This window comes from Variovorax dokdonensis, from assembly GCF_030316895.1.
GTDB classification, from domain to species: domain Bacteria; phylum Pseudomonadota; class Gammaproteobacteria; order Burkholderiales; family Burkholderiaceae_C; genus Variovorax; species Variovorax dokdonensis.
Genome location: NZ_JASZYV010000001.1, coordinates 283,798 through 398,224, shown reverse-complemented (window position 1 = coordinate 398,224; position 114,427 = coordinate 283,798). Strand labels below are relative to the sequence as shown.

Annotated in this window: 101 protein-coding genes and 1 tRNA gene (2 of these 102 running past the window's edge); 54 read left to right on the top strand and 48 right to left on the bottom strand. The window is 66.9% G+C overall.

Going from position 1 to position 114,427, the window contains the following annotated elements:
- The 7 genes from QTH91_RS01795 to QTH91_RS01765 form a co-directional block, all read left to right on the top strand.
- On the top strand, positions 1 to 464 hold the 3' portion of the coding sequence (locus QTH91_RS01795; RefSeq protein ID WP_286658325.1) for a DUF4136 domain-containing protein. Its footprint begins 283 nt before the window's first position; only the last 464 of its 747 coding nucleotides appear in the window; its start codon lies off the left edge, out of view; it ends in the stop codon at positions 462 to 464.
- 16 nt (positions 465 to 480) lie between these two features.
- Entirely contained in the window at positions 481 to 1,131 is a 651-nt protein-coding gene (locus QTH91_RS01790; protein WP_286658324.1) for a histidine phosphatase family protein, read from the top strand.
- 386 nt (positions 1,132 to 1,517) lie between these two features.
- Positions 1,518 to 8,858, top strand: a complete 7,341-nt coding sequence (locus QTH91_RS01785; protein WP_286658323.1) for a polyketide synthase — start codon at positions 1,518 to 1,520, stop codon at positions 8,856 to 8,858.
- 20 nt (positions 8,859 to 8,878) lie between these two features.
- The gene (locus tag QTH91_RS01780) at positions 8,879 to 13,903 is read left to right on the top strand and encodes a non-ribosomal peptide synthetase (protein WP_286658322.1); all 5,025 of its coding nucleotides are present in this window, start codon (positions 8,879 to 8,881) and stop codon (positions 13,901 to 13,903) included.
- Between the two features lie 4 nt (positions 13,904 to 13,907).
- Positions 13,908 to 14,597 (top strand): 4'-phosphopantetheinyl transferase family protein, encoded by a 690-nt coding sequence (locus tag QTH91_RS01775; protein WP_286658321.1) that lies wholly within the window; start codon positions 13,908 to 13,910, stop codon positions 14,595 to 14,597.
- Positions 14,594 to 15,406, top strand: a complete 813-nt coding sequence (locus QTH91_RS01770) for an alpha/beta fold hydrolase (RefSeq protein ID WP_286658320.1) — start codon at positions 14,594 to 14,596, stop codon at positions 15,404 to 15,406. The genes QTH91_RS01775 and QTH91_RS01770 overlap by 4 nt, the downstream gene beginning before the upstream one ends.
- Positions 15,403 to 16,401, top strand: a complete 999-nt coding sequence (locus QTH91_RS01765; protein ID WP_286658319.1) for a serine aminopeptidase domain-containing protein — start codon at positions 15,403 to 15,405, stop codon at positions 16,399 to 16,401. The genes QTH91_RS01770 and QTH91_RS01765 overlap by 4 nt, the downstream gene beginning before the upstream one ends.
- Here QTH91_RS01765 and QTH91_RS01760 read toward each other — a convergent pair.
- Positions 16,398 to 19,565, bottom strand: coding sequence for an efflux RND transporter permease subunit (locus QTH91_RS01760; RefSeq protein WP_286658318.1), 3,168 nt, complete (start codon positions 19,563 to 19,565; stop codon positions 16,398 to 16,400). The two genes, QTH91_RS01765 and QTH91_RS01760, sit on opposite strands and share 4 nt — an antisense overlap.
- Complete coding sequence (locus tag QTH91_RS01755) at positions 19,562 to 20,854, bottom strand: efflux RND transporter periplasmic adaptor subunit (RefSeq protein WP_286658317.1); 1,293 nt, start codon at positions 20,852 to 20,854, stop codon at positions 19,562 to 19,564. Before QTH91_RS01755 ends, QTH91_RS01760 begins: the two co-directional genes overlap by 4 nt.
- A 174-nt stretch (positions 20,855 to 21,028) precedes the next feature.
- Here QTH91_RS01755 and QTH91_RS01750 point away from each other — a divergent pair, with 174 nt between their 5' ends.
- The 7 genes from QTH91_RS01750 (at position 21,029) to mdoH (ending at position 28,971) form a co-directional block, all read left to right on the top strand.
- Entirely contained in the window at positions 21,029 to 21,451 is a 423-nt protein-coding gene (locus tag QTH91_RS01750) for a hypothetical protein (protein ID WP_286658316.1), read from the top strand.
- A gap of 190 nt (positions 21,452 to 21,641) precedes the next feature.
- Positions 21,642 to 23,003: a tRNA (N6-isopentenyl adenosine(37)-C2)-methylthiotransferase MiaB gene (gene miaB, locus QTH91_RS01745; RefSeq protein WP_286658315.1), complete on the top strand. Its 1,362-nt coding sequence runs from the start codon at positions 21,642 to 21,644 to the stop codon at positions 23,001 to 23,003.
- Entirely contained in the window at positions 23,003 to 24,418 is a 1,416-nt protein-coding gene (locus QTH91_RS01740) for a sensor histidine kinase (RefSeq protein WP_286658314.1), read from the top strand. Before miaB ends, QTH91_RS01740 begins: the two co-directional genes overlap by 1 nt.
- A 40-nt stretch (positions 24,419 to 24,458) precedes the next feature.
- The gene (locus tag QTH91_RS01735) at positions 24,459 to 25,139 is read left to right on the top strand and encodes a hypothetical protein (protein WP_286658313.1); all 681 of its coding nucleotides are present in this window, start codon (positions 24,459 to 24,461) and stop codon (positions 25,137 to 25,139) included.
- Positions 25,136 to 26,563 (top strand): sigma 54-interacting transcriptional regulator, encoded by a 1,428-nt coding sequence (locus tag QTH91_RS01730; protein WP_286658312.1) that lies wholly within the window; start codon positions 25,136 to 25,138, stop codon positions 26,561 to 26,563. Before QTH91_RS01735 ends, QTH91_RS01730 begins: the two co-directional genes overlap by 4 nt.
- 184 nt (positions 26,564 to 26,747) lie before the next feature.
- On the top strand, positions 26,748 to 26,948 hold the full coding sequence (locus QTH91_RS01725) for a hypothetical protein (RefSeq protein ID WP_286658311.1): 201 nt from the start codon (positions 26,748 to 26,750) through the stop codon (positions 26,946 to 26,948).
- Positions 26,949 to 26,964: 16 nt separating this feature from the next.
- The gene (mdoH, locus tag QTH91_RS01720) at positions 26,965 to 28,971 is read left to right on the top strand and encodes a glucans biosynthesis glucosyltransferase MdoH (RefSeq protein WP_286658310.1); all 2,007 of its coding nucleotides are present in this window, start codon (positions 26,965 to 26,967) and stop codon (positions 28,969 to 28,971) included.
- A 48-nt stretch (positions 28,972 to 29,019) separates the two neighbouring features.
- On the opposite strand, the gene QTH91_RS01715 is transcribed toward mdoH, so the two are convergent.
- From QTH91_RS01715 to QTH91_RS23155, 6 genes are read right to left on the bottom strand one after another with little or no spacing between them, the layout of a single operon-like run.
- The gene (locus QTH91_RS01715; protein WP_286658309.1) at positions 29,020 to 29,868 is read right to left on the bottom strand and encodes a DNA alkylation repair protein; all 849 of its coding nucleotides are present in this window, start codon (positions 29,866 to 29,868) and stop codon (positions 29,020 to 29,022) included.
- Between the two features lie 13 nt (positions 29,869 to 29,881).
- Positions 29,882 to 30,511: an SCO family protein gene (locus QTH91_RS01710; protein ID WP_390368617.1), complete on the bottom strand. Its 630-nt coding sequence runs from the start codon at positions 30,509 to 30,511 to the stop codon at positions 29,882 to 29,884.
- 14 nt (positions 30,512 to 30,525) lie between these two features.
- Entirely contained in the window at positions 30,526 to 31,434 is a 909-nt protein-coding gene (gene cyoE / locus QTH91_RS01705; RefSeq protein ID WP_286658308.1) for a heme o synthase, read from the bottom strand.
- The gene (locus QTH91_RS01700; protein ID WP_286658307.1) at positions 31,431 to 32,669 is read right to left on the bottom strand and encodes a COX15/CtaA family protein; all 1,239 of its coding nucleotides are present in this window, start codon (positions 32,667 to 32,669) and stop codon (positions 31,431 to 31,433) included. The genes cyoE and QTH91_RS01700 overlap by 4 nt, the downstream gene beginning before the upstream one ends.
- 13 nt (positions 32,670 to 32,682) lie before the next feature.
- On the bottom strand, positions 32,683 to 33,417 hold the full coding sequence (locus tag QTH91_RS01695; RefSeq protein ID WP_390368620.1) for an SCO family protein: 735 nt from the start codon (positions 33,415 to 33,417) through the stop codon (positions 32,683 to 32,685).
- Positions 33,353 to 34,477, bottom strand: a complete 1,125-nt coding sequence (locus QTH91_RS23155) for an SURF1 family protein (RefSeq protein WP_286658305.1) — start codon at positions 34,475 to 34,477, stop codon at positions 33,353 to 33,355. Before QTH91_RS23155 ends, QTH91_RS01695 begins: the two co-directional genes overlap by 65 nt.
- Before the next feature lie 51 nt (positions 34,478 to 34,528).
- Between QTH91_RS23155 and QTH91_RS01685 the strand changes: the two genes are divergently transcribed.
- Positions 34,529 to 34,750: a twin transmembrane helix small protein gene (locus QTH91_RS01685; RefSeq protein WP_286658304.1), complete on the top strand. Its 222-nt coding sequence runs from the start codon at positions 34,529 to 34,531 to the stop codon at positions 34,748 to 34,750.
- Positions 34,751 to 34,827: 77 nt separating this feature from the next.
- Here the strand turns inward: QTH91_RS01685 and QTH91_RS01680 are convergent, their stop codons facing one another.
- From QTH91_RS01680 to QTH91_RS01645, 8 genes are all read right to left on the bottom strand, one after another.
- Positions 34,828 to 35,709 carry a cytochrome c oxidase subunit 3 gene (locus QTH91_RS01680; protein ID WP_286658303.1) on the bottom strand — a complete coding sequence of 294 codons (882 nt, stop codon included), beginning with the start codon at positions 35,707 to 35,709 and terminating at the stop codon, positions 34,828 to 34,830.
- 54 nt (positions 35,710 to 35,763) lie between these two features.
- The gene (locus tag QTH91_RS01675) at positions 35,764 to 36,000 is read right to left on the bottom strand and encodes a DUF2970 domain-containing protein (protein WP_286658302.1); all 237 of its coding nucleotides are present in this window, start codon (positions 35,998 to 36,000) and stop codon (positions 35,764 to 35,766) included.
- A 6-nt stretch (positions 36,001 to 36,006) separates the two neighbouring features.
- The gene (locus tag QTH91_RS01670) at positions 36,007 to 36,687 is read right to left on the bottom strand and encodes a cytochrome c oxidase assembly protein (protein ID WP_286658301.1); all 681 of its coding nucleotides are present in this window, start codon (positions 36,685 to 36,687) and stop codon (positions 36,007 to 36,009) included.
- 19 nt (positions 36,688 to 36,706) lie between these two features.
- Positions 36,707 to 36,814 carry a cytochrome oxidase small assembly protein gene (locus tag QTH91_RS01665; RefSeq protein ID WP_286658300.1) on the bottom strand — a complete coding sequence of 36 codons (108 nt, stop codon included), beginning with the start codon at positions 36,812 to 36,814 and terminating at the stop codon, positions 36,707 to 36,709.
- A 23-nt stretch (positions 36,815 to 36,837) separates the two neighbouring features.
- A complete protein-coding gene (gene ctaD / locus QTH91_RS01660) occupies positions 36,838 to 38,472 on the bottom strand; it encodes a cytochrome c oxidase subunit I (RefSeq protein WP_286658299.1) in 1,635 nt (544 codons plus the stop codon).
- Between the two features lie 39 nt (positions 38,473 to 38,511).
- Positions 38,512 to 39,687: a cytochrome c oxidase subunit II gene (gene coxB / locus QTH91_RS01655; protein WP_286658298.1), complete on the bottom strand. Its 1,176-nt coding sequence runs from the start codon at positions 39,685 to 39,687 to the stop codon at positions 38,512 to 38,514.
- A 24-nt stretch (positions 39,688 to 39,711) separates the two neighbouring features.
- On the bottom strand, positions 39,712 to 40,242 hold the full coding sequence (locus tag QTH91_RS01650) for a DUF2244 domain-containing protein (RefSeq protein ID WP_286658297.1): 531 nt from the start codon (positions 40,240 to 40,242) through the stop codon (positions 39,712 to 39,714).
- A gap of 156 nt (positions 40,243 to 40,398) precedes the next feature.
- Complete coding sequence (locus tag QTH91_RS01645) at positions 40,399 to 41,325, bottom strand: methyltransferase domain-containing protein (protein ID WP_286658296.1); 927 nt, start codon at positions 41,323 to 41,325, stop codon at positions 40,399 to 40,401.
- 193 nt (positions 41,326 to 41,518) lie between these two features.
- Here QTH91_RS01645 and QTH91_RS01640 point away from each other — a divergent pair, with 193 nt between their 5' ends.
- The 3 genes from QTH91_RS01640 to QTH91_RS01630 all read left to right on the top strand — a co-directional run bounded on the left by QTH91_RS01640 (position 41,519) and on the right by QTH91_RS01630 (position 42,977).
- A complete protein-coding gene (locus QTH91_RS01640; RefSeq protein WP_368389450.1) occupies positions 41,519 to 42,109 on the top strand; it encodes a ComF family protein in 591 nt (196 codons plus the stop codon).
- A 21-nt stretch (positions 42,110 to 42,130) separates the two neighbouring features.
- Positions 42,131 to 42,592, top strand: coding sequence for a tRNA (cytidine(34)-2'-O)-methyltransferase (locus QTH91_RS01635; protein WP_286658294.1), 462 nt, complete (start codon positions 42,131 to 42,133; stop codon positions 42,590 to 42,592).
- 82 nt (positions 42,593 to 42,674) lie between these two features.
- On the top strand, positions 42,675 to 42,977 hold the full coding sequence (locus tag QTH91_RS01630) for a DUF4148 domain-containing protein (RefSeq protein WP_286658293.1): 303 nt from the start codon (positions 42,675 to 42,677) through the stop codon (positions 42,975 to 42,977).
- Here the strand turns inward: QTH91_RS01630 and QTH91_RS01625 are convergent, their stop codons facing one another.
- Both QTH91_RS01625 and QTH91_RS01620 read right to left on the bottom strand, forming a co-directional pair.
- Complete coding sequence (locus tag QTH91_RS01625) at positions 42,978 to 43,439, bottom strand: MaoC family dehydratase (RefSeq protein WP_286658292.1); 462 nt, start codon at positions 43,437 to 43,439, stop codon at positions 42,978 to 42,980.
- Positions 43,440 to 43,504: 65 nt separating this feature from the next.
- Positions 43,505 to 44,125, bottom strand: a complete 621-nt coding sequence (locus tag QTH91_RS01620; protein ID WP_286658291.1) for a ParA family protein — start codon at positions 44,123 to 44,125, stop codon at positions 43,505 to 43,507.
- Between the two features lie 118 nt (positions 44,126 to 44,243).
- On the opposite strand from QTH91_RS01620, the gene kefF reads away from it, so the two are divergent.
- The gene (gene kefF / locus QTH91_RS01615; RefSeq protein WP_286658290.1) at positions 44,244 to 44,942 is read left to right on the top strand and encodes a glutathione-regulated potassium-efflux system oxidoreductase KefF; all 699 of its coding nucleotides are present in this window, start codon (positions 44,244 to 44,246) and stop codon (positions 44,940 to 44,942) included.
- A 2-nt stretch (positions 44,943 to 44,944) separates the two neighbouring features.
- Positions 44,945 to 46,822 (top strand): glutathione-regulated potassium-efflux system protein KefC, encoded by a 1,878-nt coding sequence (kefC, locus tag QTH91_RS01610; RefSeq protein WP_286658289.1) that lies wholly within the window; start codon positions 44,945 to 44,947, stop codon positions 46,820 to 46,822.
- Between the two features lie 27 nt (positions 46,823 to 46,849).
- Here the strand turns inward: kefC and QTH91_RS01605 are convergent, their stop codons facing one another.
- On the bottom strand, positions 46,850 to 47,713 hold the full coding sequence (locus tag QTH91_RS01605) for an amidohydrolase family protein (protein WP_286658288.1): 864 nt from the start codon (positions 47,711 to 47,713) through the stop codon (positions 46,850 to 46,852).
- Positions 47,714 to 47,819: 106 nt separating this feature from the next.
- Between QTH91_RS01605 and QTH91_RS01600 the strand changes: the two genes are divergently transcribed.
- From QTH91_RS01600 to QTH91_RS01555, 10 genes are all read left to right on the top strand, one after another.
- Positions 47,820 to 48,593 (top strand): crotonase/enoyl-CoA hydratase family protein, encoded by a 774-nt coding sequence (locus tag QTH91_RS01600; protein WP_286658287.1) that lies wholly within the window; start codon positions 47,820 to 47,822, stop codon positions 48,591 to 48,593.
- Positions 48,590 to 50,455, top strand: coding sequence for a feruloyl-CoA synthase (locus QTH91_RS01595; protein WP_286658286.1), 1,866 nt, complete (start codon positions 48,590 to 48,592; stop codon positions 50,453 to 50,455). The genes QTH91_RS01600 and QTH91_RS01595 overlap by 4 nt, the downstream gene beginning before the upstream one ends.
- A gap of 34 nt (positions 50,456 to 50,489) precedes the next feature.
- Positions 50,490 to 51,254, top strand: coding sequence for an SDR family NAD(P)-dependent oxidoreductase (locus tag QTH91_RS01590; protein ID WP_286658285.1), 765 nt, complete (start codon positions 50,490 to 50,492; stop codon positions 51,252 to 51,254).
- A 33-nt stretch (positions 51,255 to 51,287) separates the two neighbouring features.
- The gene (locus QTH91_RS01585) at positions 51,288 to 52,424 is read left to right on the top strand and encodes an ABC transporter substrate-binding protein (RefSeq protein ID WP_286658284.1); all 1,137 of its coding nucleotides are present in this window, start codon (positions 51,288 to 51,290) and stop codon (positions 52,422 to 52,424) included.
- Between the two features lie 133 nt (positions 52,425 to 52,557).
- Positions 52,558 to 53,598, top strand: coding sequence for a branched-chain amino acid ABC transporter permease (locus QTH91_RS01580; RefSeq protein ID WP_286658283.1), 1,041 nt, complete (start codon positions 52,558 to 52,560; stop codon positions 53,596 to 53,598).
- Between the two features lies 1 nt (position 53,599).
- A complete protein-coding gene (locus QTH91_RS01575; RefSeq protein ID WP_286658282.1) occupies positions 53,600 to 55,423 on the top strand; it encodes a branched-chain amino acid ABC transporter ATP-binding protein/permease in 1,824 nt (607 codons plus the stop codon).
- A gap of 5 nt (positions 55,424 to 55,428) precedes the next feature.
- The gene (locus QTH91_RS01570) at positions 55,429 to 56,178 is read left to right on the top strand and encodes an ABC transporter ATP-binding protein (protein ID WP_286658281.1); all 750 of its coding nucleotides are present in this window, start codon (positions 55,429 to 55,431) and stop codon (positions 56,176 to 56,178) included.
- 33 nt (positions 56,179 to 56,211) lie between these two features.
- Entirely contained in the window at positions 56,212 to 57,969 is a 1,758-nt protein-coding gene (locus tag QTH91_RS01565; protein ID WP_286658280.1) for an acyl-CoA dehydrogenase family protein, read from the top strand.
- Positions 57,970 to 58,004: 35 nt separating this feature from the next.
- The gene (locus tag QTH91_RS01560; protein WP_390368738.1) at positions 58,005 to 58,520 is read left to right on the top strand and encodes a MarR family winged helix-turn-helix transcriptional regulator; all 516 of its coding nucleotides are present in this window, start codon (positions 58,005 to 58,007) and stop codon (positions 58,518 to 58,520) included.
- A gap of 79 nt (positions 58,521 to 58,599) precedes the next feature.
- Positions 58,600 to 59,217 carry an SOS response-associated peptidase family protein gene (locus tag QTH91_RS01555; RefSeq protein ID WP_286658278.1) on the top strand — a complete coding sequence of 206 codons (618 nt, stop codon included), beginning with the start codon at positions 58,600 to 58,602 and terminating at the stop codon, positions 59,215 to 59,217.
- 16 nt (positions 59,218 to 59,233) lie between these two features.
- Here the strand turns inward: QTH91_RS01555 and QTH91_RS01550 are convergent, their stop codons facing one another.
- Together QTH91_RS01550 and QTH91_RS01545 are read right to left on the bottom strand one after the other, a co-directional pair.
- A complete protein-coding gene (locus QTH91_RS01550) occupies positions 59,234 to 60,007 on the bottom strand; it encodes an SDR family NAD(P)-dependent oxidoreductase (RefSeq protein ID WP_286658277.1) in 774 nt (257 codons plus the stop codon).
- Between the two features lie 43 nt (positions 60,008 to 60,050).
- Complete coding sequence (locus QTH91_RS01545) at positions 60,051 to 60,815, bottom strand: sulfite exporter TauE/SafE family protein (protein ID WP_286659580.1); 765 nt, start codon at positions 60,813 to 60,815, stop codon at positions 60,051 to 60,053.
- 128 nt (positions 60,816 to 60,943) lie between these two features.
- Here QTH91_RS01545 and QTH91_RS01540 point away from each other — a divergent pair, with 128 nt between their 5' ends.
- The 6 genes from QTH91_RS01540 (at position 60,944) to QTH91_RS01515 (ending at position 67,044) form a co-directional block, all read left to right on the top strand.
- A complete protein-coding gene (locus QTH91_RS01540) occupies positions 60,944 to 61,555 on the top strand; it encodes a hypothetical protein (protein WP_286658276.1) in 612 nt (203 codons plus the stop codon).
- Positions 61,556 to 61,560: 5 nt separating this feature from the next.
- A complete protein-coding gene (lhpI, locus tag QTH91_RS01535) occupies positions 61,561 to 62,505 on the top strand; it encodes a bifunctional Delta(1)-pyrroline-2-carboxylate/Delta(1)-piperideine-2-carboxylate reductase (RefSeq protein WP_286658275.1) in 945 nt (314 codons plus the stop codon).
- A 176-nt stretch (positions 62,506 to 62,681) separates the two neighbouring features.
- Entirely contained in the window at positions 62,682 to 64,151 is a 1,470-nt protein-coding gene (locus QTH91_RS01530) for an amino acid permease (RefSeq protein ID WP_286658274.1), read from the top strand.
- 84 nt (positions 64,152 to 64,235) lie between these two features.
- Positions 64,236 to 65,504 (top strand): CynX/NimT family MFS transporter, encoded by a 1,269-nt coding sequence (locus QTH91_RS01525; protein ID WP_286658273.1) that lies wholly within the window; start codon positions 64,236 to 64,238, stop codon positions 65,502 to 65,504.
- A gap of 180 nt (positions 65,505 to 65,684) precedes the next feature.
- Entirely contained in the window at positions 65,685 to 66,368 is a 684-nt protein-coding gene (locus QTH91_RS01520; RefSeq protein ID WP_286658272.1) for a 2-keto-4-pentenoate hydratase, read from the top strand.
- Between the two features lie 196 nt (positions 66,369 to 66,564).
- Positions 66,565 to 67,044 (top strand): hypothetical protein, encoded by a 480-nt coding sequence (locus QTH91_RS01515; RefSeq protein WP_286658271.1) that lies wholly within the window; start codon positions 66,565 to 66,567, stop codon positions 67,042 to 67,044.
- A gap of 4 nt (positions 67,045 to 67,048) precedes the next feature.
- Here the strand turns inward: QTH91_RS01515 and QTH91_RS01510 are convergent, their stop codons facing one another.
- The 4 genes from QTH91_RS01510 to QTH91_RS01495 form a co-directional block, all read right to left on the bottom strand.
- Positions 67,049 to 67,768, bottom strand: coding sequence for a DUF899 family protein (locus QTH91_RS01510; protein WP_286658270.1), 720 nt, complete (start codon positions 67,766 to 67,768; stop codon positions 67,049 to 67,051).
- 153 nt (positions 67,769 to 67,921) lie between these two features.
- A complete protein-coding gene (locus QTH91_RS01505) occupies positions 67,922 to 69,145 on the bottom strand; it encodes a beta-ketoacyl-[acyl-carrier-protein] synthase family protein (protein WP_286658269.1) in 1,224 nt (407 codons plus the stop codon).
- Positions 69,146 to 69,183: 38 nt separating this feature from the next.
- On the bottom strand, positions 69,184 to 69,465 hold the full coding sequence (locus QTH91_RS01500) for an acyl carrier protein (protein WP_286658268.1): 282 nt from the start codon (positions 69,463 to 69,465) through the stop codon (positions 69,184 to 69,186).
- Positions 69,466 to 69,540: 75 nt separating this feature from the next.
- Positions 69,541 to 70,230, bottom strand: coding sequence for a phosphatase PAP2 family protein (locus QTH91_RS01495; protein ID WP_286658267.1), 690 nt, complete (start codon positions 70,228 to 70,230; stop codon positions 69,541 to 69,543).
- Positions 70,231 to 70,373: 143 nt separating this feature from the next.
- Between QTH91_RS01495 and QTH91_RS01490 the strand changes: the two genes are divergently transcribed.
- Genes QTH91_RS01490 through QTH91_RS01475 form a run of 4 tightly spaced genes read left to right on the top strand, consistent with a single transcriptional unit; the run spans position 70,374 to position 73,395 of the window.
- Positions 70,374 to 70,808, top strand: a complete 435-nt coding sequence (locus QTH91_RS01490) for a DUF1841 family protein (protein WP_286658266.1) — start codon at positions 70,374 to 70,376, stop codon at positions 70,806 to 70,808.
- A 19-nt stretch (positions 70,809 to 70,827) separates the two neighbouring features.
- Positions 70,828 to 71,445: a DUF6151 family protein gene (locus QTH91_RS01485; protein WP_286658265.1), complete on the top strand. Its 618-nt coding sequence runs from the start codon at positions 70,828 to 70,830 to the stop codon at positions 71,443 to 71,445.
- A gap of 27 nt (positions 71,446 to 71,472) precedes the next feature.
- A complete protein-coding gene (locus QTH91_RS01480) occupies positions 71,473 to 72,453 on the top strand; it encodes a Bug family tripartite tricarboxylate transporter substrate binding protein (protein WP_286658264.1) in 981 nt (326 codons plus the stop codon).
- Between the two features lie 21 nt (positions 72,454 to 72,474).
- Complete coding sequence (locus QTH91_RS01475; RefSeq protein WP_286658263.1) at positions 72,475 to 73,395, top strand: DUF1932 domain-containing protein; 921 nt, start codon at positions 72,475 to 72,477, stop codon at positions 73,393 to 73,395.
- A 6-nt stretch (positions 73,396 to 73,401) separates the two neighbouring features.
- On the opposite strand, the gene QTH91_RS01470 is transcribed toward QTH91_RS01475, so the two are convergent.
- Positions 73,402 to 73,824, bottom strand: coding sequence for a DUF4189 domain-containing protein (locus tag QTH91_RS01470; RefSeq protein ID WP_286658262.1), 423 nt, complete (start codon positions 73,822 to 73,824; stop codon positions 73,402 to 73,404).
- Between the two features lie 152 nt (positions 73,825 to 73,976).
- Entirely contained in the window at positions 73,977 to 74,663 is a 687-nt protein-coding gene (locus QTH91_RS01465) for a c-type cytochrome (protein ID WP_286658261.1), read from the bottom strand.
- 166 nt (positions 74,664 to 74,829) lie between these two features.
- On the opposite strand from QTH91_RS01465, the gene QTH91_RS01460 reads away from it, so the two are divergent.
- The 7 genes from QTH91_RS01460 (at position 74,830) to QTH91_RS01430 (ending at position 85,300) form a co-directional block, all read left to right on the top strand.
- A complete protein-coding gene (locus QTH91_RS01460; RefSeq protein WP_286658260.1) occupies positions 74,830 to 75,672 on the top strand; it encodes an AAA family ATPase in 843 nt (280 codons plus the stop codon).
- A 7-nt stretch (positions 75,673 to 75,679) separates the two neighbouring features.
- Positions 75,680 to 75,940, top strand: coding sequence for a hypothetical protein (locus QTH91_RS01455; protein ID WP_286658259.1), 261 nt, complete (start codon positions 75,680 to 75,682; stop codon positions 75,938 to 75,940).
- Between the two features lie 19 nt (positions 75,941 to 75,959).
- Complete coding sequence (locus tag QTH91_RS01450; protein WP_286658258.1) at positions 75,960 to 76,562, top strand: GNAT family N-acetyltransferase; 603 nt, start codon at positions 75,960 to 75,962, stop codon at positions 76,560 to 76,562.
- A gap of 31 nt (positions 76,563 to 76,593) precedes the next feature.
- Entirely contained in the window at positions 76,594 to 77,781 is a 1,188-nt protein-coding gene (locus QTH91_RS01445) for a vWA domain-containing protein (protein WP_286658257.1), read from the top strand.
- A 74-nt stretch (positions 77,782 to 77,855) separates the two neighbouring features.
- Positions 77,856 to 79,760 carry an autotransporter assembly complex protein TamA gene (locus QTH91_RS01440; protein WP_438273539.1) on the top strand — a complete coding sequence of 635 codons (1,905 nt, stop codon included), beginning with the start codon at positions 77,856 to 77,858 and terminating at the stop codon, positions 79,758 to 79,760.
- A gap of 6 nt (positions 79,761 to 79,766) precedes the next feature.
- Entirely contained in the window at positions 79,767 to 83,909 is a 4,143-nt protein-coding gene (locus tag QTH91_RS01435) for a translocation/assembly module TamB domain-containing protein (protein WP_286658255.1), read from the top strand.
- A gap of 173 nt (positions 83,910 to 84,082) precedes the next feature.
- Positions 84,083 to 85,300, top strand: a complete 1,218-nt coding sequence (locus tag QTH91_RS01430) for an FAD-dependent oxidoreductase (RefSeq protein WP_286658254.1) — start codon at positions 84,083 to 84,085, stop codon at positions 85,298 to 85,300.
- A 13-nt stretch (positions 85,301 to 85,313) separates the two neighbouring features.
- Here the strand turns inward: QTH91_RS01430 and QTH91_RS01425 are convergent, their stop codons facing one another.
- Positions 85,314 to 86,453, bottom strand: a complete 1,140-nt coding sequence (locus QTH91_RS01425) for a BMP family ABC transporter substrate-binding protein (RefSeq protein WP_286658253.1) — start codon at positions 86,451 to 86,453, stop codon at positions 85,314 to 85,316.
- Between the two features lie 25 nt (positions 86,454 to 86,478).
- Complete coding sequence (locus tag QTH91_RS01420; protein ID WP_286658252.1) at positions 86,479 to 87,231, bottom strand: GntR family transcriptional regulator; 753 nt, start codon at positions 87,229 to 87,231, stop codon at positions 86,479 to 86,481.
- A 269-nt stretch (positions 87,232 to 87,500) separates the two neighbouring features.
- On the opposite strand from QTH91_RS01420, the gene QTH91_RS01415 reads away from it, so the two are divergent.
- Together QTH91_RS01415 and QTH91_RS01410 are read left to right on the top strand one after the other, a co-directional pair.
- Positions 87,501 to 88,583 (top strand): DUF1989 domain-containing protein, encoded by a 1,083-nt coding sequence (locus QTH91_RS01415; protein WP_286658251.1) that lies wholly within the window; start codon positions 87,501 to 87,503, stop codon positions 88,581 to 88,583.
- Between the two features lie 58 nt (positions 88,584 to 88,641).
- Positions 88,642 to 88,716: transfer RNA gene (locus QTH91_RS01410), tRNA-Arg, on the top strand.
- A 49-nt stretch (positions 88,717 to 88,765) separates the two neighbouring features.
- Here the strand turns inward: QTH91_RS01410 and QTH91_RS01405 are convergent.
- From QTH91_RS01405 to QTH91_RS01360, 10 genes are all read right to left on the bottom strand, one after another.
- On the bottom strand, positions 88,766 to 89,455 hold the full coding sequence (locus QTH91_RS01405) for an ArsR/SmtB family transcription factor (RefSeq protein WP_286658250.1): 690 nt from the start codon (positions 89,453 to 89,455) through the stop codon (positions 88,766 to 88,768).
- A 15-nt stretch (positions 89,456 to 89,470) separates the two neighbouring features.
- Complete coding sequence (locus QTH91_RS01400) at positions 89,471 to 89,809, bottom strand: NIPSNAP family protein (RefSeq protein WP_286658249.1); 339 nt, start codon at positions 89,807 to 89,809, stop codon at positions 89,471 to 89,473.
- A 140-nt stretch (positions 89,810 to 89,949) separates the two neighbouring features.
- Positions 89,950 to 90,564 carry a hypothetical protein gene (locus QTH91_RS01395; protein ID WP_286658248.1) on the bottom strand — a complete coding sequence of 205 codons (615 nt, stop codon included), beginning with the start codon at positions 90,562 to 90,564 and terminating at the stop codon, positions 89,950 to 89,952.
- Positions 90,565 to 90,686: 122 nt separating this feature from the next.
- Entirely contained in the window at positions 90,687 to 91,520 is an 834-nt protein-coding gene (locus QTH91_RS01390; protein WP_286658247.1) for an NAD-dependent protein deacetylase, read from the bottom strand.
- A gap of 57 nt (positions 91,521 to 91,577) precedes the next feature.
- Complete coding sequence (locus QTH91_RS01385; RefSeq protein WP_286658246.1) at positions 91,578 to 92,351, bottom strand: lysophospholipid acyltransferase family protein; 774 nt, start codon at positions 92,349 to 92,351, stop codon at positions 91,578 to 91,580.
- A gap of 40 nt (positions 92,352 to 92,391) precedes the next feature.
- Entirely contained in the window at positions 92,392 to 93,663 is a 1,272-nt protein-coding gene (locus QTH91_RS01380; RefSeq protein WP_286658245.1) for a dihydroorotase, read from the bottom strand.
- 23 nt (positions 93,664 to 93,686) lie between these two features.
- On the bottom strand, positions 93,687 to 94,649 hold the full coding sequence (locus QTH91_RS01375; RefSeq protein WP_286658244.1) for an aspartate carbamoyltransferase catalytic subunit: 963 nt from the start codon (positions 94,647 to 94,649) through the stop codon (positions 93,687 to 93,689).
- A gap of 3 nt (positions 94,650 to 94,652) precedes the next feature.
- Positions 94,653 to 95,159 (bottom strand): bifunctional pyr operon transcriptional regulator/uracil phosphoribosyltransferase PyrR, encoded by a 507-nt coding sequence (pyrR, locus tag QTH91_RS01370; RefSeq protein WP_286658243.1) that lies wholly within the window; start codon positions 95,157 to 95,159, stop codon positions 94,653 to 94,655.
- Positions 95,156 to 95,584 (bottom strand): Holliday junction resolvase RuvX, encoded by a 429-nt coding sequence (ruvX, locus tag QTH91_RS01365; protein ID WP_286659579.1) that lies wholly within the window; start codon positions 95,582 to 95,584, stop codon positions 95,156 to 95,158. The genes pyrR and ruvX overlap by 4 nt, the downstream gene beginning before the upstream one ends.
- 4 nt (positions 95,585 to 95,588) lie before the next feature.
- Entirely contained in the window at positions 95,589 to 96,188 is a 600-nt protein-coding gene (locus tag QTH91_RS01360) for a YqgE/AlgH family protein (RefSeq protein ID WP_286658242.1), read from the bottom strand.
- Between QTH91_RS01360 and QTH91_RS01355 the strand changes: the two genes are divergently transcribed.
- Positions 96,187 to 97,716, top strand: coding sequence for a cryptochrome/photolyase family protein (locus QTH91_RS01355; RefSeq protein ID WP_286658241.1), 1,530 nt, complete (start codon positions 96,187 to 96,189; stop codon positions 97,714 to 97,716). The genes QTH91_RS01360 and QTH91_RS01355 overlap by 2 nt on opposite strands.
- 44 nt (positions 97,717 to 97,760) lie before the next feature.
- Here QTH91_RS01355 and QTH91_RS01350 read toward each other — a convergent pair whose 3' ends face one another.
- The 6 genes from QTH91_RS01350 to QTH91_RS01325 all read right to left on the bottom strand — a co-directional run bounded on the left by QTH91_RS01350 (position 97,761) and on the right by QTH91_RS01325 (position 107,874).
- Positions 97,761 to 103,973, bottom strand: coding sequence for an Hpt domain-containing protein (locus QTH91_RS01350; protein WP_286658240.1), 6,213 nt, complete (start codon positions 103,971 to 103,973; stop codon positions 97,761 to 97,763).
- A 17-nt stretch (positions 103,974 to 103,990) separates the two neighbouring features.
- On the bottom strand, positions 103,991 to 106,150 hold the full coding sequence (locus QTH91_RS01345; RefSeq protein WP_438273542.1) for a methyl-accepting chemotaxis protein: 2,160 nt from the start codon (positions 106,148 to 106,150) through the stop codon (positions 103,991 to 103,993).
- Between the two features lie 153 nt (positions 106,151 to 106,303).
- Positions 106,304 to 106,834 (bottom strand): chemotaxis protein CheW, encoded by a 531-nt coding sequence (locus QTH91_RS01340; protein WP_286658238.1) that lies wholly within the window; start codon positions 106,832 to 106,834, stop codon positions 106,304 to 106,306.
- 25 nt (positions 106,835 to 106,859) lie between these two features.
- Positions 106,860 to 107,225 carry a response regulator gene (locus QTH91_RS01335; RefSeq protein WP_286658237.1) on the bottom strand — a complete coding sequence of 122 codons (366 nt, stop codon included), beginning with the start codon at positions 107,223 to 107,225 and terminating at the stop codon, positions 106,860 to 106,862.
- Complete coding sequence (locus QTH91_RS01330) at positions 107,226 to 107,624, bottom strand: response regulator (protein WP_286658236.1); 399 nt, start codon at positions 107,622 to 107,624, stop codon at positions 107,226 to 107,228.
- Between the two features lie 79 nt (positions 107,625 to 107,703).
- A complete protein-coding gene (locus tag QTH91_RS01325) occupies positions 107,704 to 107,874 on the bottom strand; it encodes a rubredoxin (RefSeq protein ID WP_286658235.1) in 171 nt (56 codons plus the stop codon).
- Positions 107,875 to 107,986: 112 nt separating this feature from the next.
- Here QTH91_RS01325 and thiD point away from each other — a divergent pair, with 112 nt between their 5' ends.
- From thiD to QTH91_RS01310, 3 genes are read left to right on the top strand one after another with little or no spacing between them, the layout of a single operon-like run.
- Positions 107,987 to 108,976 carry a bifunctional hydroxymethylpyrimidine kinase/phosphomethylpyrimidine kinase gene (gene thiD / locus QTH91_RS01320; protein WP_286658234.1) on the top strand — a complete coding sequence of 330 codons (990 nt, stop codon included), beginning with the start codon at positions 107,987 to 107,989 and terminating at the stop codon, positions 108,974 to 108,976.
- A gap of 7 nt (positions 108,977 to 108,983) precedes the next feature.
- On the top strand, positions 108,984 to 110,279 hold the full coding sequence (gene hemL / locus QTH91_RS01315) for a glutamate-1-semialdehyde 2,1-aminomutase (RefSeq protein ID WP_286658233.1): 1,296 nt from the start codon (positions 108,984 to 108,986) through the stop codon (positions 110,277 to 110,279).
- Entirely contained in the window at positions 110,276 to 110,782 is a 507-nt protein-coding gene (locus tag QTH91_RS01310) for a hypothetical protein (RefSeq protein WP_286658232.1), read from the top strand. The genes hemL and QTH91_RS01310 overlap by 4 nt, the downstream gene beginning before the upstream one ends.
- A gap of 75 nt (positions 110,783 to 110,857) precedes the next feature.
- Here the strand turns inward: QTH91_RS01310 and purH are convergent, their stop codons facing one another.
- From purH to dusB, 3 genes are read right to left on the bottom strand one after another with little or no spacing between them, the layout of a single operon-like run.
- Positions 110,858 to 112,456, bottom strand: a complete 1,599-nt coding sequence (gene purH / locus QTH91_RS01305; RefSeq protein WP_286658231.1) for a bifunctional phosphoribosylaminoimidazolecarboxamide formyltransferase/IMP cyclohydrolase — start codon at positions 112,454 to 112,456, stop codon at positions 110,858 to 110,860.
- A 27-nt stretch (positions 112,457 to 112,483) separates the two neighbouring features.
- Positions 112,484 to 112,720 carry a Fis family transcriptional regulator gene (locus QTH91_RS01300; RefSeq protein ID WP_286658230.1) on the bottom strand — a complete coding sequence of 79 codons (237 nt, stop codon included), beginning with the start codon at positions 112,718 to 112,720 and terminating at the stop codon, positions 112,484 to 112,486.
- 40 nt (positions 112,721 to 112,760) lie between these two features.
- Positions 112,761 to 113,816 (bottom strand): tRNA dihydrouridine synthase DusB, encoded by a 1,056-nt coding sequence (dusB, locus tag QTH91_RS01295; RefSeq protein WP_286658229.1) that lies wholly within the window; start codon positions 113,814 to 113,816, stop codon positions 112,761 to 112,763.
- 138 nt (positions 113,817 to 113,954) lie between these two features.
- Here dusB and QTH91_RS01290 point away from each other — a divergent pair, with 138 nt between their 5' ends.
- Positions 113,955 to 114,427 carry the 5' portion of a YqaA family protein gene (locus QTH91_RS01290; protein ID WP_286658228.1) on the top strand. 10 nt of this gene lie beyond the right edge of the window, so 473 of the gene's 483 nt are visible here — the first part of the coding sequence; the start codon lies at positions 113,955 to 113,957; its stop codon lies beyond the right edge, outside the window.

The following is a 114,427-nucleotide window of genomic DNA, read 5'->3' as shown; positions in this document are numbered from 1 at the left end:
CGGCCCGCGTCTCGCTGCAGTTGTCGCCCTGGGCCGACCCGTGGCTGGTGGGTCCTGGCTGGGGTTGGGGCGGATGGGGTGGCTATGGCCGGCCCTACTACGGCTACCCACGCGGCTGGTACGGCGGCTGGGGAGGCTGGTACGGCGCGCCGCTGCCGCCAGCCCAGACCTGGTACACGCGGGAAGTCAGCGTGGTGCTGCGCGAACTGGCCACCAATCAGGTCGTCTACGAAACCCGTGCGGTGAGCGATGGACCCTATGCCGACAACCCACCGGTGTTCGCCGCCATGTTCCAGGCGGCCATGCAGGGCTACCCGCGCCCGTTGGCCGGTGTGCGCCGGGTGGATGTGATGATCCCGCTGGGCACGCCAGCCGCTGATGCGCCAGTCCAGACGACGCCGGTGGAGCCCTCGCCTTCGAACCCTGCGCCAATGGCGCCGGCCGCACCCGGCAGCAAACCCTGAACCTTCCCCGCTCTCGATGCAAACGCCCACCCGAATCATTGCCGTACGCCATGGCGAAACCGACTGGAACGCCAGCACGAGACTGCAGGGCCAACTGGACATCGAACTGAACGCCAAGGGCCGATGGCAGGCGCAACGGGCAGGTCGTGCGCTGGCCCGGGAAGATGTGGGCGCCGTCTATTCCAGCGATCTGGCGCGCGCGTGGCAGACCGCCGAGGCGATTGCCGCGCCCCATGGCGTGGACATCCAGCCCGACCAGCGGCTTCGCGAGCGGGCTTTTGGCGAATTCGAGGGCCGGACCTTTGCCGACATCGAACGCGAGTTGCCCGATGCCGCCCTGCTCTGGCGACGTCGCGACCCCGATTTCTCGCCGCCCGGCGGTGGTGAAAACCTGCTCGTCTTCCAGGCACGCGTGGTCGAGGCCGTTGCGGAACTGGCGGCGCGCCACCCCGGCGAACTGGTGGTGCTCGTGGCGCACGGAGGGGTCATGGACGTGCTCTACCGCGCCGCCACACGACAGGAACTGCAGGCGCCGCGCACCTGGCAGCTGGGCAACACCAGCATCAACCGCCTGCTTTGGACCGAGCAAGGACTCACTTTGGTGGGTTGGGCGGACGACGGCCATCTGGAAGGCGACGACGCCCTTGACGAAGCCGCGGCGGCCTGATTTCCTGCAGCGCCGACAGGCCCCGCCGCTGGGGCAGCCAACTTGATCGTTCGCTCGCGCCGACACCGGTCGAGCCCTGCCCGCCACTGAGCGAAAGCAATATAAAGTTGTAACACGGCTCGGCCGATTGTTAGCTTTTTGTATTCTTTTTCTCAAAAACCTCGCAGAATTCAGACGGAAGACGTTCGCCCCGGCATCTTTCGCAACAGTTTGCATCTTCGCAAGCGCCCCTCAGAGTTGCCTATGCCATTTGGGCAGAACCTTTGACCAATGGTGTCTTGGACCGACAGTGGGCAACATTCAGTTTCAGTTACAGACGCGCCGCACGGCGGCGCCTGGCTGTGGCATTGGACCGATGAAATTGACGAAGTGGCTGGAGGTTTGACATGAATCCCATGGTCGGACCGGTAGGAGCAGACATCGACGGCGGCGCGGCGATCTGGGCACTGCTGCCTGCGAAAAACGCGGCCGAGCCGGTCGATGCCGCTGTGCATCGCCTGCCAACCGCCCGGCCATGCGCTTGGGCCGACGCGGCCACGATGGCGGGCTGGCTGCCCGACGCCTGGCATGCCGCGGCCTGGGCCTGGCTGCGCCACCGCTGGCTCAGCGACACCAGATGGCTGGAATGCGGACCGGCCGCCGGGCCATCCTTCGGCACGTTCGAGGCGGCCGGCGCCTTGCCCAAGTCGCACGACTGGATCGCCGCAATCGACGCCGCTCGCCGCGCCGCGCAGCCTGCCGCCGAACACATCGATGACTTGCATTGGCAAGGCGTGCCGACTGGAGTCGGCCAGGCGTCGGTCGGCCCCGACGGTCAACGACCGCGCCTGGGCACCGATGCGGACGGCCTTTTTCTGTACGACCCGCTCGGCCGCATCGACGCTGCCATGGCCGTCTCGTGGCTCGCGGCGATCGACGAAGTGGCCGCCCAGTTGCGCGACATGCCGCACGCCGATCTTTCGGCCTTGGCAAGCCTGACCACCGCGGACCGGCTGCGGCAACTCGAACAGTTCAACGCCCCGCTGCCGGCGCTCGACGAAACGGCCACCGTCCATGGCGTGTTCAGCCAGATGGTGCGCCAGCACGCCGACGCGCTAGCCGTCATCGACGGGCCGTTGCAGTGGACGTATGCAGAACTCGACCGCCAGGCAAGTCGCATCGCAGCGGCGCTGATGCGCGACGGCGTGCAGCACGGCGAGCGCGTCGGGCTGCTGATGGAACGCTCCGCGCCGGCCATCGCCGCGCTGCTGGGCATCCTTCGAGCGGGCGCCTGCTATGTGCCCATTCAGCCGGACTTTCCGGCGGAGCGCATTGCCTGGATGCTGCGCGATGCGGGCGTGCGCACGCTGCTGCTTCCGGCCCAGGCGCTGGCCCCCGACTTCCTGCCCGAAGGCGTTCGCGCGCGGCCGCTCGACACGCTGGTGGCCGATGCGCCGCAACATTCGGCCAGCGAGCCCGCCGCGAGCGGCGATGCCGGCGCGTACGTCATGTACACCTCGGGCTCGACGGGACAGCCCAAGGGCATCGAGATCCTGCACAGCGCCATCCTGCGGCTGGTGATTGCGCCCAACTTCATGCGCCTGCACGCAGGAGACCGCATCCTGCATGCGGCCCCGCTGGGCTTCGACGCTTCGACGCTGGAGATCTGGGGCCCGCTGCTCACCGGTGGTTGCTGCGTCGTCCATGGCGAAAAGATCCCCACTGCGCAAGGCCTGCAGAACACCATCGCCACCCATCGGGTGCGCAGCGCATGGCTCACCGCGGCGCTGTTCAATGCGGTGGTGGACGACGACCCGGCGCATCTGCAGGGCCTGGAGCAGTTGCTCGTCGGCGGCGAAGCGCTGTCGGTGCCGCATGTGCGGCGGGCGCAGCAGGCACTGCCCCACACCACGCTCATCAACGGCTACGGCCCGACCGAATGCACCACCTTTGCAGCCACCCTGGCCATCGAACGGCCGCTGGCACCGGACGTGCGCTCGATCCCCATCGGCCGGCCCATCAACGCGACGGTGCTGCGCGTGCTGTCTCGCCAGCTTGCGCTGCTTCCATCGGGCATGGTGGGCGAGCTGTGCATTGGCGGCCACGGCCTCGCACGCGGCTACCTGAAACGGCCTGAGCTGGACCAGGAGCGCTTCGTCGCCGATCCATTCGGTCGACCTGGCGAACGCCTCTACCGGACCGGCGATCTGGCGCGTTGGCTGCCGGACGGCACGGTGGAATATCTGGGCCGCATGGACGACCAGGTGAAGATCCGCGGCCATCGGATCGAGCTGGGCGAGATCGAGTCATGCCTGCTCGCGCACCCTGCCGTGCGCTCGGCCGCCGTCATCGCGCGAGCGGACGATGCGGGCCAGCTTCGCCTGATCGCCTACGTCGTCGCCAAGGAACAACCCGCAAGCTGGAGCGCGCTGCGCGAATACCTCCTGCAGCACCTGCCGGAAGCTTTCCTGCCGTCGGCGCTGATGTGGCTGGATCAACTGCCGGTCACAACGAACGGCAAGCTCGACCGCAAGGCGTTGCCCGAGCCCACCCGCAACCGCCCCGACCTCGCCCAGCCCTACCAGGAGCCGCGGGGCGCGACCGAGTTGCGCGTGTGCGAAGCCTTTGGTCGCGTGCTCGGCCTGGACCGCGTCGGGCGGCTGGACAACTTCTTCGACCTCGGCGGCGACTCGCTGCGCGTGCAGCGCGTTCTGGCCGACCTGAAGAAAGACCACCCGGCCGCCGCCGTGTCGGCCAACCTGTTCTTCCGGCAACCCACGCCGCAGGCGTTGGCCAAGGCGCTCGACGCCTCGGGCGCCGCTACAGCAGCGCAAGAGCCAAGCACCGCGCCCGTTTCGCAGGCTTCGGCCGATGCCGGCACCGCGAGAAGCCGCCAGCTCGAACCGATCGCCCTGGTCGCGATGGCGGGCCGTTTCCCCGGCGCCGCGGACGTCGAAGCGCTTTGGGACAACCTGCTGGCTGGCCGCGACACCATCACCGTCTTCGACGACGCCACGCTCGATGCTGGCGTGAGCGCCGCGCTGCGCAGCGACCCCGACTACGTCAAGGCGCGCGGCGTGATCGACGGCGTGGAGAACTTCGATGCCGCCTTCTTCGGCATCAATCCGAAGGAAGCGGAGCTGATGGACCCGCAGCAGCGGCTCTTCCTCGAGCTGTGCTGGGAGTGCATGGAACGCGGTGGCCATGCGCCCGACCGTTGCGAGCGGCTCGTCGGCGTGTGGGGTGGCATGTACAACGCCACCTACTTCCAGCGCCACCTGAGCACGCGCCCCGACCTGATCGAGGCGGTGGGCGAATTCCAGGTCATGCTCGGCAACGAGAAGGACTACATCGCCAGCCGTGTCGCCCACAAGCTGAACCTGCGTGGCCCGGCAGTCGCGGTGCACACCGCCTGCTCGACCTCGCTGGTCGCCGTGCACGAGGCCTTCCGCGCGCTGCAGGTCGGCGACTGCGACATGGCACTGGCCGGCGGCGTTGCGATCACCTGCCCGCCGCGCAGCGGCTATCTCTACAACGAAGGCTCGATGCTTTCACCGGACGGGCACACGCGCACCTTCGATCACCGCGCGCAGGGCACCGTGTTCAGCGATGGCGCGGCGGTCGTCCTGCTCAAGCGCCTGTCGGATGCGCTGGCCGACGGCGACCCGATCCACGCCGTGCTTCGTGGCACGGCCATCAACAACGACGGCGGCGCCAAGGCCAGCTTCACCGCTCCGAGCGTCGACGGCCAGGCGCAGGTGATCACCGCCGCGCTGGCCAACGCGGGCGTCGATCCGCGCAGCATTTCCTATGTCGAAGCGCACGGCACGGCCACGCCGATGGGCGACCCGGTCGAACTCGAAGCGCTCACCCAGGCCTGGCGCCGCTACACGGCGGACAACGGCTTCTGCCGCATCGGCTCGCTCAAGAGCAACGTCGGCCACATGGTGATGGCCGCAGGCGCATCGGGGCTGATCAAGACCGCCCTGTCGCTGGAAAAGGAACAGCTTCCCGCGTCGCTGCACTACGAATCGCCCAATCCGAGCATCGACTTCGCCGCCACGCCTTTCGTGGTCAATGACCGCCTGACCGACTGGCCGCGCGCGGCACAACCACGCCGCGCCGCCGTCAGCGCCTTCGGCGTGGGCGGGACCAACGCCCATGTGATCGTGGAAGAGGCGCCACTGCGCGCGCCATCGCAAGCGGGCGAAGGGCCGCATCTGCTTCAACTGTCTGCGCGCACGCCCACGGCCCTGGCCGCGGCCTGCGAACGCATGGCCGCGCATCTGCAGGCGAATCCGCAGATCGCGCTGGCCGACGTCGCCCACACGCTGCGCGTCGGCCGCACGCCCTTTGCCCATCGCGCGGTGGTTGTTGCCGATGCACCCGCCGATGCCGCAACGGCATGGCGCACCGCCGACGCGCCGCGCCGTGCGCATGGCGCCACCGGGGCACGCGTGCCCGAGACCGTCTTCATGTTCCCCGGCCAGGGCGCGCAGTACGCCGGCATGGGGCGCACCCTTTATGCCAGCGGCCGCGCACCCCGGGCGGCGTTCGATGATGTCTTGCAATGCTTCGAAGGCGTTCTTCCCTTCGATCTGAGCGAGCGCATGTTCTCGCCCGACCCCTCGGCGCTGGCGCCAACCTCCGTCACGCAACCGGCCACGTTCGCCATCGAGTACGTGCTTGCGCGGCAGATGCTCGCGCTCGGCGTCGAGCCGAAGGCCCTCGTCGGCCACAGCGTCGGCGAATTTGCCGCCGCGGTGCTGGCCGGCGTGATGCGTCTGGAAGATGCCGCCCGTCTGGTGGCGCAGCGTGGCGCGTTGATGCAGGCCCAGCCAGCGGGCGTGATGCTGTCGGTCCGCATGCCGGCCGAGCAACTGCAAGCCCGCCTGCCGGCCGACGTGTCCCTGGCGGCGGACAACGGCCCGCAGGCCAGCGTGGCGGCCGGTCCGGCATCGGCCATCGACGCGCTGCGCGCCGCGCTGGAGGCCGATGGCGTGGTGGCCCGCGTGCTGCAGACTTCGCATGCTTTCCACTCGGCCATGATGGATCCGGCGATCGAACCGTTCCAGACGATGGTCGAAGGCGTCGCGCTCGCGGCACCGAGCCTGCCGCTGTATTCCACGTTGACGGGCCGCCTGCTGACGGCGAGTGAGGCCACCGATCCTCGCTACTGGGCGCGGCACCTGCGCGAAGCCGTGCGCTTCTCGCCAGCCGTGCGCGAGGTGATGGGGCAATTGCCGGCCGCGCTGTTCATCGAACTGGGCCCGCGCAACACGCTGAGCACGCTGGTGCGCCAGCATGGCGGCAGCGCGATCCCGACGCTTGCCGACACGCCGGCCGAGGAGGCACACGCGCTGCGACTGGCCGCCGGCCGGCTCTGGGCCGTGGGCGCCGACATCGACCTGGGCCTGCTGGACGAGCGCGAAGACAAGCGCCGCCTTTGCCTGCCCACCTACCCCTTCGAGCGCAAGCGCTGCTGGGTGGACATCGCCACCGCTTCACCCATGGCCGTTGCCGCGCCCTTCGCGGCCACCGCGCCCAGCACTCCTGCAACACCTACGCCGACCCCCGCCAATCCGGAGCCGACCATGACTGCCGCCAGCACCGACCGCCGCGCCGACCTCACCCAGCGCCTTCGCACCCTGTTCGAGGACATCTCCGGCATCGACCTCGCGCAGGCCGACCCCGCATCGCCCTTCGTCGAACTGGGGCTGGATTCACTTACCTTGACGCAAGCGGCCATGCAGGTGAAGAAGACCTTCAAGGTCAACGTCACCTTCCGCCAGCTGATGGAGAACCATCGCAGCTTCGGCGCGCTGGCCGAGTTGCTGGACGCCAGCCTGCCGGCCGAGCCGCAGGCGGCGCCAGCAGTGGCCGCACCGCAAGCCGCAGTGGCACAACCTGCGGCGCAGGCGGCCATCGCCATTCCGGCCACCGCCATGCCGATCGCGGCCGTGCCCATCGCCGCCATGCCAGCCGCCGATGGCTCGCTGGTGCAGCAGGTCATCGCGCAGCAGATGCAGTTGATGCAGCAGCAACTGGCCCTGCTGTCCGGCGGCATGGCGACGCAGCAGGCCGCGCCCGCTGCCACGCAACCGGCAGTGCCGCAGGTCGTCGCCAGCGCACCCGCCGCCGTCGCGGCACCCGCTTCGGCCCAGGCACAGCCCGCCACCGTCGAAGAACCGCAGGGTGCGATCAAGTACGACGTGAAGAAGGCCTTCGGCGCCATCGCCCGCATCCATACCCAGAACAAGGACATCACCGAGCGGCAGAAGGCGCGCCTGTCGGCCTTCATGCGCCGCTATACGGAGCGCACGGCCAAGAGCAAGGAGTTCACCGCCGCCAACCGGCCGCACATGGCCGATCCGCGCGTGGTCAATGGCTTCCGCCCGATCACGAAGGAGATCACCTACCAGCTCGTCATGGACCGCACCAAGGGCTCGCGCATGTGGGACCTGGACGGCAACGAGTACGTGGACGTGCTCAACGGCTTCGGCATGAACCTGTTCGGCTGGCAGCCCGACTTCGTGCAGGAAGCCGTGCGCAGGCAACTCGATGCCGGCTACGAGATCGGCCCCCAGCATCCGCTCGCCGCCGACGTCACCCGGCTGATCTGCGAACTGACCGGCTTCGACCGCGCGGCCCTTTGCAACACGGGCTCCGAATCGGTGATGGCGGCGGTGCGCATTGCCCGCACGGTCACGGGGCGCAACACAGTGGTGCTCTTCACCGGCTCCTACCACGGCACCTTCGACGAAGTGCTGGTGCGTGCGGGCCGCAACGCCAAGGGCCTGCCTGCCGCGCCCGGCATCATGAGCGGCATGTTCGGCGACGTGCGCGTGCTGGAATACGGCACGCCCGAATCGCTGCAGTTCATCCGCGACAACGCGGACGATCTGGCCGCGGTGCTGGTCGAGGTGGTGCAAAGCCGCCGTCCCGACTTCCAGCCGCGCGAGTTCGTTCGCGAGGTGCGCGCCATCACCGAGCAATCGGGCACCTGCCTGATCTTCGACGAGGTCATCACCGGCTTTCGCTCGCACCTGCACGGTGTGCAGGCCCTCTTCGACGTGCGCGCCGACCTGGCCTGCTACGGCAAGGTGATCGGCGGCGGCTTCCCGGTGGGTGTGATCGCGGGCAAGCGCCAGTTCATGGATTCGCTGGACGGCGGAGCCTGGCAGTACGGCGACGATTCGATTCCCAGCGTGGGCGTGACCTATTTCGCCGGCACCTTCGTGCGGCACCCGCTGGCGCTGGCCGCCTGCAAGGCATCGCTGGAACACCTCAAGGAAGCCGGCGAAGGACTTCAGACGCAATTGAACCTGCACACGGCCGCCATGGCCGATGAGCTGACCGCCTTCTGCCGAGAGGTGGGCGCACCCATCGAGATCCGGTACTTCTCTTCGCTGTGGCGCGTGACCTGGCTGGAAGACCATCCGCTGCAGGACCTGCTGTTCGCCATGATGCGCAGCCGCGGCGTGCACATCCTGGACAACTTCCCCTGCTTCATGACCACCGCCCACACGCATGGCGACATCGCCCTGATCAAGCAGGCGTTCAAGGAATCGGTGGCGGAGATGCAGGAGGCGGAATTCCTTCCGCGCCTGGCACGCAAGGATGCCGGCGTGTTCGATGCCAGCAAGCCGCCCGTGCCCGGCGCACGCCTTGGGCGCGATGCCAATGGCAAGGCGGCCTGGTTCGTGCCCAACCCCGAACAGCCCGGCAAGTACATGCTGGTGCGCTGACTAGCGAATCGAGTTCATCGATGAACGACATGACCCTGCCCTCTCTCTTGCCCGACGCCGAATCGGTGGATTACGACCCTTTCGGCGGCGGCGCCGAAGTGGAGCGGGTGGTCCCTTCGTCGCAGGCACAGCGCGAAGTCTGGCTGGCGGACCGCCTGTCCACGCAGGCTTCGCTCGCCTACAACGAAGCGGTCCGCCTGCGCTTGCGCGGCGCGCTCGACATCGGCGCGCTGCAGCAGGCGCTGGACGCCCTGGTGGCGCGCCACGATTCCCTGCGAACGAGCTTCTCTTCCGACGGGCTCGAACTGCTGGTCGCGCAGGCGCAGCCTGTGATGCTCGAGGTCCACGACCTGCAATCGTTGTCGCCCGAGGCGCGCGAAGCGCGGCTGGCCGAGGCCTTCGAAGTCGTGGTCAAGACGCCATTCCCGCTCGATAGCGGACCGCTGTACCGCGCTGCTCTGTTCACGTTCGCGCCGGACGATCACGTGCTGGTGCAGTCGGCGCACCATGCGGTGTGCGATGGCTGGTCATGGTCGGTGCTCAATCGCGACCTCGGGCGCCTGTATGCCTGTGCGACCGGTCAGGCGAGCGCCCCGGCCGCCGCGCCGAGCTACGCCGATTACGTGCTGTGGGAGCAGGAAGAGGCCCAGAGCGCCGACATGCAGGCGCACATCCAATATTGGGTGTCGCGCTTCTCGGGATCGAGCCTGCCCGTGCTCGAACTGCCGCTGGACCGCAAGCGCGCCAAGGTGCGCACCTTCACCTCGCGGCGTGTCGATCATGTCCTGGACCGGCAACTGGTCGACGCCCTGCGCAAGTTCGGTGCGCGTCGCGGGACCAGCCTGTACGCCGTGATGCTGGCCGGCTTCGCCACGCTGATGCATCGGCTCAGCGAGCAGGACGACCTGGTCGTCGGCATTGCGGCCGCCGGTCAACTGGCCAGCGAGATGCACGAACTCGTCGGCCATTGCGTCAACCTGCTGCCGCTGCGTTTCAGCGTCGATGGCAACCAGGCTTTCGAACAACTGGCCTGCAAGTGCGGCGACACGCTGCTCGACGCCTTCGAGCACCAGTCGCTGACCTACGGCAGCCTCTTGCAGAAGCTCGCCATCTCGCGCGACCCGAGCCGCCTTCCCTTGGTGAGCGTGCTGTTCAACATCGACCAGGACGCCAACGCCGCTCCACCTCCGTTCGGAGGCTTGTGCGTGGAGACGGCGAGCATCCCGCGCGTGGCCGAGAACTTCGAGCTGTTCGTCAACGGCACACCCGTGCCCGCCGGCATGCAACTGGAGGCCCAGTACAACAGCGACCTGTATGACGAAGCGACCGTGGCGCGCTGGCTGCGCATGTACGAGCAGTTGCTGCGCCATGCCGTCGAGGCGAGCGATTGCCCGGTCGCGCAGCTCAACCTGCTTTCGCAGGCCGACCGGCAGGCGCTCGGACGCCTGCAGCCGCCCGCCACGCCGCTGCCGCAGCCGGCGCTGATGCACGCGGCCTTTGCGGCGCAGGCCCGCCTGCATCCGCAGCGCTTTGCCATGAAGGACCAGGACCGCCGCTGGACCTACGCCGAGCTCGACCAGCAAACCAACCAGCTCGCGCATGCGATGCGCGCCCGCGGCATCGGCCGTGGACACCGCGTGGGCATCTGCCTGGAACGCGGGGCCGACATGATGGTGGGCATTCTCGCCACGCTCAAGTGCGGCGCTGCCTACGTGCCCCTGGATCCGGCGTTCCCGCAGGCAAGGCTGGACTTCTACGCGCAGGACGCAGCGCTCGGTCTGCTGCTGACGCATGACCCGGTGAAGACGGCGCCGCAAGACTGGTGCGCAGACGCGAGCAGCCGCGTGATGAACCTGGACGGCATCGACGCTTCCGAATGGCCTTCGACGCCGTTGCCATCCGATCCGGCGCTCGACCCGCAGGCCGAGGACGCGGCCTATGTGATCTACACCTCCGGGTCGACCGGCAAGCCCAAGGGCGTGGTCGTGCCGCATCGCGCGGCGGCCAACTTCCTGGAGAGCATGCGCAAGGCACCGGGCCTGTCGGCCGACGACAAGCTGGCCGCGGTGACCACGCTTTCGTTCGACATGTCCGTGCCGGAACTGCACCTGCCGCTGGCCGTGGGCGCGGAACTCGTCATGGTGCCGCGCGACGTTGCCATGGACGGCATGCGCCTGCGCCAGATGATCGAGGACGAAGGCATCACCGTGCTGCAGGCCACACCCGGCCGCTGGCGCCTGCTGCTCGATGCCGAATGGCGCGGCTCGCGAGGCTTCCGCGGATGGATCGGCGCCGAAAGCGTTCCGGCAGGTCTGTCGATCGAGTTGCTGGCCCGCTGCGGCGAACTGTGGAACCTCTACGGCCCCACCGAGACGACCGTGTGGTCCACGCTCTGGAAGATGGATCGGCAGGCCATCGAGTCGCGCGGCGTTGCCATCGGAACGCCGATGGACAACACCACGGTGTGGATCCTCGACCGGAACATGCAGCCTTGCCCCGTCGGCGTGCCGGGCGAGATCTGCATCGGCGGGGCTGGCGTGACCCTCGGCTATCACGATCGACCCGAGCTGACGGCCGAACGCTTCGTCGTCTCGGATGTGGGCGGGGAACCCGACCTGATCTATCGCACCGGCGATCGCGGACGCTGGCGCAACGACGGCTTGCTCGAACATCTGGGCCGCTTCGATTTCCAGGTGAAGGTGCGCGGCTATCGCATCGAGCTGGGCGAGATCGAGGCCCGCTGCAACGAGGTGCCCGGTGTTGCCCGCAGCGTCGTCGTGGTGCGCGAGGATCAACCGGACGACGTGCGCCTGGTGGCCTACCTGTCGCTGTCGACGCCGCAGGCCTTCGACGCCGCCGCGCTTGATCGCCATCTGCGCGCCACACTGCCGCAGTACATGGTTCCGCAGCACGTCGTCCCGCTCGACGCGCTGCCCCTGTTGCCCAACGGCAAGATCGACCGCAAGGCGCTGCCGGCGCCGGCGGAAACACGTTCCCCGGCACGCGGCGAACGTGTCGCGCCCGCGAACGATCGCGAGCGTGCGGTGCTGCAGCAGATGGAGGAAGTGCTCAACCTGCCCGGCCTGTCTGCGGCCGACGACTTCTTCGCCCTGGGTGGCCACTCGCTGCTGGCGGCGCGACTGGTCACGCTGCTGGGCAAGCGCTTCGAGCTCACCATTCCGCTGGTGACGGTGTTCGAGGCGCCGACGGCGCAGCGCATGGCCGAGGCCATCGACGCGCTCGCGCGGGCCGGCACGTCGCCAAATGCCGCCATCGAGCATCGCCCCGAACGCGATAGCGCGCCCCTTACTCCCATGCAGGAGCGCATCGTCTTCATCGAGCAGCTCTATCCGGGCCGCTCGATCTACAACGCACCGTCGGGCCATCGGCTGATCGGCCAACTCGACGTGGCCAGCTTCGAGGCAGCCTTCCGCGACATGGTGGCGCGCCAATCCGCGCTGCGCACGACCTTCACCGCAGCGCAGGATGGCACGCTGGTGCAGCGCGTTGCCCGCAAGCTGGAGTTCGAGTTTCCGCTGATCGACCTGGGCGACATCCCAGCGCCGCAGCGCGAACAAGCCCTGGCTGTGCGCATGCAGGAGATCGCCGACCAGCCGATCGACATCGCGCGCGGTCCGCTGTTTCATGTCGCGCTGTTCCGCCTCGGCCCGCAGGAGCACGCGTTTGCCTTCGTGCCGCACCACCTCGTGTGGGACGGATGGTCGTTCGACCTCTACCAGAAAGAGTTGTCCGCGCTCTACCTTGCGCGCGTCGGCGGCCAGGCCAGCGGATTGCCCGAAGTCTCGATCAGCATGGCCGACTACGCTTGCTGGCTGCAGGACTGGATGGCATCGCCGCAGTACGACTCGCAACTGGCGTTCTGGAAGCGGCGCTTCTCCGCGGCGCGCCCCGCCAAGGCGCTGGGCACCGACATGCCCCGCCAGGCCGGCATGACCGGTACGGGCGCCATGCACCCGCTGCGCGTGGATGCCGCCACCACCGAGCGGTTGCAGGCACTGGCACGCCGGCTCGACGTCACCCTCAGCATGCTCACGCTGTCCGTCTTCGCGCTGATGATGTCCGACGCCGTCGGCTCCGAAGCCGTGGTCGTCGCCAATCCTGTTCGCGGCCGCGAGTCGCCCGGGCTCGAAACGACGATGGGCTTTTTCAACAACGTGATGCCGCTGCCCTTCGACATCGATCGGCAGCAGACTTTCGCGGCCTTCTGCGGCCGCGTGAAGGCGCAGATGCTGGAAGCCATGCGCCACCAGCAGATTCCCTTCGAACGTCTGGTGGCCGAGCCGGAGTTCCAGCGCCACGTCGTCGGCGGCGGCGTCTACCAGGGCCTGTTCTCGTTCCAGGATGCCCGCGAGCGACCCACGTCGTTCTGCGGCCTCGAGCACCAGCAGATCCACCTGCTGCAACGCGGCGCCACCGACGATCTGAGCCTGTGGGTGATGGAAAAGCCGACGGGGCTCGAAGGCGCCGTCAACTTCAACGCCGACATCTTCCTGCCCGAGACCGGCCTGGCATTTCGCGAGCGCTTCCTCGAACTGCTGGACGTCGTCGCCAAGCATGCCGACATGCCCGTCGGCCAAGTGCTCCAGGCGGCCGATTCGCCCCACGGCGCACGGCTTCGCCAGCTTTCTGCCCAGGCGCCGGCCGCTCCCCAGGCCAAGGCCCAGCAGGCGGACCAGGACGCGGATTCGATGACGCTGCTGTTGCCCGAACAGGCACGGCTGGCGCAGGTCTGGGCCAGCTTGCTCGGCCTGGACGTGAACGACATCCACCCCACCGACAACTTCTTCGACCTGGGCGGGGATTCGCTCACAGCGATGCGCGCGGTCGCCCGGGCCCAGGAAGTGCTCGGGCTGCGCGTGGAGCCGCGCCGGTATGTGTTCGAGAGCCTGGCCCAGCTTGCGGTGCCGGCGCCCGAGACGGAAGCGGTGAAGGTGGCTGCACCCGCACCCGCACCCGTCGCCGTCGACACCCGCCCCAGCAGCGGCCTGTTCGGCCGGGTGATGTCCGCCTTCGGCAAGAAATGAGGCCATGACGGCCCTGCCCTGGAGCGCCCCCACCCCACAGTCTTCGCTCGAAGGCTGCGGCCTTTGGACCATGGACCTCGATGCGCCCGTGCCGCCGGCCGCGCTCGCATGGCTGAGCGATGACGAGCAGGCGCGCAGGGGCCGCTTCGTGTTCGCGCGCGATCGGGACCGGTTCGGCGCCGGCCGCGCCGCGCTTCGCTGGTTGCTGGGGACCGTCCTGGACCGCGATCCCCAGTCGCTGCGTTTCGACTCGGGCCCGCACGGCAAGCCCTTGCTCGCCGACGATCCGCTGCTGCCGTTCAACGTGAGCCACAGCGGCGGCACGGCACTGTTCGCCATCGACGCCGGGCGGCGCCACGGCGCCATCGGCGTGGACATCGAACTGCGGCGCTCGGTGCCGGACGCGTTGCCTCTCGCACAAGGCCTGTTCGATGCTCGCGAGCAAGCCGACCTGGCCGCCTGCGCGGCAGGGGCTGAGCGCGATGACGCCTTCCTGCGCGCGTGGACACGCAAGGAGGCCTGCCTCAAGGCCGTCGGCGCGGGCTTTTCCGCCGGCAGCATCCCCAGCACCGGCATCGACGACGCGCCCCGCCACGTTCAGCTTCACGATGGCAGACAGGCCTGGCTTCAGGCCGTCCGGTGCGCCCAGGCGATCGCGGCGCTGGCCGTCATCGGACGCGGAGATTCACCATGACACCCTTCTATTTCGGACCCAGCGGCCGAAGGCTCTATGGCGTCTACCACGCCGCGGCGCCCGGCAAGCCTGCGCGAGGCGGCGTCGTCGTGGCGGCGCCCTTCGGTCATGAGGCCATTCGCGTGCATCGCTTCAACCGGCTGCTGGCCGACCGCCTTTCGCGCCAGGGCATCCCGGTGCTTCGCTTCGACTACTTCGGCACTGGTGACTCCGCCGGCAGCGACGAAGACGCCAACATGGACCAATGGGCCGCGGACCTGCGCGAAGCGCACCGCGAACTGCTGCGCCGCATCGGCGACCTGCCGGTCACCTGGTTCGGCGAACGACTGGGCGCGAGCGTTGCCTTGAGAGCCGCGGCGCAGTCGTTTCCGCGCGTGCGGCGCCTGGTGCTCTGGGAGCCGGTGTTCGACGGCCGCGCCTACCTGGCCGAACTGGGCATGGCACAGGTCGACGAGCTCGATCTGGCCTTCTGCATTCCCGATGCAAGATGGCGACGCGCCATCGAACAGGACCCGCTGGCCTTCTCGAACGAAAGCCTGGGCTTTGCCATCGCACCGGCGTTTCGCGATCAGATCCTGGCGCTGCGGCCGGACGAACAGGACCCCTCCATCCCGTGCCCCGTCACCGTGATCGCGCGCGGGCAGGACTGGGCAGCCGGGCAGTGGTGCAGTGCCGCCAAGGCACACGTACAAGGCGACTTGCGCCATGTGCCTTTCGAGCACTCGCTGATCTGGACCTCCAACCCCTTTGCCAACAACGAGGTGGCGCCTGCAGCCGCGCTGCAGCAGATGCTGGGAGAACTGACATGAGCATCGAAGAATCGGTCGTGGCCTTCGGGCCCGACAAGACCCTCATTGGCATCCTGACGCCCTCGGCCATCGCGGGCCAGCGTCCGCGCGTGGGCTGCCTTCTGCTCAACACCGGCGTGAACCATCGCGTCGGGCCGCGCCGGATCAACGTCAAGGTGGCCCGGCAATTGGCTGGCGCCGGCATACCCTGCCTGCGCTTCGACATGACCGGCATCGGCGACAGCCGGGCTTCGAGCGGGCGCGAGGACTACCAGCAGCAGCAGCTCAAGGACATGCATGCGGCGCTGGACGAGTTGCAAGCCAGGACGGGGCTCACGCAGTTCCTCGTCTACGGCGTGTGCTCCGGCGCGGCGAGCGCATTGCGCATCTCCCTGGCCGACCCGCGGATCGTGGGCGCGCTGATGTTCGACGGCTACGCGTTCCCCAGCATTCCCGTGCGCGCGGAGCGCAAGTTGCGGCGTGGCCTGGCGTTTGCGTTCAATGCGTCCCTGCGCCGCACCTACCCGGCCTGGCGCGACTTCACAGGGTGGCTTGCCTCGCCGATGGATGCAGCGGCCCGATCGCGCCTGCTCGCGCACTGGCGCAAGCCGCCTGCGCCCGAAGAGCAGCAAGGCGCCATCTTCTCCACCGGCATCGCCTACTACGGCCCCGAGCAGCATGCGGCCGACCTTCAGGCGCTGGTCGATCGCGGCGTGCAGGTCTATGCGATGTTCTCGGCCATGCTTCACGTGGTCGACCGGAACAAGGACATGCTGAGTCAGCTTCGCGGGCACCCGTGCCTGCAGCGCATCCGCTATCGCTTCTGGCCAGAGCTCGACCACACCGTGACCCAGGTGCAGGCCCAGCACAAGTTGCTCGACGAGATCGAGCAGTGGGCGGTCGAGGTCGCGCAGAAGCTGGCGCCACCGGGTCCTGCACGATCGGTTCCCGCCGTGGCCATCGTCGATACGGGCCGAACGCAGCCCGCCCAGAACCTGGCTCGCGTCGCCGCCTAGCGCGCCGGGGCGCCCTGGGTTTGCAGGTCCGTCAGCGGCCCGCTGCCGCTGTACCGGTCCAGCGCCAGGTAGATTGCTGGCGTGATGTACAGCGTCACCACCTGCGAGAACAGCAGCCCGCCGACCACCGCGATGCCCAGAGGCTGGCGCAGTTCGGCGCCGGCGCCCAGGCCCAGCGCGATGGGCAAGGCACCGGTCGCCGCGGCCAGCGTGGTCATCAGGATGGGGCGGAAGCGCAGCCGGCAGGCCTCGCGGATTGCCTGCACCGGCGTCATGCCCTCGTTGCGCTGAGCGTCCAGCGCGAAGTCGATCAGCATGATCGCGTTCTTCTTGACGATGCCGATCAACAGCAGGATGCCGATGGTGGCGATAAGCGTCAGGTCGAGCCGGAACAGCACCAGTGCCAGCAGCGCGCCCACCACCGCCGAAGGCAGCCCCGCCAGAATGGTGATGGGATGGATGTAGCTTTCATAGAGCACACCCAGCAGCACGTAGATCACCAGCACCGCAATCACCAGCAGCGCGGCCTGGCTGCCCTGCGAACTCTTGAACACCGCCGCATCGCCGCCGTAGCTCGTGATCACCGAGGACGGCATCTTGATCTCGTGCGTGTAGCGGTCGATGGCGCGGGTGGCATCGCCCAGCGGCGCGCCGGGTGCCAGGTTGAAGGACACCGTCACGGCCTCCAACTGGCCCTGGTGATTGACCGCCGTCGGGCCGACGGTGCGCTTGACGTGGGCGATGGCCGACAGCGGAACCAGTTGGCCGTTGCGGCTGCGCACCGACAGTCGGGCCATGTCGTCCTCGAACTGCCGGTCGTCGTCGGCCGCCGAGAGGATCACCTGGTAGGTGTTGCTCGCGCCGTAGATGCTGCCGATCTGCCGATCGCCGAATGCGTTGTAGAGCGCACCGCGGATCTGTCCGATCGGCACGCCGAGCACGCCCGCCTTGTCGCGGTCGATTTCCAGCGTGGCCTGCAGGCCGCTGTTCTGCGAATCGCTGGTCACGTCACGGAAGATCGGGTCTTCGCGCAGGCGGGCCATCAGCTTTTCGGACCACTCGGAAAGGTCGCCCGAGTTCACGCTCTGCAAGGTGTATTGGAAGCGAGCCTTGCTCGCCCGTCCCCCAAGCCGCAGGTTCTGCACGGGTTGCATGTACACCGCGATGCCCGGCACCGTCCGCACCCGCTGGCGCAGCGACTCCACGACCTTGGGCATGGAAGCGCGTTCGCCGCGTGGCTTGAGCACCAGGAACATGCGCCCGTTGTTCTGCGTGGACGACGATCCGCCGACACCGACGAAGGAGCTGACGTAGTCGACGTTGGGGTCGTCGCGGATGACGGCGGCCACGCGCTCCTGCAGTGCCTGCATGGCGGTGAAGGAAATGTCTTCGGAAGCCTCGGTGGAGATGGAAATCTGGCCGATGTCCTCGTCCGGGAAGAAGCCCTTGGGAATGACGATGAACAGCCATGCGGTCAGCGCGAATGTGCCCAGCGCCACCGCCAGCATCAGCGGCCGGCGCGCCAGCGTCCAGTCGAGCGTGCGCATGTACAGGCCATGCACCGCCCGGTAGCCGCGCTCGAAGCCGCGGCCGACCCAGGTGCCCGGCTCGGGATGCGACTCCTCGTGGTCATGCGCATCGACCGTCTGGCTCCCGGCGTCACCCGCATGGCCGCCCGGCTTGGCGCGAGCCATGGGCAGGCGGCTGGCCAGCATCGGCACCAGCGTGAGCGACACGATCGCGGACACCAGCACCGCCAGGCCCACGACGACCGCGAATTCGTGGAACAGCAAGCCGATCACGCCCGGCATGAAGAACACCGGGATGAACACTGCCACCAGCGACACCGAGATCGAGATGATGGTGAAGCCGACTTCGCGCGCACCTCGAAGCGCCGCCGCCATCGGCGGCATGCCCTTTTCCACGTAGCGCATGATGTTCTCGAGCACCACGATGGCGTCGTCCACCACCAGGCCCACGGCCAGCGTGATGCCCAACAGCGAGACGTTGTCCAGGCTGTAGCCCAGGCCCCAGAGCAGGGCCACCGCGCCGATCAGCGAGATGGGGATGGTGGCCGCCGGGATCAGCGTCGCCACCAGGCGGTGCAGGAACAGGAAGATCACCAGCACCACCAGGACGATGGTGCCCACCAGGGTCAGCTGCACGTCGTGCACCGCCTCGCGGATGGAGATCGAGCGGTCGTTGACCATGCGGATCTCGACCGACGACGGCAGTTGCGCCTCGAAGCGCGGCAGCAGCGCGCGCACCGCGTCGACGACCTGCACGGTGTTGGCATCGGGTTGGCGGTCGACCGCGAGCGAGATCGAGGCGCGACCGTTGAAGCTGCTGCCCGTCTTGATCGATTCGTAGCTGTCCTCCACGGTCGCCACCTCGTCGAGGCGGACCGGCGCTCCGTTGCGCTGGGCGATGATCAGGCGGCGAAAGTCCTCGGCGCGCTGCAATTGCTCGTTGGCCTGGATGGTCAGAGTCTGGCGCGGGCCGTCGAGCACGCCCACCGGTGTGTTGGCATTGGCCGAGTTCACCGCCGAAGCCAGTTCGTCCAGGGTGATGTTTCGCGCATTCAGCTGGTCGGTCTTGACCTTGATGCGCACCGCGAAGCGCTTCTGACCGAACACCCGAACCTGCGCCACGCCATTGATGGTCGACAGCGTGGGCGCGATCAGGTTCTCGGCATAGTCGTTCAGCTCGGCCGGCGACATCGACTCCGACATGAGCGCGATGAACAGCACCGGCGCATCCGCCGGATTGACCTTGCGGTACGAAGGCAGCTCGGTCAGTTCGGCCGGCAGTTGCCGTTGGGCGCGCAGGAGCGCCGCCTGAACGTCGACCGCGGCGGCGTCGATGTCGCGGTTGGTGTCGAACTCCAGCGTGATGGAACTGTTGCCCTGGGTGTTGACCGAGCTGATGGTCGACAGGCCGGGGATGGTGGAGAACTGCTTTTCAAGCGGCAGCGCCACCGATGACGCCATGGTGTCGGGGCTGGCCCCCGCCAGCCGTGCCGTCACGCTGACCACCGGCGTGTTGTAGCTGGGCAGCGCCGCGACCGGAATGCGCATGTAGGCATAGATGCCCAGCAGCACGACGGCGCAGGACAACAGCACCGTCATCGCGGGACGGCGTATGCACAGCTCGGAGATGTTCATGACCGGCTCCGCGCCGCCGCCTGGTCGCCGCCGGACCCGGCCGGTGTGCCCGCCGCGTCCGCCGCATCCGCCGGCATCGCCGGGATCGCGGAGGCCGCCTTCGGCCCACGCGGCACCGCTGCCGGCGATGGTGCGCTGGAGGCCGGCACAGGGCTGGCCGACGTCGTCTCGATGCGCACCTTGCCGCCTTCACGCACGTTCTGCTTGCCTTCGACCACCACCTGCTCGCCGGGCTGCACGCCCAGCACGGCCATCTGCGTGCCGAGCGACTGCAGCAGTTCGACCTTGCGACGCCGGGCAGTGCCGGAATCGTCCACCACGTAGACCGTCATGCCGTCGGCCAGTTGCATCAGCGCGGCGGCCGGAATGACCGTCGCGCCGCCGATGGTGCGCACCGTCACCTGGGTCTGGACGAACTGGCCGGGCCACAGGCGCTGGGCGTCGTTGTTGAAGACGGCCTTGGCACGCACGGTACCGATCTGCGGATCGACCGCGTTGTCGACGAAATCGAGCACCCCCTGCACCGGCGCCCGCCCCGGCACGATCGCCTCGACCGGCGCGCGGCGACGCGCGGCGTCCAGCAGGTCCTGCAGGCGCGCCTCCGGCACGGGGAAGCTCACGGCGATCGGGTCGAGTTGGGTGATCGTGAGCAATGTGGTGGTCGGCTGCACCAGGCTGCCCGGATAGATGGCCACCGCACCGATGCGCCCGGCAATGGGCGCGCGCAGCGTCGAATAGCTCAGCGACACCTGCGCCGCCTGCACGGCGGCCCTGTCCGCAGCCACCGTGGCGCGCTGCGCCTCCAGCTGGGCCTGCACGGCGTCGGTGGCGCTCCTGGAGATGAAGTTCTGCGCCATCAGTTCGCGGCTGCGCCGGAACTGCCGTTCGAGATCGGCCAGCGTGGCCTCATCCTTGAGCTGCTGCGCCTTCGCCTTGGAAAGGTTGGCCTGATCGGCCCGGTCGTCCAGAGTGAACAGCAACTGCCCTTCCTTGACGAACTGCCCTTCCTTCACGTGCACCTCGCGCACCGTGTTGGTCACCTGTGGGCGCAGATCGACGCTGTTGAGCGAGACCACGCTGCCGTTGACCTGCACCGTGACCGGCACGTCGCGCTTTTCGGCGCGCGCCGTGGTTACCAAGGCTGGCCGAGCCGCTGCCGCTGGCGCGCCAGGAGCAGCGCCAGCGCTGCCGCCCGCGGAGCCGGTACCGGGACGAACGGCGATCCACCACCAGGTGGACAGGCCCAGCACGGCGACGGCCAGGAGAGGCAGGATGACTTTCTTCTTCATGGGACGAAATACAACAGCACAAAGCGGGCCCGGACGATAGTGTTAATGATTGCAACGTTTAAGGCCGACGTCTGCCTTTCGGGCATCGGCGGCCGTAAAGATAAGTAAAGCCGACCGGCGTGGACGCTTCGCCGTGCTCATTAGAATCTCGCCCTCAGCCTCTGGATATACCCCATGAACCGCTGCCTGCCCCACGCACTCATTTCCACCTTCCTGCTGCTCGGCGCCCTGGCGCCCCTGGCGAACGCCCAGACCCAGGCGATCGACCTGCCGATCAACACCCAGAACGAGGCCGCCGCCGGCGGACGCAACTTCCCGCCCGGCACGCTGCGCGGCGAAGCCACGTTCCTCACGCCGCCCTTGCTGGAGCTCGATGGCAAGCCCACCCGTCTGTCGCCGGGCTCGCGCATCCAGAGCGCCCAGCGCATGCTGGTGCAGCCGGCTGCCCTCGCAGGCCAGAGCTTCGTCGTGAACTACACCCGTGACGCCACCGGCGGGCTGCGCGACGTCTGGCTCTTGAGCGCAGAAGAAGCCGGTGCCAAACGCGCCGGCGCCGAAAAGCCTTTCCTCAATTTCTGGCCCTTCGTCTCGAACTAGCGCAGGCGGGGCCGGGCGCGGCGCTGAGCTGCGCAACCAACCCTGATCGAACTGCCGCGGGCCCGGACGAACGGCCCGCGACGATGTCGCCAGGCAAGAACGCACGCGGGTTCAGGCATGTCCCGCTCGTGCATCTGGCGCCGACCTTGCTTCCCCCTTGAATCACATGCCTGCACCCAGGACGGGCCCCATGACCAGCACCCACAAGAAAGTCTTCATCAAAACCTTCGGCTGCCAGATGAACGAGTACGACTCGGACAAGATGGCCGACGTCCTGGGCGCGGCCCAGGGCTACGAGCCCACGCAGGACGTGGAGGAAGCCGACCTGATCCTCTTCAACACCTGTTCGGTGCGCGAGAAGGCGCAGGAGAAGGTGTTTTCCGACCTCGGCCGCGTGCGCCACCTGAAGGAGCGCGGCGTGTTGATCGGCGTCGGCGGTTGCGTGGCCAGCCAGGAGGGTGAGGCCATCATCGCCCGCGCGCCCTACGTCGACGTGGTGTTCGGTCCGCAGACGCTGCATCGCCTGCCCGACATGCTGGCGGCGCGCGAACGCGAATTGCGCCCGCAGGTGGACATCAGCTTCCCCGAGATCGAGAAATTCGATCATCTGCCGCCGGCGCGGGTGGAAGGCGCCACCGCCTTCGTCTCGATCATGGAAGGCTGCTCCAAGTACTGCAGCTACTGTGTGGTGCCCTATACCCGCGGCGAGGAAGTCAGCCGCCCGCTGGACGACGTGCTGGTCGAGGTGGCGGGACTGGCCGCCCAGGGCGTGCGCGAAGTGACCCTCCTGGGCCAGAACGTGAACGCCTACCGCGGCAGGATGGGCGAGACGAGCGAGATCGCCGATTTCGCCCTGCTCATCGAGTACGTGGCCGAGATCCCCGGCATCGAGCGCATCCGCTACACCACCAGCCATCCCAACGAATTCACGCCCCGGCTCATTGAGGCCTACGCCAAGGTGCCGCAACTGGTGAACCACCTGCACCTGCCGGTGCAGCACGGCAGCGATCGCATCCTCATGGCCATGAAGCGCGGCTACACCGCCATGGAGTTCAAGAGCACGGTGCGCAAGCTGCGCGCCATCCGCCCCGACCTGGCCTTGTCGAGCGACTTCATCGTCGGCTTCCCGGGCGAGACCGACGACGACTTCGCCAGGATGATGAAGCTCATCGACGACGTCGGCTTCGACGCAAGCTTCAGCTTCATCTTCAGCCCCCGCCCTGGCACGCCGGCCGCCCAGTTGCCCGACGACACGCCGCACGACGTCAAGCTGTCGCGGCTGCAACATCTGCAGAAGGTGATCGACGACAACGTGCGCCGCATCAGCGATACGCGCGTGGGCACCCTGCAGCGCGTGCTGGTCGAAGGCACTTCTCGCAAGGACGCCCGCGAGTTGATGGGCCGCACCGAGTGCAACCGCGTCGTCAACTTCGAAGGCGATGCGCGGCTGATCGGCCAGATGATCGACCTGCGCATCACCCGCGCGCTCTCGCACACCCTGCGCGGCGAAGTGCCCACGCGCGAAGTGCAGTCTCAGGCGGTCGCCGCCTGATGCTGCGCCTGGGCTCCTTCCGGCAGCTGCTGCTGTTCGCGTTCCTCGTCATCACCGGCTTGCTGGTGGGGGTGGCGCTGCGCTCGGTGTTCCAGTACGACGCGCTCATGACCCAGAGCCGCGACGCCGCCGCCCGTGCGCTCAGCCTGTCAGGCGCGGCGCAGTCGCTCGCCGAGCGCAGCGCAGCCATGGAGCGCGCTGGCCGGCAATCCCTGGTGCTCAACGACGCCGTGCTGCGCCGACGCTTCGAAGACGCCACGCGCGACGCCTACGGCATCGTGCAGCGGCTCGTGGACAACGGACTCGCACCCGAAAGCGCGGACCAGTGGCGCAAGCAGAGCGGCGCCATCGAAGCGCTGATGGTCGGCCCGCAGGAAACCGCGCTGGCGCGAGAAAGCAGCATGGCGGTGCAGTTTCGCGACCTGGACGCCCGCAACACAGAGCTGGCGCAGCAGGCCCAGTTGCTGATCGAGGCCCAGAACAACGCGCTGGCCGAACGCATCGAAAGCGCCCGCATCCGGCTGATGCGCGAAGTGCTGGCCGCCAGTGCGCTCGCCCTGGGCCTGGCGTTGGCCTTCGGCGTGTGGCTGGCGCGACCCTTCAAGCGGCTGGAGCGGGCGATCGTCGGGCTGGGCGAAAACCGGCTGGACGAGCCGATCGACATCCACGGCCCCGCCGACGTGCGGCGCGTGTCCGAGCAGCTCGAATGGCTGCGCCTGCGGCTCACCGAACTGGACGCGGACAAGGCGCGCTTCCTTCGGCACGTGTCGCACGAACTCAAGACACCGCTTGCCGCCCTGCGCGAAGGCGTATCGCTGCTCGAGGACGGCGTGACCGGGGCGCTGAATCCGGCGCAACGCGAAGTCACCACGATCCTGCAGCAGAACACGGCGTCGCTGCAGGCCCAGATCGAAGCGCTGCTGCGCTTCAACGCCGCGGCCTTCGAGGCCCGGCAGCTCAAGCGCGAACGGGTGGATCTGCTGCCGCTGATCGAGGAACAGGTGCATGCCCAGCGCCTCCAGTGGCAGGCGCAGGGCCTGTCGGTGCGCGTCGCGGGTGAGGACATCCGCCTGACGATCGATCCCGACAAGGTGGGCACCGCCATCGCCAACCTGCTGTCGAATGCCATCCGGTTCTCGCAGCGCGGCGGCACCATCCGCTTTACCGTGTCCAGTGCGCCAGGCGTGGCCCTCATCGACATCGTCGACGCCGGGCCGGGCATCGCCGACGGCGACCGCGAGCGGGTTTTCGAACCCTTCTTCCGGGGCGAGCGCCAGCCGGAATACGCCGTCAAAGGCTCGGGTATCGGCCTTTCGATCGTGCAAGAGTACATTGCTGCCCATGGTGGCCGCGTCACCTTGCTGGACGATGGCGCCGGTGCGCACTTTCGCATCGAGCTGCCGCGCTCCGCATGACACCCATTCGCCACCCTTTCTGCCTCCCTATCTTCCATTCATGACGTTCCTGTCCGTTCGCCGTGCCGCGCCCCAAGGCGCACTTCGTGCGACCTGTGCGCTTCTGGCCCTGGCCGCCGGCGCCCTGCTCGCCGGCTGCGCCGTTCCGGCCAAGCAACCCGCGCCGCAGACTCAGAGCCCGGCACCCGCGATCGCCCCCGTGCCGGTCATCCCGGTCGAAGCCGAGCCGAATGCGCCAGCCACGCAGCCGGCCATCAATTTCATCGCTGCCACCTACGGCCAGACCGCCGCCGCATTGGCCTATGCCGACAAGGTGCGCACGATGTCGAGCGGCCAGCTCGCCGCCGAGATCAACCGCCTGGGCGACCCGGGCGACGTGCCCCTGGCGCAAGTCCAGCTGGGACTGGCGCTGGCGCAGACGCGCAACACGCCTGAACTGGCTCGAGCCCAGGGCCTCATGCAGCGTGTCGCCACCAACACGACCCCGGAAGCCCAGGATCTGGCCCCCCTGGCGCGCCTGCTCGCCGCCCGCTACGGCGAACAGCGCCGGGTGGAAGACGACCGCGACAAGCAGGCCCAGCAGTTGCGCGACAGCCAGCGCCGCATCGACCAGCTCACCGAACGCCTGGAAGCATTGCGCGCCATCGAACGCAGTTTCAGCCGCCCGAGCCATGTGGCGCCTCCCCCCGCCGCCCCTGCCAACGGAGGCGCCAAGCCATGACCGCCGCGGACGACAACACCGAGGCCACGCACCAGCGAGCGCGGCTGCTGGTGGTCGACGACGATCCGGACATGCTGCGACTGCTGTCGCTTCGCCTGACCGGCGCCGGCTACCAGGTCACGCCCGCGACGTCGGCGGAAGCCGCGCTCACGCAGTTGGAGATCGAGCACCCGCAACTCGTGCTCAGCGACGTGCGCCTGCCCGGCCGCGACGGCCTTCAGCTTTTCGACGAGATCCGCAAGAACCACCCGACCCTGCCCGTCATCCTTCTGACGGCGCACGGCACCATCCCCGACGCGGTCGAAGCGACGTCACGAGGGGTGTTCACCTACCTGACCAAACCCTACGACGCGCGCGAACTGCTCGAGAAGATCGCCCAGGCACTGGCGTTGAGCGCGCCCTCGGCGTCACCAGCCAAGGGCACCGACGAGCGCTGGCGTTCCGAGATCGTCAGCAGAAGCAACCGGATGGCCGAACTGCTCGCCGAAGCGCGCATGGTGGCCAAGTCCGATGCCAGCGTGCTGCTTCGCGGTGACAGCGGCGCCGGCAAGGAGCTTCTGGCCCGCGCCATCCACAAAGCAAGCGCGCGGGCCGCCAAGCCGTTCGTGGCCGTCAACTGCGGGGCCATTCCTGAGGCGCTGCTCGAATCGGAGCTGTTCGGCCACATGAAGGGCGCCTTTACCGACGCCCACGCCAACCACAAGGGCCTGTTCCAGCAGGCCGACGGCGGCACGCTGCTGCTCGACGAGATCGGTGACATGCCGCCTGCCCTGCAGGTCAAGCTGCTGCGGGTGCTGCAGGAGCGCGCGGTGCGCCCGCTGGGCGGCAGCCAGTCGATCGAAGTGGACGTGCGGATCATTTCCGCCACCCATCGCGACCTGGACGCCGCCATGGCGGCGGGCCAGTTTCGCGAGGACCTCTACTACCGTCTCAACGTGGTGACATTGAACCTGCCGTCGCTGGCAGACCGCCGCGAGGACATCCCGCTACTGGCCAACCACTTCCTGCAGCGGCTGGCAGGCAAATATGGCAAGCGCCTGTCCGGCTTTGCGCCCGAGGCGCTGAAGGCGCTGGCCACCGCGCCCTGGCCGGGTAACGTGCGCCAACTGTTCAACGTGGTCGAACAGGTGTGCGCCCTGTCCACCTCGCCGCTGGTGCCGCTGGCCCTGGTCCAGCGAGCGCTGCGCGTGCCGACCGTCGAGGTGCAGACCTACGCTCAGGCCAAGCAGCGCTTCGAGCGTGACTACCTGGTTGGCCTGCTCAAGCTGACCGACGGAAACGTGGCCGACGCCGCGCGGCTCGCCGATCGCAATCGCACCGAGTTCTATCGACTTCTGCAGAAGCACGAACTGACGCCCGGCTCGTTCAAAGCGGACGGCGCGCAGGGCTCCGGCGACCCCGTCGCCGATGAGCGACAGGGCTAAGTTGTTGATTTAAAAAGCAAAGCTAGCCACCCCAGGCTGCTGTGTCGCCGTCCGGCGACAAAAACCGGGGGTTTTCGGGCCAAGCGCCGCAACCGGCCCGAAAAATCGACCTGATTTGGTCGTAACTTGTTGATGTGTCTAAGGTTTTCTGGGCTGGCACGGGGTTTGCCCCTAGAGAGCCATGATGACCATTTCCGGCTCCTCCGCAGCACTGCGTTCCCCCCTGCAGGGCTTGCGTCACAAACCCACTTCCTTCTTGCGCCCCCGTGTGGCCGGGCCTTCGGGCGCCGCTGCCCTGGCCAGCCATGGGATGACTGCCGACAGCGTCTTCAAACGTCTTCCTGCGATCGGCGACACGCCGGTGCGCGACAAACAAGCTTTCTAAAAGGGCTCCACGAATCATGAAGCCGAACGACTTTTCCCAGCTGCGTGTGCTGGGCACGGAAGACCTTGTGGTCTCCACCCGACCGGTCGTGCGTGAAGAGCGCCATCCGAATTCCGTCACCGCCCCGCCGGTGCATCGTGGCTCCATGACGCCCCGCCCTTGGCGCGGCTTCTGGAACAGCGTCGGCACCGGTCTGCTGGTGCGCCTGGGTGCCGGCCGCGCAGAAGCGAAGGCGTCACCCGCTGTCGCCAAGCAGCCGTGGCAGCGCGCCGCCACTCAGCGACGCATGGTGTTCACGATGCTGACGCTGCTCAGCACCGTGCTGGCGGCCTGGCTTTTCGCCGGCATCCAGCCCGACTACGACAGCGCCCTGCTCGAATATGGCCAGATCGCCCTGTACGCCGTTCTTTCGGGCTGGGTGGTTTCCGGCTTCGTGACCGCACTGATGGGTTTCTACGTCTCGGTGCGCGGCGACAAGCACGCGCTGTCTGCCAAGCAGGTGGCTCATCTGCCGATGAACCCCGAGGCACGCACGGCGATCATCATGCCGATCTGCAATGAGGATGTGGCTACCGTGTTCGCCGGCCTGCGCGCCACTTGCGAATCGGTCGCGGGCACGGGCCATGCGCGCCAGTTCGATGTGTTCGTGCTGTCGGACACCAACAAGCCCGAGGTCGTCGCTGCCGAGCGTGCCGCGTGGGAAGACCTTCGCGCCACGCTGGCCGAGCATGGCCACGACGTCGAGGTCTACTACCGCCTGCGCACCCGTCGCACCCATCGCAAGGCCGGCAACGTGGCGGATTTCTGCCGCCGCTGGGGCAAGGATTACCGCTACATGGTCGTGCTGGACGCCGACAGCGTCATGAGCGGCGACTGCCTCACGTCCATGGTCAAGCTGATGGAAGCCAACCCGACGGCCGGCATCATCCAGACGGCCACTCAGGCCATCGGCCATGTGACGCTCCATGCACGCGCCCAACAATTCGCTTCGCGCGTCACGGGTCGCCTGTTCACGCTGGGCATGCAGTTCTGGCAGCTGGGTGAATCCCACTACTGGGGCCACAACGCGATCATCCGCGTCGAGCCTTTCATGAAGCATTGCGCCCTGGCGCCCATCAAGGGCAAGGGCGGCATGTCCGGCGGCATCATGTCGCACGACTTTGTCGAGGCAGCGCTGATGCGCCGCGCCGGCTACCACGTCTGGCTGGTGGCCGACCTGGTGGGCAGCTACGAGCAACAACCGCCGGACCTGCTGGCCGAGTTGCAGCGTGACCGTCGCTGGTGCCAGGGCAACCTGCAGAACGCGCGCCTGATGGCCGAGCCCGGCATCCATGCCGTTCACCGCGCCATGTTCGTCACCGGCACGATGGCCTATGTGTCTGCTCCCCTGTGGCTCGCGTTCATGACGCTGGGCACCGCCCTCTGGCTGAGCGGCTCGAGCCTGTTCTCGCTGTGGAGCGCTGCCATGCCGATGGAACTGGCCGGTCTGTGGGCCTGGACGCTTTGCCTGCTATTCCTGCCGCGCGTCCTGGGCGTCGTCGCAGTGCTGATGCGCGGCGAGCAGCGCCAATACGGCGGCGTCTTCGGGCTGCTCAAGAGCTCGGTGCTCGAAGCCGTCCTGGCGATTGTTCAGGCACCGGTCCGGATGTTGGCTCACTCCCTGTTCGTGCTGGTTGCCGTGACCGGTATCAAGCTCGAATGGAAGTCGCCCCCCCGGGAAGCCGCTGCTGTGGGCTGGCGCGATGCCACCGCTTCGCTGGCCCCCATGAGCAGCGCCGTGGCCATCGCTGCCATCGGTGTCGCTCTGGTGGACGCTTCTGCGCTGATCTGGCTGATGCCCGTGGCCCTGCCCTTGCTGATGGCGATTCCGCTGACGGTGATGAGCAGCCAACTGGAACTTGGTGCCCGCATGCGGGATGCTGGCTTCCTGCTGATTCCCGAGGAATCTCGTTCGCCCGCTGTGCTGCGTCGTGCTTGGCGTCACGCCATTCGCCTGGCCAAGCCAGCACTGGCCACGGCTTGATTCATCCCGCCGTTGCTGACTGAGAAGGCCCGCTGATGCGGGCCTTTTTCATACCCCGGGGCCCGCTGATTTGTTCAGCGTGCGCATCGCGCGCCGAACGATGTAGGCCGTCGCGGGTGATGCGCTTTCGATGCCCCAGCGCTCGCACAGTTGTACGACCCAGGCTGCCTGAGACTTGCTGGCGTCGTTGAGCCAGTTGGCCACCGAATCCTGGACATAGCGGCTTGGATCGCTGCGCAGCAGTTCCAGCAGATCCTGCGCGCGCCAAGGCTCATTCCTGAAGTCTGCAATGGGCGCGCACCAGACGCCCCTGGGACGCGTCAACTCGCAGGCGAAGCGGCGGATATTGGGGTCGCCATCGCACGCCAAGGGCAGCAGCGCGTCGATCGCCGCGTCCGGAGCCGCGATCACCGCATCGCGCAGTGCCATCCATGCAAACTCCCGCACCCCGAAATGAGGATCGGCGGCAAAGCGCCTCACGGCCGACAACCTCGCCGCCAATAGCAAGCCGGAAAATGCGATCCACTGGGTTGCCCATGCACGTGCCACATCGCTGCGATGCGTGGCCAGTCGGTGCGCGATGGCATCGCGCGAAGCCGCATCGGCCTGGGTACGCACCATCTCGTAAAGCGCACGGGCCACGTGGCCGTGCCGCTGCATCGGCTTGAAGGCATCGAGCATTGCCAGCGCGTCGCCCAGGCGTTCGTCGCTCGGGTCCAGCCCGACGTCGCGCGCGACCCCGGGCGCAAGCCGGCTCAGGTCGATCGCCAGGAATTCGTTGAGGTTGACGGTTTCGATCAACCCGTCATTGAGTGCGTCCAGCACCTCGGCTGGAATGAGCGCAATCCGGAAAGCGCCCTTGCGCGCCAGCAGATGTTCGACAGCGCGCGAAGCCATGCCGCGCGGACGATCAAGCGGCCAGCAGCGTCTTGATATCCGCGGCGATGTCGGCCACCGGGCTGCCGTAGCGCACGTAGAGACGCAGGCGACCTTGTGGGTCGTACATGTACTGAGCGGCCGAATGGTCCATCGAGTAACTGGTGGGCGTCTTGCCGTCGACCTTCTTGTAGTAGACCTTGAAGTCTTTCGCCACCGCGACGAGTTCCTGAGGCGTCGGAATGAGGGCAATGAAGGTCGGGTCGAAGGCACCCATGTAAGCCTTCATGACCTCGGCCGTATCGCGCTCCGGGTCGACGGTCACGAAAACCACCTGCAACTTGTCGCCGTCGGCGCCCAGTGCCTTCTTGACCTCGGTCATCTCGGTCATCGTGGTGGGGCACACATCCGGGCACTGGGCATAGCCGAAGAACAGCACGACCACCTTGCCCTTGAAGTCGGCGAGTGTCCGCGTCTTACCGTCGGCATCCTTGAGCGAGAAGTCGCGCGCATATTCGGCACCGGTGATGTCGACCGCCTTGAAGCTCTTCTTGTCGCCGCCGTCCATGCAGCCGGCAAGGGTGCCCAACATCGGCGCGGCCGCGGCGGCGGCCATCCACTTGAACAGGGTGCGCTTGCGTTCGGATGTGACGGGAACGGACATGGCTGGCTGAATTTCTAGTAAGGGATGTAGTGATCCACCAGCAGAGCGGCAAAGAGCACGCTCAGATGGATCAGCGAAAAGCGGAAGGTCTTGCGCGCCAACGCATCGGAATAGTGGCGCCACAAGGCAAAGGCATAACCGGTGAAGCCCAGGCTCACCGCGACGGCCACTAGAAGGTAGAGCCAACCGCTCATGCCGTACGCGAAGGGCATCAGGCAAGCCGCGAACAGGATGAAGGTGTAGAGCAGCACCTGCAGGCGGGTGAACTCGTTGCCGTGCGTGACCGGCAGCATCGGCAGGCCGGCCTTGCGATAGTCCTCCACGCGGTAAAGCGCCAGCGCCCAGAAGTGCGGCGGGGTCCACAGGAAGATGATGAGAAAGAGGATAAGCGCTTCCGGCCCCACGTCGCCACGCATCGCGGCCCAGCCGAGCACCGGCGGCATCGCGCCGGAGGCACCGCCGATGACGATGTTCTGCGGCGTGAGCGGCTTGAGCACTACTGTGTAGATGACGGCGTAGCCCACGAAGGTAGCGAATGTGAGCCACATGGTCAGCGGATTGACCGCGAACCACAGCAGCGCCGAGCCGCCCGCGCACAAGGCTGCGGAAAAAAGCAGCGCCTGCCGGTCCCCCAGTTCGCCGCGCGCCGTGGGCCGCCAGGAAGTGCGCTTCATCTTGGCATCGATGCGCTTTTCGACCAGGCAGTTGAAGGCCGCTGCAGCACCAGCCACCAGCCAGATGCCTGCGCTTGCGATGGCAGCGAGCACGACGTCCGACCACTCGGGCACGCCCGGTACGGCCAGCACCATGCCGATGAAGGCGCAGAACACGATGAGCTGCACGACGCGCGGCTTGGTCAGCACGTAGTACTGGCGCATCAGGCTGATGCCGGGCTGGCCTTGGGCGGAGATGGGCGTGCTCATGGCTTGGATCCCCTGGATGCGCCGGCGCCCGCAGTGGCCAGTCGTGAGGCGGACGCTGCTCGAGTGTTCGCGTTCGCGGCGACGCGGTCCGTGGCCGTGGCACGGCGGCTTTCGCACAAGGCCCAGGTCAAGGCGACTGCCAGGGCGGCGGCCCCGCCGGTGTGCAGCAGTGCCGCCACCAGCGGCCAGCCGAGCAGCACGTTGCCGAGACCGGTCGCCAGTTGCAACAGTGCAAGGCCCGCCAGCCACTGCGCCTGCGCACGAAGCACTCCGCGGCGAAGCAGGCGCCACGCCAGTACCGCGATCGAGGCGAACACCACATAGGCCATCAGGCGGTGCACATAGTGGATGGCCGTCAGTGCCGCGAATTCAATGGGAACGCCGCTCGAATCGGTTCCCAATTCGCGCCAGATCTCGAAAGCCTGCGAGAAATTCATCGGCGGCCACCAACTCCCCTGGCACGTCGGAAACTGCGTGCAGGCCAGTACCGCATAGTTGGTACTGACCCAACCACCAAGGGCAATCTGCAGCAGGAGGACGCCGCCGGTCCAAAGCAACAGCGTTCGCAGCCCAGCTTCCAACGGGATGGGCGAGCGCAGGTTGGCCGCCTGGCTGTACCGCACCGCCTGGATGCACAGGAGCGCGAGCAGCACGACCGCCCCGAGCAGATGCAGGGTGACGATGGCGGGATAGAGGCGCCATGTCACCGTCAGTGCGCCGAACGCCCCCTGCAGGCACACCCACACCAACGTGGCCGCTGGCCACCATGCGCTGAGAGAACCGAGGCCGCGCGCGGCTGTTTGCGGTGAACGTCGCTCACGACGCCGCGCCACCCAGGTCGCGACCGCGAGCACGAGGATTAGGAAGCCGACAGCCGTCGCCAGGTAGCGGTGGACCATCTCGACCCAGGCCTTGGAATGCGTGACCGGCCCGGTCGGCTGTGCCGACTGCGCCATGGCAATCTCATGGCGCGCACCCATCGGGCTCGCATTGCCGTAGCAGCCGGGCCAGTCCGGGCAGCCCAGGCCGGAATCGCTCAGGCGCGTGAAGGCGCCGAACAACGTGAGGTCGAAGGTCAGGAACAACGTGAGCACCGTCAGCGCCTGCAGCCTGCGACCCGGACCATGGCCGCCATGGCGCCGCCAGACGTAAAGCAGCGGCACCATCGCGATCAGCACGCCGATGCCCAGGAGCCAGGCGACCGGTGCAAGGTCGTAAAGGGGAACGTCGTTCATCGCATCCAGGCCTTTATCGGCCGGCCTCGTCCCAGGACGACGAAGCGCGAAGCACGCGCTCGATGTCCCGCTTCGCGCGCGAGGCGCCCGCGGCGTCCATGTTCGGCGGGAAGCGCATCATCCAATTACCCATGGGGTCGACCAGGTACATGTGGTCGGCCAGCGCGTGGCCCGGCGCGGCCTGCAGCCATTGCGCGAGTTGCGCCTGCGGCACCTGCAGCACGGTGGCACCCTGCATGGCGGCGCGCAACCGCTCGGGCATGGACCGGCCGTCGCTGATGAGCCAGACACGGTCGAGCCGGTCCTTCTCGCGGCCCAGGCCTTCGCGCAACTGGCGTTGCAGGTAAAGCGCCTGTTCGCAGGCGCTGTCGCATTCGCCACCACTGGTGACGACGAGCAGCCACTGACCCCTGAGCGTCGGCAGCTTCACGACGCTGCCATCGGGCGCTGCGGCCGCGACATCGGGCAAGGGACGCTGGGGGTCGATGAGTTCGCCATAGGCACTGCGGCCTTCAGGACGAACCACGTAGTACGTGAAGTACGAGGCGATCACCGGTGCGGCGCACACCAGCATCACCAGCAGCATCTTCATGCGTCCCAGGCGTGTGCGCTTGCCGTCCTCGGCCGCGGCCAGCGTCTGCTGTGGCGACGGCATCGAATGCACGGTCAGCCCCAACGGCTCGTCAGCCATGGAGCCGCCTCGCGCGACGGGTGCGGCGGAAGGGGGCAATGAGTTGGAACCAGACATACAGGATGGCGACGACCGCCGACAGGCAGAACCACTGGAATGCATAACCGTAGTGCCGATCGATGCCCAGAGCGGGCGCCGGCCAGTCACGCTTCAGGCCTTCCGACGCAGGGCCCACCTGTTGCAGGCTGAATCCTGTCCGCAGTGGCAATCCGGTTTCGCGCCGGTAAGCATCCAGGTCGAGATTTTGCCGGATGGCGGAAGGGCTCGGACCGGCAGTGCCATTGCGGACACTGACCGCGTTGCGCGCTTCGTCGCCCTGAAGGGGTTTGTCGGGCGCGGCCTTGTCACGGGATGCCTGTGCCTGCAGCGCCTTGGAAGGCAAAGGCGTGGTCGCCACGCTGCTGGCCGGCGGCTGGGAAGCGGGCTCGGGGTCGGCGGGAGTGGGCACGAGCCTGGGTGCGATGGGGATGTCGGTCACGCTCTTGTCGGTAGGCGGGTCGATCTGCACGTCCGTCGTCGTCTTGGGCGCGGAGGTTGCAGACGGCGCAGTCTGTGCAGGCGACGTCGATGGCGCAGCTTGCGTCGCCGCAGGCGCCGGTATCGCACTCGAACTGCCGGGCTCGCTGGAAGCGGGCGACCCCAGTTCCAACAGATGCGCCGGGGGCGTGGCGATCACCGCCTCCACCTCGACCAGGCCAGGAGGTGTCTGGACGGGCTGCAAACTGATTCTGTCTTCGAAGTTACGCTGGATCCAGCCACGCTGGATCATCACCGTCTGCTCGGTGCCTTCGAGCGCGAACGGGGTCAGCACGAAGAAGCCGGGAACGCCATTCATCTGGCGGTTGTCCAGGTATACGGTTTGCGGCACCAGCCACAGTCCCCTGAGCTTGACGCGACGATGCACCGAAGCAAGCGGGTCGTCCATGGCCAGGAATTGCGCTTGCGTGAGCGGCTCGAGCTTGCCTTGCGCAGCGATCTGGGCCTGGATGGCTTCTTTTTGCGAGGCGCGGTTCAGTTGCCAGCGACCCAGCAGGATGCCCGTAGCCACCAATGCCAGTGCCAGAAGAAGAATGAGCCAGCGCCACGAGCGGCGGGGAGATGGGGAGAGCGGAGCCATGCCATGCGCTCGCGCCGAATGACCGTAACTCACAGGTCGATAATCCGTGACATGAAATACGTGATCGCCGTGGCCCTGCTGGGCATCGTGGCTTGTCTGGGAGCCGCCCTGTTCTTCATGCTGAAGGGAGGACGGGATGGACGCGCCAAATCCGGAGGAATGGCTCGGGCGTTGACCCTTCGGATCGCCCTGTCGGTGGTTTTGTTCCTTTGTGTGCTGCTCGCCTGGAAATTCGGGCTCATCCAGCCAGGGGGCCTTCCGGTCGGCAAATAGATCCGCCTGATTGTCGCTGCCCCAAGAAAAAAGCGCCTTGCGGCGCTTTTTTCGTGCCTTGTCCGAAGGTCCGTTCATCAGAGCCAGTAGACCAGGAAATACAAGCCCAGCCACACCACGTCCACGAAGTGCCAGTACCAGGCGGCTCCTTCGAAACCGAAGTGGCGCTCGGCCGTGAAATGGCCAGCACGCAGGCGCAGCGTGATGAAGAACAGCATCAGCATGCCGATGAACACGTGCAGGCCGTGGAAGCCGGTCAGCATGAAGAAGGTGGAGCCGTAGGTGCCGGAGCTGAGCTTGAGGTTCAGCTCGGTATACAGATGGTAGTACTCGTAGCCTTGCACGCACAGGAAGATGAAGCCAAGCAGCACTGTGGCCCACATGAAGCGGATGGTCTGCGCACGGTGACCGGCACGCAATGCATGGTGCGCCAGCGTGATCGTCACGCCCGAGCTGAGCAGCAGCGCGGTATTGATGGTGGGCAGCCAGAAGGGGCCGACAGTCTGGAACGGCTCGACGATGTTGGCCGGTGACGCAGTCGCACCGGCCGCCATGGTGGGCCACACCGCCTTGAAATCGGGCCACAGCAGGGCGTTGTCCAGGCTTCCCAGCGTCGGCAGCGCGTGGGAGCGCGCCCACCACAGCGCCGTGAAGAAGGCGCCGAAGAACATCACCTCCGAGAAGATGAACCAGCTCATGCTCCAGCGGTAGGACAGGTCGACCTTGTGGCCGTACTGACCGCCTTCGCTTTCGTGCGCGGCCGTGCGGAACCAGCGGAACAGCGTCGACAGCCAGATCGCCATGCCCAGCAAGAGCGCCCAGGCGCCCCAGCCGTGCCCGTTGATCCACTGGGCGGCCCCGAAGATCACGAACAGCAGGCCGATGGCGCTCAGCACCGGATACGCCGATGGGCCGGGCACAAAGTAATAGGGGGCGCTACCGTGGGTGGTCGAACTCATGAATCGCTCCTGCTTTCTCGTGTTTCTCAGTTTTCTATGTTCCTGTGTCCGTGCCTATGGCGCGACCACGAATTTCACCAGGGCCACCAGGCCCAGCACCAGCAGCACCACGGCCACCAGGCCCACGCCCACGACGTGCAGAGGCGTCAGGCGCCGAATGTCTTCTTCGTAGGCGCTGTTCTTGCGCACGCCGAAAAAGCCCCAGGCGACCGCCTTGATCGTCCGCGCGAGCGAAGGCCGCGCAGGCTCGGCGCCAGCCTGGTCTTGCGGTGGTGCGGCGGGTTTCGTCATGCGCACTCAAGAGCGAGGCTCGGTCGCGACCGAGGCGGCTGCAGTCGCTGCCGGAACGGGCTTCGACGCGACTGCCGGCGCCGGATTCGAAGCGGCAGGCGCCGCGGGCACCGATGAACCCACTTCGAAGAACGTATAGGACAGCGTGATCGTCTTGACGTCTTTGGATATCTTCGGATCGATCACGAAGGCCACTGGCCAGTTCTTGCTTTCGCCGGGCTGCAAGGTGTACTGGTTGAAGCAGAAGCACTCGAGCTTGTTGAAATACGGCGCCGCCTGCTGTGGCGCGTAGCTCGGAATGGCCTGCGCGGCCATACGGCGGTTCTGCGTGTTCTGGAACTCGTACATCACCGTGTTCAGTTCGCCCGGATGCACCTGCATCGAACGCACTTCAGGGTGGAATTCCCACAGGCCGCGGGCATTGGCGTCGAACTCGACGGTGATGGTGCGGGACCTGTCGACCTGCGAATTGCCCAGCTTCACGTCCTTGCCGCCCGAGGCGCCGCCAGGCACCTGCAGTTCGGACAGCGCCAGGATGTTGATCCCCGTGACTTCGCAGATGGCGCGGTACATCGGCACCAGCGCGTAGCCGAAGGCGAACATGCCGGCCGTGACCACCGCGAGCTTGCCCACCATGCGCAGGTTGCCGCGCCGGGTGCGTTCCGCCTTGCGTTGAGCTTGGGACATGGCGCCGCGCGGCCTGCTTCTAGCGGACGAAGATCATCCGCGCCATGAAACCGATGAAGAACACGACAGCGATCGAGGCCAGGATGAGGCCCAGACGCCGGTTGTTCTTCTTCTGATCGGGTGTCATGCTTGGAGGCGGTCAGGTGCCGTTCAGCCGACCACTCGCGTGGCGGTGGCATCGAGCTTCGGCGGAGTCTCGAAGGTGTGGAAAGGCGCGGGCGACGGCACTTCCCACTCGAGGCCCTCGGCACCCTCCCAAGGCTTCTGGGGTGCCGGCTCGCCCTTGCCGCGCATGGTCGGCAGCACGATGAAGAAGAAGAAATACACCTGCGCCAGGCCGAAGGCAAAAGCACCGACCGAGGCCACCGCATTGAAGTCTGCAAACTGCATCGGGTAGTCGGCATAGCGGCGCGGCATGCCTGCCAGGCCCAGGAAGTGCATCGGGAAGAAGGTGACGTTGAACGAGATCAGCGACCACCAGAAGTGGATCTTGCCGCGCATCTCGTCATACATGACGCCCGTCCACTTGGGCGCCCAGTAGTAGTAGCCCGCGAACATGGCGTAGAGCGACCCCGCCACCAGCACGTAGTGGAAGTGCGCCACCACGTAGTAGGTGTCCTGCAGCTGGATGTCGATGGGCGCCATGGCCAGGATCAGGCCGGTGAACCCACCCATCGTGAACACGAAGATGAAGCCGACGGCGAACAGCATGGGCGTCTCGAAGGTCATCGAGCCCTGCCACATGGTTGCGATCCAGTTGAAGATCTTCACTGCGGTCGGTACGGCGATCAGCATGGTCGCGTACATGAAGAACAACTGGCCCGTCACCGGCATGCCGGTGGTGAACATGTGGTGCGCCCACACGATGAACGAGAGGATTGCGATCGAACTGGTGGCGTAGACCATCGACGCGTAGCCGAACAGCTTCTTGCGGGCAAAGGCCGGCACGATCTGGCTGATGATGCCGAAGGCCGGCAAGATCATGATGTAGACCTCGGGGTGGCCGAAGAACCAGAAGATGTGTTGATACATCACCGGGTCGCCGCCGCCGGCGGGGTTGAAGAAGCTGGTGCCGAAATGGCGATCCGTCAGCGTCATCGTGATGGCGCCGGCCAGCACGGGCATCACTGCGATCAGCAGATATGCGGTGATCAGCCAGGTCCAGCAGAACAGCGGCATCTTCATGAGCGTCATGCCCGGTGCGCGCATGTTCAGGATGGTCACGATGATGTTGATCGAGCCCATGATCGAGCTGGCACCCATGATGTGCATGGCAAAGATGCCGGCATCCATCGAGGGGCCCATCTGCAGCGTGAGCGGTGCGTAGAGCGTCCAGCCGGCTGCCGGAGCGCCACCGGGCATGAAGAACGAGCCCACCAGCATCAACGCCGCCGGGATCAGCAGCCAGAAGCTGAGGTTGTTCATGCGGGCGAAAGCCATGTCCGAGCAGCCGATCTGCAGCGGGATCATCCAGTTCGCGAAGCCCACGAAGGCCGGCATGATGGCGCCGAACACCATGATCAGGCCGTGCATGGTGGTGAGCTGGTTGAACAGCTCGGGGTTCACCAGTTGCAGGCCGGGCTGGAACAGCTCGGCGCGGATGCCCAGCGCCAGGATCCCGCCCACGATCAGCATCGCGAACGAGAACAGCAGGTAGAGCGTCCCGATGTCCTTGTGGTTGGTGGCAAACACCCAGCGACGCCAACCCGTGGGCGCGTGGTGGTCGTGATGGTCGTCGTGCGCGTGGTCGCCGGCGTGTCCGTGGGGATCGAGGACTGCACTCATTTCGGTCTTCCTTGGCTTATCGCTTCGTCGTCGTGGCGCTTATTGCAGCTTCTTGCGCTCGGCCAGCACTTCTGCAGGCTGGACAAGCTGGCCGGTCTTGTTCGACCAGGCGTTCTTCGTGAAGCTCGCCACCGCCGCGATGTCGGTATCGCTCAGGTGCTTCCACGAGGGCATGGCGCCGTTGTTGCGACCCTGGAGGATCACGTCGATCTGCTTGGCATGGTCGGCATCGAGCACGATCGCAGAGGCGTCGAGCGCCTTGATCGGGCCGGCGCCCTTTCCGTTGGCCTGGTGGCAGGCCGCGCAATTGGCGGCATAGACTTTTTCGCCGCGCGCCAGGATGTCCGGCAGGGTCCAGACCTTGTTCGGATCGTCCTGCTTGGCAGCAGCTTCCTTGCGCTTCGTGTCGACCCAGGTGGCGTATTCGGCGGCGGACACCACCTTCACGTGGATCGGCATGTAGGCGTGCTCCTTGCCGCAAAGCTCCTGGCACTGCCCGTAGTAGTCGCCCACCTTCTCGGCACGGAACCAGGTGTCGCGCACAAAGCCGGGAATGGCGTCTTGCTTGATGCCGAACTGCGGCACGGCGAAGGCGTGGATCACGTCGGACGCGGTGGTGATGATGCGGATCTTGCGATCGACCGGCACCACCAGCGGGTTGTCCACCTCGAACAGGTAGTTGTCGGGCACGTTGCCCTTGGCGCCCGCATTGGAAAACGCGCGGTGCTCGGGCAGCAGGGTGGAGATGAAGCCCAGGCCCTCGCCTTCGCCCTTGATGTAGTCGTAGCCCCACTTCCACTGGTAGCCGGTGACCTTGATGGTCAGGTCGGCGTTGGTGGTGTCCTTCTGGGCGACCAGGATCTTGGTGGCCGGCAGCGCCATCAGGATCACGATGATGAACGGCACGACCGTCCAGATGACCTCGACCACCACCGACTCATGGAAGTTGGCCGCCTTGTGGCCCACCGACTTGCGGTGCTTCCAGATCGAATAGAACATGACAGCGAAGACGGCGATGAAGATCACCGTGCACAGGATCAGCATCCAGTTGTGCAGGCTGTGCTGTTCCTCAGCGATCTTGGTGACGCCAACGGGCAGATTCAACTGGCGAACGGACGGCCCTCCGGGCAGGTCGTTGACGGCCCAGGCCGCCCCGCTGAATGCCGCGCCAGCCGCCAGGAACAGATTCGCCGGCTTGTACCACTTGCTCTTCATCGTGTTCACTTCTTTGTTTTCCAGTTAACCCATCGGCCAGACCATCGGCTTGGAGTACACCGCGCGATGCCCTTGCTCGGGCATGGCGCGCAGTGCCATGCGGATCTCCCGCGCCAGCGCCGCCCGAAGTTCGGGCCGCACGAACCGGCCCACCTTGACTGAACGACCCTGACCCGAGACCGTGATCAGCGACCGATCGCTGACTTCAGGCTCGACCCGCACCTGGTGCGGCAAGAATTCCGTGCGCTCCCAACGCCCTCCGTTTTCCAGCTCGACGACCAGCCGCCCCTCCTGCAGCTCGATCGTCTCGCCGTCCGCGGCGTGCCTGGCATAGACCAGGAATGCAACACCCACCGCCGCCAGCTCGACCCATGCAAAGGGCATCACCAACGGGGCGCCATGCCACCAGAAACCCGCCCCGATCAACAGCGAAACCAAACACAGCGATGCGTAAAGCCAACCCAACTGGCTCGGGGTAACCGAGCAGTTGCGCCTCAACAGCCAGCGGATTCCCTGGCCGGAGACGGTGGCAAAACGGAACACGGAATTCGGCACGTGCGAGTTCAGTTTTTCGAGGCAGATCGGCCCTCAGAACTGTCGTTGCTCGGGCCAGGAAAGCGAGGACGTATGTTCGCGCAACGAGGCATTGTACGGGTGAATTTTCCTGGGGTTCTCCAGGGTTGACGCGGACTTAGGAGTCGTTGTTGCGCGCTATCCACCTCCGCCGGAGCGGCCCTGCTGGAGCATGGTTCGCATGTCCCGAAGAGACACCGCGCTCTGGGGCGACAGGGCCACCCGGGGAGCGGGCTTGAAAGCATGCCCGTAGACGATTTCGACGGTCATCGACAGCCGCCCGTCGCTCGAACGCGACGCTCGCTCGCTCAATTTTTCGTGCAGCCGGGCCAGCCATTGGCGTCCGCGCAACGCCGGGAAGCGCGCGGGGTGCAAGTTGCGTCCAATCGTTCGAAGTTCGGCCAGGCAAGCCTGGGGCGAACTCCAGCTCAACTGGATGTGCTCCATGTCCATGACCGGCTCGGCAAAACCGGCGCCGACCAGCATGTCGCCCCAGTCATGCATGTCGGTGAACTCGTGCCCGGCCGGCGGCCAGCCCGCTTCCTGGTAGAGCGAGCGCAGTTCCCGCAGGGTGTCGGGGCCCAGGCAAGAGAACATCAGGAAGCCGTTGACCGCCACCCTTTGGTGCCACGTGGCGATCAGGGATTGCGGATCGGACGCCGCGTGCAGCGCCATGTTTGCCCACAGCAGATCGACGCCTTCCTCCGGCACCGACTGCGCCCCGAAGCGTGGCTGCGCGCCCCGCCAGCGCTTGGCGCTCCACCACGGCGCCGCCAGCGCGGCCTGCGTGGCGGCCATCAGGGTCGCCTCGGGCTCAAGAACGAAGGACTGCGCCTGCGGATAGCGCTGCGCCACCAGCGCGTGCGCTTCCAGCCCGCCGCGCAATGGCGCCCAGTCCAGCCAGGATGCGGGAGTCGCCTTGATCCACTGCAGCCGCTCCTGCATGCGGCGCCCAATCTCCTCGTGCAGCCAGGGCGAGGCGGGGATGGCGGGTTGGCGTGCCCAGCGCGCGGCGGCAACGGCATCGATGGTCGGCGGACGCCGCGTGGCTTGGGGCTCGGACATGGGGCGGCAAGTATATTGAGCCATGCGCAACGTCACCGTCGCCCCATCCGCATGGCCTTGGCGCCGGGCCTGGCATGAGCGCCTACCCGGACGCTGCGCGATCTGCCGGGCCTGGCCGACGCGGACCGTGTGCGACGACTGCGCCGCCCGCTTTGCCAGCCCGGTCCCGCGTTGCCGGCGTTGCGCCCTCCCCTTGGCCGCCCCGGCCGGCACCGCGACGTCGGGCGACGCGTGCTGCGACCAGTGTCTGCGCCAGCCTCCCCCGCTGGACCGCGTGGTCGCCTGCTGCGACTACACCTGGCCGTGGCCGGAGCACATCGGCCGCTTCAAGTTTCAGGGCGAGCCCGGCCTGGCCACGTCCATCGCGAGCCTGATGCGAAGCACACCCTGGGCGGAAGCGCTGCTGGAATCGGCCCAGGTCGTCTTGCCCATGCCGCTGGCGCCGGGCCGGCTGCGCGAGCGCGGCTTCAATCAGGCGCTGGAACTGGCTCGCCGCCTGGCGCCGCCGTCCAGGCTCGATGCGCACCTGCTCGTGCGCGTTCGCGAGACGCCTGCGCAAAGTCAACTTGACCGAAAGGCGCGCCTGGCCAACCTACAGGGCGCATTTGCCGTCGCCCCGAAACACGCGAATCGGCTGAAAGGTGCGCAGGTCCTGCTGGTCGACGACGTGATGACGAGCGGCGCGTCGCTCCATGCCGCCGCGCTGACGCTGCGTGCGGCCGGTGCCGAAAGCGTCAGCGCGCTGGTCTTCGCGCGCACGGAGTTGCCGGCCGAAGCAGGCTGAGGCCGCGGCGACAATCGGCGCATGTTCAACATCGTCCTGGTCGAGCCGGAAATCCCCCCTAACACCGGCAACGTGATTCGCCTGGCAGCCAACACCGGCTGCGCATTGCACCTGGTGGAGCCTTTGGGCTTTTCGATGGACGACCGCCTGCTGCGGCGCGCCGGACTGGACTATCACGAATACGCGCCGGTGCGGCGTCACGCCAGCTGGCAAGCCTTGATCGAGGCCGAGCGCCCGCCCGTCGAGCGCATGTTCGCCATGACTACGCGGGGCAGCCGGCCTGTGCATGAAGTGAGTTTCCAGCCCGGCGACTGGCTGGTGTTCGGCTGCGAGACGCGCGGCCTCGCCCCTGAGCTGCGCGATGGATTTGCCCCGCAGCAGCGCCTGCGACTGCCCATGCGCGAAGGCCAGCGTAGCCTCAACCTGTCGAACGCCGTGGCGGTGACGGTGTTCGAGGCCTGGCGCCAGAACGGGTTTCATTAGCCTTCGTCTGACATGCGCAAGAAGATCCGAGCGCGCCACGGCTGCGTAGAGAGTTCATCGCAACTCTTCTTGGAGCATCGTCATGACAGTTCGCAATCGCCTCACGCTTATCGTCGCGCTGGGCAGCGCCGCTTGCACCTTTGCCGGGAGCGCCCTGGCCTTCCAGGGGGAGGAATATCCAATGGCTCCGCCCGCCTTCGAATCCACCCGCACGCGCGCCGAAGTCCGTGCCGAAGCGCTCAACCCCCTGCCGGTTAACGAAGGCAGCACCGGCGTGATGACGGTGCAAAGCGACACCACGCGCGAGCAGGTACGCCGTCAGGCTGTCATGTCCACCCGGGACGGATCCGCCTGGTATGGCGAAATGGGCCCCACCACCAACTGATCATGCGTAACGGCGCACGACCGATTCGGCCACGCAGGCCGGCTTGGCGGCGCCCTCCAGTTCGATGGTGGTCTCCCACACCATCTGGACGCCCGCGTTGTCGATCGGCTCGCAGCTCAGCAGCTTCATCTGAGCGCGCAGCCGGCTGCCCACGGGCACCGGCGACATGAAGCGCACGCGGTTGAGGCCGTAGTTCACGCCCATGCGTGCCTGCTCAACCTCGATCGCATCCTGGAAGAACAAGGGCAGCAGTGACAGCGTCAGAAAGCCGTGGGCGATCGGCGCGCCGAACGGGCCGGCCTTGGCCTTCTCGATGTCGACGTGGATCCATTGATGGTCGCCCGTGGCCTCGGCGAACTGGTTCACCTGCTGCTGGGTGACGGTGATCCAGTCACTGGTCGCGACGTGCTGGCCAACGCAGGCAGCCAGGTCCTGGAGCGTCTTGAAAGTCTTCTTGGTCATGGCAGCGCACTCTATCCGTGCCGGGGTGATGGCGCTTGTCGGGCAGGTGACAAACGCGGCTCGTCTCAGTGCTCCAGCCAGTCGCAGATCGGCTGCCACTGCTCCAGATCGCGCTGCACCCGCCCGGGCGCCACGTCGAAAACGCTCAGCCCGCGGGCAGCCAGCTGCACGTAGTTCTGCGTGTCGCGCAGCTCGCCGACTACCGGCAGGCCCAGGCCCGCAGTGAACTCGCGCAGGCGTTCTGCCGCGAGGGTGCGACCGTCCACGCGCATGGCGATCAAGCCGACCCGCGTCTTGGCAGCATTGCGCTCTGCATTGAGTTGGTCGAGAAAGTCGCGCGTGGCGTAGATGTCGAAGATGCTGGGCTGAAGCGGCACGATCACCCGATCCGCCAGCGCCAGAACCTGGCGCAAGCGCTTGCCGTGCAGGCCAGCGGGCGAATCCAGCACCGCATGGGTGGTGCCCTTGGGCGGGCGAACCACCCCTTCGTTGTCGGTCGCTTCCCAGGTTGCGATGGGCGCGGCCGCTGGCGGCCTGAGGCTCAACCAGAGCCGGGAAGACTGCTGACGGTCGACATCGCCCAGCATCACTGCGCGGCCGCGGCTGGCAAAGTAGCCAGCGACCTGGGTCGCAAGGGTTGACTTACCGACGCCACCCTTTGGGTTGGCCACCAGAACCACCGGCATGAGCGCTCCTCCAGTTCGTCCGAAGCAAAGCAATGTATCAGGCCCGTAACCTTTGAGGATGACGGCCACGATGATGGCCGGCTGCACGCGTCGGCGCGGTGTGCGCTATGTTCGCGCCATGTCACAGATCGCACCCGAGCCGGCGGCCTCAGCCTCCCCCCGCATCTACCTGATCGCCGCGCATCCGCATTGGCGCGAATCCCATGTCAATCGTCGCCTGCTGCAAGCCGCGCGCGCGGTGGCCGACGTCGATGTGAACGACCTTTACGCCAGCTATCCGGACTACGTGATCGACGTCGAGGCCGAGCAGCAGCGCTTGCTGAAGGCCGACCTCCTGGTGCTGATGCATCCCATCCAGTGGTATTCGATGCCGCCGCTGCAAAAGCTGTGGCTCGATGAAGTGCTGACCTATGGCTGGGCGTACGGCACCGGACGCTACGCGCTTCAGGGCAAGGACTTCTGGCTGGCCGCCAGCACCGGCGGACCCGAATCGAGCTACCACCCCAGCGGCTACAACCGCTATTTCTTCGACGCCTTCCTGCCGCCCTACGAGCAGACGGCAGCGCTGTGCGGCATGCGCTTTCTGCCGCCGCTGGTGTTACACGGAGCGCGCAGTGCCGGCCCCTCAGAGATCGAGGCGCATGCGCAGGTGTTCGAACATCGCCTGCGCACCTACCCCGACTGGCCGGAGATGGACGAGATCGCCCCCTGCCCGCGCTGCGTCGTGCCTCAGACAGACCGCCCTCAGGCCGACAGCAGCACCGATGACGGCATTGCCGCCAACGACGCCCCGCGCCCACTGATCCAGGAGGCCTGAGCATGGAGCACGCATCGCCGGCCTGGCTGGTCAACTCGCTCATCTACCTTGGCGCCGCCGTGGCGGTGGTGCCGCTGTCGAAGGCGTTGGGCCTGGGCTCCATCATCGGCTACCTGGCGGCCGGCATCGTCATCGGGCCGTGGGGCTTCAAGCTCGTGGGCAACACCGAAGACGTGCTGCACTTCGCCGAGTTCGGTGTGGTGCTCATGCTCTTCCTGGTCGGCCTGGAGCTGGAGCCCAAGCGGCTTTGGAACCTGCGCCGGCCGATCTTCGGCGCGGGCTCCGCACAGGTGTTGCTGTGCGCGGCGCTGATTTTCGGGGTGGCCGTGGCTGCCGGCATTGATTGGCACATCGCCACAGTGGCCGCACTCGGACTGGCCCTGTCGTCCACCGCCATCGCGCTGCAAGTGATGGGCGAACGCAACCTGCTGCGCACCGAGAGCGGCCAGGCCTCGTTCTCGATCCTGCTCTTCCAGGACGTGGCTGCCATCCCGATCCTCGCGCTGCTGCCGCTTCTTGCCGTGAACCCCGACCCGACGCTGGCCATGAGCGGCACGCAAAGGGCGATCGAAGGCGCCAAGATCGTCGCCGTAGTGGCCGGCATCGTGCTCGGCGGCCGGCTGCTCCTGCGCCCGGCCTTGCGCTGGATTGCCGCCAGCCGCACACCCGAGATCTTTACGGCGGCATCGTTGCTGCTTGTGGTGGCCATCGCGGCGCTGATGCAGTTGATGGGCCTGTCGATGGCCCTGGGCGCCTTTCTCGCGGGCGTGCTGCTGGCCGAAAGCGAATACCGGCGCGAGCTCGAAACCGACATCGAACCCTTCAAGGGCCTGCTGCTGGGGCTGTTCTTCATCGCCGTGGGCATGAGCATCGACTTCGGCGTGCTGATGGCGCATCCGGGCTGGATGGCCCTGGTGGTGTTCGGCTTCATGCTCGTCAAGATGGTGGCGATCTACGGACTGGCCAAGGTGATGAAGCTGCCCGTGCCCGAACGCCCCGTGTTCACGCTGCTGCTGGCCCAGGGCGGCGAATTCGCCTTCGTCGTGTTCCAGGCCGCCGGCCCGGACGTTCTGCCGCACGAGGTGTCGTCGTTCCTGATCGGAGCGGTGGCTTTGTCGATGCTGTTGTCGCCGCTGCTGCTGGTGGCCATCGATCGCTGGGTGGCGCCGCACTGGCGCAGCCATGGCCAGCGGACGATGGAAGAAATCTCGGAGCCGCAGGAAGCCAAGGTCGTGATCTGCGGTTTTGGCCGCTACGGCCAGATCATCGGCCGCGTGATGAGCGCGCAAGGCCTGAAGGTGACCGTGCTCGATCACGACCCCGACACGGTCGAAGGCCTGCGCCAGTTCGGCTTTCGGGTGTTTTACGGCGACGCAACGCGCCTTGATTTGCTGCGCACCGCCGGCGCCGCCACGGCCAAGGTGCTGGTGGTGGCCGTCGACGACGTGGAGCAATCGCTGGAGATCGTCGATCTGGCGCGCGAACACTTTCCAGACACCCGCATCGTGGCGCGGGCACGCAACCTCAATCACTGGTACCAGTTGCGCGATCGTGACGTGCACCTGGCCGAACGCGAGCTGTTCGAATCGTCGCTGCGAAGCGCAAGGCAAGTGCTGGAAGTGCTGGGCTGGCCAGCACACGAGGCGCGCGAAAGCACCATGCGCTTTCGCCAGCTCAACATCCGCTTCGCGGAAGAGTCGCATCCCCTCTACAAGGACCGAGCCCAACTCATCAGCGCGGCCAAGGCGGGCCGTCAGCAGATGGAAGAACAGATGGCCAAGGAGCGCGAAGTGCGCCGCAAGCGGGCGGTGACCGGGTGGACCGAAGAGGAAGACCCGTCGCGCCAGGACGAATCGCTGCCGGTTGCGACAAAACAGTGATGGCCGCGCTGGCGGCCGCTCGCCGACTCAGCTCAAGCCCAGGAGCCTGGCCGCATTGCCCTTCAGGATTCCGGGCATCACTTCGGGCTTGAAGCCCGCATCCTCGAAGTCCTTCATCCACCGGTCGGGGGTGATGAGCGGATAGTCGCTTCCGAACAGGATGCGGTCCTTCAGCAGCGTGTTGGCGTACTGCACCAGTTGCTTGGGAAAGTACTTGGGGCTCCAGCCGGACAGGTCGATCCAGACGTTCGGCTTGTGCGTGGCCACCGACAGCGCCTCGTCCTGCCAAGGGAAGCTGGGGTGGGCCATGATGATCTGCATGTCCGGGAAGTCAATGGCCACGTCGTCCAGGTGCATGGGGTTGCTGTATTCCAGCCGCAGCCCGCCGCCACAGCGCATGCCAGAACCGATGCCGCTGTGCCCGGTATGGAAGACCGCCGGCAGCTTGTGCTCGGCGATCACCTCATAGATGGGCCAGGCCATGCGGTCGTACGGGTGATAGCCCTGAACGGTGGGATGGAACTTGAAGCCGCGAACGCCGTGCTCCTCGATCAACCGCCGCGCCTCGCGCGCACCCATCTTGCCCTTATGAGGATCGACGCTGCCGAACGCGATCATCACGTCGGGGTTCTTTTGCGCTGCCTCGGCAATCTCTTCGTTGGGAATCCGGCGGCGGCCCATGTTGGACTCGGCGTCGACACCGAACATGACGAAGCCGATCTTGCGCTCGCGGTAGTAGTCGATGCTTTCCTGAATGGTCGGACGCCGGCTCGACCGGAAGTACTTGTCGGCGGCGCGATCGTATTCCTCGCCGTAGTTGTCGAATGGGTTCCAGCAACTGACTTCGGCGTGCGTGTGCGTGTCGATGGCAATAAGGTTTTCAATGTCCATTCGAGTGTCTCCGGGATGCGGGTAAGTCCTTAGGGTTGGACCTGATTTCGAGCTTGAATTGATTATTTGTCATAACCATAATCGATTCAACCCCTGGGATGCAAATATGTCGAACGCTGATTTGAAACTTGAACTGCAAGGCGAGATCGCCGTGATCCGCCTGACGCGCGCCACCAAGCGCAACGCGCTGAACGACGGCCTCATTCTGGCCCTGCGCGACACATTCGAACAACTGCCCGACACCGTGCGTGCCGCGGTCATCGATGGCGAAGGGCCGCATTTCTGCGCGGGCCTCGACCTTTCCGAGCTGAAGGAGCGCGATGCGGCCCAAGGCATGCACCACTCGCGCATGTGGCATGCGGCGCTAGAGCGCATCCAGCACGGCCCGGTGCCGGTGGTGGCAGCCCTGCACGGCGCCGTGGTCGGCGGCGGTCTGGAACTGGCCAGCGCCTGCCACATCCGCGTGGCCGACAGCACCACCTTCTATGCCTTGCCCGAAGGCTCGCGTGGCATCTTCGTCGGTGGCGGCGGATCGGTGCGCATTCCGCGCCTGATCGGCGTGGCCCGCATGACGGACATGATGCTCACCGGCCGCGTCTACGACGCCGAGGCCGGCGAGCGTGCCGGCTTTGCCCAATACCTGGTGCCCGAAGGCACCGCCTTCGACAAGGCCATGGAGCTGGCGCGCCGCATCGCGGAAAACGCGCCGTTGACCAACTACGCATTGATGCACGCTTTGCCGCGCATCGCCGACCAGAACGCCGACCACGGCTTCTTCACCGAATCGCTGATCTGCGCCATTGCGCAGTCCGCCCCCGAGGCCAAGCGGCGCCTGAGCGACTTCCTCGAAGGCCGCGCGGCCAAGGTGACCAAGGGATGAGCACTTCGACCGCCGCTCGCTACCGCCGGCTGGAGTTCGGCGTCACCCGCGGCGTGCTGCGCGAGGGCGCGCCCGGCGTGCGCTACCTCGAGGCCGAAGTGCCCCTGGCGCCCTACTGCGAGCGCATCACCGACCGCCTGCGCCATTGGGCCGAGGTCGCGCCGCAGCGCACCATGATCGCGCGCCGCGAGCGGCTGCCCGACGGCAGCACGGGCGACTGGATCCACGTCACCTACGCGCAGGCACTGGACGCCGCGCGCCGCATCGGCCAGGCGCTGATCGACCGCGGTCTGTCGCAAGAGCGCCCCGTCGCCATCCTGTCGGAGAACGGCATCGAGCACGCGTTGCTCAAGCTGGGCTGCCTCTACGCCGGCGTGCCGCATTGTTCCGTGTCGCCGCCCTATTCCGTGGTCAGCCAGGACTTCGACAAGCTGCGCCACGTGCTGGCCACGCTCACGCCGGGCCTGGTGTTTGCCCACGACGCCAAGCGCTTCGGCCGCGCCATCGCCGCCACGGTCGGACCCGATGTCGAAGTGGTGCTGGCCGAAGGCGACCTGCCCGGCCGCGACGTGACGCCGTTCGCCTCGCTGCTGGCCACCGAACCCACGCCGGCCATCGATGCCGCCATGCAGGCGACGGGGCCCGACACGATCACCAAGTTCCTCTTCACCTCGGGTTCGACCAAGATGCCCAAGGCGGTGATCAACACGCACCGCATGTGGTGCGCAAACCAGCAGCAGCTGCGGCAGTCGATCCCCGCGCTGACCGAGGAGCCGCCGGTACTGATCGATTGGCTGCCCTGGAACCACACCTTCGGTGGCAACCACAACGTGGGCATCGTGCTGAACAACGGCGGCACGCTGTACATCGACGATGGCCGCCCCACCGCCGCCGGCATGGCCGAGACGCTGCGCAACCTGCGCGAGATCTCGCCCACCATCTACTTCAACGTCCCCACGGGCTTCGAGGCCATCGCCCAGGCCATGCGCGACGATGCGCATCTGCGCAAGACGCTGCTGTCGCGCGTTCGCATGTTCTTCTACGCCGGCGCTGCGCTGCCGCAAGCCGTGTGGGACAGCCTGCACCGCACGCAGGAAGAAGAGATCGGCGAGCGCATCGTGATGGGAACCGGCCTGGGAATGACCGAATCCGGTCCGTTTGCGCTGTACATCTCCGGCCCGGAAGTCACTTCGGGCGACCTGGGCCTGCCCACGCCGGGCCTGTCGCTCAAGCTGGTGGACGTGGACGGCAAGACCGAGGTGCGCTATCGCGGCCCCAACGTCACGCCCGGCTACTGGCGCGATGCACAGGCGACCGCCGAGGCCTTCGACGAGGAAGGCTACTTCTGCACGGGCGATGCCGTGACCTGGATCGACCCCAACGACATCCATCGCGGCCTGCGCTTCGATGGCCGCATCGCCGAGGACTTCAAGCTCACGACGGGCACCTTCGTCAGCGTGGGGCCGATGCGCGCGAAGATCATTGCGGCCGGCGCACCCTATGTCCAGGATGCGGTGCTGACCGGCCTGAACATGAAGGAGGTCGGCGCGCTCATCTTCCCGACGCAGGCCGTGCGCCAGCTTGCGGGATTGCCGGTCGATACCCCGATGAAGCAGGTGCTGGAAAGCGCGCCGGTGCAGGCGCACTTCCAGACCGTGCTCGACACGCTGGCGGCCAGCGCCACCGGCAGCGCCAGCCGCGTGGCACGCATGCACCTGATGGCCGACCCGCCTTCGATCGACAAGGGCGAGGTGACGGACAAGGGCTCCATCAACCAGCGCGCCGTGCTCAAGCACCGGGCCGCATTGGTCGAGGCGCTGCACGGAGGCACGCTGCCCTTCACCCTGCTGCCCAAGGCCTGAAACAAGCAAGACGCTCTTCAAGGAGACGAACCAGATGAACATCGATTCCCAAGCCGCCTTGGTCACCGGCGGCGCTTCGGGCCTGGGCGAAGCCACGGCCCGCGCATTGGCCGCCAAGGGCGCCAAGGTCGCCATCCTCGATCGCAACCTCGAACTGGCGCGCAAGGTGGCCGACGAGATCGGCGGCATCGCCTGCGAATGCGACATCACCGACACCGCCAGTGTCACCGCCGCCCTGCAGGCCGCCGAGAAGGCGCATGGTCCTGCGCGGCTGCTGATGAACATCGCAGGCATTGGCACGGCCAAGCGCATCGTCGGCAAGGACGGCAACCCGGCCCCGCTGGAAGACTTCCAGCGCGTGGTCAACGTCAACCTGGTGGGCGCCTACAACGTGAGCCGCCTGTTCGCCGCCGCCTGCGCCAAGCTGCCCGCGCTCGACGGTGGCGAGCGCGGCGTGATCCTGTTCACCGCATCGGTGGCCGCCTTCGACGGCCAGGTGGGCCAGCAGGCCTACAGCGCATCCAAAGGGGGCCTGGTGGGCATGACCCTGCCGATGGCGCGGGACCTCGCGCAGCATGGCATCCGCGTGTGCACCATCGCGCCAGGGCTTTTCGCCACGCCGCTGCTCATGGAGTTGCCGGAGGCGGTCCAGCAATCGCTGGCGGCTTCCATTCCCTTCCCGCCGCGCCTGGGACAGCCTTCCGAATTTGCCGAGTTGGCCTGCCACTTCGTCACCAACGGCCACCTCAATGGCGAGGTGATCCGGCTCGATGGCGCCCTGCGCATGGCGCCGCGCTAAGAAGTTTTTCCACCCACCGAGGAGACAGCTCCCATGAAGACCAAGAAGACCCTGCTTGCCAGCCTGCTGGCCCTGACCCTGGCGGGCGTTGCCCATGCCGACCTGACGGTGGGCGTGGTGCAGCCGCTCACCGGCCCCGCATCCGGCCTGGGCATTCCGGTGAAGAACGCCATCATGATCTGGCCCAAGACCGTGGCCGGCCAGAACATCAAGCTGGTGGTGCTCGACGATGCCAGCGATCCGACGGCCGGCGTCAAGGCCGCGCAACGCCTGGTCACCGAAGACAAGGTGGACGTGATCATCGGCTCCTCCGCCACGCCGGTCGCCATTCCGATGGCCGACGTGACTGCCGAAGCGCAGACGCCGCAACTGGCCACATCGCCCGCCGGCCTTCCGCCGGGCAAGGACAAGTGGTTCTTCCGCCTGCCGCAGTCGAACAACGTCATGGCCTACGCCATGGTCGAGCACATGAAGAAGCAGGGCATCAAGACCATCGGCTTCCTCGGCTACACCGATGCCTATGGCGAACTGTGGCTCAAGGCCCTGACCGAAGAGGCCGGCAAGAACGGCATGAAGATCGTCGGCACCGAGCGCTTCGCTCGCGCCGACACCAGCGTGACGGCGCAGGCCCTGAAGCTGACCTCGGCCAATCCGGACGCCATCCTGATCGTGGCTTCGGGCAGCGGCGCCGGCATGCCGCAAAAGGCGATCATGGAGCGTGGCTACAAGGGCAAGGTCTATCAGACCCACGCCGCCGCCACGCCTGACCTGATGCGCGTGGCCGGCAAGGATGCGGACGGCACCTTCGTCGTGTCCGGCCCGGCGATGCTGGGTGCGCAACTGCCCGACAGCAACCCTTCCAAGAAGGCCGCGCTGGAATTCCTGGATGGCTATACCAAGGCCTATGGCGCCGCTTCGGCCAACCAGTTCGCCGGTCACGGCACCGACGCCTACACGATCCTCGAAAAGGCCGTGCCGATCGCATTGAAGAAGGCGCAACCGGGTACGCCGGAATTCCGCGCTGCGCTGCGCGACGCCTTCGAGACGATGGGCCGCACGGTGATCTCGCACGGCGTGCTCAACTGGACGCCGCAGGACCACTGGGGCTACACCAACGAGACCGGCGTCATGATGCAAGTGGTGGATGGGAAGTTCAAGGTGGTGCAGTAGGCATCCCCCCCCAGGCTGTGCGCTTCGCGCTCCGCCTCCCCCTCCTCCTGCGGGGAGGGGGCGCACCCTGCGGCGTGGCGCGTTGGGCGGTGCGCAGTGTTAGTGGGCGTATTACTGTTTTGAAGTTGTCGACATGGACTTTTCGATTGCCAGCATCCTGATGCTGGATGGGCTCACGAACGGCGCGATCTATGCCTTGCTAGGCATGTGCATCGTGCTCGTGTTCACCGTGACCCGAATCATCTTCATCCCGCAAGGCGAGTTCGTCGCCTACGGGGCATTGACGCTGGCCATCTTCCAGACCGGCAAGGTGCCGGGCACGGTCTGGCTGCTGCTGATCATGGCGGCCGTGGCCGCGCTGATGGACCTGGCCAGCGTGTGGCGGCATCGTGGTCGGCCGGGCCCGGCGCTGGTCGCCGCGCTTCGCACCTTCGTGCCCGCCGCACTGGTGGCCGGCGTCTCCGCCTGGGCCGCTCCGAAGGGCTTTCCGATGCTGGTGCAGGCGGTGCTCACGGTGTGCATCGTCACCGCCTTCGGGCCGCTGGTCTACCGCGTGGCGTACCAATCGCTGGCGGGCGCCAGCACGCTGGTGCTGCTGATCGTATCTGTGGGCGTGCACTTCGCCATGACCGGCCTGGGGCTGCTGTTCTTCGGCGCCGAGGGCTTTCGCAATCCGTCGTTCTGGGACATGCGCATGCCGCTGGGCCCGCTCAACGTCAGCGGGCAGGCGCTGGTGATCTTCGGCATGTCGGCACTGCTGATCGTGGCGCTGTGGCTGTTCTTCGAACGATCTCTCTATGGCAAGGCGCTGCGCGCGACCGCGGTCAATCGACTGGGTGCGCGCCTGATGGGCATCTCCACCGAAGGCGCGGGCCGGCTCACTTTCGCGCTCGCAGCGGCCATCGGCGCGCTGTCGGGCCTGCTGATCGGGCCGACCACCACCGTGTTCTACGACTCGGGATTCCTGATTGGCCTCAAGGGCTTCGTCGCCGCGGTGATCGCCGGGCTTGCCAGCTATCCCGGCGCGCTGATCGGCGCGCTGTCGGTCGGCGTGATCGAGGCTTTCGGTTCGTTCTGGGCCAGCGCCTTCAAGGAAGTGATCGTGTTCACCATCATCCTGCCGGTGCTGCTGTGGCGCTCGTTGGCTTCCGGCCATTCCGATGAAGAGCATTGACATGAACACCGCCGTCTCTTCTCAACCTGCCGCGCAAGACGCGCTCAACGCCAAGGGCAGTGCGCTTCGGCGCTACGGGCCTTGGGCCCTGGTCGCGGTGATCGTGCTGCTGCCGCTTCTTCCGCTGCCCGAGTTCTGGATCATCCAGCTCAACTACATCGGCCTGTACGCCCTGCCGGTGCTGGGCCTGGTGCTGCTCACCGGCGTGGCTGGGCTTACCTCGTTCGGGCAGGCCGCGTTCGTGGGCATCGGCGCCTACACGACGGCGTGGCTGACGGTGAACCTGGGCGTGTCGCCCTGGCTCACTTTGCTGATCGGCTTGGGCATCACAGGCGTCAGCGCGCTGGTGATCGGCGCCATCACGCTGCGCATGTCGGGCCACTACCTGCCGCTGGCCACCATCGCGTGGGCGCTGTCGCTCTACTACCTGATGGGCAATGTCGATGCGCTGGGCAAGTACGACGGCATCCTGGGCATCGAGGGCCTGACGATCTTCGGCTACGAGATCGGACAGCGCCGGCTGTTCTACGGGCTCGTGTGGCTGTTCGTCCTGGCGGCATCCTTCGCGCTGGTGCGCCTGCTCGATTCGCGCTCCGGCCGCGCCGTGCGCGCGCTGGCGCGCGGCTCCCAGATGGCGGAAGCCATGGGCATCGACACCTTGCGCCACAAGGTCGGCATCTTCGTGCTGGCGGCCATGCTGGCCTCGATCTCCGGCTGGCTGTTCGCGCACTTCCAGCGGACGGTCAATCCGTCGCCCTTCGGCTTGAAGATGGGCATCGAATACCTCTTCATGGCGGTGATGGGCGGTGCGGCTCACGTGTGGGGCGCCATCGCGGGCGCCGGCGTCGTCAAGGTGCTGGAAGACCAATTGCAGGTGCTCTTGCCGATGCTGATCGGCACGTCCGGCAGCTACGAGGTGATCGTCTTCGGCATCCTGCTGGTGCTGGTGCTCAAGTACCTGCCGGACGGGCTCTGGTCCTTCGTCGACCGCAAGTTCGCACGGGCGCCGCGCAAGGTGGATTGGCACGACGCCGCCGCGCTGCCCAAGCGCGCCATGCCCGCGGCCGGCGAGGTGCTTCTGGACGTGCAGGCGGTGCGCAAGACTTTCGGCGGCCTGGTGGCGGTGAACGACATCAGCTTCCAGACGCGTGCGGGCCAGATCGTCGGCCTGATTGGCCCGAACGGCGCCGGCAAATCCACCACTTTCAACCTGGTCACCGGCGTGCTGCGCGCCAGCGGCGGCGCGGTGAACTTCCGCGGCCAGCGCATCGACGGCCTGCCTTCGCGCCGCATCGCTCGTCTGGGCATGTCGCGCACCTTCCAGCACGTCAAGCTGGTGCCCGAGATGACGGTGCTCGAAAACGCCGCGCTGGGCGCGCACCTGCGCGGCCGCAAGGGCCCCCTGGCCGCCATGCTGCGCACCGACCGCACGCAGGAGCGCGAACTGCTGCGCGAGGCAGAGCGCCAACTGCAGCGCGTGGGCCTGGGCGAGCTGATGCACGAGCAGGCCGGCAACCTCGCCATGGGCCAGCAGCGCCTGCTCGAAATCGCCCGCGCCCTGGCCGCCGATCCGGCATTGCTGCTGCTCGACGAGCCCGCCGCCGGCCTGCGCCACAAGGAAAAGCAGGCGCTGGCCGAAGTGCTTCGCGGCCTGCGCGCCGAAGGGATGGGCATCCTGCTGGTCGAGCACGACATGAGCCTGGTCATGGATGTCTGCGACCACATCGTCGTGATGGAGTTCGGCACGCACCTGATGGAGGGCACGCCGGCCGAAGTGCAACGCAGCGAGAAGGTGCGCGCCGCCTACCTCGGAACCGAACACTGAACCACATGAACGCGATTGCACAAGCGGCACCTGCCGCACCCCTGCTGCGCATCCGGGACCTGCACGCCGGATACGGCCGCGCCGAAGTGCTGCACGGCATTTCGCTCGAAGCGCCCGAGGGCAGCGTCATCACCGTCATCGGGCCCAACGGCGCTGGCAAGTCCACCCTGCTGAACTCGCTGATGGGCGTGCTGCCCGCGCGCGGCAGCATCGAGTTCGACGGCCGGCCGATCGACGGCATGACCCTCGAGGAACGCGTGATGCTGGGCATCGCCCTGGTGCCCGAGAAGCGCGAGCTGTTCGGCACCATGACGGTCGAAGACAACCTGGTGCTCGGCGCATTCCGTCAGGTTCGCCTGCGCAACCGGGATTGGCGTGCGCAGCTGCAGTCGGTCTACGACTTGTTCCCGCGCATGGCCGAACGCCGCATGCAACTGGCCGGCACCCTGTCGGGCGGCGAGCGCCAGATGCTGGCGGTGGGCCGCGCGCTCATGTCGAGGCCGCGCCTGTTGATGCTTGACGAGCCCAGTCTGGGCCTCGCGCCGCTGGTCGTACAGGAGATCTTCCGCACCGTCGACAAGCTGCGCGCCACCGGCGCGACCATCTTGCTGGTCGAGCAGAACGCCCGCGCGGCTTTGGAAGTGGCCGACCACGGCTACGTGCTGGAAATGGGCAGCGTCAGCCTCCAAGGGCCGGCGCGCGAACTGGCCGGCGACGCGCGCGTCATCGACACCTATCTGGGCGCCGCCCGCTAAAAAGGCGGCGGGCGCCGCCACCGACTCAAGGCCATGCACTACCAACCCCGCCCGGAAGACCTGATGTTCCTGCAGCACTCGGTGCTGCAACTTCCCGAAGCGCTCGCCGCGCTGCCTCCCTTCGCCGAAGTCGATGCCGACCTGATGAGCCAGGTGCTTCAGGAGGCGGGGCGCTTTGTCGGCGAAGTCGTCGCGCCCCTGAACCGCGACGGTGACGAAATCGGCTGCCGCTTCGACGTCCAGACTGGCGCCGTTCACACACCACCCGGCTTTGCCGATGCCTATCGCGCGCTCGTCGATGGCGGATGGCCCGCCCTGGCTGCGGCCGTCGACGATGGCGGCCAGGGCCTGCCGGCGGTGCTGGAAGCATCGCTCTACGAATGGCTGTCAGCCGCCAATCACGGCTTCACCATGGCCCCGGGCCTGCTGCACGGCGCCTACGAGTGCCTGAAGAAGCATGGCGACGACGTCCTGCGCGCACGCTATCTGGCGGAGATCGCCAGCGGCCGCACGCTGGCGACCATGTGCCTGACCGAATCGCAGGCGGGTTCCGACCTCGGACTGGCGCGCACCCGCGCCGTGCCTCAGGCCGACGGCAGCCTTCGCATCAGCGGCGAGAAGATCTTCATCTCCGGCGGCGAACACGATCTGACCGACAACATCGTCCACCTCGTGCTGGTGAGACTGCCGGACGCCCCCGCCGGACCCAAGGGGTTGTCGCTGGCATTGGTTCCCAAGCTGCTGCCGGACGGCACGCGCAACGCTGCGCACTGCACGCGCATCGAGGAAAAGATGGGCCTGCACGGCAGCCCCACTTGCGCCATGCGCTTCGACGACGCCACGGGCTGGCTGGTGGGCGAGCCGGGCCAGGGGCTGGGCGCGATGTTCGTCATGATGAATGCGGCGCGCCTGCATGTGGCGCTTCAGGGCATCGGCCTGCTCGACGCCGCATGGCAGAAGGCAGACGCCTACGCCCGCGAGCGCCGGCAGATGCGCGCGCCCCTGCGACCAGCCTCACGCGGGCCGCAGGACAGTGCCGACCTCCTCATCGAACACCCGGCCATGCGCCGCATCCTCGACACGCAGCGCGCCTGGATCGACGGCGCCCGGCTGTTGGCCTATCGGACCGCGCAACAGCTGGATGCGGCCAAGCATGCCGCAGACCCCAAGGCACGCGAACGTGCGCAGCGCTGGTGCAGCTTCATCACGCCGGTGCTCAAGGCAGCCTGCTCGCGCCAGGCCTTCGACGGCAGCAGCGAGTGCCTGCAGGTTTTCGGCGGCCACGGCTACATCCGCGAATGGGGCATCGAACAAGTGCTGCGCGATGCGCGCATCACCATGATCTACGAGGGCACCAACGAGATCCAGGCGATCGACCTGCTGGTGCGCAAGGTGCTGCCGGACGCGGGCGCTGCCTTTGCCGCATGCCTGCTCGAGTTGCGGGACGAGCTCGATGCCTCGCGCGACAACGAGGCCGATGCACAGCGACGCATGGCCCAACTGCGCTACATCGGCACCGCCGTCGCGATGGCCGCGCAGGCCGATCCGCAGTTGCCCTACGAAGTGGCCGACGACTACCTTCGCCTCGTCATGATCACGCTGCTGACCTGGTCGTGGGCGCGCATCGAGCGCACGGCCGGGCCGGACGACGCGCGCTGGGCCGCGCCCGCGCAAGCCTTCCGCCGCTGGGTCCTGCCCGAGTTCGATCTGCGCCTGGGCATGATCAAGCGGGCCTGCGAGCAGGTGCAGCAGGCCGCCGCCGGCGCCGCGCCCTCCCTGGCGCGCGGCTGACACGCGCGGGAAAGCGCTAGGCTTTGGCCATGACGATGAAGCGAACTTCGCGCAGCAGCATCAAGACAACCGCTGCCGACCCCAACGGAACCACGCCCGCCCCCGCAAAGGCGAGCTCGCGCAATGACCGGCTCAACAGCCGCTTCCTGCAAACGCTGGTGGGCTACAACGCGCGACGCGCGTGGTCGCAGATCAGCACGGTTTTCGCCGAGCGGATGGCGCCCTACGGGCTCAAGCAGGTCGATTTCTCGGTGTTGTCGCTGCTGGCGCACAACCCCGGCGCCACGTCGCGGCAGCTTTGCGCCACGCTGGACATCCTGCCGCCCAACCTGGTCAACCTCATCTCGACGCTGGACAGCCGCGGTCTGATCGAGCGCCGGCCCCACCCGCACGATGGACGCGCCGTCGGCCTTCACCTCACGCCCGAAGGCGAGCGCCTCACCGCCGACGCTGAGCGGGCCGTGACCCAGGCCGAACTCGATGCCAGCGCCAAGCTGAGCACCCGCGAGCGCGAATCGCTGATCCACCTGCTTCAAAAACTGTACCTTTAGTGGCGTAGTGCGCACGGCTCCAATGTGCTTTCCCCCGGGTTCATTGACCGTGAGGACACACATTTCTACAGTTGTGCCCATGATTCACCACTACCAAAGTACTGGCGATCCCGCCGCGTATCTGCAGAACTTTGGCGTTTCGTTCCAGCCGACCCTTGCATCGTCGGTGGTGCGCCCAGGCGAGCGTGGCATCTTCATCCGTCGACCCCGCGCCGACCATCCTGGCAGCACGCGGCCGATCGCCGCGTTCGAGGCCGTCTCCGGGCGCTGGGGCCTGATTCCTCTCTTTTCTCAGACCGGCAGCGATCCGCTGTTCGAGGCGCGTGCCGAGGCCGCGGCGGCCGAGCGCAACTTCCATCAGCCGTGGAAGCGCGGCCATCGTTGCGTGGTCCTGGCCGATGCCGTGGTCCAGGACCATGGAGCGCCCGACCATCTGCTGCGCGTCAGCCGGGCCGACGGCCGTCCGCTGGCCATGGCCAGTCTGTGGAACGGCTGGCGTTCGCCGCAGGACGAATGCGTGGAAAGCTTCGCGTTGCTGACCGTGGCCCCGGCGGGCAGCGACGTCCGCCAGCCGGCGCTGCTGCACGACGCCTGGCTGGAAGACTGGCTCAGCTGCCCAGTCGAGGAAACCTCCGCCTATCTGCGGCCCTGCGCGCAAGTCGGCGGGCTGGTGTCGCAGGAAATTCCGCGCGGTTGAACGCGCTTCGTGACGCTCAGGCGTCGCGCACGTCGGCCACCGGGTTCTGGCCGAAATCCTTGCGATCGAGATAGGCCAGCACGCGCGCCGCGGCGTCGGCCGGCGAGGTGAGCTGGCCCTTGGCATGCAGCTGCGCAAAGCGCTCCCGATCGGGGAACAGCGCCGGATCGCCACCACGCAGCTGGGCCTGCATGTCGGTGTCGATCACGCCGGGCGCCAGCGAACACACCTTCGCACCATTGGCACGTCCGGCCTCTTCCAGTGCCAGAGCTCGCGAGAAATGGTCCATGCCAGCCTTGGCCGCGCAATAGGGCGCCTGGCTGGCCATGGCATTGCGACCCAGGCCCGAAGAAATGCTGAGCACACGGCGTGCGCCCGTCCACTCGCGCGTCGCGCGAAGGAATGCGCTGGCCAGCAGCATCGGTGCTTCCACGCCCACGCGCAGGGCGTTGACCACATCGGCCGCCGAGGCTTCGTCCAGCGGCGCGGGACGCGCAATCACGCCGGCGTTGTTGATCAGCGTGGCGGTGGCGAAACGATGGGCATTGGCCCGGCCCAGCCAGTCCGCGAGCCGCTGCGCCGCCGCCGTGGCATCCGACAGGTCTTCCTGCCATTGAATCAAGGTGCTGCCGTCGCCGCGCGGCGCGCTTTCGAGGGCGCCATTCGAATTGCGCGAGATGCACAGCAACGTGTGCGCCGGGCGCGCCAGCAATTGCTCTGCCATGGCCAGGCCCATGCCGCGCGAAGCGCCCGTCAGGACGACCAGATGGGTGGATTGGGTAGTTGTCATGTCGATGAGGTGGTGATGAAAGTCGAAGGGGTTGCGTCAGCGATCAGGCCTGGAAGAAGCCGTCCCACACCAGCTTGGCGCCAGCCAGAAACATGCCCACGTAGATAAATCGATAGAACAGCTTGGCGTCGATGCGCCGCGCGATCCGGACCCCGATCCACACGCCGATCGGCGCAAGCGGCAGCAGGACCAGCGAGGTTGCCATGTTGCGAAGATCGATCAGTCCAAGCCAGGCGTAGGGAATCCACTTGCTGAGGTTGACCACGAAGAAGAAGTAGGCCGTCGTCGCCGTGAAGGCGATGGGCGCGAGCCGCAGCGGGATCAGGTAGGCATTGAGCGGCGGCCCGCCCGCATGCGAGATGAAGCTGGTGAAGCCCGATGCCACTGTCAACACCGCGCCGACGCCGCGCCGCGGCAGCGGATCGTCCGGCCGGGGCGGAAACAGCAAGCGCTGCGCCAGAAACAGCAGCGTGAACACGCCCACGATGCCCGCGACCATGTGCGGCGAAAGCACGCGGAACATCAGCGTACCGACCACGGTGCCCAGCAATCCGAACGGGACGAGGAACTTGAGCAGTTGCAGGTTCACGTCGCGCCGGAAGGCCGCGATGCCCAGCACGTCCATGACCAGCAAGAGCGGCATCAGGATGGCTGCCGCCTCGGGCACCGGCAGCGCCAGGGCCATCAGCGGCACCGCCAGCGACCCGAAGCCGGCGCCGAAACCACTCTTGCTGATCCCCAGCAACAGGACAGCCGGAATGGCAACGGCATAGAACAGGGGGTCGGTATGAATGGGCAGGCCGGACAGCAAGATGGGGCAGTCGGAAATGCAAAGCCGGCCATTGTGGCGCGAGCCGGCACACCGTGCTGAACGCCGGCTTCTGGCGGTCTCTACACTTGAGGGCCCGGCGCTGCGTGGCGCCCGACACATCTCTCATGGACTTCTTCCTTTTCGTGCTGGCCATCGTGGTCGGCCTCCAATTCTTCAAGCGACGCGAACAGCAGCAGCGGGTGCAACTGCTTGGCCGCTTCCTTTCGCCCTATCAGATCGAGCAGCAGATGGAGCGGCTGCTCGACGGCTATCTGCGCTGGCTAGGCGAAGACGACCCGATCCGCCGCGACCAGATCTACGGCACGCTCGGCACGGTGGAAACGGCACTGGCCGAGCAGTTCGAGCGCTTCGCCACGGACGCGAAGGCCATGCCGGCGCCGCTGGCGCAAGTGAGCAAGCTGCCCTTGTGGATTCCGTTTGCGCAGCCCCTGCTGCCCGGTCGACTGCTGTTCGACGTGCGGCAGGCATTCGCGATCCATGCGCGGGGCATCGATGCCGTGGTGCGCAACGAGGAAGGCCGTGCGCCCAAGGCACGTGCCTACATGCTCAGCGCCGAACTCCTGCTCATGCAGCACACCTGCCATTGGTTCTGCCGGGGCAAGGCCGTGGCCACGGCGCGGCTGCTGGCACGCCACCAGACGCCGCATGCACAAGTGGTGGCATCGGTGTCTGCGCAGACGCGCCGCGACTACCTCGCCCTGATCGCAAGGCGCTGAGTCGCATGCTGCACCTGGATGCCGAGGCCACCGCTGCCGCCCTGCCCTTCGACCGGCTGATCGACGCCTTGCGCGATGCGTTCGCGGCGCCCTGCACCGTGCCCCCACGTCATGTGCACCGCATCGAACAGGCCGGCCAGACGATGGGTACGGTGCTGATCATGCCGGCATGGAGCGACGAGGGCCTCCTGGGCATCAAGACCATCAACATCTTTCCGGGCAACGGCGCGGTCGGCCTTCCCGGGCTGCATGCCACGTACATGCTCTACGACGCCGCCACCGGCGTGCCGCTTGCGACCATGGACGGCAACGAGATCACGGCGCGCCGCACCGCTGCTGCGGCCGCGCTGGGTGCGTCGTTCCTGGCCCGCAAGGATGCGCGTCGCCTGCTCGTGCTGGGCACGGGACGGATCGCACGGCTGCTGCCCGCGGCCTTTGGTTGCGTGCGACAGATCGACGAAGTGTCGGTGTGGAACCACCGGCCCGAAGGTGCTGTGGCGCTGGCCGCCCATTGGCGCGCACAGGGCATCGATGCGCGCGCCCAGCCCGACCTGGCATCGGCGGTTCGCGCGGCCGACATCGTCAGCTGCGCCACCTTGGCGACCGAGCCTCTGGTGCAGGGCGAATGGCTTTCCCCCGGCAGCCACCTCGACCTGATCGGCAGCTTCACTCCTGCGATGCGCGAGGCATCCGTGGACTGCATGGCGCCGCCCACGCGCGTGTTCGTCGACACCGAAGAAGCGCTGCAGAAGTCCGGCGACCTGCTCGATGCCCTGGCTGCTGGCACGCTCACGGCCGATCGCGTGCAAGCCACGCTGACGCAACTGTGCCGCGGCGAACGGGAGGGTCGCCAGCAAGCCGATGAACGCACCGTGTTCAAGGCCGTCGGCAATGCCCTCGAAGACCTCACCGCCGCTACGCTGGTGTGGCGTTCGCGACAAGGCTCATGAGCAAGGGCAGGTAAATCTTCCGCCCTACAGCGCGAACGCGCCCTTGTTGCAAGGAATTGTTCGCGCGACACCTTTGCTGCCTCTTGTTCGCATACCTGCATGCTAGTGTGCTCGCCGGTCACGCTCGACCTTGTCGACGTGCCGCAAGAACCACACTAAAACGGAGCAAGAGAGACATGTCAGGGAGCCAATACACGGCGCGCAAAAGCGTCGCCGACATCGTGGCCAGTGGCGAGGCGGGCGAACACAAGCTCACCAAATCACTCGGCGCATTCAGCATCACCGCACTGGGAGTCGGGGCCATCATCGGCGCCGGAATTTTCGTGCTGACCGGATCGGCAGCCGCCCGCTATGCGGGGCCGGGTGTCATGTTGTCCTTTGTGCTGGCCGGCCTCGCCTGCGCATTCGTGGGACTTTGCTACGCCGAGCTGTCCGCCCTCATTCCGGTGAGCGGCAGCAGCTACACCTATTCCTATGCCACGCTGGGCGAACTCACCGCCTGGATCATCGGCTGGGACCTCGTGCTCGAATACGCCATGGGCTCGGCCACGGTCGCGGTCGGATGGTCGGGTTATCTGGTCAGCCTTCTCGGGCAGTTCGGCGTTCACCTTCCGCCCGAGCTGGTGAATGCGCCAGGCCTGGTCACGCTGGCCGACGGCAGCACCGTCCAGGCGCTGTTCAACGTGCCCGCGGCAGCCATCGTGCTGCTCATCACCATGATGCTGGTGTTGGGCACGAAGGAGTCGGCGCGGCTCAACAACCTGATGGTGGTCATCAAGCTCGTCGTGGTGCTGGCCTTCATCGGGTTCGGCATCGGCATGGTCAACCTGGACAACTGGGTGCCGTTCGTGCCGGAGAACACCGGCACGTTCGGAGAGTTCGGCGTGTCGGGCGTGCTGCGCGCGTCGTCCGTCGTGTTCTTCGCCTTCATCGGCTTCGACGCTGTCTCCACCGCCGCGCAGGAGGCGCGCAATCCGCAGCGCGACATGCCGCTGGGCATCCTGGGCTCGCTGCTGGTGTGCACGCTGCTGTATGTGGCAGTGGCAGCCGTCCTGACCGGCCTGGTGCCCTACCAGAAGCTGGGCGTGCCGGATCCGATCGCCGTGGGCGTGGAAGCCATCGGCAAGCCCTGGCTGTCGCTGCTCATCAAGTTCGGCGCGTTGGCGGGCTTGACCACGGTGATCCTGGTGCTGCTCTACGGCCAGAGCCGCATCTTCTTCACCATCGCGCGTGACGGCCTCTTGCCGCCCGTGTTCAGCCGCGTCCACAAGTCCACGGGCACGCCGCACCTGAGCCTCATCATCGTGGGCATTCTCGTGTCGCTGGCTGCGGGCCTGATGCCCATCCACCTGCTGGGCGAGATGGTCAGCATCGGCACCCTCTTCGCCTTCATCCTGGTCTGCGGAGCGGTGCTGTACCTGCGCCGCGCCGAGTCCGAAGTGTTCCGGCCCTTCCGCGTGCCTGGCGTGCCCATCATTCCGGTCGTCGGTATTGCGCTTTGCCTGCTGCTGATGGCCGGCCTGCCAATGGACACCTGGATTCGCCTGTTCGTCTGGCTCGCCATCGGCCTGGTGATCTACTTCGGCTACGGACGCCACCACTCGACGCTGGGCAAGCGCATGCGCGCTGCGGGCAAGACGAAGTAAGCACTCGGGGGGCGCGCTTGCGGGCGGGGGAGGATGCCCCCGCGCCGGACGCTGACTCGGCGTTGAGCTAGAGTCGACGCCCCCATGTCTTCTCTGCCCTCATCGCCTGCGAACGAGCGCCCCGGCGCCCCATTCGCCGCGCCAAGTCTTGCCCGTCAATGGCTGCTCGGCGTCAGCCTCATCCTCATCGCCTTCAACCTGCGACCGGTGTTCGGCAGCATCTCGGTGCTGCTGCCCGAGGTCATGCGCGACACGGGGATGGGGCCCTCGGCAGCCAGCCTGCTGACCACGCTGCCGCTGCTTTGCCTGGGCGTCTTCGCCATCCCGGCCCCGGCGCTCGCGCGCCGCTTCGGCCCAGAGCGCGTACTGCTGGGTGCGCTGTTGCTGATCTGCGTGGGCACCCTCCTGCGCGGCACCGGACACCTTCCGGTGCTGTTCGCCTCCACAGCCATGGCGGGCGCGGGCATTGCGGTCGGCAACGTACTGCTGCCGGGGTTGGTCAAGCGCGACTTCCCGACGCGGGCATCGATGATGACGGGGCTGTACACCTTGTCGGTGTGCGCCGGCGCCTCCAGTTCCACCGCGTTCACCGTTCCGCTGGAGCGTCATTTCTTTCACGGCGAGTGGGCCTTGACGCTCGCCTCGTGGGCCTTGCCGGCGGCGCTGGTTCTCATGCTCTGGGCGCCGCAGGCATTCGCCGCGAAGCCCATTCCCGCCCACGCACAGCAGCGCAGCGGCAGCTTGTGGCGCGACCCGCTGGCATGGCAGGTGATGGGCTTCATGGGCCTGCAGTCGGCACTGGCGTACATCGTGCTCGGTTGGCTGGCGCCGCTGCTGCGCGAGCGCGGTCTCGACGGTGCACAGGCCGGCTATGTCGTCGCGGTGTCCATCCTTGTCCAACTCATGACGTGCCTGGTCACGCCGTCGATCGCGGCGCGCTGTCGCGACCAGCGCGCTTTCGGCGTCACGCTTGCGGTGGTGGTCTGCGTGGCCATGCTCGCCTTGATCTTCGGGCCGCTTTCTGGCCGCTGGGTGTGGGCGGTGCTGCTTGGCTGCGGACAGGGCGGCGCCTTCGCGCTGGCGCTCACGCTGATCGTCCTGCGCTCGCCCGACCCCGGCACCACGGCGCAACTGTCGGCCATGGCGCAGGGCGGCGGCTACATCCTCGCATCGGGCGGCCCGCTGCTGGCCGGCCTGCTGCGCGGCTGGACGGGCAGCTTCGAATCGTCCGCCGCCTTGCTGGTGATCCTTTCGTTGGCGATGGCCGCTTGCGGTTGGGGAGCAGGCCGACGCCTGCTGGTGCAAGGGGCCGCCAAGCCGGCGTCGGGCACGCCGACACGCGCCGCCGTCTGACAGGCGCAAGAGCGCGTCGGTCCTAGACTGGCGCCATGTCGAGTACAGCGTCCACCCCTTCTCCCGACCTGGCGCCCAGCGAACTGCTGCGCCACCTTGACTCCGGCGAGCTATGGCCGGCCGAGCGCGACAGCGCGGCCTGGCCCGACTTGCCCACTGCCTACCAGGCGGCGCTGGCGGTTGCGCATCGACCGAGGCGAAAAGCCCGTGGGCTACAAGATCGGCTTTACCAATCGAACGATCTGGGAACGCTACGCCGTCTTTGCGCCGATCTGGGGCACGGTGTGGGACACCACCGTCGATCACGCCGACGCGAATGGCAGCGGTTCGCTCGAAGTGGGTTCGCTCGCTCAGCCGAGGCTGGAACCCGAAGTCGTCTTCGGCATGCGCGCCACCCCACCGCGCAGTCCCACGCTCGAGCAGTTGTTCGATTGCGTTGACTGGCTGGCGGCCGGCTTCGAGATCGTGCAGTCGCATTGCAAGGACTGGAAGTTCAGCGCGGCCGAAACCGTGGCCGACAGCGGATTGCACGGCCGTCTCTTGGTGGGCCCGCCGACGCCCGTGCGCGATCTCGTCCCCACCGGCGAAGCGCTCGACGAATTGCTGGCCGGCCTCGGCGTGCGCTTGCGCTGCGGCGACCGGCAGGTCGACGAGGGCGTGGGCCGCAACGTGCTCGATGGCCCCCTGCACGCCCTGCTCCATTTCGTGCAGGAGATGCAGGAACTGCCGGATGCGCCCGAATTGAAGCCCGGCGACATCGTCACCACAGGCACATGGACGGATGCCTGGCCGGTCAAATCCGGCGAGCAATGGCGTTCGGATTTCGATGCGCCATTGCAGGGGTTGCGGCTGACTTTGCGATGATGTGACCTTCGCTTGCCGAATCGGCAGGCGCCACACACCCCCGGGGCAGTGCCGTTGACAGCGACACGCCGGGTACACACGATGTGTCATAACCGCTCGCACGCACGGTTGATCACGCACATCTCAGCAAATTTGATGAGGGCAGTCGCAGATGGGTTGGTTATTGGGTTGGTTCATTCTTGGCTTTGCTTCCGCCTTGGAGTTCGGCGACCTGGCGCGGCATGCCGGCAATCAGATGACCCAATTGCGTGCGCTCGGGTTTCTCATGGGGAGCATCGTCGGGCTTGCCATGATGGTCCGAACCGGCGTCGTCCGTGCTCAGACCCGCTACCTGAGTGCGGCCATCATCCTGTGCGTTTCGTTCTTCTTCGCCGGACTTTGGTGGATCTACTATTCGGGCGCCGGCCCGCAATGGATGGCCGGTGCATTGGCTTTCGTGGCCTACCTGTCAGCCTGCTTCGTGATCTGTCTCATTGCATGGGTGATCGCAAAGCGTCGGCACAATGCCATCAAGGCCGCCATGGCGCAACGTGACCTGGAACGGTCACATCATCAGCGGCTCGAGGCACTGCGCAGCGAAGCAGCAGGTGTGCGCGATACGCGGGGCAACGCCGAGCCAGATGATGAAGATGGCTATTCGCTGCCCAAGCGCCCCAAGTGGGACGATCCCTTCTAAGCAGTCACTCGTAGCCCAATGAAGGGCGCCAGTCCCGGCCGCGCCCTTGCGGGGTCTTGTCGAGCAAGGTCCAAAGCGGCATGAGATCGGGCGCGCCGCGTGGATCCTGGCCGAAGTCGGCCGTCTGCTCGTTCATCTCGTCGCCCCAGAAGTGGCGTATGACCCCGCTTTCGCGCTTGAAAACGTTCAAGCCTGCGACATCCGGGCCTTCAGGGTCTTCGTCGATGTAGTCCTGATTGAAGGAGTTGCCGAAGGTGGAAAGCAGCGGCAGATGGCGCCAGCCGCGCTCGATGGCGAAGCTCGCCAGACGCGCATAGGGAGAGCGAGCCACCACGACGAAGGCGGTGCGCTGAAGCAGGTCGGGCACCTCGCCGTCCAGCGCCGAGAGCAGCGAAGTGCACATCGGGCATGGACGTTCGGCCCGAGGCCCATACATCCAGTGATACACGACCAGCGAGTCGTGTATGCCAAACAGCTCCGACAGCATCACCGCGCCCTGAGCCCCCATGAACACATAGTCCTGCGGGACCTCGCCGCCCGGCGGCAAGCGTCGGCGCTGCTCGGCCACGCGTTCGATGTGCCGCCGCAGTTCGATCTCTTCAGCCAACAGTGCCAGGCGCGCATCGCGATAGGCCGGACTCTCGCCGGGAAACCGACGGCCCGTGCGGGCGGCCAGGTCCAAAGCGGATTCAAGTGGGCGGTCGGGTGAGGCCTGGGCTTTCATGGCGCGGCTGCTCCTTCTAGACTTCCGGCGGACGCCGGGGCACGCTGGCATGTTGCGCTCGCATCGGGCCTGGCGTCTGCGGGAGAAGTCCGACGACTCGCGTGAGCCGCGCCGTACACGTCCTTGGTGGGCTGGGCGCGAAAGCGCCAGCACTCAAATGCTTGCGAACAGCAAGGCCGCGTTGGTGCCACCGAAGGCGAAAGAACTGCTGATCGCGGCCTGGAGGTTCGCGGCCTCGGTCTGCTCGCGCGTCACCAGCGCAACGGCACAGGCCGGATCTTGAGCGGCACCATGAAAGTTGGGCGGCAAGCGGCGCTCCCGCAACGCCATGATGCTGATCAGCGCTTCCAGCGCCCCAGCCGCACCCAGCAGGTGGCCATGAAGCGCCTTGGTGGAGCTGACCTTCAGGTCCTGCAGGTCGTCGCCCCAGACCGCCGCAAGCGCCTCGCATTCCACAGGATCGCCGACGCGCGTAGCAGTGCCGTGCGCATTGCAGTAGCCGACGTCGCGCGGCGACATGTCGGCCATGCGCAGCGCGCTGTTCAAAGCACGAGCCTGGCCCTGGGCATTCGGCTTGGTCAGGTGCGTGGCGTCGCAACTCATGCCCCAGCCCGCCAGCCGCGCGTGGATGCGGGCGCCGCGGGCCTGCGCGTGATGCTCTGCTTCGAGGACGAGAAATGCAGCGCCCTCGCCCAGCGCGAAGCCGGAACGCTCTGCGCCAAAGGGGCGCACCGCGCCAGCGGCCTCTTCAGGTGGTGCGCTGGCCAGGGTCTGCATGGCCTGCCAGGCCTGTACCACGCCGGGAACGATCAAGGCCTCGGTGCCACCCGCGATCGCCACGTCCACGTCGCCACAGGCGACCGCCTTCGCAGCCTCGGCGATGGCCACCGCTGACGAGGCGCACGCCACCGCGTAGCTCAGCACCGGTCCGGTGATGCCATGGCGCATGGCGATGTGAGCGGCTGGCGCATTGGGCATGAAGGCCGGAATGGTGAGCGGCGGCACCCTGCCGCTGCTGGCACCCATGCCGTAGGCCGTCTCGAGGGCGGTGGCGCCGCCCATGCCGCAACCGACGTAGACGCCCACCCTGTCACGTGCGAGGCCGGCATCCGCCAATGGCGAGCCGCCGTCCTCGAGCGCCTTGGTGGCCGCGGCCACGGCCATCTGGCTCACGCGGTCGACGCCGGCAAGCTGAAGCTTGTTGAACCAGGGTGACGGGTCGAAATCCACCGTGGCCGCGACGGCGGGCCTGGCCAATTCGGGAAACACCGCTCGCAGCGCGGATTGCCCGCGCACCAGCGCATCGAAGACGTCAAGCGGCTCGGTACCGTGCGGCGAGACCAGCCCCATCCCGGTCACGCCGACGCCTGTCGTCATCCTCTTTGTCATCCTCTGGCGGCGTTGCAGTCGCAGGTTCAGCCTGCCACTTCGGTGGCATCTGCCGTGGCGGCTGTCTTGGCAGCGGCGGGCTCGGCGCGGGCGCGGTCGACCAGTTCGGCAAGTTGGGCGAGCGTGTCCATTTCCGGATCTGGATCGGGCAGCGAGATGCCCAGTTGATCCTCGATCTCGAAGAGGAATTCGGCCAGCGCCAGCGAGTCGAATCCCTTGTCGCGCATGGACGCGTGGGGGTCGATGTCCTCCGGGGACATGCCGTATTTCTGATGGATCAGGTCCTGCAGTTCTTTCAGCGAATTCATGGGCTCGGGCTCATCTTGGAGTTTTGTTTACATTTGAAGATGCCCCGGCCAACATCCTTCCCCATGCAGACCGGGCTAACGACGGTCCATGATAGCCACCGTCGCGGGTTCATGCGCCGCGCGAGGCACATCCGCCGGCCGCCAGCGCAAAGATGCACACGCAAACAGCCCTCCCAGCACCCCGCCGGCCAACGCATCCAGGAAAACGTGCTGGCGCGTGGCCATGGTCGAGTAGGCGATGGCCAGGAACCATGCGAGGTTGATCAGGCGCAGCCATCGCGGCGCGCCGGCCTGGCGCAGGATGTGCTCGAGCCAGACGCAGGTGAACAGCGCAATGGCCACGTGCATCGACGGACAGGCGTTGCCGGCTGCGTCGATGCCCTGGAGCATGGCAAAGCCCGGAAAACCGCCGGGATCGATGCTCACAGGCGGCACCCGCGTGGGAAGGAACATGAAGCACAGCAGTCCGGCCACGCACAGGGCACCGGCCCACAAGCCGTAAGCCACGAGCGGCAGAAAGCCGCGCTGCAGGCCCGGAGCGATGCCCACGTAGACCCACAGCGACAGGTACGGAATGAGCCACGCGGGCTGGAACGGCACCCAGTCGTCCACGAAGGTCCAGGGCATCTCGAACACCGGGCCCATGGGATTGCGCAGCAGGTGAAAGTACCCGATGAAGAACACCCAGATCCACACCGTTGTCCCCAGGATCTTCAGCCACTGGCGATCGCGAAAGCGCTCGCCGATGTCGGTGGTCCAGGGCACTGGCGGATTGACATGCATGGAGGATTGCAGCGTTGAAACCCCGCATCTTGCCCGACTTCGATGTCGGCAATGCGCAAAAAGCCCGCCCGTGGCCGTCGGTCGATGCACGGTGCTACGCTCGGACCCCTACTCGCTGCAGTCCCATGTTCAACCCGTCCCCCGAAGAGGTGCGTCGCTTTTTCTGCGACGTGTATGCCAAGAGCCGCAAAGGCGAACCCATGGAGGCGCTGGAAAGCCTGGCCGCCGGCTGGATCGACCAGCATCCCGAATATCACGCGGACCTGCAGGACGCCGACGCCGCCGTCGCTCGGGTCTACGACGGCAAGGATGGCCGTGAGAACCCGTTCCTGCACCTGTCGATGCACCTGTCGATCAGCGAGCAGTGCTCGATCGACCAGCCGCGAGGCATCCGGCAAGCGGTCGAGTTGCTGGCAGCCCGGCGCGACTCGCTGCTCGACGCGCACCACGAGGCGATGGAATGCCTGGGCCAGATGATGTGGGAATCCCAGCGCGCAGGGCGTCCACCCGATGGCGAAGGCTACGTGGCCTGCGTTCAGCGGCGCGCCACCCGGGACTGAAAGGCCCTTGCATCGAGGCATGAAGACCCGCCTGGACGCAGACCAACCCGTGCAGTGCCGCTGTGGCCAGCTGCGCGGCGTACTGGCGCGCGGCGCCCCCGTCGCCCGCGTCACCTGCTACTGCAGCGACTGCCAGGCCTATGCGCGTGCCATCGGCCAGGCCGACACGGTGCTCGATGCCCAAGGCGGGACCGAGGTCGTGTCGACCCTGCAGCAGCACCTGCGCTTCACGCAAGGATCGGAACAGTTGGCCTGCCTCCGGCTGCGCCCCGGCGGTCTGCTGCGCTGGTATGCACGCTGCTGCTCGACCGGGATCGCCAACATCACGAAGGACCAGCGCCTGTCGTATGTCGGGCTGCTGCACACCGCGTTCGCAGACAGGCGCAGCGACCTCGACGCAGGCTTCGGCCCTGCCGCCGGCCTGGCGGTCTATACGGGGCGCGCTCGCGCTCCGGTGCCGTCGCGCCGCCTCGCAACGCTGGGCCACATGGCCCGGATCATCGCTTCGGTGGCGGCAGCGCGGATCGACGGCGGCTGGAAAACCAGCCCCTTCTTTCGCCGCGAGGACGGCCGACCCCTCCGCGATGCGCGTGTGCTTTCCGAACAGGAACTCGCCGACGCGCGTCGCGGCCCGTGACGCATGAATACCTGGAGACCTTGAAGAATGAAACGACGCGCCCTGATCGCCGCCGGTGCCGGCAGCGCCATCGCCGCAGCCACCTGGCCCTTGCCAGCCCTGGCGGCAGGCTACCCTGACAAGCCCATCCGACTGGTCGTGCCATTCGGTGCGGGCGGCGTGGCCGACCTCACCGCAAGGGCGGTGGGCCAGGCGCTTGCCCCAAAGCTGGGGCAGAGCATCGTGGTCGACAACCGCCCCGGCGCCGGCGGCGTGGTGGCAGGCGACCTGGTCGCGAAGGCCGCGCCCGATGGCTACACCCTGCTGCTCATGAGCAACGGCACGGCAGTGAGCGAGGGCCTGTTCAAGAAGCTGCCCTTCGACGCACGCAAGGACTTCGCCCCCATTTCGCTGCTCGGTGAATTCGATCTGGCCCTGGTGGTGCCCCAGAACTCGCGCTTCAGGACCGTGCAGGAGCTTCTGGCCGAGGCAAAGGCCAAGCCCGGCACGCTCAACATCGGCAGCATCAACGTGGGAAGCACGCAGCATCTGTCGGCCGAACTCATCCGCATGGCGACGAAGGCGGACTTCCAGGTCGTGCCCTTCAACGGATCGCCGGCCGTGCTGACAGCCCTGCGCGGCGGACAGATCGATGCCTCGGTGGAGATCCTCGCGCCGCTGCTGCCGCAGATTCGCGCCGGCGCGGTCCGTGCGCTGGCCGTGCTGGGCAAACAGCGCTCGCCCTTCCTGCCGCAGGTGCCTACGCTTGCCGAAAGCGCGGGCGTGGCGGATTTCAACGTCGCCTCGTGGAATGCCTTGGCCGCACCGGCTGGCACGCCGAGCGAGATCATCGAACGCCTGGCCCGCGAAGCCCGCGCGGTGCTTGCCAGCGATGAGCTGCGCAAGCAACTGGCCGAACTCAGCGTGCAGGCCCGCTCCAGCACGCCTGCCGAACTTGCCCAATTGCTCGACAGTGAAATCAAGCGCTGGAGCGACGTGATCGCCCGCGCAGGCATCGCCAAGCAATAGCCGAAGGCTTCGGGTGCGAACATGAACGTCACTCTGGGCATCATCGGCTACGGCGAAGTCGGCGGCATCTTCAGCCGCGGCCTCGTGGGCAAGGCCGGCATCGAAGCCATCCACGTCTGGGACATCCGCCTGGAGGAAGGCCCCGCTGCCGACGGCGATGCCATGCGCTCGCGCGCGCAGGTCGATGGCGTCCATGTGGCCGCGAGCCATGCCGAGCTGTGCAAGGCGTGCAACGTGCTCATCAGCGCCGTCACCGCATCGAACACATTGGCCGTTGCCGAAGAAACGGCGCGGCATGTTCGACCCGGCACGCGCTTTCTCGATCTCAACTCTGCGTCGCCAGGCACCAAGCAGCGCGCCGCCGCCGTGCTGGAAGCCGCAGGCTGCAGCTATGTGGAAGCCGGCGTGATGACTTCGGTGCCGCCCTATGGCATTTGCGTGCCGATGCTGCTGGGCGGCCTCAAGGCGAACGAGCTGGCGCAGACCCTTGCGGACTGGGGCATGGATGCGCGGGTGGTGAGCGATCGCCTGGGCGTCGCCTCAGCCATCAAGATGAGCCGCAGCATCATGATCAAGGGCCTGGAGGCGCTGGTCATCGAAAGCTACGCAACGGCACGGCACTACGGCGTCGAAGAGCATGTGCTGCCAACGCTGGCGGAAACCTTTCCGCAGATCGACTGGGAACGCCAGGGTGCCTATTTCTTCAGCCGCGTCGTGCAGCACGGCAAGCGCCGCGCCGAAGAGATGCGCGAGGCCGCCCAGACCGTGCGAGAAGGCGGCTTCGATCCACTGATGGCATCGGCCACCGCGCACAAGCAAGCGTGGGTGTCGCAACTGGCCCAGGCCGGGGTGTTCGACGGCGTCGGCAAGGATGCCCGTTGGCAGGACTATGCGGACCGGTTGCTCGAGCAGATTCGCAAGGAGACCGACGGCTCCGCCTGAGCCGTCTCAGCGCAGCGAGCAGAAGCCCACCGACACCTTGCACGGCTCGGTAGGCAAGTGCGAATTGCATTGCTGCACGGCGTCCCGACGCGCGTCGGCCTCCGTCGGCGCGATGGCGATGCCCCATTCGCCAAAGTTGCCCACGGCCATGGCGCCGCAGCTGCGATCGAACGCGGTGCGAACCACGCAACTGCCGCGCGCACTCGTTGCGCGCGACTTGGCCAGTGCGCCTTCGCATTGATCGATGGCGGCCCGTTCCGCCGCCGCGCGCGAAGGCTGCGAAAAAGCGTAGCCGTAGCCGCCTTGCGTGCCTGCGATGGCACCCCACGCGGGCGGTGCATCGGCCAGCGCAACAGCAGGTAGGCCGAGGGCCGTGCACGACCAGAACAGGGCGCGGGCCGCGATGGTGGTGATGGCGTTGTTCTTCATGTTGACATCCGATCGCGCGACCCTGTGCAGGTTCCCCGCTTCGTTGAAGCCCGGTAAACCGGGCGGCAAAAAGACTTCGCCCTCCGCGATCGGCCACGCCTTGCGGGCGCGGGATCTCGGAGGGCGAAGATGACTGGATGAAGCCGGTTGCGTCAGTCGCCGCGATGGAAGCGCGACTCGGGCACCGTCTTCACGTCACCGGGCAGTGCGCTGATGTAGTTGGCCAGCTGCTTGATCTCGGCATTGCTGAACTGCTTGGCCTGGCCGCCCATCACCGCGTTGGTACGACCCACATAGCCGTGGGCGCCGCCGTCGCTCTTGTACGAGCGCAGGGCCGCGGAGATGTAGTCGGCGTACTGGCCAGCCAGCTTGGGTACCGTGCCGTCGTTGGGCGTGTTGAAGTTGGCGCCGTGGCACTTGGTGCAGCTGTTGTCCTTGTCGCGCGAGATGAGCGCCTGCACGGCTTCTGGAGCCTGTGCGGTGGCGGGAACGGCGTCGCCTTCCTTCATGCCGAGCTGCGCGTAGTAGGCAGACAGGTCGGCGATGTCCTGCTCGGACAGGGTATCGGCAATGGCGCGCATGCTGGGGTGCTTGCGATCGCCAGTCTTATAGGCCGTGAGCGCGGCCGTGATGTAGCTGGCGCTCTGGCCGGCGATCTTGGGCACCTTGTAGATCTCGGGAAAGCTGGCCTGGTAACCGATGATGCCGTGGCACCCGAAACACATGGCCGTCTTCTTGGCACCGTTTTCAACACTGCCCGTGACCTGCTGGGCATGGGCCACCTGTGCCGTCACGGAAGCGACAGCCAGGGCAAACATCGTGGACAACAACTTGTTCATTTTGCGAGCACAATCCCGTGGAGATAGCAACAGGTTTCCCGGCGAACCGCGGGCGATTATAGGGGGGGCAATTTGAGCGCCCTGTCGGGCTTTGCCCCAGGTTCCGCGCCTTTTTGATCCGCCTGTTGTTTCCGCTCCACCACTCCTGCCAACGGACTTGCCTTTCATGAAATTCAAGGGTTCAGACAACTACGTCGCCACACAGGATCTGATGCTGGCCGTGAATGCGGCCATCACGCTCAAGCGGCCGCTGCTGGTCAAGGGTGAGCCCGGCACCGGCAAGACGATGCTGGCCGAGGAAGTCTCCAGCGCGCTCGGCCTGCCGCTTCTGCAGTGGCACATCAAGTCCACCACCAAGGCGCAGCAGGGCCTGTATGAATATGACGCGGTCAACCGCCTGCGCGACTCCCAACTGGGCGACGAGCGGGTCAGGGACATCCAGAACTACATCGTCAAGGGCGTGCTGTGGCAAGCCTTCACGGCAGACCAGCCGGTGGCGCTGCTGATCGACGAGATCGACAAGGCGGACATCGAGTTTCCGAACGACCTGCTGCGCGAGCTCGACCGCATGGAGTTCTACTGCTACGAGACGCACGAACTCATCCGCGCCAAGCATCGCCCCGTTGTGTTCATCACCTCCAACAACGAGAAGGAACTGCCGGATGCGTTCCTTCGGCGCTGCTTCTTCCACTACATCAAGTTCCCGGACGCGGAGACGATGAAGAGCATCGTCGACGTGCACTTCCCCGACCTCAAGAAGGACCTGCTCGCCGCGGCGATGAAGACCTTCTACGACGTGCGCAACTTGCCCGGCCTGAAGAAGAAGCCCTCCACGTCCGAACTGCTCGACTGGCTCAAGCTGCTCGTGGCCGAGGACATCCCGCTCGAGGCGCTGCAGAGCAAGGACGACAAGGTCGCCGTGCCGCCGCTGGTGGGCGCACTGCTCAAGAACGAACAGGACGTGACGCTGTTCGAGAAGCTCGTGTTCATGCAGCGGCACAACCGCTGAGCGGCCCGTGGCTTCAAACGACAAGCGCGAAGCGCCGTCGACCGGCCGCCTGCTGGTGCAAGGCGTGTCGCAGGCCGTTGGCTTCTTCGTGGGCGCGCTGCTCGGGCGCTACCTGGGGCTGGCCCTTGGCTGCGATGCCTTTGCGCCCGGCTCTGGCTACTCGTCCACCGCGATCATCGGCATTGCGCTGATCGGCCTGGGTGGTGGTGCCGGCCTGCAGGCCGCACGAATCTGGTACACGCGGCGCTACGGCGATCCGCGCGAATGAGTCCCCGACGCATCCATCCATGAGCACATCTGCCTTCGTCGAACCCGTTACCCTCGCCGCCCGCGGCGTGAGGCTCGAGCCGCTTTCGCTGGGCCATGAAGCCGGACTGCGGCAAGCCGCAGAGGATGGCGAGTTGTGGAACATTCGCGTCACGTCGGTCCCCGAGCCGAAGGACACCCGCGACTACATCGAGCAGGCGCTTTCGATGCGCGAAGCCGGCAACCGCTTCGCCTTCGCGGTGATCGACGAAGCCAGCGGCACGGTGCTGGGCACCAGCAGCTATCACGACATCCTGCCAGCCGTGAAGCGCGTGGAGATCGGCTACACCTGGTATGCCAGGCGGGTGCAGCGCACGCACGTCAACACCACCTGCAAGCTGCTGCTTCTGCAGCATGCCTTCGACACGCTGGGCTGCCATGTGGTGGGCTGGCGCACCGACAACTTCAACTTCGCGTCGCAGGCCGCCATCGAGCGGCTTGGCGCGAAGAAGGACGGAGTCATCCGCGGCCACGCCCTGCGCCGCGACGGCACCATCCGCGACACCGTCATGTACAGCCTGCGGGCCGGCGAATGGCCGGAGGTGAAGGCGCAGTTGCTATACCTGCTGGACAAGCCGCGCTGATCACATCCGCGCAAGCCATGGAGCCAAGACCATGCTGATCGACTTCTTCTACACCCTGCGGGCGGCCAAGCTGCCGGTCTCGGTCAAGGAATACCTCACGCTGCTGGAAGCCCTGCAGTCCGATGTGGTGGGTCCCAACTCCGACGACGCGTTCGGCATGGACGACTTCTACTTCCTGTCGCGCACCGCACTCGTCAAGGACGAAAAGCACTACGACAAGTTCGACCGGGCCTTCGGCGCCTATTTCAAGGGCATCGAACTGGTCACCGACTTCACCAAGGAAGTGCCGCTGGACTGGTTGCGCAAGACGCTGGAGCGCGAGTTCACCGACGAGGAAAAGGCCAAGATCGAGAAGATGGGCTGGGACGAGCTCATGGAGACGCTCAAGAAGCGCTTCGAAGAGCAGAAGGAACGGCACGAGGGCGGCAACAAGTGGATCGGCACCGGCGGCACCTCGCCTTTCGGACACGGCGGCTACAACCCGCAGGGCATCCGCATCGGCGGCGCGGGCAAGAACAAGAGCGCCGTCAAGGTCTGGGACCAGCGCGCCTACAAGGACTACGACGACACGCAGGAACTCGGCACGCGAAACATCAAGGTGGCCCTGCGCCGCCTGCGCCGCTTCGCGCGAGAAGGCCACGAGGACGAGCTCGACCTGGACGGCACCATCCGCTCCACCGCCGCCAATGCCGGCTGGCTCGACATCCGCATGCGACCGGAGCGGCACAACAACGTGAAGGTGCTGCTGCTCATGGACGTGGGCGGCACCATGGACGAGCACGTGCATCGCGTCGAGGAGTTGTTCTCGGCCGTGAAGACGGAGTTCAAGCACCTCGAGTTCTATTACTTCCACAACTGTGTCTACGACTTCATGTGGAAGAACAACCGCAGGCGCTTTTCCGAGAAGTTCGCCACCTGGGACATCCTGCGCAAGTACAACAAGGACTACAAGCTCATCTTCGTCGGTGACGCGACCATGAGCCCCTACGAGATCCTCCAGCCCGGCGGCAGCGTGGAATACAACAACGAGGAAGCCGGTGCCGAATGGTTGCAGCGCCTCACGCACGCCTTCCCCAAGTTCGCATGGATCAACCCCGAGCCGCAAGGGGTCTGGCAATACCGCCAGAGCATCTCGGTCATCCAGCAGCTGATGTCCAACCGCATGTTCCCCCTCACCTTGCGTGGGCTCGAAGAAGCGATGCGCCTTCTGACCAAGTAGGAACGCGCCGAAAAAACGTAACCGGTTGACCAGTTCTGCCCGGGTGGCCCGTTGCCCGGTGTCAGAATCGACCAATGCTTCGGTTCTCGTCCGGCGCGCCGTTCCTGAGGCCGGTGCTCCCTTGCCTTTTGCTGCTCTGCGCGCTCCTCCTTTCGGGGTGCGGCATGCTTGCGACCAAGGACAAGGCCGAGGCGGGCACCGACACCGCGCCCATCGCCTCGGCCGGCCGGGCCGACGGCCGCGACGCCTTCTCGCTGGAGGTGCAGTCGCCCGACAGCAAGATCAGCGATTACCTCGAACAGCACCTCGAGCTGCAGCGCTACCGCCAGCTCGACGACCTCGGCGCCAACGAAGTGTCACGCCTGATGGTGGCCGCCGAAAGCAATGCGCGTGAATTGCTCAATACGCTGGGCTACTTCACCCCCACCCTCACACTGAGCCTTCAGGAAACGCCGGAGGACAAGAAGGCCCCGCGGCGCGTGCGCGTCGAGGTCGAACCCGGTCCGCTGACCAAGGTGGACAAGGTGGCGATCGAATTCGACGGCGCCGTCGCCGACGACCCCAAGGACGCGGCGCAGCGCAGCGGCATCCGCGCGGGCTGGCGCCTGCCGGCCGGGCAGACCTTCACCCAGTCGCGATGGGACGGCGCCAAGAGCACCGGCATACGCGCCTTGGCCGCCAAGCGCTATCCGCGGGCACGCATCAAGGACAGCCAGGCCGACATCGATGCCGATGCGGCCAAGGCCAGTCTTGCGGTGCGCTACGACTCCGGGCCCGCCTATCGCTTCGGCCCGCTGACCGTGAGCGGCGCGCAGCGCTACGACGTCGACGCAGCGCGTCGCATCGCCCGCCTGCCAGTGGGCCAGGACTATGACGAGCAAAAGCTCCTCGATGCCCAGCTGCGCCTGGCCAGCAGCGGCTACTACGACTCGGTCTTCTTGACGATGGACACGTCCGAGGGCGTCGACCCCAACGCTGCGCCGGTCACCGCGCAAGTGCGCGAAGCCCCGCTGCAGAAGGTGGTGCTGGGCGTGGGCTTTACGTCGGACAGTGGACCGCGCGTGTCGATGGACCACATCCACAATCAGATGCCGATCCTGGGCTGGCGCGCCGTCTCGAAGTTCTCGTACGACAAGAACACGCAACTGCTCAATACCGAATGGCGAGCGCTCCCCGACGATTCGGGCTGGCACTGGTTCGACCTGGGCGAGATCAAGCGCGAGAACAACGCGGGCACCTACACGGTCGACAGCGCGCGCATCCGCAGCGGCCGTGCCAAGGCCGACGGCCACATCGACCGAAGCGTGTTCGCGCAATACGACTACTCGATGAGCAAAGGCGTCGACCCGCCGCCGTCGGCGAGTTCGCTGAGCATCAACTGGGGCTGGACGGGGCGCTACTTCGACAACTCTGCCGCGCCGACCAAGGGCATGGGCTTGGCGGTCGAACTGGGCTTGGGCTACACCCTGCTGGGGGAACGATTGCCCTATACCCGCGCCTACGGGCGGTGGCTCGGCATCCTGCCCATCGGCTCGGTCGACACCCCGACGGGCGCGGCGCGAAGGCCCCGGCTGGCGATGCGGCTCGAAGGCGGAGCCGTGAGCGCCAAGGACGAAGCCCAGATCCCGCAGACGCAGCTCTTCCTTACCGGCGGCGACACCACGGTGCGCGGCTACAGCTATCGCCAGATCGGCGTCGACGCGGACAACGGCCAGATCCTCGCGGGCCGCTACCTGGGCGTGGCCAGCATCGAGTGGCAACAGCCGATCGTCTACGACCAGAAGCTCACCGACTACGAGGGCGTGCTGTTCGTCGATGCAGGCAGCGTGGCCGACCGGCCCGGCAACCTACAGCCCAAGATCGGCGCCGGCTTCGGCGTGCGATGGCGTAGCCCCGTCGGCCCGGTGCAGGCCGATCTGGCCTACGGCTTCGACGTGAAGGACGTGCGTCTGCACCTTCGCTTCGGCTTCACGTTCTGAACCCCGATGACCGACCCGCAAACGCCCGACAACGACCGAGCGACCGAGACGCCGCCGGTGCCGGCTGCCGCCGCCGGCAATGCGCCCGGCCGCGCCATGCGTGGCGCGCGCTGGGCCAGTCGGGCGGCCTGGGGCATCTGCGGCATCTTGCTGCTCTTGATCGGCCTGGTGGGCGGCATTTGGGTCTGGACGGGCACGGGGCAGTCACTGGCCTATGCACTCGCGCAGGCGGCGCGCTACATGCCCGAAGGCATGACGCTCGAGTCGAACGACGTGACCGGTTCGTTGCGCAAGGGCGGCCACATCGGCCGATTGCGCTGGCAGAGCCCGACGCTGGCGGTCGAGGTCCAGGACGCCACGCTCGGCTGGAGCCTGCCGGCGCTGCTGCACCGCAAGCTGAAGCTGGGCGAAATCCACATCGCGCGCGTCGACATCGAACCGCTCGGGCCCAAGCCCGAGGACGACAAGCCGATCGAGCCGCTCACGCAATTGGCCCTGCCGATCGACATCGAATTGCCGTTCAAGGTCGACGCCCTGCGCTGGGCAGGACCGCCCGAGCTGGTGGCCCTCGCGCTGTCCGGCGAGTACCGCTACGGATCCGGCGAACACCGTCTGAAGGTCGACGGCGTGGACATCGCGGACGGTCACTACAGCGCCGAGCTGAATCTGCAAGGCGCCGCACCGATGGCGCTCGACCTGCGCCTGCTGGGCCGGGTCAGCGCGCCGCTGGACGCGCAGCGCCGCATCGAGGTTTCCGCCAAGGCGAGCGCCAAGGGCAACCTGTCGGGGCCGGATGCGCGGCTGCAGGTCGAGGCAGAAGTCGCACCGACCGAGCAGGCCGAAGGCGAACCCATGCGCGCCAACCTTCAAGCCGAAGTGGCCCCCTGGCAGCCACAGCCGATCGTCAAGGCCGATGCCACGCTTCACCAACTGGACCTGGCGCGCCTGTGGCCGCAGGCGCCCGCCACATTGCTGACCGGCGAAGTCCACCTGGGCCCCGATGCAGCAGCCGGCCCACAGGCCTGGCGCGGCAGCGTCGACCTGCGCAATGCCAACGCCGGGCCTTGGGACGAAGGCCGCCTGCCGCTCGATCAATTGCAAGGCGAGGCCAGCTACGACGGCCATCAATGGAAGCTTCCACGTGCGGTGTTCCGGCGCGGCGCCGGCAGCGTGGAAGCCACGGGCAATTGGCGACCGGCGCCCGAACCCTGGCAAGCGCAGGTGATCGTGCGCAAGCTGTCGCTGGGCGATCTGCATACGAGACTGGCCGGCGCGCCACTGGACGGCAAGGTGCAGGCCAACCAGCAGGATGGCGGACGCATCGACTTCTCGGCCGACCTGCAGGCGCAGGGCGGCGTGGGCGCCAAGGCCGCAAAGGGCGACCCGCTGGGCGGCCTGCGGCTGCGCAGCCTGGTCGCGAAGGGCCAATGGCAGGACGAGCAGCTCATCCTGCAAAGCCTGCGCGCCGAGGCCGCGGGCGGCGTTCAACTGGACGGCCAGGGCAAGGCCCGGCCGGCCAGCCAGTCGGGCCAGGGTCAAGTGGCGCTTCGGCTGCCTGGCCTGGAAGCCAAGCTGAAGGCGGACATGGCGCCCACCAAGGGGCAAGGCGAACTGCAGGCGCAATTGGCCGACATGGCCGCGCTGCAGCGCTGGGTCGAATCGCTGCCGGGCCTGGACGAAGCCTTCGGCGGCCAGTCGATGCAAGGCACCGCTCGGCTCGATGCGAAATGGACGGGCGGCTGGCAAACCCTTCAGCAGCGCCTCTCGGAACCCCAAAAGCCCGCGCCGGCGGGAAGCCCCGAGCCCACACTGCGCGCCACGCTGGAAGCACCCAAGCTCGGCACGCGCGGCAGCGCGCCGCCGGAGGCCAGCGCCTGGCAAGTGAGCGGTTTGCGCGCCGAAGTCGACGGCAGCCTGGCGAACGCGCAGTTCGCGCTGTCGGGCGACGTGGCCGCGGGTGCTCGCCATGCGTCCCTGGCGCTCAAGGGCAGCGGCGGCCTTCAGGGCGTCAACCAATGGCGCGTGGCGCTCGCATCGCTCGATGCGCAGTTGCGGCCCGATGTCCGGCTGCGGGCACTCCCCTGGCTCGTGCGGCTCGAGCAGCCCGTGGCGGGCACCGTTCGCGTGCAGGGCGATGCATTGCAGTACGAGGGTCAGGGCTCGGCCGCACGCATCACCGGGCCCTTGCCGGGTACCGTTCAGATTTCCTGGGGCGCGACACGCTTCTCGCGCAGCGGTCCGCCCGATCGGCGCGCAGTCCGGCTGCAGTCGACCGGCCGCCTTGCCGGCCTGCCGTTGGGATGGGCTCGCGCCTTCGGCTCCGGCACGCTCGAAGAGATGGGCATCAGCGGCGATGTGGTGTTCGAGGGGAGCTGGGACATCGATGCGGGCGATCAATTGCGCGGCAAGCTGCAGGTCCGGCGCACCAGCGGCGACATCCAGGTGCAGGCCGGCGAGGCGGCGATGGTGCGGCAGATCCGCAGTACCGGCACCGGCCTGCCTTCGCAGATCACGACCGACGCCTCGGCCAGCGGCAAGGACAGTCCCGGCACGCCGGCCGGGCTGAAGCAGGCTCAGCTGACCGTTGAAGCGCAAGGCGCGGACCTCAACGCTGACCTCGTCTGGGACAGCGAACGCGCGGGCGTCGTGCGCGCGCAGGCATCCACCCGCCTCGCGCGCGGGTCCGACGGTTGGCTCTGGCCGGCCGACGCACCGATCGACGGCAAGGTCGAGGCACGCATGCCCAAGCTGGGCGTCTGGTCCATCCTGGCGCCGCCGGGGTGGCGGGTGGGCGGCACGCTGAACGCGCAGATGACGCTGTCCGGCCGCCGCGACGAGCCGCGCTGGAACGGCACGCTGTCCGCCGACGACCTCGCACTGCGCGCGGCCGTGGAGGGCATCGACCTGCGCAACGGCAAGCTGCGCGCCACGCTGGAAGGCCAGCGCCTGGTGCTGCAGGAATTCAGCCTGCAAGGCGGCCCGGGCAGCACCGTGCGCATTCCCGGCCGCAGCGGCAACCTGAGCACCAAGAGCGAGCAAGCCGTTGCCGACGGCGGCAGCCTCATGCTTTCAGGCAGCGCCGCGTGGGGCCAGGGCGCGGGGCAGGACAACACGGGCGGCAGCGGCATCCGCATGGACATCCGTGGCGAGGTCAAGCGCCTGCGTGTGCTCGTGCGCGCCGACCGGCAAGTCACGCTCTCGGGCGACCTTCAGGCTGGTCTGGAACGGGGCAAGCTCACCCTGCGCAGCAAGCTCACCACCGACCGCGGCGTGATCATCCTGCCCGCCTCCACCGCGCCCAACCTGGGCAGCGACGTGAAGATCCATTCCGCCGCCCGCGCCAAGGCCGAGCAGGAAGAAGCGGCGCGCAAGGCCAAGGAGGCCGTGAAGCAGGAAGAAAAGGCGGCCATACAGCAGGCTCGCACCGCGCAGCCGCCCGACATCCTCATCACCCTGGACCTGGGTCGCGACTTCGCGGTGCAAGGGCACGGCATCACGACGCGCCTTGAGGGCCAGCTCGACATCCGCGCCAACAGCACCAGCGGGCCGCCGCGAGTGACCGGCGAAGTGCGCACGGTCAACGGCGCCTATCGCGCCTACGGGCAGCAACTGGACGTCGAGACCGGCATCGCGCGTTTCAACGGCCAGGTGGACAACCCGCAGTTGGACATCATCGCCATCCGGCCCAACATCGATCAGCGCGCTGGTGTGCGCATCAGCGGCACCGCGCTGGCGCCACGGGTCAACCTGTATTCGGAGCCGCCGCTGTCGGACGCGGAAACCCTGTCGTGGATCATGCTGGGACGAGCCTCGGCCTCCAACGGTGGCGAAGCCGTGCTGATGCAGCAGGCGGCGCTGGCCCTGCTGGGTACGCTCGGCGCCGACCCCAGCCAAGGCAGCATCGCGCAGCGCTTCGGGCTCGACGAGATCGGCTTCAAGGGCCCCGGCGACGAGGGCGACCTGCAAGAGTCGTCCGTCACCCTGGGCAAGCGACTGAGCCAGGACTTCTACGTCACCTACGAACGCAGCCTCGCCGGCACGATGGGCACGCTGTACCTGTTCTACGACCTCACCCAGCGCCTGACGCTGCGCGGCCAGGCCGGCGAGGAATACGGCGCGGACCTGATCTACACGATCAAGTACGACTGAGCGACAGACCGGCGATGCCGGCTGCGCTCCTACAGAGCGCGTCGGCAGGCGCCGACGCCATCCGCGCCCAGACTCGCTCAGTCTCGAAGACTTTGACAACCGGCGATCCAGGCCCGACGATCGCCGCCCAGCGTGATGATCCATTCCATCGCCCAACCTGCCCCATCCCGACGATGAACGGGCCCAAGCACCATCACCAATGCTGCATTGCCGGCGGCGGCCCGGCGGGCCTGATGCTGGGCTATCTGCTCGCGCGCGCCGGTGTGGATGTGGTGGTGCTCGAAAAGCATGCCGACTTCCTGCGCGATTTTCGCGGCGACACCATCCACCCTTCCACGCTCACGGTGCTGGACGACCTCGGGCTGCTGGACAAATTCCTGGCGCTGCCGCACGACGAGATCGAGGAGCTCACGGCGGACGTCTACGGCGAAGTCATCACCGTGGCGGACTTTCGCCACCTGCCCGCCCCGCGGCCCTTTCTGGTCCTGGTGCCGCAATGGGACTTTCTGGATTTCATCGCGGACGAGGCGCGCGCACTGCCCAACTTCAAGCTGCTGATGGAGACCAAAGCCGAGCGGCTGATCGAGCAGGACGGCGTTGTTGTGGGCGTAGATGCATTGGGGCCCGAAAGCCCGTTGCGGATCACGGCGGACCTGGTGGTGGCCGCGGACGGCCGGCACACCACGCTGCGCGAAAGCGCGGGCCTGCAGTCGCAGGACATTGGCGCGCCGATCGACGTGCTTTGGTTTCGCCTGCCGCGCGATCCCGAGCGCCATCCTTACCGTACCGGCGGCATCCTGCGCCCGGGCGCCATGCTGGTCATGCTGAGCCGCCAGAACTACTGGCAGTGCGCCTTCGTCATCCCCAAGGGCTCGCTGGCCGAAGTGCATGCTCAGGGGCTGGTGCACTTTCGGCGACGCATCGCCGCCATCGCGCCATTCCTGGCACCGGACCTCGATACGCTGACGGGCTGGGACGACGTCAAGCTGCTGAGCGTGCAGATCAGCGACCTGGCGCAGTGGTCGCGTCCGGGCTTCCTGTGCATTGGCGATGCGGCGCACGCCATGTCGCCGGTAGGCGGTGTCGGCATCAACCTGGCCATCCAGGATGCGGTGGCGGCAGCGAATCTGCTGGCCGCGCCGCTGCGCGAAGGACGGTTGACACCCGAAGACCTCGAAATGGTGCAAAAGCGCCGCCGCTGGCCCGCACGCGTGACGCAGCGGGTCCAGATCGCGATCCAGAACACCGTGCTCGCCCCCACGCTGGCGCGGGAGGAAGCCCCGGAACACCCGCCCGCCGTTGCGCGGCTGCTGCAGCGCTTTCCGCTGCTGCGGCGGCTGCCGGCGAGGCTGGTGGGCATCGGCGTGCGGCCGGAGCGGGTGCGCATCTAGCGCACCACGCGCCTCAGCCGAGCGAGCCGTTCACGCCCTCGATCAGCCAGTCCATCTTTTCCAGGACGGGGTCGTAGTTGTCGACGCCCTTCTCGAGCACCACCTTGCCGGTGTTGCTCTTGACTGGGCCGGTCCAGATGGGCTTGCCGGCTTTCAGGCTGGCGATGGCAGCAGTTGCGGCGTTGCGTGCCTGCTCGGTGGCGCCGGCACCGAAGGGGGTGCTGGCCACCATGTCCTTGTCGTAGCCGCCGAAGAATCGGTTGGGCAGTTTCTTGCCGGCAGCCAAGTCAGCGGCAAAGGATTTGTACACCGTCTCCCACTTGTTCTCTGCGCCGGTGATGAAGCCCTTGGGCGCCAGCTTGGCTTGCGAAGCGTTGTGTCCGCAGGACTTCACGCCGGCCTTCTCGGCCGTCTCGATCACGACCTTCGGGCTGTCGACATGGCAGGCGATCACATCGTTGCCGGCAGCTATCAGCGCGTTGGTGGCTTCGGCCTCGCGTACCGGCATCGACCATTCGCCGGTGATCACCAGTTGCACCACGGCATTGGGATTGACGGCACGTACACCTGCAGTGAAAGAGTTGACGTTGCGCAGCACGATGGCAATCGGCTTGGCGGCCACATAGCCGATCTTGCCGCTCTTGCTCGACAGGCCGGCAGCGATGCCGTTCACGTAGTGCGCCTGGTCCAGGTAGCAGAAGTAGCCGCCCAGGTTCATGGGATGCTTGTCGGGCGACCACAGCGACGTGGGATGGCGGAACTCCACCTTCGGATACTTCTTGGCCATGTCGACCATGAACGGGTCGAAGTAGCCGAAGGAAGTCCCGAACACCAGCGACGCGCCATCACTTTGGATCATCCCTTCCATGGTCTTGCGCACGGCCACCGTCTCGGGCACGTTTTCTTCCTCGACCACCTTCACGCCTGGCACCGCCTTCAGCGCCTGCGCGGCCACGGCATGCGCCTGGTTCCAGCCGTAGTCGTCGCGCGGGCCGACGTAGATGATGCCGACTGTCAGATCGGTCTTGGCCTGCACGCTGGATGTCCCCAGCAATGTGGACAGCCCCGCGGCGCCGGCCAGCGATGTGCCGGCGGCCGAGCCGAGCGTCGTGCCCAGAAAGCGGCGGCGATTCCAAGAAGGGGTGTGGGTCATCGGTCTTCCTTTGCGTTGAAAAAACTCAGGCGCGGCTTCGTGCGCCCTTGCGCGCCCGGCCGGTGGAGGTGGTGGCGCCCTCTGGCGAGACATAGCGCGACAGGATGCCGCCCAGGTCTTCGTCTACGGGCTTGCGCTCTGGCATCAGCGCTCGCTCCTGCACGTTGTCGAGGTGCGAGGCCATGAGGCGCAGCGCGGCTTTCTCGTCCTGGCGGCGGAACGCGTCGATCAAGGCCTTGTGCTCATCGATGCCGCACTGCGAATGGTGCGGATTGCCGTAGATGGCCAGGATCAGCGAACAGCGCGACACGAGTTCGGACACGTAGCGTTCGATCACCGGATTGCCCGACATGGCCGCCAAGCGGATGTGGAACTCGCCCGCGAGGCGCGCGCACACCGGAGGTGCCTGGATGCGCGCCGCTTCTTCCTCAGTGCGCACATGGCCGGTCAGTTCAGCGCCCATTGCTGGCGTCCAGCGCGTCATCACTCGGCGCACCACCTCCTGTTCGAGGCAGGCGCGTGCCTCGAACACGCTCTGCGCTTCGGCACGCGAAGGTTGGGCCACCGTGGCAGTGCGCTTGCGACTCGATGCCACCAAGCCTTCGGACATCAGCCGCGCCAGGGCTTCGCGCACCAGCGTGCGGCTCACTTTCAGATGCGTGGCCAACACGTCTTCGGGCAGCTTGGTGCCGGGCGAGAGGGCCTGCTCGATCACCGCGTGCTTGAGGGCCAGGTAGGCGGCTTCGGACTTGCTGGGTTCCGGTATTTGGATGGGCATTGCAGCTTTTCTGTACACAGCTCAGGTATTCCTGATTGCTAATGCCTGTATGCGAAAAGCGCGCCAGCCCTTGATTTGCCGGTTTGAGCGGTGGCGCACCGAATTGCACGGCGAACGTTCTGGAATTCGAGCCATCACGCACCACCGCAAGGCGGCAAGCCTTGCTTTGCACCAATTGCGCACTTGCCTTGTCCATCCCGCGGGACCTTTGGCGTGGCAGACATCTTGCATACGTGATCGGAAAAAGACGTACACATGAAAGGAATGCGATGAGCCAGACCCTGGTGCGACTGCGCCTGAACCAGCAGCAAAAGGAATTGCTGGACCGCTGCATGGCCACCGGCGATGCGACCGACCTGCAAAGCCTGGCCAGCCGGGCGCTGCGCGAATGGAAGGACGGCGTGCCTTCCGCGCGCCCCGCCTCGTCCGCTGCTCCAAACCTTGAGGGCCTGTCCAGCGAACGCGAGGTGCTGTACTCGCACATCATCGAACCCGGCACCGGCAAGGCGGTCGAGGTACTGGCCGGTCAGGTGCTCCGCATCGAGCAGGTCGAAGGCGGCCAATGCGCCGACCTGAACGTCTTCAACCTGCACGACTACAAGGAGTTCATGCACGTGGGCCGCACACGCACCCTGCACGGATTCAACCCTGGGCCGGGCGACTTCCTGTGGTCTGCCCCGCCGCGCGAGCGCGCCATGCTCTACCTTCTTGCGGACACGGTCCGCTGCAACGACGTGATGTTCCCGCGCTGCAGCGCCAACCTGTATGAGTCGGCCTACGGTTTTGCGCGCCACACCAACTGCCATGACATCCAGTCCGAGGCGCAGCGAGAGTACGGCCTGACGCCCGACGACGTACACGACTCGTTCAACCTGTTCATGAACACGGTGATCGAAGGTGCGCGCGGCCGCATCGAGCGCCAGACCTCCAAGGCGGGCGACCATGTGGAAATGCTCGCGCTGATGGATGTGCTGGCCGTGCCCAACGTCTGCGGCGCCGACGTCATGCGCACCAGCAACTTCTCGCTCAAGCCGCTGAAGGTCGAGATCTATAGCGCCAGCGAGCGCGACCGGGCTTCCTTGCCGGCAGTGCCGACATGGGACAGCCAGCGTACGCCAGCCGATTTCCGGCAACCGAACATCAAGACCGACCGGGCTCTGCGCCGGGACGACAACTACCAGCCGCAGTTCACCAACGTGCCGATCCTCGAGCGCGAGCACGAGGTGCTGCTCGACGATGAAGAACGCGCCTTGCTGGCATCGCTCGGCCTGCACCAGTTCTACGGCCAGGATCAGGCCGCACAGCTGCGCGACGTGATCTTCAGTTGGTGGGAAAAGCGCTACCTGGGCTGATGGCGGCCCCGCAGCGACCCGGGCCGGCAGGCGCAAACTGATAAAGTCGCTACCTGCCGTCCCTGTAGTTCAATGGATAGAACGGGGTCCTCCTAAGACTCAGATACAGGTTCGATTCCTGTCGGGGGCACCACAAGGCTGTTCCACGGGCCGCGGCACTGCACCAGGCCTGAAACCCCTTCTCAGACGGATCCGCCGATCAATCGAGGCAGCAGTTCCTGTTGCCCGCTCGACGTGACCTCTACCGCTCTGCCATTCGTGCGCCGCAGCCACCCCATCGTGGAGAAATGCTGGTACAGCTCCTCCGCCAGTTGGCCCGCAAGATGGTCGCGGCGTTCGGACCAGTCCAGGCAACGGTATGCGAAGCGCCGCCGCGCGTTCGGCGAACCCGGCTTCAGTCCCAGACCTTGGAGCCATTCCAGGCCGGAGGCCGTCAGCTCGAAGCCTGCGGGGGTCGATCTCAGACCTTCCTGGCGAAGAAGCGCGTCGAAGAGCGAAACGCCCAGCTGGCCCGCGAGGTGTCCATAGCAACAGCGCGCACGGCGCAGGCGAGCCCGATCAGGGTGTTCCCAGGCTCGATCGTGCGAGTCGCGCTCCGCGACCAAGGCCAGGGCCTCCAGCGCGTGGGCGACCTCGGCGTCCGCAAGACGGTAGTACCTGTGCCGGCCTCTTGGCTCACAGACCACGAAGCGCGCCTGCATCAGCTTGCCCAGGTGCCCGCTGGCCGTGGCCGCTGTGATCGACGCGGCCTTTGCCAGTTCGCTGGCGCTGGCGTACTCGCCGGACAACAGATACGCGAGCATGCGGGACCTTGCAGGGTCGGCCACGATGGCCGCCACACGCGCCAGGCGAGGCTCATGGGGAGTGTTCATCGAAGATTCTCTCGATCAGGGCGTCACCTCGCGGGCGACATTGCGCGTCGACGGGACATCTTCGAGCCATGTCCGCTCCTCCCGCAATATGAAGCGCTGTGCCTGGGCGAACTGGAAGTTGGCCCGGCCCTCGGTATCAGACTTCAGCTTGGCGCGGTACCGTTCGTAGGCCGCCATGTCTTCGAAGCCGATCAAGCCCCAGCCGACGTCGTTGCTGCCTTCGTGCGGCAGGAAGTAGCCGATGAGGTCGCCCCCGCAGCGCGGAATGATGCCGCCCCACGCCTGCGCATAGCGCTCGAAGTTGTCGCGCTGGAAGGGGTCGATCTGGTAGCGGATGAAGCAAGTGACGGCCATAGATCGGGTTCAAGTTCGTTGGAGGGCGAACCCGAGTGTGCGGCAGGCTTTGCGCTGAATGCTTCGGTACGGACCGAAGTGTTGGAGGATGTCGATCACCGCCAGCGCCTAGGCGGTTCAGGGCACAGGCGCGGGCTGTTCTAACGGTTGTCGAGCAGATCCGCCACTTGGACACTGCCCGCGCCGTCCTGCTGAGCCACGAGCGGCGCCGCTTGCGGATCTGCGGCGCAGTTCGCCTCGGCACTGAAGTCCGCCGCGCTGGCCTGCAATCTGAACGCCTCGCGCTTCTCGAACCGGGCGCGGGTGTCGTAGGTCTGGGCGGCAACGCGGTTGATCATCTGCTCGGCATCGCCACGGCGCTCTGCGCCCAACTGGTTAATCACACAGGACATGACTGCCACTTCGCGTTCTGCCATGGGCGCGGTATCGCTCACCTGCGTGAGGTCGACCGTCAGCACCGCCTGCATGCTGCGCGCCATTCTCAATGCAGCATCGCGAAGCTTCGCGTCACGGCTGTACTGGCTGGCGATGAAGGCATCGACATCGTCGCGCACGCCATTGCCATCGGCGTCCGATCCGGCAGTGTCGATCGCGACAGCGGGCTTAGGAGTGGTCAGCGGCTGCATGCCTTTCAGCGTTTCCATCTCGCTGCCCTCACCATGCCGACTGGTCGCAAAGGCCACGAGCCCCGGGCTGGCAACCAGGGCCAGCGCGAGCACCCAGGCAGGTTTAAAGACAGAACGGGCGAACAACATGGCAATGAGAAGAGGCCGACGATGAGACCGAGTCTCGAAGGCGGCGCGGCGCAGGCGCGTCAGCGGCCGAGCGCAGCGCATGTCAGCGCAAGTCGACACTCACGCCTTGGATGAAGTCGAATCTATGCGTTCAAGCGATCGACCACGGCCGCCAGGGCTGCGCCAGCCGGCGCCTGCACCTTGAGCGCGAGCAGATCGTCGGCGCGCGTGCGTCCGAGGTTCAGCGCCGCAATCGGCAGGCTCGCCGCGGCGGCGGCCTGTGCGAACCGGAAGCCCGAATAGACCATCAGCGACGAGCCGACGACGAGCATGGCGTCCGAATCGGCCAGGGCCGCGCGCGCGGCGGCGACACGATCGGGCGGCACGCTTTCGCCGAAGAACACCACGTCAGGCTTCAGGATGCCGCCGCAATGCGGGCACGGCGGCACGAAGAACTGCGAGAAATCGAGGCCGTGCAAGTCGGCGTCACCATCGGGCGCGGCCCTGGCCTCCAGGGCCACCCAATCGGGGTTGCGTGATTCCAGCTGTTCCTGGAATTCAGCGCGCGGCAGAGTGCGCCGGCATTCCATGCACACGACGGTGTCGATGCGCCCATGCAGTTCCACTGGCGATGCGCTGCCGGCAGCCCGATGCAGCCCATCCACGTTCTGCGTCAGCAGCAGGCGCACCCTGTCGCGCGCTTCGAGTCGGGCCAGCGCTAAGTGCGCCGCGCCGGGACGGGCGTTTGCCATCACGGGCCAGCCGATCATGCTGCACGCCCAATAGCGCTGGCGCACTGCCTGGCTGCCCATGAAATCCTGGTAGCGCACCGGCTCCGGCCGCTTCCAGTAGCCCTTGTCGTCGCGGTAGTCGGGGATGCCCGATTCGGTACTGACCCCGGCGCCCGTCAGCACGAAAAGCCGCCGATGCCGCTGCACGAAGTCGGTGAGTGCGTCGATGGCGGCGTCGGTCTGCATGTGCCCGGAGCATAGCGACAGCCCGACGCGATCGCTCGTCGCCTGGACGAATGTCGGTCAGGCCGCCAGGTCGTCTGCCTGGCGCGCCGGCTGATGGCCGCGCAGTGCTTGGATCTGCGCATGCAACTCCTGCGACCAGGCCCGGCGCTCCTTGCCTTGCGCATCCTGCACGTCGCCGAAGCACAGGTAGGCGGCCAGCGGCGGTGCGCTCAGCGTTCGCCAGACGGAACTGGCGAGCGTGTCGTCATCGATGTAGCGTGGCGCGAAGCTGGTCTGCCCTGTGGCCCGGTCGGCAAAGCGCAGGGCGGCAGGCTGCACCGGCGAGCAGGTGGAAATCGCAGCCTGCAGCAGGTTGGCATGGAATGGCAGCAGCGTCTTGCCATCGCCGGTGGTGCCTTCGGGGAACACCGCGATGAGGTCGCCGGCCTGCAGCGATTCGGCCATGTGATGCACCACGCGCATGGCATCGCGCCGGCGCTCACGCTCGATGTAAAGCGTGCCGGCACCGGTCGCCAGCTTGCCGATCAGCGGCCAGCCGCGGATGTCGGACTTGGCCACGAATCGCACGTGGCGCGCCGAGTGGATGACCAGGATGTCCAGCCACGATAGGTGGTTGACCACCAGCAGCAGCGGCCCTCGCGCAGGCGGCACGCCCTGCACCACGAGGGAGATGCCGAAGATCTCCAGCATGCGGCGGGACCAACGCTCGACCTCGCCGGCGCGCTCCTCAGGCGTCTGCCGCGGAAAGCGGAACGTGATGATGCACCACCCGCGTATTGCATGGCCGATGGCGAGCAGCAGCCGCCAGATGACGCGCAACGGCCGCAGCATCAACCCGACCGCGTCGGCACGGCCTGGCGGCCAGCTTCGTTCATGCCTGGTAGACCACGCGGCCGTCCACCACCGTGGTGCGCGTGCGCCCTTGCAGCGCGTAGTCGGCAAACGGCGTGTGCTTGCCCTGGCTGCGCAGCGCTTCGGGCTGGGCGCGCCACTCGACCGCCGGGTCGAACACGCAAAGGTCGGCCGCTTCGCCCACGGCCAGGGTCGCGCTGCCCTGGCCCAGCAGTCGTGCCGGCGCGGCCGTCACCACTTCCAGCGCACGGCGCATACCCGCGCCGCTTTGCTCGCCCCACTTGAGCGCCAGCGGCAGCAGGAGTTCGAGGCCGGTCGCCCCCACTTCGCTTTCGGCAAAGGGCAAGGTCTTCTCGTCCGCTTCGACCGGCGTGTGGTCGGACACCAGCGCATCGATGGTGCCGTCGGCCAGCGCAGCAGACAGCGCATCGCGGTCACGCTGCTGGCGCAGCGGCGGCGACACACGGGCACGGCTGTCGAAGTAGCCGATGTCAGTGTCGGTCAGGTGCAGCGAATTGATGCTCACGTCGCAGGACAGCGGCAGGCCCTCGGCCTTGGCGGCCCGAACCAGCTCGACGCCGGCGGCACTGGAGAGGCGGCACAGGTGCACCTTGGCGCCACTGGAACGCATCAGCTCGACCAGCGTGAAGATGGCAATGGTCTCGGCCGCCACCGGGACGCCCGACAGGCCGCGGCGCGTGGCCAGCGGCCCGCTGGCGACCACGCCCTTGCCCAGGTCGCGGTCTTGCGGCCGCAGCCACAACGTGTAGCCGAAGGTGCTGGCGTATTGCAGCGCGCGTTGCAGCACCTGCGTGTTGGCCAGAGGCACTTCGGCCTGGCCGAAGCCGACGCAGCCGGCCTCGGTGAGCGCGGCCATCTCGGTCAACACATCGCCCGACAGCCCGCGCGTGATCGCGCCCAACGGATACAGGCGCGCCAGCTTGAGCTTCTTGGCACGGTAGATGAGCATCTGCACCAGGCCGGATTCATCCAGGACCGGGTCGGTGTCGGGCGGCGACACCAGACTGGTCACGCCACCGGCCACCGCTGCCGCCAGTTCGCTGTTGAGCATGCCTTCGTGCTCGTAGCCCGGCTCGCGCACGCGCGCCTGCAGGTCGACCAGCCCGGGCGCGACGATGCAGCCGGCGGCGTCGACGGTGTGCTGCGCCTGGAAGTCGGCGGGAAGGTCCTTCACGCCGACGATGCGGCCCTTGGCGACGGCAATGTCGGCCTGCGCGTCCAGGCCGGAGGCCGGGTCGATCACGCGGCCGTTTCGAATCAGCAGGTTCATGGTGTTGTTCTTCTTGTGGGGGTTCAGGCTTCGTTGCCGGCCACGATGCTCATCACGGCCATGCGCACGGCGATGCCGAAGGTCACCTGCGGCAGGATCACGCTCTGGCTGCCGTCGACCACCGCCGAGTCGATCTCCACGCCTCGGTTGATGGGCCCCGGATGCATCACGATCGCATCCGGCTTGGCCAGTTGCAGCTTGTCAGGCGTGAGGCCGAAGGTCTTGAAGAACTCCTGGGATGACGGCAGCAGCGCGCCACTCATGCGCTCGTTCTGCAGGCGCAGCATGATGATCACGTCGCAGCCCCTGATGCCCTCTTCGAGCGTGTGGCAGACGCGCACGCCCATCTGCGCCATGTCGGCAGGCACCAGCGTCTTGGGGCCCACCACGCGCACTTCGGCGCAGCCGAGCGTGGTCAGCGCGTGAATGTCGGAGCGGGCCACCCGCGAATGCAGCACATCGCCCACGATGGCCACCGTCAGGTTGGAAAAATCCTTCTTGTAGTGGCGGATGGTGAACATATCCAGCAACCCCTGCGTGGGGTGCGAATGCCGGCCGTCGCCCGCATTGACCACGTGCACGTGGGGGGCCACATGCTGCGCGATCAGGTAGGGCGCGCCCGATTCGCTGTGCCGCACCACGAAGATGTCGGCCGCCATGGCACTCAGGTTGGCGATGGTGTCGAGCAGCGATTCGCCCTTGGCGGTGGACGAGCGTGCAATGTCGAGGTTGATCACGTCCGCCGACAGCCGCTTGGCCGCGATCTCGAAGGTGGTGCGGGTGCGGGTGCTGTTCTCGAAGAACAGGTTGAACACGCTCTTGCCGCGCAGCAGCGGCACCTTCTTGACCTCGCGGTCGCTCACGCTGGTGAAGTTGGCGGCGGTGTCCAGGATGTGGGTGAGGATGTCCTTGGGCAGGCCCTCGATGGACAGCAGGTGCAGCAGTTCGCCGTGTTTGTTGAGCTGGGGATTGCGCTTGTAGAGCACCGGTCAGGCTCCTTGCACGGTTTCGATCTTGAGGGAAAAGCCGCCCTTGTCGTCGCGGTCGAGCGCAACCGACTGGTCTGCCGGCAGTTCGAGCCGGGCGGCGGCGAAATCGGCGGCCACCGGCAACTGGCGCCCGCCCCGGTCGATCAGCACCGCCAACCGAACGCAGGCCGGACGGCCAAAGTCGAACAGTTCGTTGAGCACGGCGCGGATGGTGCGGCCGGTGTAGAGCACGTCGTCCAGCAGCAAGATGTCGGCGCCCTCCACCTCGAAGGGCAGCGAAGTCTGCGCGCTGGCGGACAGGCCGCGCCGCGCGAAATCATCCCGGTGCATGGCCGACGAAATGACGCCATGCGCGCCGGGCAGCTTGAGCTCTGGCTGCAGCCGCTCGGCCAGCCAGGCGCCGCCGGAAGTCACGCCCACCAGGTGCGTGCCGGGGCGAAGCAGCGACTTCACGCCGCCGACCAGCTCCGCATAGAGCGTCTCCGCGTCGGGGACCACAGGTTTCACGCCAAACTCCTCAGGAACTGTTCAAGGATGATGCACGCCGAGGCGGCATCGGGATCTTTTGCGCCGCCTGCCAGCGCCTCGGTGGTGCTGTAGCGCTCGTCGACCTCGTAGACGGGCAGCCCGAAACGTCCGCGCAACTGGCGCGCGAACTTCTCGGCGGCGCGGGTGTTTTCGTGCGGTGCGCCATCCGGGTGGCGGGGCACGCCGACCACCAGCGCGTCGGGTTGCCATTCGCGAATGCGGTCGGCCACCTTGGCAAAGCGTTCGTCGGCGCCGCTGGCGGCAATGGTGGCTTGCGGCGTGGCATTGGAAAGCAGCCTGTTGCCGCTGGCAACGCCAGTGCGCCGGGTGCCGAAGTCGAAGGCCAGAAAGGACTGCAGACGCGCCGGCACTGCCGCGGGCGAATCGGCATCCGCGCCGGTCATCGGGTCACGCATGGCCCGCGTCGGGCGACAGCGTCCAGGCTTGCAGGCCGAGCAGCATCAGCGCCTTGTCGTAGCGCTGGTCGATGGGGGTGTCGAAGATGACGGCCGGATCGGCGTCGACGGTGAGCCAGCTGTTCTCGGCCAGCTCGGATTCGAGCTGCCCTTCGCCCCAGGCGGAATAGCCCAGCGAGACGAGCACCTTGCGCGGGCCGCCGCCGGCCGCCAGGGCTTCCAGCACGTCCTTGGAGGTGGTCAGCTCCAGGCCGCCTGGGATGGTCATGGTCGAGGCGTAGATCGGCTCGGTGTTGTCCGGCGGATCGGCGAACATCGGTTCGTGCAACACGAAACCGCGCTCCGTCTTGACCGGCCCGCCCTGGAATACGGGCGAATCGCCGATGGCGGTGCGGTCGGTGGGGAGCTCGACCTTCTCGAACAGGTCGCGCAGGTTGATGTCGCTGGGCTTGTTGATCACGAGGCCCAGGGCGCCGCGCTCGCTGTGCTCGCACAGGTAGACCACGCTGCGACCGAAAGTCTCGTCTCGCATGCCCGGCATCGCGATCAGGAAGTGATGCGTGAGATTGATGCGGGCAGAATCGGTGGACATGCCGCCGATTTTACTGGCCGTCGACAAGACCTTTCCGCGCGGGCTTGTCTGGTTGCGCCGCGACTTGCGCCTGACGGACAACGCCGCGCTCTATCACGCCTTGCGCTCCTGCCGCTCGGTGTTCGCGGTTTTCGTGTTCGACACCGACATCCTGGACGGCCTGCCCCGGGCGGACCGACGGGTCGAGTTCATCCACGCTTGCCTGGCCGAACTGGATGCCGAGCTGCGCCGGCACGGTGGCGGCCTGATCGTGCGCCACGCCGCGGCCCGCGAAGAGATTGCGCGCCTGGCCAAGGCGCTCGACGTGCAGGCGGTTTTTGCCAATCGTGACGACGAGCCCCTGGCGATCGAGCGCGACCGGCAGGTGCGCGGCGCTCTGGCCGATGCCGGTGCGGTGCTGCAACTGCACAAGGACCGCGCCATCTTCGAACGCGAGGAAGTGCTCACACAGGCCGGACAGCCCTATTCCGTCTTCACGCCCTACAAGCGCGCCTGGCTGGCGAAGGTGGACGACTTCTACCTCAAGCCTTATCCGGTGGAGCGCTACCTGGACGCCCTGGCCGCACCGCCGGAGGAGTTCGATGCGCCCTTGCCCAGCCTGTCGGAGCTGGGTTTCGAGCCGACCAACCTGGCCGAACTCGACCTGCCCGCTGGCGCCAGTGGCGGCGCCCGCCTGTTCGAGGAATTCTTCGACAAGCACATCGATCGCTACGACGAACTGCGCGACTTTCCCGCCAAGCGCGGCCCCAGCTACCTGAGCGTGCACCTGCGCTTTGGAACGGTCTCGATCCGGGAGCTGGCCGGTGTGGCGCACCGGCTGGCGCTGAGCGGCAATTCAGGGGCCGCCACTTGGCTGGGTGAACTCATCTGGCGCGACTTCTATTTCCAGGTGCTGTGGCACCACCCCGAGGTTGCCGAGGGCAAGAGCTTCCGCCCGGAATACGACAAGATCATCTGGCACAAGGGCAAGCATGCCAATGCGCTCTTCGCCGCCTGGTGCGCCGGTGAAACCGGCTATCCGCTGGTGGACGCCGCCATGGCGCAGATCAACCAGACCGGCTACATGCACAACCGCCTTCGGATGGTGGTGGCCAGCTTTCTCTGCAAGGACCTGGGGCTCGATTGGCGACGCGGCGAGGCGTACTTCGCCACGCATCTGAACGACTTCGAGCTTTCCAGCAACAACGGCGGCTGGCAGTGGGCCAGCTCCAGCGGCTGCGACGCACAGCCGTGGTTTCGCATCTTCAATCCGGTCACGCAAAGCCAGCGCTTCGATCCGGAAGGCAAGTTCATCCGCCGCTACCTGCCGCAACTTGAGGGCTTGCCGGACACGGTGATCCATGCGCCCTGGACCGCATCGCCGGTGGAGCTGGAAGCGGCGGGCCTGGTGCTCGGCCGTGACTACCCGGAGCCGATCGTTGACCATGCCCAGGCGCGCGAGCAGACGCTGCAGCGCTACGCGGTCGTGAAGGATCTCAAAGCAGAAACCTCGACGCCCAGGAAAAAGCCCGCGCGGCACGCCCATTAGGAGGGCGGCCGGCGCGGGCCGTAGCCGTGCCGAGCGGGATGCGGTCAGGCCTCGATGGGCTCCGTCTCGGCGGCTGTGTAGTTGCGCACTAGGCGAAGCAGTTCCTCTTCGGAATACGGCTTGCCCAGGTAGTGGTTGACGCCCAGTTGCGTCGCATGGTCGCGATGCTTCTCGGCGATGCGGGAGGTGATCATGATGATCGGCAAATCACCCAATGCTTCGTCCGCGCGGATGTTGCGTGCCAGGTCGAAGCCGTCCATGCGCGGCATCTCGATGTCCGACAGCACCAGCGACGGGCGCTCCTGCTGCAGGCGTTCGAGGGCCTGCAGGCCATCGGCCGCCAGAGCCACGCGATAGCCCTCGCGCTGCAACAGACGCTGCGTCACGCGGCGCACGGTGATCGAATCGTCCACCACCAGGATCAACGGCACCGCAGGCGCCGCGCGCGGCAACACGACCGGCGCTGCGGGCACCACGGGTGCGAGCTCGGCATCGGACCTGGCGTCGGCGACCGGCTGCTCCTTGCCGGCGAGTTTCGCCCCCGCCTCCTGAAGGCGCCGGGCCGAATCGCCATGGACAGCGGCCAGGGCGACGGGGTTGTAGATGAGCGCCACCGCACCGGAGGCCAGCACCGAGATGCCGGCCATACCCGGCAGCCGAGACAGCTGCGGCCCCAGGTTCTTGACCACGACTTCCTGGTTGCCCAGCACTTCGTCGACGTGCAGAGCCACGCGTTGTGCCGCGCTGCGCACGATCACCACGGTGTTGGCCTTGCCCGCTGCGCGCTCGCTGCGCGCCGAGGACTGGAGCAAGGCGCCAGCCCAGAAGAAAGGCACCTGCTCGCCGCCGAAGCTGTAGTGGCCGCTGGCGTAGGCGGCATCCAGATCGGCCGCGCCGGTGCGCTGCACCAGTTCGACCAGGTTGGAAGGCACGCCCACGGACGTTTCGCCCGCACGCATCATGACCACGTGCGTGACGGCAGTCGTCAGCGGCAGCACCAGGTTGAACACGGTGCCTTGCCCTGGCGTGCTCTGCGTCTCGATGCGGCCACCCAGGGCAGTCACATCCGCGCGAACCACATCCATGCCGATGCCGCGGCCGGCCAGTTCCGACACCTGCTCGGCGGTGGAGAAGCCCGGCTGGAAGATCAGCTCTGCCGCCTGCTCCGCCGTCACCGGCTGGCCGTGCGGGACCAGGCCCAGGGCCTGAGCGCGCTCGGCGATGCGCTGCTGGTTCAGGCCGGCGCCGTCGTCACGGAAAGTGACGGACACGTCGTTGCCGGCGTGATGCAGGTCGATCACGATCAGGCCCACCGGATCCTTGCCGGCGGCGGTGCGAACGCTCGCGTCCTCGATGCCGTGGGCAACGCAATTGCGCAGCAGGTGCTCGAAAGCGGCGGTCATCCGCTCCAGCACGCCGCGGTCCATCTCGATGGAGCCACCGGTGATGTCCAGGCGCACCTGCTTGCCGGTGTCCTTGGACGCCTGGCGCACCACGCGATAGAGACGCTCTGCGATGCCCTCGAACTCCACCATGCGCGTGCGCAGCAAGCCGCGCTGCAGTTCGCGCGTCTGGCGCGCCTGGGCGCTCAGGTCGTCTTCGGTCGCCTGCACCGTCTTTTGCAGCGCGCGCTGGACGGTCGCCACGTCGTTCACCGACTCGGCCATCATCCGCGTCAGTTCCTGCACGCGGGTGAATCGGTCGAACTCCAGCGGGTCGAACGACTGCTGCGAATCCTTGGCCTGCTGCAGACGCGACTGCATCTGGCTTTCGGCCTGAACTTCGATGTCGCGCAATTGCTGGCGCAAGCGATCCAGGTTGCCGGTGAGGTCGGTCAGCGACGAGCGCAGTTGGCCAAGTTCGGCCTCCAGGCGCGAACGGGTGATGATGACCTCGCCGGCCTGGGCCAGCAGGCGGTCGAGCAAGTGGGTGCGAATGCGCACCACCTGGCCGGAGGAGGTACGCAGCGGTGCAAGCGGCGCATGCGCGGGCTGCGGCAGCAGCGTTGCGGCACGAACAGGCGCCGGCGCAGGGTCAGACGCAGCGGACGGCTCGGCGACCGACTTCGGTGCCTCGTCGCCGATGTCTTCCTGAGGATCGTTGGCCGCATCGTCAGCCACCGGTGCAGGCATCGACACGCTCGGCACGGCCGTCGTCGCCGCGACGGCGCGCTGCGCCAGCACGGCCTGCGCGTCGCCGTCGGCTTGGCGGAGACGGTCGAAGGCAGCCTCCAGCGTGTCGAAGCGCCCGAACAGGGCCTCGATGGATTCGCGCGGCACCGACTCGTTGCCGAGTTCCTCGATCGCCGACTCCATGCGGTGAGCACGCTCGCCCAGGCGCATGGCGCCGGCCAGGCGGGCGCTGCCCTTGAGCGTGTGCAATGCGCGCAGCACGATGTTGCGCTGCGAGTGATCGGAGGGCGTGGCCGCCCAGGCACGCAATGCCGTGGAAAGCTGGGGCAGCAGCTCGGTGGCCTCTTCCTCGAAGATCGGGAACAGGTCGGCGTCGACGGCATCCTCGACGTCGACGGCCTCGTCGGAATCTTCCAGCGAAACGTCTGCGCCCACCGGGATCTGCGGCGCCAGCGCCGTTGGCACATGCGCCACGATGTCGAGGGTTTCCAGCGGCAATACCGTGGGCACCAGCGCAGGCGCCGTCGCCAACGCCCGCAGGCTGTTCATCGTCTCAGGTGCCGGCTGCTTGAGCGCGCCGGCGGCGAACTGGTGCAACAGCCGGCGCAGTTCTTCCGCAGCGACCACCAGCACGGCACCTTGTTCCGCGGTACCGCCACCTTGCATCTGCAGATGCGCAAGCGCGGACTCGAACAGGCGCGCCATCTCGGACAGGCCCTGGAAGCCGACCGTGGCCGAACTGCCCGCCAGCGAGTGCGCCATGGCGATGGTCGAATCCTGGATCGTCGCGTGCGGCTCCATGGCCCACTCGCCCACTTCCGTGGCGAGCTGGCGCGACCACTCGTCGGCCTCGTTCAGATAGACGTTGTAGAGCGCAATGCCGATGCGCAAGGGGCCAATGACCTTGACTGATTCGTCGGTTGAAGGCTCCGTCGGGGTCGCTTCGGCCGGCGCAGCATGTTCGAGCACAGGCTCAGCCTCGAATTCGGGCTCGGCGGCTTCCTGGCTCTTTTGTGCGTGGAAGACGAAATCGGCTGGGGCGGCCCAATGGGCGGGCAGTTCGTCGTCGGCCTTGCGCGCGGGCGGCGGTGCGCTCGGCAGGTCGAACGGATCGGCCAGCGCGGTCGGCGCAAACAGCGCATCGGCCGAATCACCGCCGAGCAAGTCGATCGACAAGCCATCCATTTCCAGCGAGACCGGACCGGCCTGCCCTTCGGCTGCCTTGGGCTCGTCGTCCATGAAGTCGGTGGCGGCGAAATCCAGCGTGTGGAGTTCCTCGGCCGTGGGCAAGTCGGTGGCCTCCAGCGCTTCCGCTGCTTCGGGCTGCTCGGCAGCTTGCGTCGGCTCGACCGGCTCCGACTCGGCTTCTGGCGCCGACTCGAACTGCAGGAGTTCATCGGCAGCCGGTACCGCGGGCGGCTCGACGTCGAGCTTGAAATCGAAATCGAGTGCAGCCGCTTCGGCTTGCGGCTCGGCGACGGGCGACACGGACTCGACCGGTGCTGCGCTCAGGTCGAATTCAGCGAAGGGCTCACTGGCCGCCTGCGCAGGTGTGTCGAGCGACAGATCCGGCAGGTCTGGCAGCACGGGCAGTTGCGGCAAAGCGTGCAACTGCGGCAGATCGAAGGCAGCGTCCGCCTCGGGCTTCGTTTGGGGCGCCGCAGGCGCTTCGTCATCTGCAGCGATCTGACGCGCGGCGGCAGCCAGCACGCTCGGCGCGACGGCGGGCGCCGGCGCGGCAATGGTGATCTGCCCGCTGGCGAGCGATTGCGCCAGATCATTGAAAGGTGCGGCTTGCCAGGAGTGCGGCTCGCCCGATGCGATGGCCTCGACCCACGCGCCGAAATCGCGCAGCGCCGTGCTGGCGCCACCCAGAAGCTCGGGCGTCGCCGGACGCTGGTCGGCCAGCCAGGTGTTGAGCACCTGCTCCATGGCCCAGGCGGCATCGCCGAAGTCGGTCAGGCCAACCATGCGCGAGCTGCCCTTGAGCGTGTGGAACGCACGGCGCAGGATGGTCAGTTCGCCGACATCGGTCGGATCGTGGTCCAGTTCGCCGACAGCGACCAACCCGTTCTCGACCACTTCGCGGGCCTCGTCCAGGAAGATGTTCTGAAGGTCGTCTTCGGCCAGCTCGGTAACGAAGGTCTCGGGCAGAGCTTCCAGCGGGGCCGGGCCGGTGATCTTGGCCTTCCAGCTGTCGGCGGCGCGGCTGAAGTCCTCGAGCGGGGAAGGCGCCGTGTCGCCCTTCCTCTTCTTGCCTTTGCCAGCCAGTTCGGCCAGCTTGGCGGCGATCTGCTCGTCGACCTGCTCGGGCGTGAGGTCCTGCGGTGCCACGGCCGGCGCAGCAGCGGCGGGCGCGGCTTCGGGCTCGGCCTGGCGCCCCATCAGCGGCTTGAGTTCGCCCGCTGCGGCGTCGAAGACGAACAGGCGCTTGGCCAGTGCCGGCTGATAGGCCAGCATGTCGATCAGGAAGCCGAGCGCGCCCAGGTTGTTGCCCAGCGCATCGAAGGCACCGGGTTCATCGGCGGCATCGGCGCTGGCGGCCAGCTCCTCGACGTTGTCGCGCATGCGCACGACGGTCTGCGAGGCCTGGTCGAGTCCGAGCACTGAAAACACGCCGCGCATCTGCATGAGCGCGGCAGGCACGGTGCGCAGGTGTTCCTTCTCGCCGGGATGGCGGAAGAACTGGTCCATCGACTTCTCGAGCTCGCTCAGGTGCGCGCGCAACTCGTCGACCACGGTGCCCATGGTCTGGCGGTCGCTCACGCGGCGGTAGAGCTCTTCCATCCACGGCTCGAGCGGCTCGGAACGCCCGCCTTCGCGTGCACGTTCGATGCGGCCGGCCAACTGGACGGTGCGGGCGGTGAGTTGCCGGTCGTTCGGATCGAGGTCTTCGAACGCGGCTTCCAGGTAAAGCACCGAGGTGGCCACCTCCATCGCCAGCTCGGTCGATGGGGGGCGGTTGGCGCGTTGCGAGGCGTCGACGGCGTTGTTCAGGGCCTGCGCCATCGGCAGGCTTGGGGGATGGAGCTTTTGCAGCGACTCGGTGAGCTGGCCGATGTTTTCCACCGCCTGACGCAGGCGGCCCATGTCGCCACCCGAGAGCGCCGACCAGCTTTCCTTGGCCGCCTCGATGCGCTTGCGCGCCTGGGCCAACACCGACGGATCGAACCGGCCGAACTGCTCGGTCGTGTAGTCGACCGTGCGCTCGCTCGCGATGCCCCAGGCATCGCGCACGGCGCGCAGCGTCGCCGCTTCGTCGCGTGGGCTGGGCACGGCCTGCGCCACGAAGAAGAGCAGATCCTGCGACAAGCGATCGGAGACGACCTCGTCGCCACGTGCCAGCGTCGTGTATTGCAGCAGCACGCGGGAAGCCGCGCGCTTGACGTAGATGTCCGGCGCCGTGAGCGACAGGCCCAGTGCCTCGAAGAAGGCGGCGGCCAGTGCCCAGAAGCTGCGCACGCGTGGCACGGCGGCACCGCGCGACAGTCCGACGCAGATTTCATGCAGGCGTCGTGCCGCGGCATCGTCGCCCGTCTTGACGACCTTGAGCAACTCGCGGTCGAACTTGGCTCGAACGGCGGGGTCGTAGACCAGCGTCGGCTTCGTCGTGGTCAGCGAGACGTCGACCCAACGCCATGGCAAGGGCCACAGGTCGGCCGGGTGCACGCGTTCGTTGCCGACCAGCTCCAGCACGTCGCGGTATTGGGGAAACAGCGCCACCGGCGAGACCGTCTTGCCGGCCAGCACGGCCTGCAGGAAGTCGGTGACGGCGAAGCTGGCACGGTCGAGCTTGGAGACGGCCGCCTCGGTGCACTGCTGCGGCTCCTGCACGAAGCTTTGCACCGCGAATTCCATCGCGCCCAGCACCAGCGCCGGATGCGGATGGCCCACCATCTGCAAGGCACCCACCGCCTGGTGAAGCTGCTGGCGAACCAGCCGCAGCGGCCCGGCGTCGATGTCTGGCGTGCCGGCCGCATCGCGAGCGAAGCGGCGCAGCGTCTTGGAGGCGCTCTCGAGGGATTTCTGGATCTCTCCGAGCACCCAGGCCAACGGGCCGAGGTCTTCAGCGTCACCCGGCGCGCTGAGCGGGGCCTGGGCGTTTGCGGGGGCGTGGATCGACACGTTGGTCAGCTCGTCGTTCAGGCAATCTTGAAGCGTGCCACCGACTGGCGCAGCTCGTCGGCCATGAGGGACAGTTCGCGCACCTGCTGTGCCGTGGTGCGGGTGCCCTCACCCGTCTGCTCGGTCACGGCAAAGATGTGCTGGATGTTGGCCGCCACCACGTTGGCCGACTTGGCTTCGCGGGAGGCGGACTGGGAGATCTGCTCGATCAGTTCTGCAAGGCGGCGGGACACGCGGTCGATCTCCGAAAGTGCGGTACCCGCATTGTCGGAGAGCTTGGCGCCTTCGACCACACCCTGCGTGGAACGCTCCATGGCGCCCACGGCATCTTGCGTATCGGTCTGAATCGCCTTCACCAGCGCCGCGATCTGGCGCGTGGCGTCTGCCGAGCGTTCGGCCAGTCGCTGCACTTCCTCGGCCACCACCGAGAAGCCGCGGCCGGCTTCGCCAGCGGAGGCGGCCTGAATGGCGGCGTTCAGAGCCAGCACGTTCGTCTGTTCGGTAATGTCCGAGATCAGTTCGGTGATTTCGCCGATCTCCTGCGAAGACTCGCCCAGGCGCTTGATGCGCTTGGAGGTTTCCTGGATCTGGTCGCGGATCGAGTTCATGCCGCCGATGGCGTTCTGCACGGCCTGCAGACCCGACGATGCAGCCTCCAGCGATTGGCGAGCCACCGTGGCGGATTCCTGCGCCTGGGCGGACACGTTGTTGATGCGCTCGGCCATCGTCAGCACGGACTGGCCGGTGTCGCGGATTTCGCGCAGCTGCTCGGTCGAGGCCGCCAGCAGTTCGGTCGAGGTGTTTTCCACCTGCGCCGTGGTCGAAGCCACCCGGGTTGCCGTGTTCTGCACGTTGCCCACCAGCAGACGCAGTTCTTCCACCGTGTAGTTCACCGAGTCGGCGATGGCGCCGGTGATGTCCTCGGTCACGGTGGCTTCCTGCGTCAGATCGCCTTCGGCCACTGCCTGCAGTTCGTTCATCAGTCGAAGAATGGCGGCCTGGTTGGCCACGTTCACGCGCGTCACTTCTTCGTGGGCGCGGTCGGATTCGACGCGGTCGCGTTCGGCCGATGAGGCGCGCTCGCGACCTTCCTTCACCTGTGCGTAGGCAATGGCGCCGGCCAGGCCGAGGGCCACCAACGAGAGCACGATGAGGGCCAGCACGGTACCGGCACCCAGGCCGGCTTCGTCGGAGAGCTTGTCCTGCAGCCCGCCCAGCGCGATGCGCAGCGGCTCGCTGTCGGCCAGGATCGAGGCCTGAGCCTCACGGGCGGTGACCAGGCCCTGCAGGTTGCCCAGAATGGCGCCTGCCTGGGTCCGCGTCTGCTCATAGGCCTTCAGGATGGCTTCGAGTTGCTGGCGGGTCTGGCGATCGGTCGTGGCCGGCAGACGTTGCTGCGCGTTGCCGTCGAGCAGGCCGCGTGCCACGTCCTGGAAGGTGTTGAGGTCCTTGCCGAGCAGGAACACGGCGTCCGGGCTCACGCCTTCGACCGTCAGGAATTCGTTGGCGGACTTGCCGATGCGCTGCGTCAGCATGACCAACTGGCCAGCGGCGGAGATTTCGGCCACCGAGGCGTTCTGCTGTGCCTTCAAGGCAGCGACGGTTTCGGTCATTTCCAGCAGGTCGGACGACTGCCGGTTGATGTCGCGCAGAGCGGCGCCCACCTGCGTCAGGATCTTCTGCTGCCCGAGCACGGCCTTGGCGCTTGCATCGGCGCGATCGACCAGCGGCATGATCTTGTCGAGGTCCGGCGACAGCTTGGTGTCGACCGCGGTCAGGTTCAAGGCGTCGTCGCCGCTGGCCAGACCATGCACGCGTTGCGACATGGAGCCGGCGCTGTCCTTCACTTCGGCGAAGGCCTTGACGTCACCCACGAGGGCCTGCGAGACCGACTTGGCCAGACGCTGCGACTGCATCAGCGCCTGACCGGTCGCGCCCACCTGCTGGGCGACGCGGTCCGAGTGCACGATGGCCCAACCAGCGATGATGAGCAGCACCGCCACGACGGCGACCAGCGCCATGAACAGGAAACGCTGCTGGCGCTGCAAGTCGGTGCGCTCCGGCGGCGCGGGCGTAGCGGGGTCCGCCGAGACGGCCGCCGCAGGCTCTGTCGACTCGGCCATGCCCGGCACCGATTCGTTGGCGGCCGAGACGCTGGCGTCGCGCTGGAGCAGCACGGTCTTCTCATCGAAGTCCTGCACCGTCTCCACGTTGTCCGAAGGCACGGCGCCCTGGTCCCCACTGCTGTCGCGAGCGGGCAGAAGATTCTTGAACTTGTCGGCGATCGAGCTCACGGCCGCTCCTTCGTTGAAATGTGCAAATGCGCCCGTTCAGGCGCCGATGCTGAGAAATTGAGGTTGCTGGGAAAGCGCCTGCAGGTTGATCTCCTGCCACTGAACGCCGCTGTCGTCGGTGAACACATGACCCATCCACACCGGGGCATCGTCGGCGGCCGCCTTGGCCTCGACGAACGATTCCGCGCCGCGCAAGCCGACCAGGCGGTCGATCAGCAAGGCGCAATTGACTTCAAGCAGTTCGTTGAGCGCGACCAGGCGCGATTGGGCGCGCACGGCCTCGGGCACCTGCTGCGGCTGGCCACCATCGGCAAAGCTGGCCAGCTCGACCACCCCGTAGAGCTCTCCACGAAGGTTCGAAACGCCCAGGAACCACGGCGCGGTATAGGGCACCGGCTGCGGCGTCGTCCATGGAAAGATCTCGCCTGCATGCCCGAGCGGGAACAGGTACTTGCCATCGCCCGCCTCCACGGCCAGCCAGGACGCCGAAACGCCGGCGCTGCGTGCTGCCTGCAAGCGACTGGCCAGGCGGGCCTGGAAGGCTCTGAGTGCGTCGCGATTGGCCATGGCTTGTGCGCTTGCCCGGGTTGGTTCAGCTGAGGGCGCTGATCTTGGCGATCAGCTCGGCCGGATTCACCGGCTTGACGATGTAGTCGCGAGCACCTTGGCGCATTCCCCACACGCGATCGGTTTCCTGGTTCTTGCTCGTGCACAGGATGATCGGCACGTTGGCGTACTGCGGATCACGGGCAATGGCGCGCGTGAGCTGGAAGCCGTTCTGGCCCGGCATGACCACGTCCATCAGGATCAGGTCGGGGCGCTCTTCGCGCAGCCGGCGCATGGCGTCATCGGCGTTTTCGGCCGTCTGCACCTTGAAACCGTTCTTCTGCAGCAGGTCGCTGAGAAACACCAGTTCCGTCTTCGAATCGTCGACGACGAGGACTTTCTGAATAGGCATTTAGTGTGCTTCCGCTTGGGCAACGCCAAACTGCTCCACAGCCTGGAGCAGTTGGTCTTTGGTAAAGGGTTTGGTGAGGTACTGCTGCGAGCCGACCATGCGGCCGCGAGCCTTGTCGAACACGCCGTCCTTGGAGGACAGCATCACGACGGGAACCCCGGAGAAATGCGCGTTGCGCTTGATGATGGCGCAGGTCTGATAGCCATCGAGGCGCGGCATCAGGATGTCGCAGAAGATCAGATCCGGCTTGTGGTCATTGACCTTGGACAGGGCATCGAACCCATCTTCGGCCAGCAATACCTCGTGGCCGCCCTGCTTGAGAAAGATCTCGGCGCTGCGGCGAATGGTGTTGCTGTCGTCGATGACGAGCACCTTGTAGCCGGTTCCGTTGGTGCTCATGGCACGCTCCTCAAACTTTCAGTTCGATGTCAGCAACCTTCAAAAGAAGATCGCCGGAAGCGTGGCCCTATGCCATGCTTCAGATTTCGACCATTTCAAAGTCTTCCTTGCGAGCGCCACACTCGGGACAAGTCCAGTTCATCGGCACTTCGGCCCAGGCAGTGCCGGCCGCAATACCATCTTCTGGAACTCCGACGGCCTCGTCGTAGATCCACCCGCAAATAAGACACATCCAAGTCTTGTTGTTCATCGCAGCTTACGGTCCCTGTTCATAGAATGCAACGATTGTATCGAGACGTCACCAGCAAACTTGTGATTTGCGTCTCACATCTGCCACCATCCCGGCGAGGCGTTACAGGCGCATGAAAACTTCCCTACTACCCACCGGAGACGCTGGCGTCCCCGACGATCTTAGCGGGGGCGGGCAAGCCCCCGAAAACGACGACGAGGAAGCTCGCGAGCAGTCTCAGGCCGTGCCTCCGAGCGTGCTGGTATTCAACGCGAGCGACCCGAGCGGCGCAGGCGGATTGGCCGGCGACACGCTGGCGATCGCCTCGGTCGGCGCGCATGTGCTGCCGGTGGTGACCGGCACCTATGTGCGCGACAGCGCCGAGATCTTCGACTTCTTCGCCTTCGACGAAGACGCGGTGGCCGAACAGTCGCGCGCCATCCTCGAGGACGTGCCGGTGCAACTGATCAAGGTCGGCTTCGCGGGCACGCCCGAAAACCTGGCGCAGATTGCCGAGACCACGAGCGACTACCCCGACGTGCCCGTGGTGGCCTACATGCCCAACCTGTCGTGGTGGGAAGAGAACCAGATCGAAGGCTATCTGGACGCCTTCCGCGAACTGATCCTGCCGCAGACCACGGTGCTGGTGGGCAACCACAGCACGCTGTGGCGCTGGTTGTTGCCCGACTGGAATGGCGAGCGCCCACCCAGCGCTCGCGATGTGGCGATGGCCGCCGGAGAACTCGGCGTGCCCTACACGCTGGTGACCGGCCTCATGCTGCCCGAGCAGTACATCGACAACGTGCTGGCCTCGCCGCAGGCCGTGCTGGCGAGCGAGAAGTACGAGCGACTCGAAGCCGTATTCGCAGGAGCCGGAGATACGCTCTCGGCAGCGCTGGCAGCCTTGCTCGCCTGCGGCACCGACCTGGTGTCGGCCACGAGCGAGGCACTGAGCTACATGGACCGCTGCCTTGACGCGGGCTTCCGCCCCGGCATGGGGCATGTGCTGCCCGATCGACTGTTCTGGGCACAAGCCGATGCCGAAGAAAACGGCGACGCCCCCCAGGATCCCGCGGAGGGACTCAGCGACTTCGCCCTGCCCCCGCACGAAACCCGACACTGAATCCCCGATGAGCCAACCCGACACCAACGACACCCTCTTCGAGCGCGCCCGCGCCGTGATCCCTGGCGGCGTGAACTCGCCCGTGCGCGCCTTCCGCGCCGTCGGCGGCACGCCGCGCTTCATCCGCCGCGCCCAAGGCGCCTACATGTGGGACGCCGCCGAACGCCGCTATATCGACTACATCGGCTCCTGGGGGCCGATGATCCTGGGCCACGGGCATCCGGCCGTGGTCGAGGCGGTGCAGAGCGCCGTGGGCGAAGGCTTTTCCTTCGGCGCACCGACCGAGCGCGAGATCGAACTGGCCGAGGCCATCCTCACGCTGATGCCCTCGATGGAAATGGTGCGCCTCGTCAGTTCAGGCACCGAGGCCGCGATGAGCGCCCTGCGCCTGGCGCGCGGCGCCACCGGCCGCAAGGTCATCGTCAAGTTCGAAGGCTGCTACCACGGCCATGCCGATGCCTTGCTGGTCAAGGCCGGCTCCGGGCTGGCCACCTTCGGCAATCCCACCTCCGCCGGCGTCCCGCCCGAGGTGGTGCAACACACGCTGGTCCTGCGCTACAACGACATCGCGCAACTCGAAGAAGCCTTTGCCACACAGGGACAGGACATCGCCTGCGTGATGATCGAGGCGATCGCCGGCAACATGAACTTCGTTCGCGCATCGCAGGCGTTCGCGCAGCGCTGCCGCGAACTGTGCACCCAGCATGGCGCGCTGCTCGTGTTCGACGAGGTCATGACGGGCTTTCGCGTCGGCTTAACCGGTGCCCAGGGCGTGCTGGGCATCACCCCCGACCTGACAGTGCTGGGCAAGGTGATCGGCGGCGGCATGCCGTTGGCGGCCTTTGGCGGCCCGCGCGACATCATGGAACAACTGGCGCCGCTCGGCCCCGTGTACCAGGCGGGCACGCTGTCCGGCAATCCGGTGGCCACGGCGTGCGGACTGGCCACGCTGCGCGAGATTGCCAAGCCGGGCTTCTATGCCACGCTCGCGGCCAGGACGCGCAAGCTGGTCGCAGGACTGAAATCCGCAGCCGATCAGGAAGGGGTGCCTTTTAGCGTCGACAGCGAAGGTGGCATGTTCGGCTTCTTCCTGCTCGACCAATTGCCGCAGGACTACGGCAGCGTCATGAAGAGTGACGGCGCCCGCTTCAACACCCTCTTCCACGGCTTGCTTGATCGGGGTGTCTACATCGCGCCCGCGCTTTACGAGGCCGGCTTTGTGTCCGCGGCGCACAGCGACGAAGACGTCGCCGCCACGGTCGAGGCGGCGCACGAGGTGTTCAAGGAGTTGGGGCGCGCATGAGGGCGCTGGCCCGCTGGCTCGGGTTGGCAAGCCTTTCGGCACCGTTGACCTGCCTGGCGCAAGCGCCCTTGTCGCAGGTCTGGATCAACCCTGGCTTCTATTCGGTGCACTTCGACCGCAACGCCGGCCTCGAAGATGCGAACTACGGCATTGGCATCGAATGGCCGTTGACCGACATGTTGTCGTTCACGGCCGGCGGATACCGCAACAGCGAGCGCATGACCTCTCACTACGTCGGCATGTACGTCATGCCGCTCGAGTGGAAGGGGTTTCGCTTCGGTGTCGCGGTGGGCGGTTTCGACGGCTACCCGCGCATGAACGACGGGGGCTGGTTTCCTGCCGTGGTTCCCGTCGTGTCCTACGAGCATGGGCGCCTGGGCCTGAACGTGGGTTTCATCCCCGAGTACAAGGACCGGCTGAACGGCGCCATCACGTTCCAGTTGAAGTTCCGGTTCGAAGCGCCGCCGTCGGCAGGCGCCGTCGCTGCGCAGACGTCCCCGTAGGCACTCGCACGACGACAAGGCGGGGCGCCAGGCTCGGCCCGGCGGCCCCTCACGTTCGAGCCGGGCCGAACGGCTTCAGTGCCGGAAGTGCCTGACGCCGGTAAAGACCATCGCCACGCCGCGCTCGTCGGCCGCGTCGATCACTTCCTGGTCGCGCATCGAGCCGCCGGGCTGAATGACGCAGGAAGCGCCATGGTCCACCACCACATCGAGCCCATCGCGGAACGGGAAGAACGCGTCGCTGGCCACCGCAGAGCCGGCAAGCGGCAGCTTGGCATGCTCGGCCTTGATGCTGGCGATACGGGCCGAATCGATGCGGCTCATCTGTCCGGCGCCGACGCCCAGCGTCATGCCGCCCGCGCAGAAGACGATGGCGTTGCTCTTGACGTACTTGGCCACCTTCCAGGCAAACAGCAGGTCCTGCAGTTGCTCTGGCGTCGGCTGCTTCTTCGTCACGACCTTGAGCGCGTCCAGCGTCAGCTCGTGGTTGTCGGCCGTCTGCAGCAGCAGGCCCGAGCCGATGCGCTTGGCATCGACCGCGTTCAAGCCGCGCTCCCAGGCGGTGGCGCCGCCGGGCGGCAGCGCGATCTCGAGGATGCGCACATTCACTTTGCTCTTGAAAACCGCCAGTGCCTCTGGCGTGAAGCCGGGCGCCATCAGCACTTCGACGAACTGCTTGCTCACCGCCTGCGCGGCGGCCTCGTCCACGGGCCGGTTGAAGGCGATGATGCCGCCGAAGGCCGAAGTGGGATCGGTCTTGAAGGCCTTGTCGTAGGCTTGCGCCGCGTCCACGCCCACGGCCACGCCGCACGGGTTGGCATGCTTGACGATCACGCACGCGGGCGTGTCGAAGCTCTTGACGCATTCCCACGCCGCATCCGCGTCGGCGATGTTGTTGTAGGACAGTTCCTTGCCCTGCAATTGCCTGGCGGTCACGAGCGAACCCGGGGCGGGGTACAGATCGCGATAGAACGCGGCCTGCTGGTGCGGGTTCTCGCCGTAGCGCAGGTCCTGCAGCTTCACGAAACGGCCATTGCTCTGCGCCGGGAAGGGCTTGCGCACGGGCGCCGGTTGCGCGGCGCTGGCCTCGAAGTCGATGGAAGACAGGTAGTCGCTGATCGCGCCGTCGTAGTCGGCAATGCGGTTGAAGGCGGCGACCGAGAAGGCGAACTTGGTCTTCTCGTCGATGCGCCCCTGCGACTGCAATGCCGACAGCGCCACCGGGTACTGGCTCGCGTCGGTCAGCACGGCCACGTCCTTCCAGTTCTTGGCTGCGCTGCGCACCATGGCCGGACCGCCGATGTCGATGTTCTCGATGGCGTCTTCCAACGTGCAGCCCGCCTTGGCCACGGTGGCCTCGAACGGGTAGAGGTTGACCACCAGCAGGTCGATCGTCGCGATGCCATGGGTTTCGAGCGCCGACATGTGCGCCGGCAGATCGCGCCGCGCCAGCAGGCCGCCGTGGACCTTGGGGTGCAGCGTCTTCACGCGGCCGTCAAGCATCTCCGGAAAGCCGGTGTGGTCGGCCACCTCGGTCACGGGCAGGCCGGCGTCGGCCAGCAGCTTGGCAGTACCGCCGGTGGACAGTAGCTTCACGCCCAAGGCGTGCAGCCCCTGCGCGAATTCGAGGACTCCGCTCTTGTCGGAAACGGAAATGAGTGCGGTCAGTGCCATGGGATCCTTGCTCGCCAGACGAGCTGCTTATTTCAAAAGGTTGTGTTCGATCAGCTTCTTGCGCAGCGTGTTGCGGTTCAGGCCCAGCCACTGTGCTGCGCGCGACTGGTTGCCTTCGGCGCGGGTCATGACCACGTCGAGCAACGGCTTTTCCACGACATTGACCAGCATGGCGTACATGCCATCCGGCTCGGTGCCTCGCAGGTCGCGGAAATAGCCCTCCAGAGAGCTGCGCACGCAGTCCTCGATTTGCTTCTTGCTCATGCTCTTCTCGTTCGCTTCTTCTTGGTTCTTGGTTGCGGCATCAGGCGGCCGCCTCTTCTGCCTCGATGCCGGCGGCGGCCTGCATCGTCGACGGCTCGGGCATGCGGTCATGCGTCAGCGAGAGCTGGTCGAAGTAGTCGCTCACGGCGCGCCACTGCGCGTCGCAATCCTCGATCCGGTTCATGCTGTCGCGGAAGTCTTCGCTGCCAGGCAAGCCACGCACATACCAGCCGATGTGCTTGCGCGCAGTGCGCACGCCGGTGAATTCGCCATAGAGCCCGTAGTGCTCCTGCAGGTGATCGAGCAGCAGCCGACGCACTTCACCGACCAGCGGCGCCGCACGATGCGTGCCCGTCTCGAGGAAATGCGAAATCTCGCGGAAGATCCACGGCCGCCCCTGCGCGGCGCGCCCGACCATGATGGCGTCGGCACCCGTGGCCTTCAGCACGTCCCTGGCCTTGGCAGGGCTGTCGATGTCGCCGTTGGCCACGACTGGAATGCGCACGGCCGCCTTCACGGCCGCAATGGTGTCGTATTCGGCCTGGCCCTTGTAACCTTGCTCGCGCGTGCGGCCGTGCACCGTCAGCATCTGCACGCCGGCGCTTTCGAAGCGTCCCGCCAGTGCGACGGCGTTGCGATGGTCCTCGCTCCAGCCGGTGCGCATCTTGAGCGTGACGGGCACGTGGTGCGGCAATGCGGCCTGCACCACCGCCTGCACGATCTCCAGGGCCAGCGGCTCGTCGCGCATGAGGGCCGACCCGGCCCACTTGTTGCAGACCTTCTTGGCCGGACAGCCCATGTTGATGTCGATGATCTGAGCGCCACGGTCGATGTTGTAGGCGGCGGCCTCGGCCATCATCGCGGCATCCGTGCCGGCGATCTGAACCGCGATCGGTCCGGCTTCGCCGGTATGGTCGGCGCGGCGCGAGGTCTTCAGCGAGGTCCACAGATCCTTGCGCGAGGTGACCATCTCGCTGACTGCATAACCCGCCCCCAGGCTGCGGCACAACATGCGAAAAGGCCTGTCTGTCACGCCGGCCATCGGCGCCACGAACAAGCGGTTTTCCAGCGGGATGTTGCCGATCTGCAGGTTCATGGAGGAGGGTGTGGCGAGATATCGGCTGCTGAAAAATGAGGCACGATTGTACTGACCTGAACGTGTCGTGCTGAAACGATTTGCACTCCAGCGCCTGGAATGCCGTGGGGCGCCGCGCTTCTTATACTGCCGCGCTAGATGGAATACTGGTTCGACTCCTTGCTGGCATTGCTGGCCCTGCCCAAATTCGGACTCAGTTCGCTGTTCCTGGTTGCCTTTGTTTCAGCCACCTTGCTTCCGGTGGGTTCCGAACCCGCGCTGTTCGGGCTGGTGCAGCTCAATCCGCAGATGCTCTGGCCCGGCATCGCGGTCGCGACCCTGGGCAACACGCTGGGCGGCGTCGTGACCTGGTGGATGGGCTACGGCGCGCACAAGGTCGCCGACAAATACGCCCATTCCAGCCATCACCTGAGGGTGCTGGCCTGGCTGGAAAAGCTGGGACCCAAGGCGTGCCTGCTGTCCTGGCTGCCGATCCTCGGCGATCCGTTGTGCGCCGTGGCCGGCTGGCTGCGCCTGTCGTTCTGGCCTTGCGTGCTTTACATGGCCATCGGCAAGTTTGCGCGCTACCTGACGATGACGCTCGGACTCATGTATGCCTGGCCGCACCTGGG

Coding starts and splice junctions, on each gene's coding strand:
- QTH91_RS01790 (WP_286658324.1), top strand. CDS start 481: ATGCAAACGCCCACCCGAATCATTGCCGTACGCCATGGCGAAACCGAC.
- QTH91_RS01785 (WP_286658323.1), top strand. CDS start 1,518: ATGAATCCCATGGTCGGACCGGTAGGAGCAGACATCGACGGCGGCGCG.
- QTH91_RS01780 (WP_286658322.1), top strand. CDS start 8,879: ATGAACGACATGACCCTGCCCTCTCTCTTGCCCGACGCCGAATCGGTG.
- QTH91_RS01775 (WP_286658321.1), top strand. CDS start 13,908: ATGACGGCCCTGCCCTGGAGCGCCCCCACCCCACAGTCTTCGCTCGAA.
- QTH91_RS01770 (WP_286658320.1), top strand. CDS start 14,594: ATGACACCCTTCTATTTCGGACCCAGCGGCCGAAGGCTCTATGGCGTC.
- QTH91_RS01765 (WP_286658319.1), top strand. CDS start 15,403: ATGAGCATCGAAGAATCGGTCGTGGCCTTCGGGCCCGACAAGACCCTC.
- QTH91_RS01760 (WP_286658318.1), bottom strand. CDS start 19,565: ATGAACATCTCCGAGCTGTGCATACGCCGTCCCGCGATGACGGTGCTG.
- QTH91_RS01755 (WP_286658317.1), bottom strand. CDS start 20,854: ATGAAGAAGAAAGTCATCCTGCCTCTCCTGGCCGTCGCCGTGCTGGGC.
- QTH91_RS01750 (WP_286658316.1), top strand. CDS start 21,029: ATGAACCGCTGCCTGCCCCACGCACTCATTTCCACCTTCCTGCTGCTC.
- miaB (WP_286658315.1), top strand. CDS start 21,642: ATGACCAGCACCCACAAGAAAGTCTTCATCAAAACCTTCGGCTGCCAG.
- QTH91_RS01740 (WP_286658314.1), top strand. CDS start 23,003: ATGCTGCGCCTGGGCTCCTTCCGGCAGCTGCTGCTGTTCGCGTTCCTC.
- QTH91_RS01735 (WP_286658313.1), top strand. CDS start 24,459: ATGACGTTCCTGTCCGTTCGCCGTGCCGCGCCCCAAGGCGCACTTCGT.
- QTH91_RS01730 (WP_286658312.1), top strand. CDS start 25,136: ATGACCGCCGCGGACGACAACACCGAGGCCACGCACCAGCGAGCGCGG.
- QTH91_RS01725 (WP_286658311.1), top strand. CDS start 26,748: ATGACCATTTCCGGCTCCTCCGCAGCACTGCGTTCCCCCCTGCAGGGC.
- mdoH (WP_286658310.1), top strand. CDS start 26,965: ATGAAGCCGAACGACTTTTCCCAGCTGCGTGTGCTGGGCACGGAAGAC.
- QTH91_RS01715 (WP_286658309.1), bottom strand. CDS start 29,868: ATGGCTTCGCGCGCTGTCGAACATCTGCTGGCGCGCAAGGGCGCTTTC.
- QTH91_RS01710 (WP_390368617.1), bottom strand. CDS start 30,511: ATGTCCGTTCCCGTCACATCCGAACGCAAGCGCACCCTGTTCAAGTGG.
- cyoE (WP_286658308.1), bottom strand. CDS start 31,434: ATGAGCACGCCCATCTCCGCCCAAGGCCAGCCCGGCATCAGCCTGATG.
- QTH91_RS01700 (WP_286658307.1), bottom strand. CDS start 32,669: ATGAACGACGTTCCCCTTTACGACCTTGCACCGGTCGCCTGGCTCCTG.
- QTH91_RS01695 (WP_390368620.1), bottom strand. CDS start 33,417: ATGTCTGGTTCCAACTCATTGCCCCCTTCCGCCGCACCCGTCGCGCGA.
- QTH91_RS23155 (WP_286658305.1), bottom strand. CDS start 34,477: ATGGCTCCGCTCTCCCCATCTCCCCGCCGCTCGTGGCGCTGGCTCATT.
- QTH91_RS01685 (WP_286658304.1), top strand. CDS start 34,529: ATGAAATACGTGATCGCCGTGGCCCTGCTGGGCATCGTGGCTTGTCTG.
- QTH91_RS01680 (WP_286658303.1), bottom strand. CDS start 35,709: ATGAGTTCGACCACCCACGGTAGCGCCCCCTATTACTTTGTGCCCGGC.
- QTH91_RS01675 (WP_286658302.1), bottom strand. CDS start 36,000: ATGACGAAACCCGCCGCACCACCGCAAGACCAGGCTGGCGCCGAGCCT.
- QTH91_RS01670 (WP_286658301.1), bottom strand. CDS start 36,687: ATGTCCCAAGCTCAACGCAAGGCGGAACGCACCCGGCGCGGCAACCTG.
- QTH91_RS01665 (WP_286658300.1), bottom strand. CDS start 36,814: ATGACACCCGATCAGAAGAAGAACAACCGGCGTCTGGGCCTCATCCTG.
- ctaD (WP_286658299.1), bottom strand. CDS start 38,472: ATGAGTGCAGTCCTCGATCCCCACGGACACGCCGGCGACCACGCGCAC.
- coxB (WP_286658298.1), bottom strand. CDS start 39,687: ATGAAGAGCAAGTGGTACAAGCCGGCGAATCTGTTCCTGGCGGCTGGC.
- QTH91_RS01645 (WP_286658296.1), bottom strand. CDS start 41,325: ATGTCCGAGCCCCAAGCCACGCGGCGTCCGCCGACCATCGATGCCGTT.
- QTH91_RS01635 (WP_286658294.1), top strand. CDS start 42,131: ATGTTCAACATCGTCCTGGTCGAGCCGGAAATCCCCCCTAACACCGGC.
- QTH91_RS01630 (WP_286658293.1), top strand. CDS start 42,675: ATGACAGTTCGCAATCGCCTCACGCTTATCGTCGCGCTGGGCAGCGCC.
- QTH91_RS01625 (WP_286658292.1), bottom strand. CDS start 43,439: ATGACCAAGAAGACTTTCAAGACGCTCCAGGACCTGGCTGCCTGCGTT.
- QTH91_RS01620 (WP_286658291.1), bottom strand. CDS start 44,125: ATGCCGGTGGTTCTGGTGGCCAACCCAAAGGGTGGCGTCGGTAAGTCA.
- kefF (WP_286658290.1), top strand. CDS start 44,244: ATGTCACAGATCGCACCCGAGCCGGCGGCCTCAGCCTCCCCCCGCATC.
- kefC (WP_286658289.1), top strand. CDS start 44,945: ATGGAGCACGCATCGCCGGCCTGGCTGGTCAACTCGCTCATCTACCTT.
- QTH91_RS01605 (WP_286658288.1), bottom strand. CDS start 47,713: ATGGACATTGAAAACCTTATTGCCATCGACACGCACACGCACGCCGAA.
- QTH91_RS01600 (WP_286658287.1), top strand. CDS start 47,820: ATGTCGAACGCTGATTTGAAACTTGAACTGCAAGGCGAGATCGCCGTG.
- QTH91_RS01595 (WP_286658286.1), top strand. CDS start 48,590: ATGAGCACTTCGACCGCCGCTCGCTACCGCCGGCTGGAGTTCGGCGTC.
- QTH91_RS01590 (WP_286658285.1), top strand. CDS start 50,490: ATGAACATCGATTCCCAAGCCGCCTTGGTCACCGGCGGCGCTTCGGGC.
- QTH91_RS01585 (WP_286658284.1), top strand. CDS start 51,288: ATGAAGACCAAGAAGACCCTGCTTGCCAGCCTGCTGGCCCTGACCCTG.
- QTH91_RS01580 (WP_286658283.1), top strand. CDS start 52,558: ATGGACTTTTCGATTGCCAGCATCCTGATGCTGGATGGGCTCACGAAC.
- QTH91_RS01575 (WP_286658282.1), top strand. CDS start 53,600: ATGAACACCGCCGTCTCTTCTCAACCTGCCGCGCAAGACGCGCTCAAC.
- QTH91_RS01570 (WP_286658281.1), top strand. CDS start 55,429: ATGAACGCGATTGCACAAGCGGCACCTGCCGCACCCCTGCTGCGCATC.
- QTH91_RS01565 (WP_286658280.1), top strand. CDS start 56,212: ATGCACTACCAACCCCGCCCGGAAGACCTGATGTTCCTGCAGCACTCG.
- QTH91_RS01560 (WP_390368738.1), top strand. CDS start 58,005: ATGAAGCGAACTTCGCGCAGCAGCATCAAGACAACCGCTGCCGACCCC.
- QTH91_RS01555 (WP_286658278.1), top strand. CDS start 58,600: ATGATTCACCACTACCAAAGTACTGGCGATCCCGCCGCGTATCTGCAG.
- QTH91_RS01550 (WP_286658277.1), bottom strand. CDS start 60,007: ATGACAACTACCCAATCCACCCATCTGGTCGTCCTGACGGGCGCTTCG.
- QTH91_RS01540 (WP_286658276.1), top strand. CDS start 60,944: ATGGACTTCTTCCTTTTCGTGCTGGCCATCGTGGTCGGCCTCCAATTC.
- lhpI (WP_286658275.1), top strand. CDS start 61,561: ATGCTGCACCTGGATGCCGAGGCCACCGCTGCCGCCCTGCCCTTCGAC.
- QTH91_RS01530 (WP_286658274.1), top strand. CDS start 62,682: ATGTCAGGGAGCCAATACACGGCGCGCAAAAGCGTCGCCGACATCGTG.
- QTH91_RS01525 (WP_286658273.1), top strand. CDS start 64,236: ATGTCTTCTCTGCCCTCATCGCCTGCGAACGAGCGCCCCGGCGCCCCA.
- QTH91_RS01510 (WP_286658270.1), bottom strand. CDS start 67,768: ATGAAAGCCCAGGCCTCACCCGACCGCCCACTTGAATCCGCTTTGGAC.
- QTH91_RS01505 (WP_286658269.1), bottom strand. CDS start 69,145: ATGACGACAGGCGTCGGCGTGACCGGGATGGGGCTGGTCTCGCCGCAC.
- QTH91_RS01500 (WP_286658268.1), bottom strand. CDS start 69,465: ATGAATTCGCTGAAAGAACTGCAGGACCTGATCCATCAGAAATACGGC.
- QTH91_RS01490 (WP_286658266.1), top strand. CDS start 70,374: ATGTTCAACCCGTCCCCCGAAGAGGTGCGTCGCTTTTTCTGCGACGTG.
- QTH91_RS01485 (WP_286658265.1), top strand. CDS start 70,828: ATGAAGACCCGCCTGGACGCAGACCAACCCGTGCAGTGCCGCTGTGGC.
- QTH91_RS01480 (WP_286658264.1), top strand. CDS start 71,473: ATGAAACGACGCGCCCTGATCGCCGCCGGTGCCGGCAGCGCCATCGCC.
- QTH91_RS01475 (WP_286658263.1), top strand. CDS start 72,475: ATGAACGTCACTCTGGGCATCATCGGCTACGGCGAAGTCGGCGGCATC.
- QTH91_RS01470 (WP_286658262.1), bottom strand. CDS start 73,824: ATGAAGAACAACGCCATCACCACCATCGCGGCCCGCGCCCTGTTCTGG.
- QTH91_RS01465 (WP_286658261.1), bottom strand. CDS start 74,663: ATGAACAAGTTGTTGTCCACGATGTTTGCCCTGGCTGTCGCTTCCGTG.
- QTH91_RS01460 (WP_286658260.1), top strand. CDS start 74,830: ATGAAATTCAAGGGTTCAGACAACTACGTCGCCACACAGGATCTGATG.
- QTH91_RS01450 (WP_286658258.1), top strand. CDS start 75,960: ATGAGCACATCTGCCTTCGTCGAACCCGTTACCCTCGCCGCCCGCGGC.
- QTH91_RS01445 (WP_286658257.1), top strand. CDS start 76,594: ATGCTGATCGACTTCTTCTACACCCTGCGGGCGGCCAAGCTGCCGGTC.
- QTH91_RS01440 (WP_438273539.1), top strand. CDS start 77,856: ATGCTTCGGTTCTCGTCCGGCGCGCCGTTCCTGAGGCCGGTGCTCCCT.
- QTH91_RS01435 (WP_286658255.1), top strand. CDS start 79,767: ATGACCGACCCGCAAACGCCCGACAACGACCGAGCGACCGAGACGCCG.
- QTH91_RS01430 (WP_286658254.1), top strand. CDS start 84,083: ATGAACGGGCCCAAGCACCATCACCAATGCTGCATTGCCGGCGGCGGC.
- QTH91_RS01425 (WP_286658253.1), bottom strand. CDS start 86,453: ATGACCCACACCCCTTCTTGGAATCGCCGCCGCTTTCTGGGCACGACG.
- QTH91_RS01420 (WP_286658252.1), bottom strand. CDS start 87,231: ATGCCCATCCAAATACCGGAACCCAGCAAGTCCGAAGCCGCCTACCTG.
- QTH91_RS01415 (WP_286658251.1), top strand. CDS start 87,501: ATGAGCCAGACCCTGGTGCGACTGCGCCTGAACCAGCAGCAAAAGGAA.
- QTH91_RS01405 (WP_286658250.1), bottom strand. CDS start 89,455: ATGAACACTCCCCATGAGCCTCGCCTGGCGCGTGTGGCGGCCATCGTG.
- QTH91_RS01400 (WP_286658249.1), bottom strand. CDS start 89,809: ATGGCCGTCACTTGCTTCATCCGCTACCAGATCGACCCCTTCCAGCGC.
- QTH91_RS01395 (WP_286658248.1), bottom strand. CDS start 90,564: ATGTTGTTCGCCCGTTCTGTCTTTAAACCTGCCTGGGTGCTCGCGCTG.
- QTH91_RS01390 (WP_286658247.1), bottom strand. CDS start 91,520: ATGCAGACCGACGCCGCCATCGACGCACTCACCGACTTCGTGCAGCGG.
- QTH91_RS01385 (WP_286658246.1), bottom strand. CDS start 92,351: ATGCTGCGGCCGTTGCGCGTCATCTGGCGGCTGCTGCTCGCCATCGGC.
- QTH91_RS01380 (WP_286658245.1), bottom strand. CDS start 93,663: ATGAACCTGCTGATTCGAAACGGCCGCGTGATCGACCCGGCCTCCGGC.
- ruvX (WP_286659579.1), bottom strand. CDS start 95,584: ATGACCGGCGCGGATGCCGATTCGCCCGCGGCAGTGCCGGCGCGTCTG.
- QTH91_RS01355 (WP_286658241.1), top strand. CDS start 96,187: ATGCCGCCGATTTTACTGGCCGTCGACAAGACCTTTCCGCGCGGGCTT.
- QTH91_RS01360 (WP_286658242.1), bottom strand. CDS start 96,188: ATGTCCACCGATTCTGCCCGCATCAATCTCACGCATCACTTCCTGATC.
- QTH91_RS01340 (WP_286658238.1), bottom strand. CDS start 106,834: ATGGCCAATCGCGACGCACTCAGAGCCTTCCAGGCCCGCCTGGCCAGT.
- QTH91_RS01335 (WP_286658237.1), bottom strand. CDS start 107,225: ATGCCTATTCAGAAAGTCCTCGTCGTCGACGATTCGAAGACGGAACTG.
- QTH91_RS01330 (WP_286658236.1), bottom strand. CDS start 107,624: ATGAGCACCAACGGAACCGGCTACAAGGTGCTCGTCATCGACGACAGC.
- QTH91_RS01325 (WP_286658235.1), bottom strand. CDS start 107,874: ATGAACAACAAGACTTGGATGTGTCTTATTTGCGGGTGGATCTACGAC.
- thiD (WP_286658234.1), top strand. CDS start 107,987: ATGAAAACTTCCCTACTACCCACCGGAGACGCTGGCGTCCCCGACGAT.
- hemL (WP_286658233.1), top strand. CDS start 108,984: ATGAGCCAACCCGACACCAACGACACCCTCTTCGAGCGCGCCCGCGCC.
- QTH91_RS01310 (WP_286658232.1), top strand. CDS start 110,276: ATGAGGGCGCTGGCCCGCTGGCTCGGGTTGGCAAGCCTTTCGGCACCG.
- purH (WP_286658231.1), bottom strand. CDS start 112,456: ATGGCACTGACCGCACTCATTTCCGTTTCCGACAAGAGCGGAGTCCTC.
- QTH91_RS01300 (WP_286658230.1), bottom strand. CDS start 112,720: ATGAGCAAGAAGCAAATCGAGGACTGCGTGCGCAGCTCTCTGGAGGGC.
- dusB (WP_286658229.1), bottom strand. CDS start 113,816: ATGAACCTGCAGATCGGCAACATCCCGCTGGAAAACCGCTTGTTCGTG.